114 protein-coding genes and 2 tRNA genes (2 of these 116 cut by a window edge) are annotated in these 110,930 nt (G+C 68.3%); 29 read left to right on the top strand and 87 right to left on the bottom strand.

The window, feature by feature from the left end; translation table 11 throughout:
- A protein-coding gene (gene amaB, locus EES48_RS14345) for an L-piperidine-6-carboxylate dehydrogenase (protein ID WP_122468815.1) crosses the window boundary here: on the top strand, positions 1-564 show its 3' end. It extends 933 nt beyond the left edge of the window; 564 of the gene's 1,497 nt are visible here — the last part of the coding sequence; the start codon falls outside the window, past its left edge; it ends in the stop codon at positions 562-564.
- Between the two features lie 125 nt (positions 565-689).
- Positions 690-1,469 (top strand): thiazole synthase, encoded by a 780-nt coding sequence (locus EES48_RS14340; RefSeq protein WP_122468812.1) that lies wholly within the window; start codon positions 690-692, stop codon positions 1,467-1,469.
- Positions 1,470-1,473: 4 nt separating this feature from the next.
- Here the strand turns inward: EES48_RS14340 and EES48_RS14335 are convergent, their stop codons facing one another.
- The 5 genes from EES48_RS14335 to dnaE all read right to left on the bottom strand — a co-directional run bounded on the left by EES48_RS14335 (position 1,474) and on the right by dnaE (position 7,728).
- Positions 1,474-2,133 carry a glutathione S-transferase family protein gene (locus tag EES48_RS14335; RefSeq protein ID WP_122468809.1) on the bottom strand — a complete coding sequence of 220 codons (660 nt, stop codon included), beginning with the start codon at positions 2,131-2,133 and terminating at the stop codon, positions 1,474-1,476.
- 40 nt (positions 2,134-2,173) lie between these two features.
- Positions 2,174-2,258, bottom strand: a tRNA-Leu gene (locus tag EES48_RS14330).
- 12 nt (positions 2,259-2,270) lie between these two features.
- Complete coding sequence (locus EES48_RS14325; RefSeq protein ID WP_122468806.1) at positions 2,271-3,698, bottom strand: M20/M25/M40 family metallo-hydrolase; 1,428 nt, start codon at positions 3,696-3,698, stop codon at positions 2,271-2,273.
- A 135-nt stretch (positions 3,699-3,833) separates the two neighbouring features.
- A complete protein-coding gene (locus EES48_RS14320) occupies positions 3,834-4,106 on the bottom strand; it encodes a GFA family protein (RefSeq protein ID WP_240623387.1) in 273 nt (90 codons plus the stop codon).
- A 157-nt stretch (positions 4,107-4,263) separates the two neighbouring features.
- The gene (dnaE, locus tag EES48_RS14315; RefSeq protein ID WP_122468803.1) at positions 4,264-7,728 is read right to left on the bottom strand and encodes a DNA polymerase III subunit alpha; all 3,465 of its coding nucleotides are present in this window, start codon (positions 7,726-7,728) and stop codon (positions 4,264-4,266) included.
- Here dnaE and EES48_RS14310 point away from each other — a divergent pair.
- Complete coding sequence (locus tag EES48_RS14310) at positions 7,693-7,905, top strand: hypothetical protein (protein WP_122468800.1); 213 nt, start codon at positions 7,693-7,695, stop codon at positions 7,903-7,905. The genes dnaE and EES48_RS14310 overlap by 36 nt on opposite strands.
- Positions 7,906-8,161: 256 nt before the next feature.
- On the opposite strand, the gene EES48_RS14305 is transcribed toward EES48_RS14310, so the two are convergent.
- Positions 8,162-8,806 carry a response regulator transcription factor gene (locus EES48_RS14305; protein ID WP_122468797.1) on the bottom strand — a complete coding sequence of 215 codons (645 nt, stop codon included), beginning with the start codon at positions 8,804-8,806 and terminating at the stop codon, positions 8,162-8,164.
- Between the two features lie 118 nt (positions 8,807-8,924).
- Between EES48_RS14305 and EES48_RS14300 the strand changes: the two genes are divergently transcribed.
- On the top strand, positions 8,925-9,404 hold the full coding sequence (locus tag EES48_RS14300; RefSeq protein ID WP_122468794.1) for a hypothetical protein: 480 nt from the start codon (positions 8,925-8,927) through the stop codon (positions 9,402-9,404).
- A gap of 4 nt (positions 9,405-9,408) precedes the next feature.
- Here EES48_RS14300 and EES48_RS14295 read toward each other — a convergent pair whose 3' ends face one another.
- From EES48_RS14295 to EES48_RS14010, 58 genes are all read right to left on the bottom strand, one after another.
- On the bottom strand, positions 9,409-10,110 hold the full coding sequence (locus EES48_RS14295; RefSeq protein ID WP_122468791.1) for an ABC transporter ATP-binding protein: 702 nt from the start codon (positions 10,108-10,110) through the stop codon (positions 9,409-9,411).
- On the bottom strand, positions 10,103-11,365 hold the full coding sequence (locus tag EES48_RS14290) for a lipoprotein-releasing ABC transporter permease subunit (protein ID WP_122468788.1): 1,263 nt from the start codon (positions 11,363-11,365) through the stop codon (positions 10,103-10,105). Before EES48_RS14290 ends, EES48_RS14295 begins: the two co-directional genes overlap by 8 nt.
- Complete coding sequence (gene proS / locus EES48_RS14285; RefSeq protein ID WP_122468785.1) at positions 11,362-12,678, bottom strand: proline--tRNA ligase; 1,317 nt, start codon at positions 12,676-12,678, stop codon at positions 11,362-11,364. The genes EES48_RS14290 and proS overlap by 4 nt, the downstream gene beginning before the upstream one ends.
- A 73-nt stretch (positions 12,679-12,751) precedes the next feature.
- Positions 12,752-13,009, bottom strand: coding sequence for a DUF1467 family protein (locus tag EES48_RS14280; RefSeq protein WP_122468782.1), 258 nt, complete (start codon positions 13,007-13,009; stop codon positions 12,752-12,754).
- Positions 13,006-13,437 (bottom strand): methylmalonyl-CoA epimerase, encoded by a 432-nt coding sequence (gene mce / locus EES48_RS14275; protein ID WP_122468777.1) that lies wholly within the window; start codon positions 13,435-13,437, stop codon positions 13,006-13,008. Before mce ends, EES48_RS14280 begins: the two co-directional genes overlap by 4 nt.
- Positions 13,438-13,463: 26 nt before the next feature.
- A complete protein-coding gene (locus tag EES48_RS14270) occupies positions 13,464-14,363 on the bottom strand; it encodes a hypothetical protein (RefSeq protein ID WP_122468774.1) in 900 nt (299 codons plus the stop codon).
- Positions 14,364-14,407: 44 nt separating this feature from the next.
- The gene (locus EES48_RS14265; RefSeq protein WP_122468771.1) at positions 14,408-16,081 is read right to left on the bottom strand and encodes a ribonuclease J; all 1,674 of its coding nucleotides are present in this window, start codon (positions 16,079-16,081) and stop codon (positions 14,408-14,410) included.
- 239 nt (positions 16,082-16,320) lie between these two features.
- Complete coding sequence (locus tag EES48_RS14260) at positions 16,321-17,097, bottom strand: biotin--[acetyl-CoA-carboxylase] ligase (RefSeq protein WP_122468768.1); 777 nt, start codon at positions 17,095-17,097, stop codon at positions 16,321-16,323.
- A 1-nt stretch (position 17,098) separates the two neighbouring features.
- Positions 17,099-18,568: an NADH-quinone oxidoreductase subunit NuoN gene (gene nuoN / locus EES48_RS14255; RefSeq protein WP_122468766.1), complete on the bottom strand. Its 1,470-nt coding sequence runs from the start codon at positions 18,566-18,568 to the stop codon at positions 17,099-17,101.
- A gap of 4 nt (positions 18,569-18,572) precedes the next feature.
- The gene (locus tag EES48_RS14250; RefSeq protein WP_122468895.1) at positions 18,573-20,057 is read right to left on the bottom strand and encodes an NADH-quinone oxidoreductase subunit M; all 1,485 of its coding nucleotides are present in this window, start codon (positions 20,055-20,057) and stop codon (positions 18,573-18,575) included.
- Positions 20,058-20,062: 5 nt separating this feature from the next.
- Entirely contained in the window at positions 20,063-22,183 is a 2,121-nt protein-coding gene (gene nuoL, locus EES48_RS14245) for an NADH-quinone oxidoreductase subunit L (protein ID WP_122468764.1), read from the bottom strand.
- A 4-nt stretch (positions 22,184-22,187) separates the two neighbouring features.
- A complete protein-coding gene (gene nuoK, locus EES48_RS14240; RefSeq protein WP_122468761.1) occupies positions 22,188-22,493 on the bottom strand; it encodes an NADH-quinone oxidoreductase subunit NuoK in 306 nt (101 codons plus the stop codon).
- Positions 22,493-23,116: an NADH-quinone oxidoreductase subunit J gene (locus tag EES48_RS14235; RefSeq protein ID WP_122468758.1), complete on the bottom strand. Its 624-nt coding sequence runs from the start codon at positions 23,114-23,116 to the stop codon at positions 22,493-22,495. Before EES48_RS14235 ends, nuoK begins: the two co-directional genes overlap by 1 nt.
- A gap of 95 nt (positions 23,117-23,211) precedes the next feature.
- A complete protein-coding gene (gene nuoI, locus EES48_RS14230; RefSeq protein WP_122468755.1) occupies positions 23,212-23,706 on the bottom strand; it encodes an NADH-quinone oxidoreductase subunit NuoI in 495 nt (164 codons plus the stop codon).
- Positions 23,703-23,897 carry a hypothetical protein gene (locus EES48_RS14225; RefSeq protein ID WP_122468751.1) on the bottom strand — a complete coding sequence of 65 codons (195 nt, stop codon included), beginning with the start codon at positions 23,895-23,897 and terminating at the stop codon, positions 23,703-23,705. Before EES48_RS14225 ends, nuoI begins: the two co-directional genes overlap by 4 nt.
- Positions 23,897-24,964 carry an NADH-quinone oxidoreductase subunit NuoH gene (gene nuoH, locus EES48_RS14220; protein ID WP_420807954.1) on the bottom strand — a complete coding sequence of 356 codons (1,068 nt, stop codon included), beginning with the start codon at positions 24,962-24,964 and terminating at the stop codon, positions 23,897-23,899. The genes EES48_RS14225 and nuoH overlap by 1 nt, the downstream gene beginning before the upstream one ends.
- The gene (locus EES48_RS14215; protein ID WP_122468744.1) at positions 24,964-25,287 is read right to left on the bottom strand and encodes a hypothetical protein; all 324 of its coding nucleotides are present in this window, start codon (positions 25,285-25,287) and stop codon (positions 24,964-24,966) included. The genes nuoH and EES48_RS14215 overlap by 1 nt, the downstream gene beginning before the upstream one ends.
- A gap of 4 nt (positions 25,288-25,291) precedes the next feature.
- Complete coding sequence (gene nuoG / locus EES48_RS14210; protein WP_122468740.1) at positions 25,292-27,337, bottom strand: NADH-quinone oxidoreductase subunit NuoG; 2,046 nt, start codon at positions 27,335-27,337, stop codon at positions 25,292-25,294.
- A complete protein-coding gene (locus EES48_RS14205; protein WP_122468737.1) occupies positions 27,337-27,831 on the bottom strand; it encodes a hypothetical protein in 495 nt (164 codons plus the stop codon). The genes nuoG and EES48_RS14205 overlap by 1 nt, the downstream gene beginning before the upstream one ends.
- 5 nt (positions 27,832-27,836) lie before the next feature.
- Positions 27,837-29,153, bottom strand: coding sequence for an NADH-quinone oxidoreductase subunit NuoF (nuoF, locus tag EES48_RS14200; protein WP_122468734.1), 1,317 nt, complete (start codon positions 29,151-29,153; stop codon positions 27,837-27,839).
- Positions 29,154-29,156: 3 nt separating this feature from the next.
- The gene (locus EES48_RS14195) at positions 29,157-29,423 is read right to left on the bottom strand and encodes a hypothetical protein (RefSeq protein WP_122468731.1); all 267 of its coding nucleotides are present in this window, start codon (positions 29,421-29,423) and stop codon (positions 29,157-29,159) included.
- Positions 29,420-30,088: an NADH-quinone oxidoreductase subunit NuoE gene (gene nuoE / locus EES48_RS14190; RefSeq protein WP_122468726.1), complete on the bottom strand. Its 669-nt coding sequence runs from the start codon at positions 30,086-30,088 to the stop codon at positions 29,420-29,422. The genes EES48_RS14195 and nuoE overlap by 4 nt, the downstream gene beginning before the upstream one ends.
- Positions 30,085-31,347, bottom strand: coding sequence for an NADH-quinone oxidoreductase subunit D (locus tag EES48_RS14185; protein WP_240623386.1), 1,263 nt, complete (start codon positions 31,345-31,347; stop codon positions 30,085-30,087). The genes nuoE and EES48_RS14185 overlap by 4 nt, the downstream gene beginning before the upstream one ends.
- Positions 31,347-32,000 (bottom strand): NADH-quinone oxidoreductase subunit C, encoded by a 654-nt coding sequence (locus tag EES48_RS14180; RefSeq protein WP_122468721.1) that lies wholly within the window; start codon positions 31,998-32,000, stop codon positions 31,347-31,349. Before EES48_RS14180 ends, EES48_RS14185 begins: the two co-directional genes overlap by 1 nt.
- Positions 31,997-32,638, bottom strand: coding sequence for a NuoB/complex I 20 kDa subunit family protein (locus tag EES48_RS14175; RefSeq protein WP_420807953.1), 642 nt, complete (start codon positions 32,636-32,638; stop codon positions 31,997-31,999). Before EES48_RS14175 ends, EES48_RS14180 begins: the two co-directional genes overlap by 4 nt.
- The gene (locus EES48_RS14170) at positions 32,608-32,985 is read right to left on the bottom strand and encodes an NADH-quinone oxidoreductase subunit A (protein WP_122468713.1); all 378 of its coding nucleotides are present in this window, start codon (positions 32,983-32,985) and stop codon (positions 32,608-32,610) included. The genes EES48_RS14175 and EES48_RS14170 overlap by 31 nt, the downstream gene beginning before the upstream one ends.
- Before the next feature lie 207 nt (positions 32,986-33,192).
- Entirely contained in the window at positions 33,193-33,615 is a 423-nt protein-coding gene (rplQ, locus tag EES48_RS14165) for a 50S ribosomal protein L17 (RefSeq protein WP_122468710.1), read from the bottom strand.
- Positions 33,616-33,723: 108 nt separating this feature from the next.
- Positions 33,724-34,743: a DNA-directed RNA polymerase subunit alpha gene (locus EES48_RS14160; protein ID WP_122468706.1), complete on the bottom strand. Its 1,020-nt coding sequence runs from the start codon at positions 34,741-34,743 to the stop codon at positions 33,724-33,726.
- A gap of 92 nt (positions 34,744-34,835) precedes the next feature.
- Complete coding sequence (gene rpsK, locus EES48_RS14155) at positions 34,836-35,225, bottom strand: 30S ribosomal protein S11 (RefSeq protein WP_122468702.1); 390 nt, start codon at positions 35,223-35,225, stop codon at positions 34,836-34,838.
- Between the two features lie 15 nt (positions 35,226-35,240).
- Positions 35,241-35,609, bottom strand: coding sequence for a 30S ribosomal protein S13 (rpsM, locus tag EES48_RS14150; protein WP_122468889.1), 369 nt, complete (start codon positions 35,607-35,609; stop codon positions 35,241-35,243).
- Positions 35,610-35,719: 110 nt separating this feature from the next.
- Positions 35,720-36,457, bottom strand: a complete 738-nt coding sequence (locus tag EES48_RS14145; RefSeq protein ID WP_122468698.1) for a hypothetical protein — start codon at positions 36,455-36,457, stop codon at positions 35,720-35,722.
- Between the two features lie 64 nt (positions 36,458-36,521).
- Positions 36,522-37,247 carry an energy transducer TonB gene (locus EES48_RS14140; protein ID WP_122468689.1) on the bottom strand — a complete coding sequence of 242 codons (726 nt, stop codon included), beginning with the start codon at positions 37,245-37,247 and terminating at the stop codon, positions 36,522-36,524.
- A 19-nt stretch (positions 37,248-37,266) separates the two neighbouring features.
- Positions 37,267-37,836 (bottom strand): adenylate kinase, encoded by a 570-nt coding sequence (locus tag EES48_RS14135; RefSeq protein ID WP_122468686.1) that lies wholly within the window; start codon positions 37,834-37,836, stop codon positions 37,267-37,269.
- 24 nt (positions 37,837-37,860) lie between these two features.
- Positions 37,861-39,258, bottom strand: coding sequence for a preprotein translocase subunit SecY (secY, locus tag EES48_RS14130; RefSeq protein WP_122468681.1), 1,398 nt, complete (start codon positions 39,256-39,258; stop codon positions 37,861-37,863).
- A gap of 142 nt (positions 39,259-39,400) precedes the next feature.
- Entirely contained in the window at positions 39,401-39,955 is a 555-nt protein-coding gene (gene rplO / locus EES48_RS14125; RefSeq protein WP_122468677.1) for a 50S ribosomal protein L15, read from the bottom strand.
- Positions 39,956-40,066: 111 nt separating this feature from the next.
- Positions 40,067-40,261 (bottom strand): 50S ribosomal protein L30, encoded by a 195-nt coding sequence (gene rpmD, locus EES48_RS14120; protein ID WP_122468886.1) that lies wholly within the window; start codon positions 40,259-40,261, stop codon positions 40,067-40,069.
- Between the two features lie 2 nt (positions 40,262-40,263).
- Positions 40,264-40,866 carry a 30S ribosomal protein S5 gene (gene rpsE, locus EES48_RS14115; protein WP_122468673.1) on the bottom strand — a complete coding sequence of 201 codons (603 nt, stop codon included), beginning with the start codon at positions 40,864-40,866 and terminating at the stop codon, positions 40,264-40,266.
- A 12-nt stretch (positions 40,867-40,878) separates the two neighbouring features.
- Positions 40,879-41,241 carry a 50S ribosomal protein L18 gene (rplR, locus tag EES48_RS14110; protein ID WP_122468669.1) on the bottom strand — a complete coding sequence of 121 codons (363 nt, stop codon included), beginning with the start codon at positions 41,239-41,241 and terminating at the stop codon, positions 40,879-40,881.
- A gap of 3 nt (positions 41,242-41,244) precedes the next feature.
- Positions 41,245-41,778 (bottom strand): 50S ribosomal protein L6, encoded by a 534-nt coding sequence (gene rplF / locus EES48_RS14105; RefSeq protein ID WP_122468664.1) that lies wholly within the window; start codon positions 41,776-41,778, stop codon positions 41,245-41,247.
- Position 41,779: 1 nt separating this feature from the next.
- Positions 41,780-42,178, bottom strand: a complete 399-nt coding sequence (gene rpsH / locus EES48_RS14100) for a 30S ribosomal protein S8 (RefSeq protein ID WP_122468660.1) — start codon at positions 42,176-42,178, stop codon at positions 41,780-41,782.
- A 15-nt stretch (positions 42,179-42,193) separates the two neighbouring features.
- On the bottom strand, positions 42,194-42,499 hold the full coding sequence (gene rpsN, locus EES48_RS14095; RefSeq protein ID WP_122468657.1) for a 30S ribosomal protein S14: 306 nt from the start codon (positions 42,497-42,499) through the stop codon (positions 42,194-42,196).
- A 19-nt stretch (positions 42,500-42,518) separates the two neighbouring features.
- A complete protein-coding gene (gene rplE / locus EES48_RS14090) occupies positions 42,519-43,079 on the bottom strand; it encodes a 50S ribosomal protein L5 (RefSeq protein ID WP_122468652.1) in 561 nt (186 codons plus the stop codon).
- Positions 43,072-43,386 carry a 50S ribosomal protein L24 gene (gene rplX / locus EES48_RS14085; RefSeq protein WP_122468649.1) on the bottom strand — a complete coding sequence of 105 codons (315 nt, stop codon included), beginning with the start codon at positions 43,384-43,386 and terminating at the stop codon, positions 43,072-43,074. Before rplX ends, rplE begins: the two co-directional genes overlap by 8 nt.
- On the bottom strand, positions 43,386-43,754 hold the full coding sequence (rplN, locus tag EES48_RS14080; protein ID WP_122468645.1) for a 50S ribosomal protein L14: 369 nt from the start codon (positions 43,752-43,754) through the stop codon (positions 43,386-43,388). The genes rplX and rplN overlap by 1 nt, the downstream gene beginning before the upstream one ends.
- An 18-nt stretch (positions 43,755-43,772) precedes the next feature.
- Positions 43,773-44,027, bottom strand: coding sequence for a 30S ribosomal protein S17 (gene rpsQ / locus EES48_RS14075; protein ID WP_122468641.1), 255 nt, complete (start codon positions 44,025-44,027; stop codon positions 43,773-43,775).
- A 10-nt stretch (positions 44,028-44,037) separates the two neighbouring features.
- Complete coding sequence (rpmC, locus tag EES48_RS14070) at positions 44,038-44,238, bottom strand: 50S ribosomal protein L29 (RefSeq protein ID WP_122468636.1); 201 nt, start codon at positions 44,236-44,238, stop codon at positions 44,038-44,040.
- Complete coding sequence (gene rplP / locus EES48_RS14065) at positions 44,235-44,675, bottom strand: 50S ribosomal protein L16 (RefSeq protein WP_122468633.1); 441 nt, start codon at positions 44,673-44,675, stop codon at positions 44,235-44,237. The genes rpmC and rplP overlap by 4 nt, the downstream gene beginning before the upstream one ends.
- Positions 44,676-44,678: 3 nt before the next feature.
- The gene (gene rpsC / locus EES48_RS14060) at positions 44,679-45,434 is read right to left on the bottom strand and encodes a 30S ribosomal protein S3 (protein WP_122468630.1); all 756 of its coding nucleotides are present in this window, start codon (positions 45,432-45,434) and stop codon (positions 44,679-44,681) included.
- Positions 45,434-45,814, bottom strand: a complete 381-nt coding sequence (gene rplV, locus EES48_RS14055) for a 50S ribosomal protein L22 (RefSeq protein ID WP_122468628.1) — start codon at positions 45,812-45,814, stop codon at positions 45,434-45,436. Before rplV ends, rpsC begins: the two co-directional genes overlap by 1 nt.
- A 4-nt stretch (positions 45,815-45,818) precedes the next feature.
- Positions 45,819-46,097 carry a 30S ribosomal protein S19 gene (gene rpsS, locus EES48_RS14050; protein WP_122468625.1) on the bottom strand — a complete coding sequence of 93 codons (279 nt, stop codon included), beginning with the start codon at positions 46,095-46,097 and terminating at the stop codon, positions 45,819-45,821.
- 3 nt (positions 46,098-46,100) lie between these two features.
- Positions 46,101-46,937: a 50S ribosomal protein L2 gene (rplB, locus tag EES48_RS14045; protein ID WP_122468620.1), complete on the bottom strand. Its 837-nt coding sequence runs from the start codon at positions 46,935-46,937 to the stop codon at positions 46,101-46,103.
- 4 nt (positions 46,938-46,941) lie between these two features.
- Entirely contained in the window at positions 46,942-47,244 is a 303-nt protein-coding gene (locus EES48_RS14040; protein ID WP_122468616.1) for a 50S ribosomal protein L23, read from the bottom strand.
- Positions 47,244-47,882, bottom strand: coding sequence for a 50S ribosomal protein L4 (gene rplD, locus EES48_RS14035; protein ID WP_122468612.1), 639 nt, complete (start codon positions 47,880-47,882; stop codon positions 47,244-47,246). Before rplD ends, EES48_RS14040 begins: the two co-directional genes overlap by 1 nt.
- A complete protein-coding gene (gene rplC, locus EES48_RS14030) occupies positions 47,882-48,634 on the bottom strand; it encodes a 50S ribosomal protein L3 (protein ID WP_122468608.1) in 753 nt (250 codons plus the stop codon). The genes rplD and rplC overlap by 1 nt, the downstream gene beginning before the upstream one ends.
- A 20-nt stretch (positions 48,635-48,654) precedes the next feature.
- Positions 48,655-48,960: a 30S ribosomal protein S10 gene (rpsJ, locus tag EES48_RS14025; protein ID WP_003164367.1), complete on the bottom strand. Its 306-nt coding sequence runs from the start codon at positions 48,958-48,960 to the stop codon at positions 48,655-48,657.
- A 321-nt stretch (positions 48,961-49,281) separates the two neighbouring features.
- The gene (locus tag EES48_RS14020) at positions 49,282-50,181 is read right to left on the bottom strand and encodes a GIN domain-containing protein (RefSeq protein WP_122468604.1); all 900 of its coding nucleotides are present in this window, start codon (positions 50,179-50,181) and stop codon (positions 49,282-49,284) included.
- 109 nt (positions 50,182-50,290) lie between these two features.
- Positions 50,291-51,235 (bottom strand): transcriptional regulator, encoded by a 945-nt coding sequence (locus EES48_RS14015; protein ID WP_162998183.1) that lies wholly within the window; start codon positions 51,233-51,235, stop codon positions 50,291-50,293.
- A complete protein-coding gene (locus EES48_RS14010; protein ID WP_162998182.1) occupies positions 51,232-52,371 on the bottom strand; it encodes a GNAT family N-acetyltransferase in 1,140 nt (379 codons plus the stop codon). The genes EES48_RS14015 and EES48_RS14010 overlap by 4 nt, the downstream gene beginning before the upstream one ends.
- Before the next feature lie 112 nt (positions 52,372-52,483).
- Between EES48_RS14010 and EES48_RS14950 the strand changes: the two genes are divergently transcribed.
- Genes EES48_RS14950 through EES48_RS13995 form a run of 4 tightly spaced genes read left to right on the top strand, consistent with a single transcriptional unit; the run spans position 52,484 to position 54,829 of the window.
- Complete coding sequence (locus tag EES48_RS14950) at positions 52,484-52,651, top strand: hypothetical protein (RefSeq protein WP_162998181.1); 168 nt, start codon at positions 52,484-52,486, stop codon at positions 52,649-52,651.
- Entirely contained in the window at positions 52,651-53,412 is a 762-nt protein-coding gene (locus tag EES48_RS14005; RefSeq protein WP_122468591.1) for an SGNH/GDSL hydrolase family protein, read from the top strand. Before EES48_RS14950 ends, EES48_RS14005 begins: the two co-directional genes overlap by 1 nt.
- 21 nt (positions 53,413-53,433) lie before the next feature.
- On the top strand, positions 53,434-54,450 hold the full coding sequence (locus tag EES48_RS14000) for a L,D-transpeptidase family protein (RefSeq protein ID WP_122468589.1): 1,017 nt from the start codon (positions 53,434-53,436) through the stop codon (positions 54,448-54,450).
- A 22-nt stretch (positions 54,451-54,472) separates the two neighbouring features.
- Entirely contained in the window at positions 54,473-54,829 is a 357-nt protein-coding gene (locus tag EES48_RS13995) for a DUF805 domain-containing protein (RefSeq protein WP_122468586.1), read from the top strand.
- Here the strand turns inward: EES48_RS13995 and EES48_RS13990 are convergent.
- Complete coding sequence (locus tag EES48_RS13990) at positions 54,826-56,388, bottom strand: PPC domain-containing protein (protein WP_122468580.1); 1,563 nt, start codon at positions 56,386-56,388, stop codon at positions 54,826-54,828. The two genes, EES48_RS13995 and EES48_RS13990, sit on opposite strands and share 4 nt — an antisense overlap.
- A gap of 107 nt (positions 56,389-56,495) precedes the next feature.
- Here EES48_RS13990 and EES48_RS13985 point away from each other — a divergent pair, with 107 nt between their 5' ends.
- From EES48_RS13985 to EES48_RS13960, 6 genes are all read left to right on the top strand, one after another.
- Complete coding sequence (locus EES48_RS13985) at positions 56,496-57,401, top strand: bifunctional methylenetetrahydrofolate dehydrogenase/methenyltetrahydrofolate cyclohydrolase (protein WP_122468576.1); 906 nt, start codon at positions 56,496-56,498, stop codon at positions 57,399-57,401.
- A gap of 259 nt (positions 57,402-57,660) precedes the next feature.
- Positions 57,661-58,671, top strand: coding sequence for a hypothetical protein (locus EES48_RS13980; protein WP_122468572.1), 1,011 nt, complete (start codon positions 57,661-57,663; stop codon positions 58,669-58,671).
- A 50-nt stretch (positions 58,672-58,721) separates the two neighbouring features.
- Positions 58,722-59,438 carry a LemA family protein gene (locus EES48_RS13975; RefSeq protein WP_122468568.1) on the top strand — a complete coding sequence of 239 codons (717 nt, stop codon included), beginning with the start codon at positions 58,722-58,724 and terminating at the stop codon, positions 59,436-59,438.
- A gap of 38 nt (positions 59,439-59,476) precedes the next feature.
- Positions 59,477-60,274 (top strand): TPM domain-containing protein, encoded by a 798-nt coding sequence (locus tag EES48_RS13970; RefSeq protein ID WP_122468565.1) that lies wholly within the window; start codon positions 59,477-59,479, stop codon positions 60,272-60,274.
- Positions 60,274-60,969, top strand: a complete 696-nt coding sequence (locus EES48_RS13965) for a TPM domain-containing protein (RefSeq protein ID WP_240623385.1) — start codon at positions 60,274-60,276, stop codon at positions 60,967-60,969. Before EES48_RS13970 ends, EES48_RS13965 begins: the two co-directional genes overlap by 1 nt.
- Positions 60,970-61,019: 50 nt before the next feature.
- Positions 61,020-61,751, top strand: a complete 732-nt coding sequence (locus EES48_RS13960) for an endonuclease/exonuclease/phosphatase family protein (RefSeq protein ID WP_122468562.1) — start codon at positions 61,020-61,022, stop codon at positions 61,749-61,751.
- Here EES48_RS13960 and EES48_RS13955 read toward each other — a convergent pair.
- Complete coding sequence (locus EES48_RS13955; RefSeq protein ID WP_240623384.1) at positions 61,715-63,196, bottom strand: phospholipase D-like domain-containing protein; 1,482 nt, start codon at positions 63,194-63,196, stop codon at positions 61,715-61,717. The genes EES48_RS13960 and EES48_RS13955 overlap by 37 nt on opposite strands.
- Before the next feature lie 121 nt (positions 63,197-63,317).
- Here EES48_RS13955 and EES48_RS13950 point away from each other — a divergent pair, with 121 nt between their 5' ends.
- The 4 genes from EES48_RS13950 to pip all read left to right on the top strand — a co-directional run bounded on the left by EES48_RS13950 (position 63,318) and on the right by pip (position 67,558).
- On the top strand, positions 63,318-63,509 hold the full coding sequence (locus EES48_RS13950) for a hypothetical protein (protein ID WP_122468559.1): 192 nt from the start codon (positions 63,318-63,320) through the stop codon (positions 63,507-63,509).
- 99 nt (positions 63,510-63,608) lie between these two features.
- Positions 63,609-66,179, top strand: a complete 2,571-nt coding sequence (locus EES48_RS13945; RefSeq protein WP_122468556.1) for a coiled-coil domain-containing protein — start codon at positions 63,609-63,611, stop codon at positions 66,177-66,179.
- Positions 66,180-66,186: 7 nt separating this feature from the next.
- Positions 66,187-66,558 carry a DUF423 domain-containing protein gene (locus EES48_RS13940; protein ID WP_240623383.1) on the top strand — a complete coding sequence of 124 codons (372 nt, stop codon included), beginning with the start codon at positions 66,187-66,189 and terminating at the stop codon, positions 66,556-66,558.
- 25 nt (positions 66,559-66,583) lie between these two features.
- Entirely contained in the window at positions 66,584-67,558 is a 975-nt protein-coding gene (gene pip, locus EES48_RS13935; protein WP_122468550.1) for a prolyl aminopeptidase, read from the top strand.
- A gap of 1 nt (position 67,559) precedes the next feature.
- On the opposite strand, the gene serA is transcribed toward pip, so the two are convergent.
- Both serA and EES48_RS13925 read right to left on the bottom strand, forming a co-directional pair.
- Positions 67,560-69,449: a phosphoglycerate dehydrogenase gene (serA, locus tag EES48_RS13930; RefSeq protein WP_122468546.1), complete on the bottom strand. Its 1,890-nt coding sequence runs from the start codon at positions 69,447-69,449 to the stop codon at positions 67,560-67,562.
- A 55-nt stretch (positions 69,450-69,504) separates the two neighbouring features.
- Positions 69,505-70,953 carry an SDR family oxidoreductase gene (locus tag EES48_RS13925; RefSeq protein WP_122468542.1) on the bottom strand — a complete coding sequence of 483 codons (1,449 nt, stop codon included), beginning with the start codon at positions 70,951-70,953 and terminating at the stop codon, positions 69,505-69,507.
- A 119-nt stretch (positions 70,954-71,072) separates the two neighbouring features.
- Between EES48_RS13925 and EES48_RS13920 the strand changes: the two genes are divergently transcribed.
- From EES48_RS13920 to EES48_RS13905, 4 genes are all read left to right on the top strand, one after another.
- Complete coding sequence (locus EES48_RS13920; protein WP_205679482.1) at positions 71,073-71,993, top strand: Hsp33 family molecular chaperone; 921 nt, start codon at positions 71,073-71,075, stop codon at positions 71,991-71,993.
- A 44-nt stretch (positions 71,994-72,037) separates the two neighbouring features.
- Positions 72,038-72,613, top strand: coding sequence for a GTP cyclohydrolase I FolE (gene folE, locus EES48_RS13915; protein WP_122468539.1), 576 nt, complete (start codon positions 72,038-72,040; stop codon positions 72,611-72,613).
- A complete protein-coding gene (locus EES48_RS13910) occupies positions 72,610-73,452 on the top strand; it encodes a prolyl hydroxylase family protein (RefSeq protein WP_122468534.1) in 843 nt (280 codons plus the stop codon). Before folE ends, EES48_RS13910 begins: the two co-directional genes overlap by 4 nt.
- 45 nt (positions 73,453-73,497) lie before the next feature.
- Positions 73,498-73,573, top strand: a tRNA-Cys gene (locus tag EES48_RS13905).
- Between the two features lie 20 nt (positions 73,574-73,593).
- Here EES48_RS13905 and ppdK read toward each other — a convergent pair.
- The 3 genes from ppdK to EES48_RS13890 all read right to left on the bottom strand — a co-directional run bounded on the left by ppdK (position 73,594) and on the right by EES48_RS13890 (position 78,889).
- Positions 73,594-76,284, bottom strand: a complete 2,691-nt coding sequence (ppdK, locus tag EES48_RS13900) for a pyruvate, phosphate dikinase (RefSeq protein ID WP_122468531.1) — start codon at positions 76,282-76,284, stop codon at positions 73,594-73,596.
- Positions 76,285-76,377: 93 nt separating this feature from the next.
- Positions 76,378-76,839 (bottom strand): preQ(1) synthase, encoded by a 462-nt coding sequence (gene queF, locus EES48_RS13895; protein WP_122468526.1) that lies wholly within the window; start codon positions 76,837-76,839, stop codon positions 76,378-76,380.
- 40 nt (positions 76,840-76,879) lie between these two features.
- Positions 76,880-78,889, bottom strand: a complete 2,010-nt coding sequence (locus EES48_RS13890) for an acetyl/propionyl/methylcrotonyl-CoA carboxylase subunit alpha (RefSeq protein WP_122468522.1) — start codon at positions 78,887-78,889, stop codon at positions 76,880-76,882.
- A 65-nt stretch (positions 78,890-78,954) separates the two neighbouring features.
- On the opposite strand from EES48_RS13890, the gene EES48_RS13885 reads away from it, so the two are divergent.
- Complete coding sequence (locus EES48_RS13885; RefSeq protein ID WP_122468518.1) at positions 78,955-80,715, top strand: patatin-like phospholipase family protein; 1,761 nt, start codon at positions 78,955-78,957, stop codon at positions 80,713-80,715.
- 238 nt (positions 80,716-80,953) lie between these two features.
- On the opposite strand, the gene EES48_RS13880 is transcribed toward EES48_RS13885, so the two are convergent.
- Positions 80,954-81,574: an exopolysaccharide biosynthesis protein gene (locus EES48_RS13880; protein ID WP_122468514.1), complete on the bottom strand. Its 621-nt coding sequence runs from the start codon at positions 81,572-81,574 to the stop codon at positions 80,954-80,956.
- A 114-nt stretch (positions 81,575-81,688) separates the two neighbouring features.
- Positions 81,689-82,828: a DNA cytosine methyltransferase gene (locus tag EES48_RS13875; RefSeq protein ID WP_122468510.1), complete on the bottom strand. Its 1,140-nt coding sequence runs from the start codon at positions 82,826-82,828 to the stop codon at positions 81,689-81,691.
- Positions 82,829-82,922: 94 nt separating this feature from the next.
- Here EES48_RS13875 and EES48_RS13870 point away from each other — a divergent pair, with 94 nt between their 5' ends.
- Both EES48_RS13870 and EES48_RS13865 read left to right on the top strand, forming a co-directional pair.
- The gene (locus EES48_RS13870) at positions 82,923-83,408 is read left to right on the top strand and encodes a hypothetical protein (RefSeq protein ID WP_122468506.1); all 486 of its coding nucleotides are present in this window, start codon (positions 82,923-82,925) and stop codon (positions 83,406-83,408) included.
- Positions 83,409-83,483: 75 nt separating this feature from the next.
- Entirely contained in the window at positions 83,484-84,647 is a 1,164-nt protein-coding gene (locus EES48_RS13865; RefSeq protein ID WP_122468501.1) for a S41 family peptidase, read from the top strand.
- Positions 84,648-84,723: 76 nt separating this feature from the next.
- Here EES48_RS13865 and ftsZ read toward each other — a convergent pair whose 3' ends face one another.
- The 4 genes from ftsZ to EES48_RS13845 form a co-directional block, all read right to left on the bottom strand.
- Positions 84,724-86,328 (bottom strand): cell division protein FtsZ, encoded by a 1,605-nt coding sequence (ftsZ, locus tag EES48_RS13860; protein ID WP_122468498.1) that lies wholly within the window; start codon positions 86,326-86,328, stop codon positions 84,724-84,726.
- A gap of 254 nt (positions 86,329-86,582) precedes the next feature.
- Positions 86,583-89,945 carry a TonB-dependent receptor domain-containing protein gene (locus tag EES48_RS13855; RefSeq protein ID WP_122468493.1) on the bottom strand — a complete coding sequence of 1,121 codons (3,363 nt, stop codon included), beginning with the start codon at positions 89,943-89,945 and terminating at the stop codon, positions 86,583-86,585.
- Between the two features lie 274 nt (positions 89,946-90,219).
- The gene (locus EES48_RS13850; RefSeq protein WP_122468488.1) at positions 90,220-90,894 is read right to left on the bottom strand and encodes a DUF2155 domain-containing protein; all 675 of its coding nucleotides are present in this window, start codon (positions 90,892-90,894) and stop codon (positions 90,220-90,222) included.
- On the bottom strand, positions 90,891-91,292 hold the full coding sequence (locus tag EES48_RS13845; RefSeq protein WP_240623382.1) for an NADH:ubiquinone oxidoreductase subunit NDUFA12: 402 nt from the start codon (positions 91,290-91,292) through the stop codon (positions 90,891-90,893). Before EES48_RS13845 ends, EES48_RS13850 begins: the two co-directional genes overlap by 4 nt.
- A gap of 211 nt (positions 91,293-91,503) precedes the next feature.
- Between EES48_RS13845 and EES48_RS13840 the strand changes: the two genes are divergently transcribed.
- The 4 genes from EES48_RS13840 to acs all read left to right on the top strand — a co-directional run bounded on the left by EES48_RS13840 (position 91,504) and on the right by acs (position 97,745).
- Positions 91,504-94,239: a TSCPD domain-containing protein gene (locus EES48_RS13840; RefSeq protein ID WP_240623381.1), complete on the top strand. Its 2,736-nt coding sequence runs from the start codon at positions 91,504-91,506 to the stop codon at positions 94,237-94,239.
- A 63-nt stretch (positions 94,240-94,302) separates the two neighbouring features.
- Positions 94,303-94,806, top strand: coding sequence for a pentapeptide repeat-containing protein (locus EES48_RS13835; RefSeq protein ID WP_122468480.1), 504 nt, complete (start codon positions 94,303-94,305; stop codon positions 94,804-94,806).
- An 85-nt stretch (positions 94,807-94,891) separates the two neighbouring features.
- The gene (locus tag EES48_RS13830; RefSeq protein WP_122468476.1) at positions 94,892-95,737 is read left to right on the top strand and encodes a pentapeptide repeat-containing protein; all 846 of its coding nucleotides are present in this window, start codon (positions 94,892-94,894) and stop codon (positions 95,735-95,737) included.
- Positions 95,738-95,810: 73 nt separating this feature from the next.
- On the top strand, positions 95,811-97,745 hold the full coding sequence (gene acs, locus EES48_RS13825; protein WP_122468471.1) for an acetate--CoA ligase: 1,935 nt from the start codon (positions 95,811-95,813) through the stop codon (positions 97,743-97,745).
- A gap of 26 nt (positions 97,746-97,771) precedes the next feature.
- Here acs and EES48_RS13820 read toward each other — a convergent pair whose 3' ends face one another.
- The 10 genes from EES48_RS13820 to guaA all read right to left on the bottom strand — a co-directional run.
- Positions 97,772-99,382: an AbgT family transporter gene (locus EES48_RS13820; protein ID WP_122468469.1), complete on the bottom strand. Its 1,611-nt coding sequence runs from the start codon at positions 99,380-99,382 to the stop codon at positions 97,772-97,774.
- 152 nt (positions 99,383-99,534) lie between these two features.
- A complete protein-coding gene (locus EES48_RS13815) occupies positions 99,535-101,322 on the bottom strand; it encodes a hypothetical protein (RefSeq protein WP_122468465.1) in 1,788 nt (595 codons plus the stop codon).
- The gene (locus tag EES48_RS13810) at positions 101,319-103,499 is read right to left on the bottom strand and encodes a DUF4175 family protein (protein ID WP_122468873.1); all 2,181 of its coding nucleotides are present in this window, start codon (positions 103,497-103,499) and stop codon (positions 101,319-101,321) included. Before EES48_RS13810 ends, EES48_RS13815 begins: the two co-directional genes overlap by 4 nt.
- Entirely contained in the window at positions 103,496-104,632 is a 1,137-nt protein-coding gene (locus tag EES48_RS13805; RefSeq protein WP_122468462.1) for a BatA domain-containing protein, read from the bottom strand. The genes EES48_RS13810 and EES48_RS13805 overlap by 4 nt, the downstream gene beginning before the upstream one ends.
- On the bottom strand, positions 104,629-105,516 hold the full coding sequence (locus tag EES48_RS13800) for a DUF58 domain-containing protein (RefSeq protein ID WP_122468455.1): 888 nt from the start codon (positions 105,514-105,516) through the stop codon (positions 104,629-104,631). Before EES48_RS13800 ends, EES48_RS13805 begins: the two co-directional genes overlap by 4 nt.
- A 7-nt stretch (positions 105,517-105,523) precedes the next feature.
- Positions 105,524-106,525: an AAA family ATPase gene (locus tag EES48_RS13795; protein WP_122468450.1), complete on the bottom strand. Its 1,002-nt coding sequence runs from the start codon at positions 106,523-106,525 to the stop codon at positions 105,524-105,526.
- 16 nt (positions 106,526-106,541) lie between these two features.
- Positions 106,542-107,213, bottom strand: a complete 672-nt coding sequence (locus tag EES48_RS13790; RefSeq protein ID WP_374274575.1) for a DUF4159 domain-containing protein — start codon at positions 107,211-107,213, stop codon at positions 106,542-106,544.
- A 53-nt stretch (positions 107,214-107,266) separates the two neighbouring features.
- Positions 107,267-108,586, bottom strand: coding sequence for a TldD/PmbA family protein (locus EES48_RS13785; RefSeq protein WP_122468442.1), 1,320 nt, complete (start codon positions 108,584-108,586; stop codon positions 107,267-107,269).
- A 21-nt stretch (positions 108,587-108,607) separates the two neighbouring features.
- Positions 108,608-110,242 carry a TldD/PmbA family protein gene (locus EES48_RS13780; RefSeq protein WP_122468438.1) on the bottom strand — a complete coding sequence of 545 codons (1,635 nt, stop codon included), beginning with the start codon at positions 110,240-110,242 and terminating at the stop codon, positions 108,608-108,610.
- Between the two features lie 134 nt (positions 110,243-110,376).
- On the bottom strand, positions 110,377-110,930 hold the 3' portion of the coding sequence (gene guaA, locus EES48_RS13775; protein ID WP_122468433.1) for a glutamine-hydrolyzing GMP synthase. Its footprint extends 1,000 nt past the window's final position; the window shows 554 of its 1,554 coding nt (coding positions 1,001-1,554); the start codon falls outside the window, past its right edge; the stop codon is at positions 110,377-110,379.

The raw sequence follows: 110,930 nt of genomic DNA, 5'->3' as shown, positions 1-110,930 counted from the left end.
GCCTATGCCGGCCTGCCCATCGGCGACCCGCGCGAGGACGGGGTGCTGGTCGGCCCGCTGATCGACCAAGCGGCGGCCGACGGTTTCACGGCGGCCCTCGATCAGGCCCGTGCCGAGGGCGGCGAGGTCGTCACCGGCGGCGAACGGCTGGACCGCGACGGCGTCTACGTCTCCCCCGCCATTGTCCACATGCCTGCGCAGAGCGCCGTCGTCCTGACCGAGACCTTCGCGCCCATACTCTACGTCCTGACCTGGTCCGATCTCGATCAGGCCATCGCACTACAGAACGCGGCGCCCCAGGGCCTGTCGTCCTGCATCTTCACCGACCGGATGCGCGAGGCCGAGACCTTCCTGTCGGCCTGGGGCTCGGATTGCGGCATCGCCAACGTCAACATCGGTCCCTCGGGAGCCGAGATCGGCGGGGCCTTTGGCGGCGAAAAGGAAACCGGTGGCGGTCGCGAGAGCGGCTCCGATTCCTGGAAAGCCTATATGCGCCGTCAGACCCAGACGGTGAACTTCTCCGCCGACCTGCCCCTGGCCCAGGGGGTGAAGTTCGAGGTGTAGGTCGTAGCCGTCTCCCCAGCGGAAGCCGGGGGCCAGGAGGGCTTGCGTGCGCTCTCGGCCCTGGACCCCGGCCTTCGCCGGGGAGACGGGTTTAAGTCGCGCCTTCAACCGACTAACTAGCGCCCATGACCTCCTCTCCCGACACCTGGACCGTCGCCGGCCGCACCTTCTCGTCACGCCTGATCGTGGGCACGGGCAAGTATCGCGACTACGCCCAGAACGCCGCCGCCGCCGAGGCTTCCGGGGCGGAGATCGTCACCGTGGCCGTGCGCCGGGTTAACCTGACCGACCCCTCCCAGCCGGTGCTGACTGACTTCGTCTCGCCTGACCGCTACACCTACCTGCCCAACACCGCCGGATGCTTCACGGGCGAGGACGCGGTGCGAACCCTGCGTCTGGCGCGCGAAGCCGGGGGCTGGACCCTGGTCAAGCTGGAGGTGCTGTCGGATCCCAAGACTCTGTTTCCCGACATGGAGGAGACGCTGCGGTCGCTGAAGCTGCTGACCGCCGAGGGGTTCGAGGTCATGGTCTATTGCACCGACGACCCGGTGTACGCCCGCAAGCTTGAGGACGCCGGCGCGGTGGCCATCATGCCCCTGGGCGCGCCCATTGGATCGGGCCTGGGCATCCAGAACCCGGTCAACATCCGCCTGATCGTCGAACAGTCCAAGGTTCCCGTACTGGTCGATGCCGGGGTGGGAACGGCCTCGGACGCCGCCGTGGCCATGGAGCTGGGCTGTGACGGCGTCTTGATGAACACCGCCATCGCCGAGGCGCGCGATCCGATCCGCATGGCCACCGCCATGAAACACGCCGTCATGGCTGGCCGTGACGCCTATCTCGCTGGCCGGATGAAGAAGCGGCTCTACGCCGACCCCTCCTCGCCGCTCGCAGGGCTGATTTAACGCCTCAGTCCTCGGCGGGAACGCCCAGCGGAAAATAGGCGCGATAGGGCCGGGCCTCCTCGATCGCCCGTGCGAAACTGGGTCGCGCCATCAGCCGTCGCCGATAGGCCAGCAGCGTCTCGAACCGCGGATCGATCGGGTGCGTCCAGTGGGCGTAGAACAGCGCCGGCCCCGCTGCACAGTCGGCCAGGGTGAAGCGATCGCCGCCCGCCCATCGCCGCCCCTTGAGCACATCATCCAGCCAGGCGTAGGACACTTCCAGCTTCTCGCGCGCCAGCGCCTCACCGTAGGCGTCACGTGAGCCTTCCGGCCGCAATGCATTGTAAATCAACGCCTGCTGCTGTCCCGACACATCGTTGTCGAACACGCGGTCCAGGAACCGGACTTCCAGCGCCAGATCGCGATCCTCGGGGATCATCCGCTCCGGCCCGGGATGGAAGACATCCAGATGCTCGATGATGCATGTCGCCTCAATCACCCATCGGTCGCCATCCTTCAGGGCCGGAAACCGCCCGAACGGCCAGGCGGCCTTCAGCGCCACAAAATTCTCCGGATGCTCCGCGTCCAGCATCTTCAGCGTGAACGGCGTCCCCGCCTCGTACAGCGCGATCAGCGCCTTCTGACAGAAGGACGAGAACGGGTGGGCATAGAGTTCCAGGGCCATGCCGCGACCCTAGCCCCGGCTCGGCGGGCGGCCAAGACAATGGTGCGAGCGGCGGGGATCGAACCCGCATGACCGAGGTCGAGGGATTTTAAGTCCCTTGCGTCTACCAGTTTCGCCACGCTCGCGGCGGGATCACCCTACTCGGCGGGCGCGGTCTGGCGGAAGTCCGCGTCCGACTCCGCGATCAGCCACAGCAGCGCGGCCCAGGCGGCGACGTTCTGGTCCAGATTTTCCGGATCAATGCGGTCGATCACGTCGTCGACCGTATGGTGGGTATCGAAATAGTCGGTGCCGTCCTGCGCCAGCTGGAAGGCCGGCACGCCCAGCGCCACCGTCGGACCCGTGTCCGGACCGCCGCCGCGCGCGGGCTGCGGATTCCAGACGATGCCCAGCGGCGTCAGCACTCGCATCGCCGCCTTCTGCAGCTCGCTGTCGGCCTGACCGGCCGGGAGCGACAGCCCATAGATCGGCCCGGCCCCGAAATCGCTTTCCGAAATGACGACGTGGTTCTCCAGATCCGGCCGGGCCACGGCCTCGGCATAGTGGCGGGCGCCGGCCAGGCCCTGAGCGGGCGGCGGCTGGCTGACCTCCTCGGAGCCCCACCAGACCACACGCAACGTGCGGCGTGGCGGCTCGGGCAGGTCGGCGATCAGTTTCAGGGCCGCCGTGGTGATGGCCACGCCCGCCGCGTCGTCGATGGCGCCGGTCCCCAGATCCCAGCTGTCCAGGTGCCCGCCGAACACGATCACCTCCTCGCTCGCCTCGCGACCGCGCACCTCGGCGATGACGTTCTGGCTGTGGCCCGGCTCCAGGAACCGGGCGGTCGAGGAAAGCCGCAACCGCACCGGCCGCTCGGCGCGCTCGGCGATGCGGCGCAGCTGGTCGGCGTCGGGCGGCGAGATGGCGAAGGCGGGGATGGTCCCCTCGCCCACCCGCGTCGCGCCGGTGTGGGCGAAGCGGTGGTCGTGCGTCCCCAGCGAGCGCAGCAGGAAGCCGACCGCGCCGCGCGCCGCCGCCTCGGTCGGTCCCTGGAAGCGGATGACCGAGGTCGAGCCATAGCCGCGCCCGTCCTGGGCGCGCGGCGTGTCCTGCAGCACCACGGCCACCTTGCCGGCCAGCGACCCCGCCGGGGCGTCCAGCAGATCCTGGAAGGTCTCGAAGATCGCCGCCTCGCCCTCGACCCCGCCCTCGGGCGTGGCCACGGCGCCGCCAAGCGCGGTGACGGTCAGCGGCTGGGCGAAGTCGCCGACGATCTCGACCCGCTCCTCGCCGCGATCCCACATCGACAGCGGAAAGCGATCGACGCGGACGTTATCGAACCCATTGGCGCGCAGCCACGCGGCGCCCCATTCCGCCGCCGCCTGCTCAGCGGCCGATCCCGCCGGCCGCGGACCGAACCGGGTCGTGATCTCCTCCACGATCTCATAGGCGCCCGACCCCTCCAGCGCCCGGTCGCGCAAGGCTGCTGCGGTGGCGATGGCCTCGGCGTCCTGAGCCTGGGCCAGGGGCGCGGCGGCGACCGACGCGGCCAGGATGAGAGCGAACGAAACTGCGGCGCGCGACATGGCGACTCCGGTAGGGGCGGAAATGACGGCGGACCTTAGGCGGATCGGACGCGGACTAGAAGCTTCGTCCGTCCACCCGTGCGGCCGTCCAGGACCACGGCTCCACATCGGCCAGGGCGCGGACATTGATGGCGATCATCGCCTTGCCGTCCGGGGTCCGGCCACGCGCGAAGCTCTCGACGCCGCAGGTCTTGCAGAACAGGTGGTCGATGGCGTGCTTGAGAAGCCATACTGGGCTTGCGCGCCTTCGCCCGAGATCAGCCGGAACGCCGAGGGCTCGACGAACTTCAGCACGAACCCCTTGCGATAACAGTGCGAGCAGTTGCACTCGATCAGCCCCTCCAGGTCCATCTCGACCTCAAAACTGACCGCGCCGCAGTGGCAGGAGCCGGTGTGGGTTTTCGTCATTCGCACTCTCCGCTCATCAGGCTTGAACACACTCCGTCTCCCCGGCGGAGGCCGGGGCCCAGAAGAGCTTGCGTGAGATGCTGGTCATGAGCCGGCGCACGCGGCTCTGGGGCCCGGCCTTCGCCGGGGAGACGGGTTGAGGGCGGCTCAAGACCCCTCACGCATCCTCCAGATAGCTGACGCCCGGCGCAGACTTCAGCGCGCCGCGCAGCGCGCCGTCCAGCCGGTATCGACCGGGCAGCTTCAACTCCACCTCGCGTCGGCCGTCCAGCGAGGCGACCAGCACGATCTCTCCGCCCTTGCCCGGCGCCGTCGCTCGGTCCAGCCGCGAGCGCAGGGCCTCGACCTCCGTGCCGCGCCCGGAGACGTGCACACGCAAACCCGCCAGGCCGTCGTCGATCATCGCCTCCATGCGGCTGGCGTCGTCGCCGAAGAAGCGCACCTCGCCGTCCGCCGCCTTGGCCCGCACCTTGACCAGCACCGCCGCGCCGGGCTCCAGCACCTCGCGATTGCGGCGCAGGGATTCCGGAGGGAACAGGCATTCGAACTCGCCGGTCGGGTCCGAGAAGGTGACGAAGGCGAACTTCTCACCGGTCCGCGCGCTGGCCCGTTCCTGCTTGCGACGGATCACCCCGGCCATCTGGAAGGCTTCGTGTCCCTGTTCGGCGCGTTGCAGCGCCTCGGCCACGAAGGTCACGCGCTTCCTGCGCAGGGCGCCCGCCATGTCCTCCAGCGGATGGCCGGACAGGTAGAAGCCCACCGCCGCCAGTTCCTCGTCCAGCCGCTCGGGCCCGACCCACGGCTCGACCGCCCGCAGGCGCGGCGGCGGCAGCTTGTCCGCGCCCCCGAACATGGAAATCTGGTCGCTTTCCCGTTGCGCCGCCGAGGCTTGGGCGTAGGCCATCAGCACATCGGCCTGTTCGACCAGCTGGCGGCGGTTCTGATGCAGGCTGTCGAACGCCCCGGCCCGCGCCAAATTCTCCAGAGCCCGCTTGTTCACGCTCCTCGGATCGACCCGTTCCAGGAAGTCGAAGATGTCGGCGAACGGCCCGCCCGCCTCGCGCACCTCGACGACATGCTTCATCGCCTCCAGCCCGACGTTACGGATGGCGCCCAGTGCATAGAGCACCGCGCCCTTGTCATCGTCCCAGGCGACATCGAAGTCCGCCGACGATCGGTTGATGTCTGGCGGCCGCACCTGGACCTCGAACTTGCGCGCATCCTGATAAAACACCGCCAGCTTGTCGGTGTTGGACAGGTCCAGGCTCATCGACGCGGCGAAGAACTCGACCGGATGCTGGGCCTTCAGCCAGCCGGTCTGATAGCTGATCATCGCGTAAGCCGCCGCGTGCGACTTGTTGAAGCCGTAACCCGCGAACTTGGCCACCAGATCGAAGATGCCGCCGGACTGTTCATCCGGCACGCCCTTTTCGGACGCGCCCTTGATGAAGCGCGCCCGCTGGAAATCCATCTCCTCCTTCTTCTTCTTGCCCATGGCGCGGCGCAGCAGATCCGCCTCGCCCAGGCTGTAGCCCGCCAGGACCTGGGCGATCTTCATCACCTGCTCCTGGTAGATGATGACCCCATAGGTCTCGGTCAGGACCTCGGTCAGGCTGGGGTGGAGATAGTCGACCTCGGCGCGGCCGAACTTGCGGTCGATATAGGTGTCGATCATCTCCATCGGCCCGGGCCGATAGAGGGAGATCAGCGCCGTGATCTCCTCGATGGAGCCGCAGCGCATCTTGCGCAGGGTGTCGCGCATGCCCTGCGATTCCAGCTGGAACACCCCGACCGTCTGGCCCGACGCCATCAGCTCATAGGTGGAGCCGTCGTCCAGCGGCAGGGTGGTGAAGTCCGGCGCCATGCCCCGCCGCTCCAGATAGGCGCGCGCCCGGTCCAGTACGGTCAGGGTCTTCAGCCCCAGGAAGTCGAACTTCACCAGCCCGGCCGGCTCCACCCATTTCATGTTGAACTGGGTCGCCGGGATGTCCGAGCGCGGGTCCTGATACAACGGCGCCAGCTCGACCAGCGGCCGGTCGCCGATGACGATGCCCGCCGCGTGGGTCGAGGCGTTGCGGTAAAGGCCCTCCAGCTCCAGCGCCGTGGCCAGAAGCGTCTCCACCGACTTCTCGGAGTCGCGCGCCTCCTTCAGCCGCGGCTCCAGCTCGATGGCCTGGGCCAGGGTCACTGGATTGGCGGGGTTGGCGGGCACCATCTTGGCCAGGCGGTCGACCTGGCCCAGCGGCATCTGAAGGACGCGGCCGACATCACGAAGCACGGCCCGGGCCTGCAGCGTGCCGAAGGTGATGATCTGGGCGACCCGGTCCTGACCGTAGTGCTGCTGGACGTAGGAGATGACCTCCTCGCGCCGCTCCTGGCAGAAGTCGATGTCGAAGTCGGGCATGGACACCCGCTCCGGATTCAGGAACCGCTCGAACAGCAGGCCGAACCGCAGGGGATCCAGATCGGTGATGGTCAGGGCCCAGGCCACCAGCGACCCCGCCCCCGACCCCCGCCCCGGTCCGACCGGAATCCGGTGACTCTTGGCCCATTTGATGAAGTCGGCGACGATCAGGAAATAGCCCGGGAACCCCATCTGGGTGATGATCGACACCTCCCAGTCCAGACGCTTCCAGTACTCCTCCTCGGGCGCGGCCGGCGTCACCTGCAGCAGGCGCGCCTTCAGCCCCTCGCGCGCCTGATGGGCCAGTTCCTCCGGCTCGGAGCGACCGGCGCCGGTGTCGAAGCGCGGCAGGATCGGCGCGCGGGTCTCCACCATGAAGGCGCAGCGGCGCGCGATCTCCAGCGTCGAGTCACAGGCCTCGGGCAGGTCGGCGAACAGGGTCCGCATCTGCTCGGCCGACTTGAACCAGTGCTGGTCCGTCACGCGCCGTCGGTCGTCCTGTCCGATGAAGGCCCCGTCGGCGATACACATCAGCGCGTCGTGAGAGCGATGCTGGCGCTGTTCGGCGTAATGCACGTCATTGGTCGCGACCAGGGGCGTGTCCGAGTCATAGGCCCACTGGACCAGGCCCGGCTCGGCGGCGCGCTCGCCCGCCGTGTCGTGACGCTGAAGCTCGACATAAAGCCGGTCGCCGAACACCCGGCGCATCTCGGCCAGGGCCTTGCGGCCCTCCCCCGCCTTGCCGGCCGCGAACAGGCAGTTCACCGGCCCGTCCGGCCCGCCGGACAGCAGGATCAGCCCCGCCGAATGTTTCTCGACCAGCGACCACGGGACCTCCGGCTCGGTCGCCTCGCCGGAGATTACCCGAGGGTCCAGAAAGGCCGCCGAGGACAGGGCTGACAGGTTCAGCCAGCCCTGCTCGTTCTGGGCAAGCAGCACCACCGTCGGCGTCCGCGCCCAGCGCTCGACCGGCCGCCCGCCGATACCGGAAACCGGCAGCGAACATCCCACGAGGGGTTGGACGCCCGCGTCCCGGGCCGCCTGGCTGAATTCCAGCGCTCCGAACAAATTCGCGCGGTCGGTCACGCCCACCGCCGGCATCCCGGCCTTCTGGGCCAGGGTCGGCACCTTGCCCGCCTTGGTCGCCCCCTCCAGCAGGGAATAGGCCGACCGCACCCGGAGATGGACGAAGCCCTGGCTGGTCATGGTGTCGTTCATCCGATCACCCTAGCCCGACTCGACGACGCCGCGCTCGATCCCCTGCGACGCCATCCACAGGCTGAGGGTCAGGCGATGAAAAAGGCCGCCTGCCACACCATCCACACGAACGCCCCACAGGACGCCAAAGACAAGATTTCCCGGCCCCAACGCGCCATGATCGCCTCCCAGAAATGATGTTCTGGCAATGTTCTATGTTGCGGCTTTGTTCTCGTCAAGTCCGCCATCGTGGACAACGCGAACCGTGGTAAGGCTCGCTCCGCGCCCGTCGTCCCGCCCATCGGCGGTAGGCGCCAGGAGATCGACCATGGCCAAGGGTCAGGTGCGCAAGAACAAGGAAGCCCGCAAACCCAAGGCGGAGAAGGCCAAGCCTCCGGTATCGGTGGGAAGTTCGCCCTTCACCCAACCGCCCACCAGGAAATAGCGCCGCGCGTCAGCCGCCGGCGCTCATCCGCGCCAGGATCGACACCAGGGCGGCGGGGTTGGTCGCGCCGGTCTTGCGCAGCAGGTTGGCGCGGAAGAACTCGACCGTGCGCGGGCTGAGCAACAGGGCCTGGGCGATCTGCTTCGTCGTCTGGCCGTCCATGATCAGTTCGGCGACCTGCCGCTCGCGCGGCGTGAAGCCGGCGAAGGCCTGGGCGGGCTTGGCGATCGCCGCCTGCGCCTCCTCGACCGCCCGGATGATGCGGTCGGTCGAGGCCGGCTTCTCCAGAACATTGAAGGCGCCCAGCCGCATCGCCTCGACCGTCATCGACACATCGACGATGGCGCTGAGGATGATCACCGCGTGCCGGTCCAGCCCGCAGAGCGCCTGGACCAGATCCAGTCCATCGACTTCGGGAATGCGCAGATCGACGATCACCACCGACGCCGGCGCCGCCACGGCCCAGGCCAGGGCCTCGACAGGCTCGCCGAAGCTCATCACCGGCATGTCGGCCTGCTCCAGTCCCAGGTGCAACATGTGCCGGACAGAGGGATCGTCATCGACGATCAGAACCTCGCTCGGCCCCAGCGGCAGTCCGACGGTCGCGGCGCGCGGATCGGGGCGGCGGATCTTGCCGCTTTCCTGGGGACTCATCGGGGTTCGTTTGCGCGAAAACTGGGGAGATGCCTTCTCCATAGCGCGACCGTAGCCGTGGGAAACCCCGTGATTCCACGCAGTTCACGCGGAAAAGCTTGGCCGCTACCCAGCCAGGATGAGCAAGACCCTGGACGCGGCCCTGTGGTTCCACGCCCTTCGCGGCATCGGTCACGATCCCGGTGCGCTGGAGGGACTGGTCGCCGTGTCCCGCGCCCAGCGACTTCAGCTCAAGATCGGCGGCATCGCTCTCACCGGCGACGCCTTTCTGCTGCACATGCTCGAAGGCGAGCCCGAAGCCATCGATCGCCTTCTGGAAACCACCAGCGGCGCCGCCTGGCGCGGACCGCCGCTGATCGTCGATCGTCGCCCCATCCTGACCCGCGAGTTCCGCTGGTGGAGCCCGCTCGACGGCTGGCTTACCCCCGGTGAAACGGCCTGGTTGTCCGGTGTCCTGGCCCGCCCGCCGTATGACGTCGAGGCGATCGAGAGCCTCGCCCGCTGGGCCGGCTACCGCGCGGCCGAGATCAAGCTGGGCGTCGCCTCCGACGCGACCATGGAAGCGCCCTGGATCAGCCGCCCCGGGCCCGCGCGCTGACGCCTTAGTAGGCGTGGCTCTCCGCCGGCCGCTCTTCCAGATGCCCGTCCTTCAGAGCGAACACCCGGTCCATGTGCCCGGCCAGCTCCATATTGTGGGTGGCGATCAGGGCCGCGACGCCGGTGGTCTTGGCCAGCTGGCGCAAGGCATCGAACACCGCCTGGCTGGTGGTTGGGTCCAGATTGCCGGTCGGCTCGTCCGCCAGCAGCAGACGCGGCCCGTTGGCCAGGGCCCGGGCGATGGCGACCCGCTGCTGCTCCCCGCCCGACAGCTGCGCCGGCTGGTGGGTCAGGCGCTCGCCCAGCCCCAGCTGGGTCAGCACCTCGGCCGCCCGCGCCCGGGCCTTCTCCATCGACGCGCCCGCGATCCGCATCGGCAGGGCGACGTTATCGCGCGCATCGAACTCCGGCAGCAGATGGTGGAACTGATAGACGAAGCCCACCCGCTGAAGCCGCAGCCGGGTGCGCGCCCGCTCATTCAGCCCGGTGACCTCCTCGCCGTCGATGGTCAGATGGCCGGCGGTCGGCCGTTCCAGCAGACCGGCGGCATGCAGCAGGCTCGACTTGCCCGAGCCGGACGGCCCGATCAGCCCGACCACCTCGCCCGGATAGACATCCAGATCGACGCCCTTGAGGACCGTCAGGGTCCTGGCCGGTGTGACATAGCTGCGCTCGAGGCCGCGAATGGAGAGGACCGGATCACTCAAAACGCAGGGCCTCCACCGGATCGAGCCGCGACGCCCGCCAAGACGGCGGCAGCGACGCCAGGCACGACATGACCAGCGACAGCATCGCCACCCAGAACACGTCCACCGGATCGATCAGCGCCGGCACGCGCGGCAGCAGATAGACCTCGGAATTGAACACCTGGGCGCCGGTGATCGCCTCCACCGCCCCCTGGATCGGGCCGATGTTTAGGCAGAACAGGACGCCGAGGATCAGACCGGCCAGAGTGCCCGCCACCCCGATCGACGCCCCGGCCATGAAGAAGACCCGCAGGATCGAGCTCTGACTGGCCCCGACTGTTCGCAGGATGGCGATGTCGCGGGTCTTGTTCTTCACCAGCATGACGATGCCGGAGATGATGTTCATGGCGGCGATGGCCACGACCAGACCCAGGATGATGCTCATCGCCACGCGTTCGATCTTCAGCGCCTCCCAGAAGGCCGAGGCCCGCTGGGTCCAATCGGTAACCACCGCATAGGGGCCAACCGCCTCGCGCACGCCGGGCGCGATCTCCGCCACGCGATCCGGATCATCCACCTTCATCTCGATGACGTCCCAGACGCCTTCCTTGCCGAAGAAGATCTGCGCCTGCTCCAGCGGCATGAACATGAAGCCGGCGTCGTAGTCGGCCATGCCGGCGGTGAAGGTGCCGCCGACGATGTAGGTCTTCTCCAGCCCCAGCGAGCCGAAGGCCGAGCCGCCGCCGGTCGGCGACAGCACGGTGATCGGATCGCCGATCCTCAGACCCAGATTGTTCGCCATGGTCTGGCCGATGATCACCCGGTCGCCGCCATAGGGGCCCTGGCCGAACGTCTGCAGCGCCTCGGGCTGGGTGCTATCGGCCACCAGATCCATGCGGCGCAGGTCCTCGGCGCGGATGCCGCGCACCACCACCGGCGTCAGCTGGGCGCCCGCCCGGATCACGGAGTAGCTTTCGGTCAGGGGCGACACCTCGACCACGCCCGGCGCGTTCCTCAGCCGCTCGACCACCTGATCGCGGTCCGGCGCCTGCAGCACCTCGCCCGACACGAACATGTGCCCGTTGAACGACAGGATCCGGCCCAGCAGCTCGGCGCGGAACCCCGACATGATGCTCATTACGCTGATCAGCACCGCCACCGCCAGCATGATGCCGACGAAGCTGATGATCGCGATCAGGGCGACCCCGCCCTCCTTGCGCCTGGCCCGAAGATAGCGGAGCGCCAGGCCGAGCTCCCATGACGAGAAGGCGTTCATGCGCGGACCTGCTGCAAGGCCTGTTCCAGCGGCACGGACTGTTTCTCGCCGGTCGCCCGGCGCTTCAGTTCGACCACGCCGTCGGCCAGACCCTTGGGTCCGATGGTCAGCTGCCAGGGGATGCCGATCAGGTCGGCGGTGGCGAACTTGCCGCCCGGCCGTTCGTCGGTGTCGTCATAGAGAACGTCTTTGCCGGCCGCCTCCAGCTGACGCACCGCGTCCTCGCAGGCGGCGGACACCGCCTCGTCATTGGCCCGCAGATTGATGACCACCACGTCGAACGGCGCGACGGCGTCCGGCCAGATGATGCCGCCCTCGTCGTGGCTGGCCTCGATGATGGCGCCCAGCAGACGCGAGACCCCGACGCCATAGCTGCCCATGTGCACGGCCGTATCCTTGCCGTCCGGCCCCTGCACCCGCGCCTTCATCGGCTCGGAGTATTTGGTCCCGAAATAGAAGATGTGGCCGACCTCGATCCCCCGGGCGGTCAGGCGGTCGGCTTCGGCGGTTTCGCTGTCAAAGCGCGCCGCGTCATGCATCTCTTCGGTCGCCGCATAGAGGCCGGTGCGCTCGTCCACGAGCCCCTGCAGGTCGTCCCAGTCCACGTCCGCGCCCGGCGCCGGCATCTCGACCAGCTTGCGATCGCAGAACACCTGGCTTTCGCCCGTGTCGGCCAGCACGATGAACTCGTGGCTCAGATCGCCGCCGATCGGCCCGGTATCCGCCCGCATCGGCACGGCCTTCAGCCCCATCCGCGCGAAGGTGTTCAGATAGGCCACGAACATGCGGTTGTAGGCCTTCCTCGCCGAGGCCTCGTCCAGATCGAAGGAATAGGCGTCCTTCATCAGGAACTCGCGCCCGCGCATCACCCCGAACCGCGGCCGGCGCTCGTCGCGGAACTTCCACTGGATGTGAAACAGGTTCAGCGGCAGCGCCTTGTAGCTCTTCACGAAGCTGCGGAAGATGTCGGTGATCATCTCCTCATTGGTCGGCCCGTAAAGCAACTCGCGTTCGTGCCGGTCGGTGATCCGCAGCATCTCCGGCCCATAGGCGTCATACCGCCCGGACTCCCGCCACAGGTCGGCCAGCTGCAGCGTGGGCATCAGCACCTCAACGGCGCCCGCCCGCTCCTGCTCCTCGCGCACGATCTGCTCGATCTTGTTCAGCACCCGCAGACCCAGCGGCAGCCAGGCGTAGATCCCCGCCGCCTCCTGCTTGATCAGCCCGGCGCGCAGCATCAGCTGGTGCGACACGATCTGGGCGTCCGACGGCGCCTCTTTCAGCGTGGGCAGGAAGTAGCGCGACAGGCGCATCAGGGAATCCGGAGACAGGGGAACGAACCCCGCTTTAGCCGGGCGCCGTGGGGCGGCGCAATGCGGCGTGTCCTCACCCCGTCGGCAGGCCCGACAGATCGACCAGCCCCGACTCCACCACCCCGACGATCAACACCCAGACGATGGCGGAGACCCAAGTGGTTGTGATGGCCTTCTTCTTCAGGTTGGGCTTGATCGGCGCGCCCCACTGGCCGCCGTCGGTCGGCGCCTGCTGATCGCCCTGGTTCATGCCCAGCGGCAGGATGGCGAACAGCACGGTCCACCAGCAGGTTAGATAGATGGCGATCAGGGTGACAGGGCCAAAGATCACGGATGGCGCCCCTCGGCGTCCGGCGCCTGCATCAGCTCGACCAGCACCCCGCCCATGTCCTTGGGATGCAGGAACAGCACCGGCGTGCCGTGGGCGCCGATGCGCGGCTCGCCAGTCCCCAGTACGGTCGCGCCCTTGGCGGTCAGAGCATCGCGTGCGGCGATGATGTCCTCGACCTCGAAACAGACGTGGTGCTGGCCGCCCTTGGGGTTCTTCGCCAGAAATCCGTTCAGCGGGCTGTCCGCGCCCAGCGGCTCGATCAGCTCGATCTGGCTGTTCGGCAGGTCGACGAAGGCGACGCGCACGCCCTGGGCCGGCAGGTCGAAGGGCTCGCCGTGCGGCGTCCCGCCCAAAATGTCGCGATACAGCGCCAGACTGTCGTCGATGGAGGGGGTGGCGACCCCCACATGGTTCAAGCGTCCGATCATGGCGGGCTGTATGAGCGGCGAAGAGCTCAGCCGCAAGCCGCCCCCACCCCCGGCGCCCTCAGCGTCAGGATCGTGTCTTGCCGCTCCCGCCGGGTGATAACGCCGGACTCCTCCAGGATGCAGCCCACCACGGTGTTCGAATTGGGCGCCAGTACGCCATAGCGGATGTCGGACTCGGCCAGCCGGCGCTCGGCGGCGCGCAACCGCTCTAGCGCGGCCGGGATTTCAGCCGGGTCGTCGGTGATCCGGGTCATCTCGTGGATGGCCTGGCCCGATGAGGGATAGTCGTAGGCCCGGGCGTCGAACGGGGCGATCCTGGCCTCCAGAAAGTCCGGATGCTCCGCCTCGTCGTCGAACTTGCCGTTCATGCTGGCCGAGAAAGAGATCGGCTCGCCGCTCTCCGGCACCACCAGGATGTAGGCGTGACGCGGAAAGAACAGGAACTGGGCCATCCACTTGGTCGCGTGCACCGCCGGCGCGCCATCCGGTCCCAAGGCCCGCATGCCGACATAGACCCCCGCCGGAAAGTTCCCGCCGTCCAGCCCGCCGAACCGCGTCTCGAGATGCTCGACCATGACCTGATCCAGCAGAAAGGTGCGCTGGCCGACCCGGTCTTGGAAATAGGCGCGGATATCGGCCTCGCTGGGCGCTTGCCCCAGCTCGCCGCCATAGATGGCGGCAAAGGCGTCGGGATCGGTTTCGCGGCCATCCAGCGCGCTGAACCACAGCCCCTGCACCTCGGCGCGCGCCCGTTCGGGAATGCCGCCGGGCGTCTGGACCCACAGCGTCAGGCCCAGATTGATCAGGGCGAACAGCACGACCAGGCCGATCAGGGTCTGGATGCCGATCAGTCCCCACTTGCGCCACCCGCGATACGGATGCCGCGCGTGGCGGACGTGGTCGAGAATATCGCGCGTGCGGCTCATGGCGCCGTGACCGTGAATCGACCCCGCGCGTCAGACAAGCGGGATCACAGCCTCAGGATCACGGTCTCGACGATCGGCCGGCGGTCCCAGATCTGCTGGCTGGCCTTCTTCAGGGCCCGCGCCACGGCCTGTTCGACCACCAGCTCGTCCTCCAGAGCCTCGCCCTTCAAGCCGCGCACCACCTGCTCGACCCGTTCGGCCAAGTCGTCCAGCGCGTCGCCTAGGGGCGTGTTCGGATCACCCGGCAGGCCGATGCCGCGCACGTCGATGTCCGACATGATCTTGCCGCGCCTGTCCATGGCGAAACTGACCACCAGCACGCCGTTCGAGGCCGCGTGGCGACGCTCGCGCAGGGCCTCGCCGGCCTCGGTGACCAGCATCCCGCCGTCGACATACAGCCGGCCGTTCGGCACCTCGTCGATGATTCCGGGCTGACCCGGCGCCAAAAGGACCAGATCGCCGTTTCGGGGCGTGACCGTTTCCGGCACGCCGAAGTCCTTGGCCAGATTGGCGTGCTCCATCAGGAAGCGGCGCACCCCATGGGTCGGCACGGCGATGCGCGGCCGGACCCAGTCGTACATGTCCTTCAGCTCGTCGCGGCACGGGTGGCCAGAGACGTGGATGTTGGGATGGTCCCGCTCGGTGTAGAGCCGCACACCCCGATCCGCGAGCCGGTCCTGCAGCGCGCCGATCGACAGCTCGTTTCCGGGGATCACGCGCGACGAGAAGATGCAGTGGTCGCCCAGACCCAGCTTGATGAAGGGATGGGTGCCGTCAGCCACCCGCGACAGGGCGGCGCGGGCCTCTCCCTGGCTGCCGGTGCACAGGTACAGAATCTGATCCGCCGGCCAGACCCGCGCCTCGTCCTCGGTCAGGAAGGGCGGCAAATCGTCCAGCAGGCCCACATGGCGCGCCGCGGCGGTGATCCGGTGCATCGAGCGCCCGGCCAGCACCACCCGGCGCCCGGCCGCCTCTGCGGCGCGCACAACCGAATGCACCCGCGCCACGTTCGACGCGAAACACCCGACCGCGACCCGGCCCTTGAGCGGCTTGATCAGGTCCTCCAGGCCGACGGCGACATCGCCTTCCGACCCCGCGCGGCCGTCGACGAACACATTGGTGGAATCGCACACCATGGCCAGCACGCCTTCGTCCCCAATGCGGGTCAGGGCGGCGGTGTCGGTCTTGTGGCCAACGACCGGATCAGGATCGATCTTCCAGTCGCCGGTGTGCAGCACCGTGCCCAGCGGGGTGCGGATGGCCAGCCCGTTCGGCTCGGCGATCGAGTGCGCCATCGACACCAGCTCCACCTGGAACGGCCCCAGGTCGATAGTCCCGCCCAACGGAACCTCCTTGACCTTCACATCCTTCAGATTGCCCCGGTCGCGCAGCTTTTCGCGGATCAGAAAGGCGGTGAAGGGCGTGGCGTACAGCGGCGCATCCAGTTGCGGCATCAGCCACGGCAGGGCGCCGATGTGATCCTCGTGCGCGTGGGTCAGCACGATGCCCAGGATGGTCTCGCCCTTCAGGAACTCCGGATCGGGCACGATGATGTCGACGCCCGGCGTCGACAGGTCGCCGAAGGTCACGCCGACGTCGACGAGGATCCATTTGCGGTCATGCGCCGGGCCGAAACCATAGGCGTTCAGGTTCATCCCGACTTCGTTGGAGCCGCCCAGCGGCAGGAAGACGAGTTGGTCTTGGTTCTTGTCAGTCATGGCGAGGCCATATGGGGGTTCCGGGAGGAGATAGCGAGCGGATTGAACCAGTCTTTCACCTCTCCGCGCGCGAAGGCGCGTGGGGAGGACAGGACGACGCGCCAGCGGCGTCCAGGCGGGGGCGGCGCCGACGACTGGGTTCGCGCGAACGGATCATCCGGCGACACCCCCTCCTGGTCGCTGCCGCGACCTGTCCTCCCCGCCGCCCTTCGGCGTCGGAGAGGTGATATCTGCTCGGCTCAGGCAACCGTCCCAAAGAAAACATCACCTGCGGAGATCAGCCGCAACGACCCATCGCCCAACCGCAGCCGCAGACTGCCGTCCTCGGCTACGCCCTCGGCCGTTCCGGCGAGCGTCTCATGGTCCAGACGCGCCACGCACGGCCCCTGCAAACCCCCCGCCCGCCGAGTCCAGGCGTCGAGGACCGGCGCGAAGCCATAGGCGTCCCATCGTCCCATCCACGCGGCCAGACTGTCGGCCAGCACCGTCAGCGCCATCTCGGGCGTCGGCGTGTGCGCCAGGTCGGGCCGCAGCGCCTGGGCCAATGCGATCGCCGGCCGCTCCGTGTCGTCGGGCGCATGGGCCAGGTTGACGCCGATGCCGATGGCCAGCCAAACGCCGCCCTGGGCGCGCTGACCGCTTTCGATCAGGATGCCGGACGCCTTTTTGCCGTCCAGCAGGACGTCATTGGGCCATTTGATCGCCACCCGCCCCGCCTCGGTGAAGGCGTCGAGCAACTCCGCAACCGCCAGGGCGGCGATGAAGCTAACCTGCGCCGCCTCGGCCGCTGGTCGGCGAGTTGCCGTCAGCAGGGTGGCGAACAGATTGCCCGGCTCGCTGGTCCAGGCGCGTGCGCGTCGGCCTCGCCCGGCGTCCTGAGCCCGGGCGGCCAGCCACAGGGGGCCGCCCTCCCCCGCCTCGGCGCGACGGCGCGCCTCGGCGTTGGTGGAATCAATCCGGTCGAACCAGACGATTGGCGTCTCGGCGGGCGCCGTCGATGAGGCGCCGGGGCTCACCCTACCCCGCCCCGAACCCCGAGGCGGCGATCCGGGTCAGCGGCTCCAGCCAGGTCAGGCCGATGATCACCAGCGGGAAGGAAAAGGCGGCGGCGGCCCAGGCCGTCCACTGCGCCTCCTTCGGCGCCCTGTCGGTGGCGACGACACCCTCGGGCGGGGCGTCGAACCACATCAGCTTGATGATCCGCAGATAGTAGAAGGCCGCGACCACCGAGGCGACCAGACCGATCGCCGCCACGCCCCACAGGCCCGCGTCGATCGCCGCGCCAAAGACGAAATACTTGCCCCAGAAACCGGCGAACGGCGGCATGCCCAGCACTGACAAGGCCAGGATGGTGATGGCGATGGCCGTGACCGGCCGGTCCTGCTTCAGGCCCGCGAAATCCTCGATCCGCCGGATCGGACGCCCGCCGCGGCTTAGCGCCAGCAGACAGGCGAACAGGCCGATGGTGTCGATCATGTAGAAGGTCATGAACATCAGCATGGCCTGCAGGCCCTCGGCCGTGCCCGCCGCGATGCCCAGCAGGGCGTAACCGATGTTGGCGATCGACGAATAGGCCAGCAGCCGCTGCACGTCCCGCTGCGCCAGCCCTCCGAAGGCGCCGACCGCGAAGGAGATCACCGAGATGATCACCAGAATCTGGCTCCAGTCGCCCAGCGCGCCGCCGAACCCTTCCGACAGGGTGCGGGCGAACAGGACCATCGCCGCCATCTTCGGCGCCGTGGCGAACAGGGCCACCACCGGCGTCGGCGCGCCCTCATAGACGTCGGGCGTCCACATATGGAACGGGGCGGCCGAGACCTTGAACGCCAGGCCGCACATCAGGAACACCAGGCCAAAGATCAGACCGGCCCCCGCGTCGCCCGAGGCCACCACGGCGATGTCCTCGAACCGCATCGAGCCGGTGAAGCCATAGACCAGGCTGGCGCCGTACAGCAGCAGGCCCGACGACAGGGCGCCCAGCACGAAATACTTCAAGCCCGCCTCCGACGCCTTGGCGTCGTCGCGGTGGTAGGCGGCCAGCACATAGAGGGCCAGCGACTGCAACTCGACCCCGACATAGAGCGATATCAGATCGCCCGCTGACACCATCATGGCCATGCCGACCGAGGCCAGGATGATCAGGATGGGATATTCGAACTTGGCGATGCCCTGACGCCGCGTCCAACCGGCCCCCAGCACCACGGCCAGGGCGGCGAACAGATAGATGGCCACCTTGGCGTAGACGGCCAGCGGGTCGGCCACGAAGGCGCCGTTGAACGCCACGCCCAGCGGCGCGGTCCCCGCCACCCCGGCCGCCACGACCAGCAGCAACGCGCCGATCCACGACAGCGGCCCGGCCGACTTCTCGCCCCAGAAGGCGCCGACGACCAGCAGCACCAGAGCGCCGACCGCCAGGGTGATCTCCGACGCCGCCAGCGGCAGCGCCTGGCTGAGATCGATCGAAAAGGGAACTTCGGAAACGGTCATGAGATCACCCGCCGATCGCGGCGCGATAGGTGGCGACCAGGGCGTTCACCGAGCCCTCGGTCAGGTCCAGCACGGCGCCGGGCTGCACGCCCAGCCAGATCGTGCCGATGATCAGCGGAACGAACACGCCCAATTCCCGCCGGTCGATGTCGGCGATGCCCTTCAGCTTGGGATTGGTGATCTCGCCGAACATGACGTTGCGGTACAGCGTCAGGGCATAGACCGCCGACAGGATCACCCCGAAAGCCGCGCCGAACGCCACCCAGGTGGAATAGCCATAGGCGCCGGCCATGGTCAGGATCTCGCCGATGAAGCCAGAGGTCCCCGGCAGGCCCACATTGGCCATGGTGAACATCAGGAAGATGGCGGCGTACCACGGCATGCGGCTGGTCAGACCGCCATAGAAGGCGATCTCGCGCGTGTGCATCCGGTCGTAGATGACGCCCACGCAGAGGAACAGCGCGCCCGAGATCAGGCCGTGGCTGATCATCTGGAACACGGCGCCCTGTACGCCCTGCTCATTGCCGGCGAAGATGCCCATGGTGACGAAGCCCATGTGCGCCACCGACGAATAGGCGATCAGCTTCTTGATGTCGGTCTGCCGGAAGGCGACCAGCGAGGTGTAGATGATGGCGATGACCGACAGCACCATGACCAGGGGCGCGAACAGCTCGGACGCCTCGGGGAACATGGGCAGGTTGAAGCGCAGGAAGCCGTAGCCGCCCAGCTTCAGCAGGATGCCCGCCAGGATCACCGATCCCGCCGTCGGCGCCTGGACGTGGGCGTCGGGCAGCCAGGTGTGGACCGGCCACATCGGCATCTTCACGGCGAAGGAGGCGAAGAAGGCCAGCCACAACAGCTGCTGGGTCAGGGGGTCGAAGCCGAACTGGGCCAGCTCGGGGATGCTGGACGTGCCCGCCGCGCGGGTCATGTACAGCATGGCCGCCAGCATCAGGACGGACCCCAGCAGGGTGTAGAGGAAGAACTTGTAGGCCGCGTAGATCCGGTTCTGCCCGCCCCAGATGCCGATGATCAGGAACATCGGCACCAGGCCGCCCTCGAAGAAGACGTAGAACAGATACAGGTCCAGAGCCGTGAACACGCCGATGACCAGCGTCTCCAGCACCAGGAAGGCGATCATGTATTCGACCACACGGTGCTCGATGGAGCGCCAGCTGGCCACGATGCAGATCGGCATCAGGAAGGCCGTCAGCAGCACGAACAGGATCGAGATGCCGTCGACGCCCAGGTGATAGGCGATGCCGGCGAACCACGGCACGTATTCGACGAACTGATAGGCCGTGCTCGACGCGTCGAAGGCCGCGACCAGAACCACCGCGACCGCCAGCGTCGCAAGCGTGGTGATCAGGGCGATCCAGCGCGCGGCCGGGGCCGCCGCGTCGGCCGACTTGGACGCCAGGCGCGTTCCCAGGAGGATCAGCGCGCCGACGAGCGGCAGGAAGGTGACGATGCTGAGGATATAGGGCACGGGCGTCAGGCTCCCCACCGCGCGATGACGACGGCCAGAAGGCCCGCCACGCCCAGCAGCATCACAAAGGCATAGTGGTAGACATAGCCGGACTGGACCTTGGCCAGCCGTCCGGCGGATTTAAGCGAGGCCCAGGCGGCGCCGTTCGGCCCCAGGCCGTCGATGATCTTGATGTCGCCGATCTTCCAGAACAGGTCGCCAAGCGCCTTGGCCCCCCTCACGAAGATCAGGTCATACAGCTCGTCGAAGTACCACTTGTTGTACAGGAAGCGGTACAGCGGCCCGTTCCGCTCGGCCCAGACGCGCGCCAGCCCCTCTCGCATCACATAGAGCCAGAAGGCGAACAGCGTGCCCGCCAGGGTCAGCACCAGCGGCGCCCACAGCACCCAGGTCGGCACATAGTGGCTGTCGTGCAGCACGTGGTTCTCGGGCCGCGTGAAGATGGCCTCGCGCCAGAAGTGCTCGGCATGGTGACCGACAAAGAACTCGTAGAACACGAAGCCCGAGGCGATCGCGCCGACCGACAGCAGCAGCAGCGGGACCAGCATCACCCACGGGCTCTCGTGAGGCTTCAGCGGTCCGTGATGGTGGTGATCGTCGTGGTGGACGTGTTCCGCCCCCTCGACGTGATCGGTCGCCGGATGGGCGCCGTCGGCCAGGGGCTCGTCGTGGGTCTCCAGCTGAGCCTCGTGATGCTCGTGGCCCGGCTCGTCATGCACGGCCGCGTGCTCTTCCTTCCACACCGGCTTGTTGTGGAAGGTCATGAACACCAGACGCCACGAATAATAGGCGGTCAGGCCGGCGGCGAAGAGGCCGATGAAGAAGACGAACAGGCCCGCCGGGCTGTAGCCGGCCGAGGCGAAGGCGCTCTCCAGGATCGAGTCCTTGGAGTAGAAGCCGGCGAAGCCCCATTTCAGACCCGGAATGCCCAGGCCGGTGATGGCGATGGTGCCGATGGTCATCACGCCATAGGTGACGGGCAACAGCTTCCACAGCCCGCCCATCTTCCGCATGTCCTGCTCATGGTGCATGCCGTGGATCACCGAGCCCGCGCCTAGGAACAGCAGCGCCTTGAAGAAGGCGTGGGTGAACAGGTGGAACATGGCGGGCTGATACGCGCCCACCCCGGCGGCGAAGAACATGTAGCCCAGCTGAGAACAGGTCGAATAGGCGATGACCCGCTTGATGTCGTTCTGGGTCAGGCCGACCGTCGCGGCGAACAGGGCCGTGACCCCGCCGATCAGGGCGACGATCTGGCTGGCCACCGGCGCATACTCGAACAGCGGGCTGAGCAGACACACCATATAGACGCCGGCCGTCACCATGGTTGCTGCGTGGATCAGGGCGGAGACCGGGGTCGGGCCCTCCATGGCGTCCGGCAGCCAGGTGTGCAGGAAGAACTGGGCCGACTTGCCCATGGCGCCGATGAACAGCAGGAAGGCCGCGATATCCAGCGCCGACCAGGTGTGACCCAGGAACTCCCAGCCCCGACCCTCCCAGGCCGCGATCATGGGGAACAGCTCGGCGAACTGGATGGTGCCGAACATCCAGAAGACGGTGAAGATGCCGAGCGCAAAGCCGAAGTCACCGACCCGGTTGACCACGAAAGCCTTGATGGCGGCGGCCGAGGCGGTCGGCTTCTTGTACCAGAATCCGATCAGCAGATAGGACGCCAGCCCCACCCCTTCCCAGCCGAAGAACAGCTGCATGAAGTCGGCGGCGGTGACCAGCGCCAGCATGGCGAAGGTGAACAGCGAGAGATAGGCGAAGAACCGGGGCTTGTCCGGATCCTCGGCCATGTAGCCCCAGCTGTAGAGGTGAACCAGCGACGACACCGAGGTCACCACCACCAGCATCACCGCCGACAGGGCGTCGATGCGGATGGCCCAGTTCGACTGGAAATCGCCGACGTTGATGAAGGGCGCGATCTGGACGGTGAAGGGCTGCAGGTCGCCCCAGGTCCACGACCCGAACACGATCCAGGCCACGGCGGCCGAGAAGAACAACAGGCCCGTGGTGACGCCCTGAGATACGACATTGCCGATCCGCCGGCCGAAGAAACCCGCGATGGCCGCTCCCAGCAGCGGGGCGAAGACGCCGAGTGTGACGAGAAGCTCGAGAGTCACGCGATCAGCCCTTCATCACGCTGGCGTCGTCCACGGCGATGTCGCCGCGGTTACGGAAGAAGGTCACCAGAATGGCCAGACCGACGGCGGCCTCGGCCGCGGCCACGGTCAGCACGAACATGGCCATGATCTGCCCCTGTACGTCGTTCAGATAGGCCGAGAAGGCGACGAAATTGATGTTCACCGACAAGAGGATCAGCTCGATCGACATCAGGATGATGATGACGTTCTTGCGGTTCACGAAGATGCCGAACACCCCGAGGGTGAACAGGATGGCGGCGACCGCCAGATAGTGGGCCAGGCCGATCATCAGAGAAGCTCCTCCGGGCTGACGCCCCGGCCGGTTTCGGCGGACTTGATCTCCACCGCCGTGCGGCGATCACGGTTGATCTGGTCGCCCGGGTTCTGGCGGCGCACATGCGGCTTGTGGCGCAGGGTCAGCACGATCGCCCCGATCATGGCGATCAGCAGCACGATCCCGGCCGCCTGGAAGATGTAGACATAGTCGGTGTAGAGCACCCGCCCGATGGTCTCGACGTTGGAGGCATCGGCCGTCGCCGGCACGATCTGGCCGCCCGCCGCGGCGCCGCCGCTGGCCACGGCCAGGGACACGATGATCATCTCGGCCAGCAGGATCGCCGCCACGATGGCCGCCAGTGGCAGATAGCGGGTGAAGCCTTCCCTCAGCTTCACGAAGTCGACGTCCAGCATCATGACGACGAACAGGAACAGCACCGCCACGGCGCCGACGTAGACGACCACCAGCAGCATCGCCAGGAACTCGGCGCCCAGCAGCACGAACAGCCCCGCCGAGGCGAAGAAGGCCAGGATCAGCCACAGCACGGAGTGAACCGGGCTGCGCGACAGCACCACGGCTCCGCCGGCGAAGACGGCCGTTATGGCCAGCAGATAGAAGGCGATCGCCTCGATCATCGGCGCTCTGACGCCCCTCTCAAAAAGTCCCGACCGGCGGAATCGCCGGCCCTCTTAGCCTCTGGTCGCTCCCGATAGAAGCGACCGGTTCGTCGTCACCGGTACGGCGCGTCCAGTTCCAGGTTCTTCGCGATCTGGCGTTCCCAACGGTCGCCGTTCGCGAGCAGGCGTTCCTTGTCGTAATAGAGTTCTTCCCGCGTCTCGGTGGTGAACTCCTGGTTCGGTCCCTCGACGATGGCGTCCACCGGGCAGGCCTCCTGGCAGAGGCCGCAGTAGATGCATTTCACCATATCGATGTCGTAACGGGTCGTGCGGCGGCTGCCGTCGGCGCGCGGTTCGGCCTCGATGGTGATGGCCTGGGCCGGACAGATGGCCTCGCACAGCTTGCAGGCGATGCAGCGTTCCTCGCCGTTCGGATAGCGGCGCAGCACGTGCTCGCCCCGGAACCGCGGCGACTGCGGGTTGCGCTCGAACGGATAGTTCACCGTCGCCTTGGGGCGCAGCATGTATTTGAACGAGAGGCCCAGCGCGCCGATGACGTCCAGCATCATCGCGCCCTTGGTCGCCTGGACGATCCGGGTGAAGCTCATGAGCGGTCTCCGGCGCGACCGCAGTCGCGCCTGTAGGCGGGGGAATCGGGTTCGAGGGTGTGGCAGTAGTCGCGGCGCTGCTTCTCCTGCTGACGCTCCCACTGATAGGGCGAGTTCGGCGCGGCCTCATAGGGCGCGGCGCAGCCGGCCAGCGTCAGGGCGCCGCCGCCAAGGATCATCAGACCGCGCATCAGGCGCCGCCCTGCACGAAGACGCGCCAGGCCGACACCACGATCACCGCCACTAGCGAGGTGGGCAGGAAGATTTTCCAGCCCAGACGCATCAACTGGTCGTAGCGATAGCGCGGCACGAAGGCCTTCACGATGGCGATCATCACGAAGCAGAAGATCGTCTTGGCGAACAGCACGGCGAGATAGAACAGATTGGCCAGGATCGGCGGCCAGCCGTTCAGGAAGTCGGTCGGAAAGCCCGGGTGCCAGCCGCCGAAGAACAGCAGGCTCATCAGCACGCACATGAAGACGATGTTGGCGTACTCGCCGATCATGAACAGCAGGTACGGCGTCGAGCTGTATTCGACCTGATAGCCGGCCACGAGCTCGGACTCGGCCTCGGGCAGGTCAAACGGCGGCCGGTTGGTCTCGGCCAGGGCCGAGATGAAGAAGATGATCGACATCGGGAACATGATCACGATCAGCGGCAGGCTGCCGAGGCCCCCGCCAAAGGCGTTCCAGTTCCAGATCCAGCCCGACTGCTGGGTCACGATCGAGGTCAGGTTCATCGTCCCGGCCAGCAGGATCACATTGACGATGATCAGGCCGATCGAGACCTCGTAGCTGACCATCTGCGCGGCGGACCGCAGCGACCCCAGGAACGGATACTTCGAGTTCGAAGCCCAGCCGCCCATGATGATGCCGTACACGCCCAGAGACGAGATGGCGAAGATGTAGAGGATGCCGACGTTCAAGTCCGAGATCACCCAGCCCGGCGCGAACGGGATCACCGCCCAGGCGATGAAGGCCAGGATGAAGGTGATCAGCGGCGCCAGGATGAAGACGACCTTGTCGGCCCCGGCCGGCACGACGATCTCCTTCAGCACGAACTTGAAGAAGTCGGCGAAGGATTGCAGCAAGCCGAACGGCCCAACCACGTTCGGACCCTTGCGCAGCTGAACCCCCGCCCAGATCTTGCGGTCGGCCAGCAGCAGGAAGGCCAGCGAGATCAGGATTCCGACCGTCACCAGCAGGATTCCGCCGGCGGTGATCAGCGTCCATCCGAGAGGGCTAGACCAGAAATCCATCAGACGATCCCCGCGAACTGGACGAACACCGTGAGCGTCAGCGTGAGACCCAGCAGCAAAAGAATACGCACCGCCCAGGTCAGCCGCGTAACAGCCTCATCGTCGAGACCGAGATGAGCGTTGCTGAACACGAACCTGAGAAACCCGATCAGGCCCGGCAACGAGCCATTGAACGCACTGAACGGGCCAATGCCTCGCCGCTCAACGGCGGGCGTGTTCAGTCGACGCTCAAGAAGAAAGCACGTCGCGACATAGGTCAGGTTCGTCACGAAGGCCGCGCCGAACAGGCCGAAAAATTCAGGCGGAATGGCCGAATCGGTCATCGCCCTACTCCGCCGCCATCGCGACCGGCGTCACGCGCTGGGCGGACAGTTCGGCCATGGTCGCGCTGGCCCGCGCGATCGGGTTGGTCAGATAGGGGTCGAGGATCGGCGAGCGGAACTCGCCCTCGCCCGGATCGCCCTTCTTGCCCAGGGCGCCCACGTCGAAGGCGGCCGCCGGCACCAGATAATCGATCCGGCCAAAGGTCGGATGGTCGCCCATCAGCCGCTGACGCAGCTGGTCTAGGCTGTCGTACGGCAGGGTGTGGCCCACGCGCTCGGACAGGGCGCGGATGATGGCCCAGTCTTCCTTGGCCTCGCCCTTGGGGAAGACGACCCGTTCGGCCATCTGAACCCGACCCTCGGTATTCACATAGATCCCCGGCTTTTCCGTATAGGCCGCGCCCGGCAGGATCACGTCCGCCCCGTGCGCGCCCCGGTCGCCGTGGCTGCCCAGATAGACGCGGAAGGCGTCCGAGCCCGTCGTATCCACCTCGTCGGCGCCCAGCAGGAACAGCACGTCCAGCGCGCCCGGCTTGACCATCCCGGCCACGTCCAGACCGCCGTCGGCGGGCGTGAAACCCATGTCCAGACCCGCCACGCGGCCGGCGGCGGTGTGCAGCACGTTGAAGCCGTTCCAGCCGTCCTTCACGACCCCGACCTTCTTGGCCAAAGCACCGATGGCGTTCAGCACCGCCGCTCCGTTGGCGCCCGCGATGGCCCCGGCCCCGACCACGATGGCCGGCCGTTCGGCGTTCTTCAGCGCGTCCGTGGCCGCCTTGGGCAGCTTCGACAAGGTTTTCGCCCCGGCGCCCAGATGCTCGACCTCATACGTCAGGTCCGCCGCCTCGCCGATCGACAGGATGCGGGTGTCCCCCGACAGCCAGCCCTTGCGCAGACGCGCGTTCAGCAGCGGCGCCTCGACGCGTGGATTGGTCCCGATCAGCAGCACCACATCGGCCTGCTCGATCCCGGCCACGCCCGAATTGAACAGCCAGCCCTCGCGGGCCTCGCCCCCGACAGCCATGCCATCCTGACGGCAATCGGTGTTGGCCGAGCCCAGCGCCCGGAACAGGTCCAGCGTCGCCTTCATGCTCTCGGCGTCCTGCAGGTCGCCGGCGATGACGCCGATGCGGTCGGCCGGCGCGGCCGTCAGCCTGTCGGCCACGACGCCCAGCGCCTCGCTCCACGAGGCCGGGCGCAGACGCCCGTTCTCGCGCACATAGGGCTGGTCCAGACGCCGGCGGGTCAGGCCGTCGACGGCATACCGGCTCTTGTCCGACAGCCACTCCTCGTTGATGTCCTCGTTGACGCGCGGCAGCACCCGCATCACCTCGGCGCCCCGCGCGTCGGCGCGGATGTTGGAGCCCAGGGCGTCCATCACGTCGATGGTCTCGGTCTTCTTCAGTTCCCACGGCCGATAGTGGTACTGCCACGGCCGGTGGGTCAGGGCGCCGACTGGGCACAGGTCGTTGACATTGCCCGACAATTCCGAGTCGATCGACTGTTCCAGATAGGTGGTGATCTCGGCGCTTTCGCCGCGCGAGATCATGCCGATGTCCGGAACGCCCGCCACCTCGGTGATGAACCTCACGCAGCGGGTGCACTGGATGCACCGCGTCATGAAGGTCTTGATGGTGGGGCCCATGTTCTTTTCTTCGACGGCCCGCTTGTTCTCGTCATAGCGCGAGGCGTCGCGGCCATAGCCCATGGCCTGGTCCTGCAGGTCGCACTCGCCGCCCTGGTCGCAGATCGGGCAGTCCAGCGGGTGATTGATGAGCAGGAACTCCATCACCCCCTTGCGGGCCTTCTCCACCATCGGCGTGTTGGTGAAGATCTCCTGGCCCTCGGCGGCCGGCAGGGCGCAGCTGGCCTGGGGCTTGGGCGGCCCCGGCTTCACCTCGACCAGGCACATGCGGCAGTTGCCGGCGATCGACAGCCGCTCGTGATAGCAGAAACGCGGAATCTCCTCGCCGGCGCGCTCGGCGACCTGGAGCACGGTCATGCCGGGCTCGAACTCGGTCTCCACGCCATTGACCTTGGCGACGGGCATCAGCGGGCCTCTTGTCCGTTCAGAGCCACATCGGTGCGGCTCGTCGACCCGTCAGGTTGGGTCTGGATGACGGTGATCGTCTCGCCGTCCTGGGCAAAGCGCAGGATCGGGTCCTGGGCGGTGTCCATCCACCGCTCCTGGGCGTCGTCCGGCAGGCCCGTGGGCCGCCAGCTGACCACGTCGCCCGAGACGCGGCACTCGGCCGTCCGCCGTCCGCCGTCCACCGGCGCCGGCCAGGATAGGCTGACCACCCCGTCGGATAGCGCGTCGGCGGTCAGGTCGGCCGGCTGCTGCTCATGCACCACCGACAGCACCGCCCGACACACGGCGCGCAGGCCGGCGTCGTCCAGAACCGGCGCGGGCGTCGCCGCCTCGACCGGCGCGGGCGCGGCGACCGGAGCCCCCTCGCCCGCCGGCGTCGCCTCACGCTCGCCGCAGGCGGCGAGGGTCAGGGCTGCGAACCCGGCCAAGGTAAGGAGAATGCGTTCAGCCATCCGCCCTACTCCGCCGCGATCGCGTGGCCGGCGAAGTTCGCGCGGGCGTTGCGGTAGTTGGCGATGCGCTCTTCGATCTCGTGGCGGAAGTGGCGGATCAGCCCCTGCACCGGCCAGGCGGCGGCGTCGCCCAGGGCGCAAATGGTGTGGCCCTCGACCTGACCGGCGACGTCCAGCAACAGGTCGATCTCCGACGGATCGGCCTCGCCGATGGCCATCCGCTCCAGCACCCGCCACATCCAGCCGGTGCCCTCGCGGCACGGCGTGCACTGGCCGCAGCTCTCGTGCTTGTAGAAATAGCTGATGCGCGCGATCGCCTTCACCAGGTCGGTCGACTGGTCCATCACGATGACCGCCGCCGTACCCAGACCCGAGCGCATCTCGCGCAGACTGTCGAAGTCCATCAGCGCGGTCTCGCTCATCTCGCGCGTGATCAGCGGCACCGACGACCCGCCCGGTATCACCGCCTTCAGATTGTCCCAGCCGCCGCGCACCCCGCCGCAGTGCTCTTCCAGCAGCTGCTTCAGCGGGATCGACATCGCTTCTTCGACATTGCACGGCCGGTTCACATGGCCGCTGATCGACATGATCTTGGTGCCGGTGTTGTTCGGCCGGCCAAAGCCCGCGAACCACTCCGCGCCCCGGCGCAGGATGGTGCCGACGACCGCGATCGACTCGACGTTGTTCACCGTGGTCGGCATGCCGTACAGGCCCGCACCGGCCGGGAACGGCGGCTTCAGGCGGGGTTGGCCCTTCTTGCCCTCCAGGCTTTCCAGCAGGGCCGTCTCCTCGCCGCAGATGTAAGCGCCCGCGCCGTGGTGAATGTAGATGTCCAGGTCCCAGCCGTGGACATTGTTCTTGCCGATCAGCCTGGCCTCATAGGCCTGCTTGACCGCCGCCTCCATCCGCTCGCGTTCCAGCACATATTCGCCGCGCAGATAGATGTAGCAGGCGTGCGCCTGCATGGCGAAACAGGCGATCAGACAGCCTTCGATCAACAGCTGCGGATCGTGCCGCATGATCTCCCGATCCTTGCAGGTGCCGGGTTCGGATTCGTCGGCGTTGACCACCAGATAGTGGGGCCGGTCTTCCTTCACTTCCTTGGGCATGAAGGACCACTTCAGCCCGGTCGAGAAACCGGCCCCGCCGCGTCCGCGCAGGCCGGAGTTCTTGACGTTGGTGATGATCCAGTCCCGGCCCAGCGCCAGCATGTCGCCGGTCGCGTTCCAGCAGCCGCGCTTCTTCGCCCCCTCCAGCGTCCAGTCCTGGAGGCCGTACAGGTTGGTGAAGATGCGGTCTTTGTCCTCGAGAATGCCGACCATGGCTTACTCAATCTCCCGAAGGCGGCGACGGTGGTGTTGGGTGCGCAGGAAGATGGCGTAGATCATCAGAACCCAGCCCCCGGCCAGGGCGCCGTAGCCCAGGGTCTGAACCAGGCGCGGCTCCAGCCCCAGCTGCGGCGCTCCCCACAGGATGGCGACCGCCAGCACGATCAGCGCGAAGCCCGCCAGCCGCTGTTTGCGGCCCACGGAGCGCAGCTCGACGCGATAGGCGCGCACGCCCTCGTCGGAGGAGAAGTCGGGACGCGTCACGCCGGCTCCTTCGCGGGAGCCGAGTTCGGCAGGGTCTTGATCGGCTTGGCGGCCGAGCCGTCATACAGCTTGGGATCGGTCAGGGTGATGGCCCCGCCCTCAGGCTCGGACGACGCCCGGCCCACGCGGCTGCCCGGCTGGGGCGCCTTGCCCGCCGCGAAGTCGTCGATGATCCCGGCCATGTCCTCGGCCGTCAGGTCTTCGAAATAATAGTCGTTGATCTGCGCCATCGGCGCGTTGGCGCAGGCGCCCAGGCACTCGACCTCCTGCCAGGTGAACCTGCCGTCCGCCGACAGCTGGTCCTTGGGCCCGATCTTCTCCTTGCACACCCGCATCAGTTCGCCCGAACCACGCAGCATGCACGGCGTGGTGCCGCACACCTGGATCAGGGCGGCCGTGCCGACCGGCTCCAGCTGGAACATGGTGTAGAAGGTCGCGACCTCCAGCACCCGAATGGTCGGCATGTCCAGCAGGGCCGCAATGGCGCGGATGGCGGGTTCGGAGACCCAGCCCTCCTGCTTCTGGACCAGCCACAGGATCGGGATCACCGCCGACTGACGCCGATCAGCCGGATATTTGGCGATCCACCACTCGGCCTTCTGCATCGTCGCCTTGGAGAAGGCGAAGCTGTCCGGCTGCACTTTGGCGAGACGACGCACGCTCATCGATCGACCTCACCGAACACGATATCGAGGGACCCCAGGATGGCGCTCACGTCCGCCAGCATGTGCCCGCGGTTCATCCAGTCCATCGCCTGCAGGTGACGGAAGCCCGGCGCCGAGATCTTGCAGCGATAGGGTTTGTTGGTCCCGTCCGAGACCAGATAGACGCCGAACTCGCCCTTGGGCGCCTCGACCGCGGCATAGACCTCGCCCGGCGGGGTGCGGAAGCCCTCGGTGTAGAGTTTGAAGTGATGGATCAGGGCTTCCATCGACCGCTTCATCTCGCCGCGCTTGGGCGGAGCGATCTTGTTGTCCTGGATCATGACCGGATCGCCGGGGCAGTTGCGCAGCCGGTGGATGCACTGCTCCATGATCCGCAGGCTCTGCTTCATCTCCTCGACGCGTACGAGGTAGCGGTCCCAGCAGTCGCCGTTCTTGCCGACCACCACGTCGAACTCCAGCTCGGCGTAGCACTCGTACGGCTGTGACTTGCGCAGGTCCCAGGCGATGTCCGAGCCGCGCAGCATCACGCCGGTGAAGCCCCAGGCCAGGGCCTGTTCCTTGGACACCACGCCGATATCGACGTTGCGCTGTTTGAAGATGCGGTTCTCGGTGACCAGGCTTTCGATGTCGTGCAGCGCCGCCGGGAAGGTCTCGCACCACTTGGCGATGTCGTCGATCAGGGCCGTCGGCAGGTCCTGGTGCACGCCACCCGGCCGGAAATAGTTGGCGTGCAGCCGCGCCCCGCAGGCGCGCTCATAGAAGACCATCAGCTTCTCGCGCTCCTCGAAGCCCCACAGCGGGGGCGTCAGGGCGCCGACGTCCATGGCCTGGGTCGTCACGTTCAGCAGGTGCGACAGGATGCGGCCGATCTCGGAATACAGAACCCGGATCAGCTGCGCCCGATACGGAACCGACACGCCCAGCAGTTTCTCGATCGCCAGGCAGAAGGCGTGCTCCTGGTTCATCGGCGAGACGTAATCCAGCCGGTCGAAATAGGGCACGTTCTGCAGGTAGGTGCGCGCCTCCATCAGCTTTTCGGTGCCGCGGTGCAGCAAGCCGATGTGCGGATCGACCCGGTCGACGATCTCGCCGTCCAGGTCCAGCACCAGGCGCAGCACGCCGTGCGCCGCCGGGTGCTGGGGGCCGAAGTTGATGGTGAACTTGCGCTCGTCCGGGTCGCCGCGCCGGATCACCTCGGCGCCCTCTTGGAAGCCGAGATCGACGGCGGACTTGGGCTTGGGGGTCGCGTCGTCGGCCATCACGCCTTGCCTCCGCTGGGCGTGCCGGCCGAGCCGATCGCCTTCTCGTCGCCCGGCAGCGGCGGCTGGGCGTAGTCGGCGCCCTCCCACGGCGACAGGAAGTCGAAGCGGCGGAATTCCTGGGTCAGTTTGACGGGCTCATAGACCACCCGCTTCTGCTCCTCGGACCAGCGCACCTCGACATAGCCCGTCATCGGGAAGTCCTTGCGCAGGGGATGCCCCTGAAAGCCGTAGTCGGTCAGCAGCCGGCGAAGGTCCGGGTGGCCCGAGAACAGCATGCCGTACATGTCGAACGCCTCGCGCTCGAACCACTCGGCGCACGGCCACACCGGAATGGCGCTCGGCACCGGCGCCTGCTCGTCGGTCGCCACCTTGACCCTGAGACGCAGGTTCCGCGTCATGCTGAGCAGGTGATAGACCACATCGAAACGCTCGGCCCGCTCGGGATAGTCCACACCAGTCAGGTCGATCAGCTGCTGAAACCCATACTGGTCCCGCAGCGCGGTCAGCACCTCCAGCACCCGGTCGCGCGTCGTGGTGAGGTTCAGCTCGCCATGCGCCAGCTCGATATCCACCGACAGCGCCCCCGCCAGCTCACGCCCCAGATCGCTCAGGGCGTCGGCGGCGACCGTGGTTTCCACGACGTCGGTCATCGCTCGATCGTCCCGATCCGTCGGATCTTCTTCTGCAGCTGCAGCACGCCATAGACCAGCGCCTCCGCCGACGGCGGGCACCCCGGCACATAGACGTCCACCGGCACGATCCTGTCGCAACCCCGAACAACACTGTAACTATAGTGATAATACCCGCCGCCGTTGGCGCAGCTGCCCATCGAAATCACGTAGCGGGGGTCCGGCATCTGGTCGTAAACCTTACGAAGAGCCGGAGCCATCTTGTTGGTCAGGGTGCCGGCCACGATCATCACGTCGGACTGACGCGGGCTGGCGCGCGGCGCGAAGCCGAACCGCTCCAGGTCATAGCGCGGCATGGCCGCCTGGATCATCTCCACGGCGCAGCAGGCCAGGCCGAAGGTCATGAACATCAGTGAGCCGGTGCGGGCCCAGGTGATGATGTCCTCCGCCGAGGCGGTCAGAAAGCCGCGCTCGCCTAGCTCGGTGTTGACCTGCTCGAAGAACTTGTCGTGGATCTTCGGATCGTAGCCCTCGACAGTCGAGCGCGCGCCCTGACCATAGGGCGTCACCAGTTGCGACGACGCGCCCTGATTTCCCTGACCGATGACGGGAACATTGTTGTCCACGGTCACTCCCATTCCAGGGCTCCCTTCTTCCACTCGTAGAGGAAGCCGACCGTCAGCACGCCCAGGAAGACCATCATCGACCAGAAGGCGAAGATCATCTGCGCCTGCGGCAGGTCGAACATCGACACCGCCCAGGGGAACAGGAAGGCGATCTCCAGATCGAAGATGATGAACAGGATCGACACCAGATAGAAGCGCACGTCGAACTTCATCCGCGCGTCGTCAAAGGCGTTGAAGCCGCACTCATAGGCCGACAGCTTTTCCGCGTCCGGGTTTTTGGGCGCGATCACCCAGGCCGCCAGCATGAAGCCCAGGCCCAGGACCGCCGCGATCCCGAAGAAGACCACGATCGGCAGATATTCGAGCAGGAATTCCGTCATCTCAAACGACCTCGGCCGCCGGGGGGATGGCGGCGGATTCGGGCTCTTCTAAACGCTCCCGGCGGGGGTTCAAACCCCGATGGCGCAAGGAATTTGTGAGAATGGCTCGCAGCTTTGCCGCTGCCGCGCGTGAGACGGCCGCACACGCGAAAGGGCGGCCGGATCGCTCCGACCGCCCCTTCAAAGGCGTGGCGATGACGAAGCCGATCAGGCCCCCTCGTCGTCTCCGTAGGCGGCCAGGACCGGACCGGAGTCCTTGCCCTTGGCGTCGGCGTCGCGATCGACGAACTCGATCACGGCCATCGGCGCGTTGTCGCCGTGGCGGAAGCCGGCCTTCATGATGCGGATGTAGCCGCCGTTACGCTCGGCGTAACGCGGAGCCAGGGTCTCGAACAGCTTGCCGACCTGGGTCACGTCGCGGACGTGGCTGATGGCCTGACGGCGAGCGTGCAGGTCGCCCTTCTTGCCGAGCGTGACCAGCTTCTCCACGAAGGGCCGCAGCTCCTTGGCCTTGGGCAGGGTCGTGGTGATCTGCTCGTGCTTGATCAGCGAGGCGGCCATGTTGGCGAACATGGCCTGGCGGTGGCTGGCCGTGCGGCCGAGCTTGCGATAGGCGGCGCCGTGGCGCATCGGGGTCTCTCCTACTCAACCCGGTTTCCAGCTGCCTGGACCTGGGCTTTTTCATTCTAACCGCTCCGCGACCCGGACGCATGCCCGGGCCTGGGCGGAGGGTTGAAACTAGATCTGGTCTTCGAACTTCTTGGCCAGATCGTCGATGTTTTCCGGCGGCCAGTTCGGCACGTCCATGCCGAGCGACAGGCCCATTCCGGTAAGCACTTCCTTGATCTCGTTCAGCGACTTGCGGCCGAAGTTCGGGGTGCGAAGCATCTCGCCCTCGGTCTTCTGGATCAGGTCGCCGATGTAGACGATGTTATCGTTCTTCAGGCAGTTGGCCGAACGCACCGACAGCTCCAGCTCGTCCACCTTCTTCAGCAGGGCCGGATTGAAAGGCAGGTCGGGCTTGCCGTCCGCCTCGGCCGTGACGGCCTTGGGCTCTTCGAAAGTGATGAAGATCTGCAGCTGGTCCTGGAGGATGCGCGAGGCGTAGGCCACGGCGTCCACCGGCGACACGGCGCCGTTGGTCTCGACGTCGAGGATCAGCTTGTCATAGTCCAGCGACTGGCCCTGACGGGTCGGCTCGACGCGATAGGCGACGCGCTTGACCGGCGAATACAGGGCGTCGACGGCGATCAGGCCGATCGGCGCGTCTTCCGGACGGTTGTGCTCCGACGCGACATAGCCCTTGCCGTTCTGCACGGTCAGTTCCATGCGCACGGTGGCGCCGTCGTCCAGGGTGCAGATCAGGTGATCCGGGTTCAGGATCTCGATGTCCGAGGACGCCTCGATCTGGCCGGCGGTCACCGGGCCGGGGCCGGTGGCCTTCAGCGTCATGCGCTTGGGGCCTTCAGCGTGCATGCGCAGCGCCAGCTGCTTGATGTTCAGCACGATGTCCACGACGTCCTCGCGCACGCCTTCCAGCGAGGAGAACTCGTGCACCACGCCGTCGATCTGGATGGCGGTCACGGCGGCGCCTTGCAGCGACGACAGAAGCACGCGGCGCAGGGCGTTGCCCAGGGTCACGCCAAAGCCGCGCTCCAGCGGTTCGGCGACCAGACGGGCCTTGCGCTGAGCGTCGGTCCCGATCTCGATCTGCGGCTTTTCGGGACGGATCAGTTCTTGCCAGTTCTTTTCGATCATGGGTGTCCCTCGAAACGGGTTTCGCCGGTCCCCCTCCCCTCGTCAGACGAGGCGGGACCGGCGGAGAATGGGGTAGTCAGCGACGGGGCGTCTTAGACGCGGCGGCGCTTTGGCGGGCGGCAACCGTTGTGCGGCATCGGGGTGACGTCGCGGATCGTGGTGATCGTCATGCCGGCGGCCTGCAGGGCGCGCAGGGCCGATTCACGGCCGGAGCCCGGTCCCGACACGTTCACTTCCAGCGTCTTCACACCGTGCTCGCCGGCCTTCTTGGCGGCGTCCTCGGCGGCCATCTGGGCGGCGTAGGGCGTCGACTTGCGCGAACCCTTGAAGCCCATGTGCCCGGCGCTGGACCAGGAGATGGCGTTCCCCTGGGCGTCGGTGATGGTCACCATGGTGTTGTTGAAGCTGGCGTTTACATGCGCCACGCCCGAGGTGATGTTCTTGCGCTCGCGCTTTTTGACGCGACCCGGTTCCTTGGCCATCGGTACGGCTCTCTCTTACTTCTTCTTGCCGGCGATCGGCTTGGCGGGACCCTTGCGGGTGCGGGCGTTGGTGTGGGTGCGCTGGCCGCGGACCGGCAGGCCCTTGCGGTGACGCAGGCCGCGGTAGCAGGCCAGGTCCATCAGACGCTTGATGTTCATCGAGGTCTCGCGACGCAGGTCGCCCTCGACCATGTGGTCGCGGTCGATGGTCTCGCGGATCGACAGCACCTCGGCGTCGGTCAGCTGGTTCACGCGGCGGGCCGGCTCGATGCCGACCTTCTCGGTGATTTCCTTGGCGGACTTCGGACCGATGCCGTGGATGTACTGAAGCGCGATTTCGACGCGCTTGTTGGTCGGGATGTTGACGCCAGCGATACGGGCCACGAAATTCTCCAGATGCGCGTGTCGGGACGCAACAAACGCTCCGGTCAACAGACCAGGAGCGTTGGCGCCCTTCGCGGAAGGCCGCTCTTATACAGGGGATTCCCTGTGCGTCAACCGGGACCCTGGTAGGGCAGTTCCAAGGGGTCAAACTCTATGCCGATGGTTTGATCGTACGTTGGCGCAAACCGCCCGGGACCGCGCGTGGAATGAAACACGAATTCACGTGCTTTCCTCAGCGCCACCTCTCCAGCGCCCGGCACAGATTCCTCCATGACACGGCACCGGTCGAAGCGCCTCTCACCCCCCCGAATCCTGCAATCCAGGATCGCGTAAGGCAGCGCGCTCCGCCTCAGCGCGGCCCGATCGACCTTCTCCGCAATGGTCGCCCCCTTCGGCCCCCTAATGAGCGTCGGACCCTCAGTTCCGCCTTCGCCCGTTCCGGGCCCTGAGCCCGATCCGCGTCCCGAGCCGGCTCCCGTCCCGGCCACGATCCCGGACACGCCCCGCGCCGCCTGCACCGGATCGGTGTCCGACATACCGACGACCAGCGGCTGCTCGACGGCCTGCACCGGCGGCGCCAGAACCTCTATGCGATCCAGAGGCGGCTCAGGCGGCGTATGGGTCCGCGACGGCGCCGAGGGCTTGCCGCCGCCGCCAACGGTCGGAGCCGTCCGCAAGGCCGGCTGCGGCGCGATCAGTTCGACGAGCATCGGCGGAAAGTCGGGAATTTCCGGCGGTGGATCGGTTCGCGCGAGCAGCAGAAGCAGGAGGAGCGCACCGTGCAGGCCGGCGACCGCGATCCCGGTCGTCGCGCGTGTCCGAAGGTCAGCCTGTCCCGTCGCTGTCATCGCCCTGCCTCTCAACCAAGAGGCTATGTCACGCCCACCCTTGGAGCAAGTCGGACGAACGGCGCTATGGCGGTAAGTCGAACGTCACCCCGATGGAAACCTCGGCGCCATCCACCGGTACACCGTCTTCGTAAGGAGGGCGGACCACAAACAGGGGCGCCGAAGCGACCGCCGCTCGCCCGAAGCCAAGGCCTGGCGGCGACTCGCTATCTGCTCGGCATTCCGTCAGGCGCTGTCCACGGATGCGGCAGGTGATCATGGCCTGGCCCGACAGGCCTCGGCGAATCGCCGCGCGGGGGTGAAAGCGCCCTAGCTCAACCTGGCTCGGGCCTCGGATGACGCGCCACCGCTCCGTTCCGCCTGTCCCCGGTCCGGCCCCAGACCCGATACCGGTCCCTGTGCCCGTCCCCTGCCCGCCCAGGCCGAAGCCTGGGTTTGGGCTCTCGATCGGAGCGACCCCGACCAGCGGGGCCTGCTCCTCGGCGGGCTCGATGGGCGCGGGTATCTCGGGCTCGACCTCGACCGGCTCGGGCGGCGTGCGCACCACTGAGGGCTGGGCCGGCCCCCCACCCCCCACTTCAGGCGCCGGGTCGGCGGGCGGGTCTTCGGGTGGGCGCGGCGGCCACAGCACCACCTCCATCGGCGGGGTCGGCTCCGGCGGCGCCAGCACCTGTTCGACCTGGATCAGCCACCAGGCTATCCCGGCGTGCGCAAGCACGATGGCGGCGATGATCGCCAATCGCCAGGGTTTGCTGGTGAGACTCTTCAGGCGCTCGCGAAGCCAGGGCATGGACGCCAGACTGCCGGTTTCAGCCGGCGCCGTCGAGCGTCCCGTCGATACCGTCAGCGACCTGATCGATCGAGCCCATGCCGTCGATCTCGGTCAACTTGCCCTGCCCTTCGTAATAAGGAAGCAGCGGCGCGGTCTGGCGATTGTAGACGGCCAGCCGATCCTTGAAGGTCGCCGGATTGTCGTCGGCGCGGCCCTGGTCGGCGAAACGCTTTTCGATGCGGGCGGTCAGGGCGGCGTCGTCCACCTTCAGGCGGATCACCCGATCTATCTTGGCGCCGCGCGTTTCCAGCATGGCGTCCAGCGCCTCGGCCTGGGCCACGGTGCGGGGGAAGCCGTCGAAGATGGCGCCGCCAGCCGCCTCGGCCTCCGGCAGGCGATCCTCGATCAGGGCGATGACGATCTCGTCGGTGACCAGATCGCCGCGCGCCATGATGTCCTTCACCGTCTGCCCCAGTTCCGAGCCCGAAGCGATGGCGGCCCGCAGCATGTCGCCGGTCGACAGCTGGACCATGCCGCGCGTCTCGACCAGGCGCTTGGCCTGGGTGCCCTTCCCGGCGGCCGGAGGCCCGAACAGGATCAGATTCATCGGGCCCCTCCCCTGAGGTTCAGATTACCGGCGGACAGGCGCCGGCATACCCCGACCGCCGCCGCGACCGCCCTGTCCGCGTCCGCGCAGCTTGGCCTTCTTGATCAGGCCTTCGTACTGGTGCGCCAACAGGTGCGACTGGATCTGCGCCACGGTGTCCATGGTGACCGAAACCACGATCAGGATCGAGGTGCCGCCGAAATAGCCAACGGCGGGGAACTGGCCGATCATGAACTCCGGCAGCAGGCAGACGGCGGTGATGTAGATGGCGCCGATCGTGGTCAGGCGGGTCAGGACGTAGTCGATATACTCCGCCGTCCGCTTGCCCGGCCGGATGCCCGGCAGGAAGCCGCCGTACTTCCGCAGGTTGTCGGCCGTGTCCTCGGGATTGAAGGTGATCGAGGTGTAGAAGAAGCAGAAGAAGATGATCAGCGCGCCGTAGAGCACCAGGAACAGCGGCTGGCCGTGGCTCAGCTGCGCCGCCGCGGTCGGCAGCCAGGACATCCAGCTGGGCAGGTCGGCGTTGGCCGTCATCTGAGCCACCGTGGCCGGCAGCATCAGCAGCGACGAGGCGAAGATCGGCGGGATCACGCCGGCGGTATTGACCTTCAGCGGCAGGAAGCTGCGCTCCCCGCCCGCCATGCGGTTGCCTTCCTGGCGCTTGGGATACTGGATCAGGAGCCGGCGCTGGGCCCGCTCCATGAAGACAATGAAGCCGACCAAGGCGACCGCCAGCACGACGATGAAGATCAGGGCGAAGGCCGAGATCTGCCCCTCCTGGGCCAGGCCCAAAAGACGGCCGATGGTGCCCGGCAGCACGGCCACGATGCCGGCGAAGATCAGCAGAGAGATGCCGTTGCCGACGCCGCGCGCGGTGATCTGCTCACCCAGCCACATCAGGAACATGGTGCCGCCGGTCAGGGTCACGACCGTGGTGGCGATGAAGAAGATTCCGGGATTGTCGACCATGCCCTGAGAGGCGTTCAGGCCAACGGCGATGCCCATCGACTGGGCGATGGCCAGCACCACGGTCAGATAGCGGGTGTACTGGTTCAGGGTCTTGCGGCCCGCCTCTCCGCCTTCCTTCTTCAGCTTCTCCCACGGGCCGTACACGGCGCCCATCATCTGCACGATGATCGAGGCGGAGATGTAGGGCATGACGTTCAGGGCGAACACGGCCATCCGCTCCACCGCGCCGCCCGAGAACATGTTGAACATGTCCAGGATGCCGCGCTGCTGATCCGGGTTGCCGAAGAAGTCCAGGAAGGCCTGGGAATTGATGCCCGGGATCGGGATGTAGGTGCCGATCCGATAGACGATCAGCGCGCCCAGCGTGAACAGCAGGCGCTTGTGCAGCTCGGTCGCCTTCGAAAAGGAACCGATGTTCATATTGGCTGCGAGTTGTTCGGCGGCCGAAGCCATCAGGCGGTCTCCCCGGAGACGCTAATGCGACAAGCGTCGTCAGATAGGCGGAAAGCGGCGCTCTTGCGAGGGCCGCTTTCCGGGAAATCGTCATCGGCGGGGCGCGGCGGGGCGCTCACGACCCCGACGACGACGGTCATGCTCAGGCCTTGTCGGCCTTCTTCGCCTTGGGAGCCGGCGGCTTGCCCTTGGCGGCGTTGCGCTTTTCGACGCGGGCCTTGGCGGCTTCCTCGGCGGCGATGCGCTGCTCGGTGACCGAGCCGCCCGCGTCCTCGATGGCCTTCTTGGCGCCGGCCGAGGCCGACCAGACGACCAGGTTCAGCTTGGCCTTCAGCTCACCGGTGCCGAGCACGCGGACGCCGTCCTTGGCGCGACGGATCACGCCGGCGGCGACCAGGGCCTCGGCGTTGATTTCCTTCTTGGCGTCCAGCTTCTTGGCGTCCACGGCGTCCTGCAGACGCCACAGGTTCACCTCGGCCAGCTTCAGCGCGCCGGGGTTGTTGAAGCCGCGCTTGGGCATACGCATGTACAGCGGCATCTGGCCGCCTTCGAAGCCGCCGATGGCGACGCCCGAACGTGACTTCTGACCCTTGACGCCGCGACCGGCGGTCTTGCCCTTGCCCGAGCCCGGGCCCCGGCCGACGCGCAGCCGCTTCTTGCGGGCGCCCTCGTTGTCTCGGATTTCGTTCAGTTTCATCGGCCTGATCCTTTCGGGTGCTAGCGCCCGGACAGCGTCCGGACTCGGCTCTGTAAAAATGAAGGGCCGCCTATAGGCAGCCCTCCGGATCTTCGCAAGTCGAGGACCTGCTTACTTCTCGACCACTTCCACCATGTGGGCGACCTTGGCGATCATGCCGCGCACCGAGGGGGTGTCCTCCAGGGTGGTTTCGCGGCCCAGCCGGTTCAGGCCCAGGCCCACCAGGGTGGCGCGCTGGTCCGACTTGCGGCGGATCGGCGAGCCGGTCTGGCGAACGGTGACGTTCGTCTGTTCCTTCTTGGCCATCATCAGCTCTCCACGGCTTCGGGCGACGAGGCGCCGTCGTTGCGGCGGCCCATGATGTCACCGACCTTCTTGCCGCGCTTGGAGGCGACCTGACGGGGCGAGGACTGCACCTTCAGCGCTTCAAACGTGGCGCGGACCATGTTGTAGGGGTTGGACGAGCCGGTCGACTTGCCGACCACGTCCTGGACGCCCAGGGTTTCCAGCACGGCGCGCATCGGACCGCCGGCGATGACGCCGGTGCCCGGAGGGGCCGCGCGGACCATGATCTTGCCGGCGCCCCAGCGGCCGTTGCCGTCGTGGTGCAGGGTCCGGTTTTCGCGCAGCGGAACCCGGATCATGGTCTTCTTGGCTTCCTCGGTCGCCTTGCGGATGGCTTCCGGCACTTCGCGCGCCTTGCCGTGACCGAAGCCGACGCGGCCCTTGCCGTCGCCGACGACCATCAGGGCCGCGAACGAGAACCGGCGGCCGCCCTTCACGGTGGCGGCGACGCGGTTGATGTGGACCAGCTTCTCGACGATGTCCGAATCGGGACCGTCGGCGGCCGGAGCGTTGCGGTTATCGCGGCGATTGCGATCGCCGCCGCCGCGTTGGGGTTGATGCGCCATGCGTCTCGTCCCTTAGAAGTTCAGGCCGGCTTCGCGCGCGGCTTCCGCCAACGCCTTGACCCGGCCGTGATAGATGTAGGAGCCGCGATCGAAGACGACGTCCGTGACGCCCTTCTCCAGCGCGCGCTCGGCGACGAGCTTGCCGATCCGGGCCGCGGCGGCGGTATCCGCCCCCTTGCCCTTCTTGCCCTTTTCGCCTTCCAGCGAAGAGGCGGCCGCGATCGTGATCCCCTTGGAATCGTCGATCACCTGGGCCGAGATGTTCTTGTCCGAGCGGTGCACCGACAGACGCAGACGGCCATTGGCCACCGCCTTCAGGCGGTTGCGGGTGCGCTGCTGGCGACGCTTGGCGGTATCGCGAAGAGAAAGAGCCATGACTTACTTCTTCTTGCCTTCCTTGCGCCGGACGGTTTCGCCCTGATAGCGCACGCCCTTGCCCTTGTAGGGCTCCGGCGGACGCAGCTTGCGGATGTTGGCGGCGATCTCGCCCACGACCTGCTTGTCGTTGCCCGAAATCTTGATCTCGGTCTGCTTCGGCGTGGCGAAGGTGACGCCTTCCGGAGCCTTGACGTCCACCTCGTGCGAGAAGCCGAGCTGGAGCGACAGGTTGGAGCCCTTCATCGCCGCGCGATAGCCGACGCCGACCAGCTCGAGCGTGCGCTCGAAGCCTTCGGTCACGCCGGTCACCATGTTGGAGACCAGGGTGCGCGACAGACCCCACATGGCGCGGGCGCGCTGGGTGTCCGAACGCGGGGTCAGGGACAGCTCGTCGCCGTCCTGCTTGACCTCGATCTCTTCGGCCACGGTCCAGGAGCGCTCGCCCTTGGGACCCTTCACGGTCACGGTCTGGCCGTCGAGCGTCAGGGTGACGCCCTTCGGGATGGAGATGGTCTTCTTGCCGATACGGGACATGTCAGTAGACCCTGCAGAGGACTTCGCCGCCCACGTTTTGCTCGCGGGCCGCGGTGTCGGACATGACGCCCTTGGACGTCGACAGGATCGAGATACCCAGGCCGTTCTTGATCGGCTTCAGGTCGGAGATGGCCGAATAGACGCGGCGGCCCGGCTTGGACACGCGGCTGATCTCGGCGATGACCGGCTGGCCGTCGAAGTACTTGAGCTCGATCTCGAACTGCGGAAACTCACCCGGGTTCTGAACCAGGTTGTAGCCGCGGATGTAGCCTTCGTCCTGCAGCACGTCGAGGACGCGCTGGCGCAGACGCGAGGCCGGGGTCAGCACCGTGGAACGCTTGCGGGTCGCGGCGTTCTTGATGCGAGCGATCATGTCGCTCAGGGGATCATTGATCATCATGGTCTGTTTCTCCCCTTACCAGCTCGACTTGGTCATGCCGGGGATCTGACCCAGCGAGGCCAGGTCGCGAAGGGCGATACGGCTCATGTGCAGCTTGCGGTAATAGGCGCGCGGACGGCCCGTCACCTCGCAGCGGTTGCGGATACGAACGGCCGCGGAGTTGCGCGGCAGCTCGGCCAGCTTCAGGCGAGCGGCGAAACGCTCTTCCAGCGGCAGGCTCTCGTCATTGGCGGTGGCCTTCAGCGCGGCGCGCTTTTCGGCGTACTGGGCGACCAGCTTCTTGACGCGTTCGTTGCGGTTTACGGCGGACTTCTTAGCCATGGTGCTCTTTCCTTCCCGCTCAGTTCGTCACGAACGGGAACTTGAACTCGGTGAGGAGAGCCTTGGCTTCCTCATCGGTCTTGGCCGTGGTGCAGACAATGATGTCCATGCCCCACATCTGGTCAATCTGGTCGTAGTTGATCTCGGGGAACACGATGTGCTCCTTCAGACCGGTGGCGTAGTTGCCGCGACCGTCGAACGAGGTGCCCTTCAGGCCCCGGAAGTCCTTCACCCGCGGCAGCGCGATGGTGATGAACCGATCCAGGAACTCGTACATCCGGTCGCCGCGCAGGGTGACCTTGCCGCCGATGATCATTCCCTCGCGCAGCTTGAAGCCGGCGATGGAGTTGCGGGCCTTGGTCGGCACGGCCTTCTGGCCGGCGATCTGGGTCAGGTCCTTGAGGGCTGCGGTCGCCTTCTTGGAGTCGGCCACGGCTTCACCGATGCCCATGTTCAGGACGATCTTGTCCAGCTTGGGGATCTGCATCTCGTTCGAATAGCCGAACTTGTCCTTCATCGCGGCGCGGATGCGCGCTTGATACTCGGACTTCAGCCGGGGGGTGTATTGGGCCTCAGCCATTGATGGCGTCTCCCGTGGTCTTGGCGAAGCGCACCTTCTTGCCGTCGTCGACGCGGAAGCCGACGCGGGTCGGCTTGCCGTTGGCGTCGGCGATGGCGACGTTCGACAGGTGAAGCGACGCTTCCTTGTTCTTGATGCCGCCCTGGGGATCACCCTGGGAGGGACGGGTGTGGCGCTGGACCATGTTGACGCCCTGCACCACCACGCGGCCCTCGGCCGGCAGCACGCGCGTGACCTGGCCGGTGCGGCCCTTGTCCTTGCCGGTCAGGACAACGACGTTGTCGCCCTTCTTGATCTTCGCGGCCATTACAGCACCTCCGGCGCGAGCGAGATGATCTTCATGTGGTTCTTGGCGCGCAGCTCGCGCGGAACCGGGCCGAAGATGCGCGTGCCGATGGGCTCGTTCGACTTGTTGACGATCACGGCCGCCGACTTGTCGAAGCGGATGACCGAGCCATCCTTGCGCTGGATGTCCTTGGCGGTGCGAACGACGACGGCGCGCAGCACCTCGCCCTTCTTCACGCGACCGCGCGGGATGGCTTCCTTGACGGACACGACGATCGTGTCGCCCACCGAGGCGTAGCGGCGCTTGGAGCCGCCCAACACCTTGATGCACATGACCCGGCGAGCGCCCGAATTGTCGGCCACCTCCAGGTTAGTTTGCATCTGGATCATAGGATCCGATCCTTCCGATTAAGAGGCCGAGGCGGCCGCGGAGTCCTTGGACAGGACTTCCCAGCGCTTCAGCTTGGACTTGGGGGCGCACTCGACGATGCGGGCGACTTCGCCTTCTTTGTAGGCGTTGGCTTCGTCGTGAGCGTGATACTTCTTGGACAGGCGCACGGTCTTCTTGAGGACCGGGTGCAGCAGGGTGCGCTCGACCTTGACGACAACGGTCTTGTCGCCCTTGTCGGAGACGACCACGCCTTCGAGAATTCGCTTCGGCATTTTCGTTTCCTTACGCGGCGGTCGAACGCTTCTCGCGCAGAAGCGTCGAGAGGCGGGCGATGTCCTTGCGCACTTCCGAGACCCGGTGGGTCTTTTCCATCTGGCCGGTGGCGGCCTGGAAGCGCAGGTTGAACTGCTCCTTCTTGAGCTTCAGCAGCTCGTCGGACAGCTGGTCGGAGGTCAGGCTCCGGAAGTCGGCGATCTTGGTCATGCCGCGTGCTCCACATGGGCGATGCCGGCGTCCAGGCGGGTGACCACCTTGGTGCGGACCGGCAGCTTGGCGGCGCCGAGGCGAAGAGCCTCGCGGGCCACGTCGTCCGGCACGCCGTCGATTTCGAACAGGATGCGGCCCGGGTGGCAGCGCGCGGCCCAGTAGTCGACGGCGCCCTTGCCCTTGCCCATGCGGACTTCCGCCGGCTTGCCGGTGACCGGCAGGTCGGGGAACACGCGGATCCACACCCGGCCCTGACGCTTCATCTGGCGGGTGATCGCGCGGCGGGCCGCTTCGATCTGACGCGCGGTGATGCGTTCCGGCTCGACCGTCTTCAGCCCGTACGAGCCGAAGTTGAGCGAGAAACCGCCTTTGGCGGAACCGTGGATGCGGCCCTTGAAGGCCTTGCGGTATTTGGTCTTCTTCGGTTGCAGCATGACTTAGCTCTCACGTCCCCGATCGCGACGCGGACCGCGATCGCCCCGGTCGCCGCGCGGACCGCGGCCTTCGTTCGACGACGGGCCCGAGGCTTCCTGGGCCCAGCGCTTGTCCTGGGCCATCGGGTCGTGCTCCAGCACTTCACCCTTGAACACCCAGACCTTCACGCCGATGATTCCGTAGGTCGTCTTGGCCTCGATGAAGCCGAAGTCGATGTCGGCGCGCAGGGTGTGCAGCGGCACACGGCCTTCGCGATACCACTCCATCCGCGCGATTTCGGCGCCGCCCAGGCGACCCGACACGTTGATCCGGACACCCTTGGCGCCCAGGCGGATGGCCGACTGCATGGCGCGCTTCATGGCGCGGCGGAAGGCGATCCGGCGCTCCAGCTGCTGGGCGATGTTCTCGGCGATCAGCTGAGCGTCGGTCTCGGGCTTGCGGACCTCGACGATGTTCAGGTGAACCTCGCCTTCGGTCTGGGCCGCGATGTCCTTGCGCAGCTTCTCGATGTCGGCGCCCTTCTTGCCGATCACGACACCCGGGCGGGCGGCGTAGATCGTCACGCGGCACTTCTTGTGCGGACGCTCGATGATGATGCGGCTGACGCCGGCGCCCGACAGGCGCTCCTTCAGCATCTCGCGGAGCTTCAGGTCCTGGTGCAGCAGGCGGGCGTAGTCGTTGCCGCCGGCGTACCAGCGGCTGTCCCACGTGCGGTTGACGCCGAGGCGGAACCCGACCGGATTGATTTTCTGACCCATCAGGCGGCCTCGCCGGCTTCACGGACCACGATGGTGATCTCGCTGAACGGTTTCAGGATGCGCGACGAGCGACCACGAGCGCGGCTCGCGAAACGCTTCATCACCAGGTTCTTGCCCACGAAGGCCTCGGCCACGACCAGGTTGTCGATGTCGAGGTTGTGGTTGTTCTCGGCGTTCGAGACGGCCGAATAGAGGACCTTGCGCACGTCGGTGGCGATGCGCTTGCGGCTGAATTCCAGCTCGTTCAGCGCCTTCTGCACCGGCATGCCGCGGATCGAGGCGGCGACCAGGTTCAGCTTCTGGGGGCTGATGCGCACATTGACCAGCTTGGCGCGGGCCTCGGTCGGGGCGACCCGACGCTCGTTCTTGGACTGGGCCATCGGCTTACTTCCTCTTGGCCTTCTTGTCCGCCGCGTGACCCGGGAAGTTCCGGGTCGGGGCGAACTCGCCGAACTTCATGCCGACCATGTCCTCGTTGACCATCACCGGCACATGCTTCTGGCCGTTGTGGACGCCAAAGGTCAGGCCGACGAACTGCGGCAGGATGGTGGAGCGGCGCGACCAGGTCTTGATCACGTCCTTGCGGCCCGACGCCTGAACGGCGTCGGCCTTCTTGAGCAGATACCCGTCGACGAACGGGCCTTTCCAGGAGGAGCGGGCCATCGGTTAGCGAGCCTTCTTGGTGTGGCGGCTGCGGATGATGAACTTGTCCGTCGCCTTGTTCTTGCGGGTACGAGCGCCCTTGGTGTCCTTGCCCCACGGGGTGACCGGGGTCCGGCCACCGGAGGTGCGGCCTTCACCACCACCGTGCGGGTGGTCGATCGGGTTCATGGCCACGCCGCGGACGTGCGGGCGGAAGCCCATGTGACGCTTGCGGCCGGCCTTGCCGAGGTTCTGGTTCATGTGGTCGGGGTTCGACACCGCGCCCACCGTGGCCATGCAGCCGTCCAGAACCATGCGCAGCTCGCCCGAGCCGAGACGGATCTGGGCATAGCCCTGATCGCGGCCGACCAGCTGGGCGTAGGCGCCGGCCGAACGGGCCAGCTGGGCGCCCTTGCCCGGCTTCATCTCGATGTTGTGGATGATCGTGCCGACCGGCATCGAGCGCAGGGGCATGGCGTTACCCGGCTTCACGTCCACCTTCTCGCCGGCGACGATGGTGTCCCCGGCCTTCAGGCGCTGCGGCGCGATGATGTAGGTCTTCTCGCCGTCGGCATAGGTCACCAGGGCGATGAAGGCGGTGCGGTTCGGATCGTATTCCAGACGCTCGACGGTGCCGACCGAGTCGAACTTCTTACGCTTGAAGTCGATCTTGCGGTACAGCGTCTTGGCGCCGCCACCGCGGAAGCGGACGGCGATGCGACCGCCCTGACCACGACCGCCCGACTTGGTCAGGCCTTCGGTCAGCGACTTCTCCGGGCGGCCCTTGTGCAGCTCGGAGCGGTCGACCAGCACCAGGGCGCGGCGGCCCGGCGACGTCGGATTGAATGTCTTCAGAGCCATCGGATCAGAGCCCCGTGGTGACGTCGATCGACTGGCCTTCAGCCAGCGTCACGATCGCTTTCTTGATGTCGACGCGGCGACCCATGATGCCCCGGAAGCGCTTGGTCTTGCCCTTCTGCACCAGGGTGTTGACCTTGGTGACATTGACCTTGAACAGCGCTTCGACGGCGGCGGCGATTTCATCCTTGGTCGCGTTGTCGGCAACGCGGAAGACGACCTTGTTCTGCTCGGAGAGCACGGTCGACTTCTCGGTGATCACCGGAGCCAGGATGGTGTCGTAGTGACGAACGTTCGGCTGGACAGCCATCACGCGGCCTCCTTCTCAGAGAAGCGCGCCTCGATCGCCTCGACGGCGGCCTTGGTCAGCACCAGCTTGCCCGAGCGCAGCACGTCATAGACGTTCAGGCCGGCGTTCGGCAGCACGTCCACGTGCGGGATGTTGCGGGCCGCCATGCCGAAGCCGGCGTCCACTTCCGGACCCGCGATGATCAGGACCTTGTCCCAGCCCAGCTTGCCGAACTGGGCGCGCAGGGCCGAAGTCTTGGCGTCCTTGATCGACAGGCTGTCGACCACGATCAGCTCGCCGGCCTTGACCTTGGAGCTCAGGGCGTGGCGCAGGCCCAGGGCGCGGACCTTCTTGGGCAGGCTGTGGGCGTGCGAGCGGACCACCGGGCCGAAGGCGCGCGAACCGCCGACGAACTGGGGCGCACGACGCGAGCCGTGACGGGCGCCGCCGGTGCCCTTCTGCTTGTACATCTTCTTGCCGGTGCGAGAATTCTCGTTCCGGGTCTGGACCTTGTGCGTGCCGGCGCGGCGCTTGGCCAGCTGCCAATTGACGACGCGGGCCAGGATGTCGCCGCGGATCTCGTCGATCCCGAACACGGCGTCCGACAGCTCGATGTCGCCGGCGGCCTTGCCGTCCAGTTTGGTGACGGAAAGTTTCATCAGGCTTCACCCCCTTCGGCGGCGGCTTCGGCGGCGGGCGCCTCGGCTTCGGCCGGAGCGGACTTGCCGCCCTTGATCGAGCCCGGATACGGCAGGTCGGCGGCCGACTTCTTCACCGCGTCGCGGATTTTCAGATAGCTGCCGTCGTGGCCGGGGACCGCGCCCTTGATCATGATCAGGCCGCGCTCGGCGTCGACGCGCACGATGGTCAGGTTCTGCTGGGTGACAGTTTCCTGACCCAGATGACCGGCCATCTTCTTGCCCGGGAACGTACGACCCGGGTCCTGACGGTTACCCGTCGACCCGTGCGAGCGGTGCGACACCGACACGCCGTGCGTCGCGCGCAGGCCGCCGAAGTTCCAGCGCTTCATGGCGCCGGCGAAGCCCTTGCCGATGGTCAGGCCCTGAACGTCGACCTTCTGACCGGCCACGAAGTGGTCGGCCGACAGCTCGGCGCCGATGTCGAGGAGCGCGTCCTCGGCCACCCGGAACTCGGCCACATAATGCTTCGGCTCGACCTCGGCCTTGGCGAAGACGGCCTTCTGAGCGTTGTTGGTGCGCTTGGCCTTCTTGGCGCCGGCGCCCAGCTGCAGGGCGACATAGCCGTCCCGCTCCTGAGTGCGTTGGCCAACGACCTGGCAGCCGTCCAGCTCCAGAACCGTCACCGGGACATGCGCGCCATCTTCAGCGAAGATCCGCGTCATTCCCAGCTTCTTGGCGATCACGCCCGTTCGTCGCGCGTCTTTGCGCATCGGATCCCGCCTTCTCTTCTTTAGATCTTGATCTCGACGTCCACGCCGGCGGACAGGTCGAGCTTCATCAGCGCGTCCACGGTCTGCGGGGTGGGGTCGACGATATCGAGGACACGCTTGTGCGTGCGGATTTCAAACTGCTCGCGCGACTTCTTGTCGACGTGCGGCGAACGGTTCACGGTGAACTTTTCGATCAGGGTCGGCAGCGGGATCGGACCACGAACGGTCGCGCCCGTGCGCTTGGCGGTATTGACGATCTCGCGCGTCGAAAAGTCGAGGACGCGGTGATCGAAGGCCTTAAGCCTGATGCGGATGCTTTGATCCATATCGGTCGTAAATCCCAAGCGGTCGGAGGACCGCGTCCCTGTGAACCATTTCAAAGACCGGAGGCCTTCGGGTCGAAACCCTCAGGGTACGCACGTCCGCAAAAACGATCGGCCTCTGCGGCTGCCCGCGAGGCCGTTAAATCCCAAGAAGCTGCAAAGAACAGGTACTTAGGTCGTTCCTGCGGACCGCGTCTGCACCTTGCGATGCACAGCCGGTCCAACAAGAGGGGCGCTTATGCCGCCCGATTCCGTTTTCGTCAAGCGGCGAAACTGAGGCAGGGCGGGGTTTCTGCGCCCCGCCCCGCTAAACCTTATCGCCGATCAGTTCTCGCCGACCCTGATGGTGCCCGACCCCACGGCCGAGCGCTCGACCGAACCGGTGGCCCGCGCCACCCGAACGTCGCCGGACCCGGCGAAAGAGCCCGATATATCCCGAACCTCGCCCCCGTGATCGACATTGCCGGAGCCGACGATGGAGACATCCAGGTCCCCTGAAGCGCCGCCCAGCACATGCACATCACCCGACCCGGCGATGGATACCTCGATGTCGCCCGAGGCCTGCACCACTGTGACATCGCCCGATCCAGCGATGGAAACCTCCAGATCACCAGTCGGCGCGGCGGCGACATCGCCTGAACCCGCGACACTGACGTCCAACGAGCGGCTGGTTCCGATACGCGACGGCCCTGACCCGGCCACACCCAGCGACACGGGCCCATCCACATTGGCGATGGTCCAGCCGCCGCAGCCGGCGTTCCCGACATCGACCGAGCTGGCGCCCCGTCCGACCGAACCCCAGACCGCACCGCCGATCGATACCTCGACGTCCCGCGGAGTCCGCAAGACGATCAACGGCGCGTCTTCCAGGTTCACCCGGCCGATGTTGCGCACCTCGACCGAGGCGCCCTCCCCCGGCTGGCGAGCGTCGGCTGGTCCGGCGCGGCAGTTGCGGAAATGGCCGTCGCCGCCGCCGAAGAAGCCCCGCGACCTGAGACCGCCGCGAATCTCCACGTTCGACCCGACCCGCCGCATCTGCAACGCGGGCAGGTCGGCCGAGCCGCGCTCAATCTCGACGCCGATGTCGGAGCGTTCCTCCGGGATCACCACCACGCGGGCCACGGCGTCCTTGATCCGCACCTCCTGCGCCATGGCGGGCGCGGCGGCGGCCAGCAACGGCGCGATGGCGACGGCGGCGATGGCGAGCGAACGGGCGATGGTCATGACGGCGTCCTTCCCTGTGGCGTCATAAAGTCTGAGGCCGTCAGGGTGTCGTCCGGATGCGCCCGGGTCAGCTTAAATCGAGGTCATGACGCCGATTTAAGATTGGCGACTACCGCATCCCCATCGGCGCGATCAGGCCCTTGTCCGCCGCCGGCGCCGCGTCGCCCAGTTCGAAGGCGCGCTCGTAATCGTTGATGCGGTTCCTGACCACGCCCATGCGCCTCAGCCCGAGAGACGCGCCCCACAGCATGGCCCGCGCCGCCATCGGCGCCCGGTCCGCCGGCGCCACCGGCAGCTTCCAGCGCCGCAGCACGCCATTGGTGTAATGCGCGCCATTGGTCATCCGCGATGTCCAGGTCTGGTAGTCGCACGACAGCGAGGCGTTGAAGCTGCCCAGGTTCTCGATCCGGTGCGGCGCGTGCAGCGGCCAGGCGATGGCCATGCCGGGCTTCAGGTCGAACACCTGAGCGTTCGCGTCCATCTCGCGGCGATACGGCAGATCCTCGGTCTGCTGCTCCAGGACAATGTCTTCCATCACCCGCGTGGGCATATGCGCCTCATCGACCGGATAGATCCACATCCGCTTCTCGCCGCGCAGGTGAAACAGCGTCACCCCCGGCGGGTCGGCGTGAAACGGCACCTTGGCCTGGGGCGCCGACAGGATCAGCTGGCCGGTGATGTCGATCGGCCGGAAACCCGGAACCTCGGCGCGCAGCTCGGCGAACGCCTGGCGCATGGCCTCGGCCAGTTCGGGATAGTGGTCCTGGATGCGCCGCATCTGGATCCACACCCGCCCGGCCTTGACCGCCTCCAGCAGCTGGTCGCCGCCACGCCGTCCCTTGGCGCCGGTCTGCAGCATGGCCTGATCGTCGTCGCCATAGTGAAAGACGTTGATGTCGAACAGCTCGGCCGGATGCCGCTCCATCTGCCGCGCCAGGGCCTCGTCCTCGAACAGACCGGTCTGGATCAGGCGGTGCGCATAGGTCATCGGCGCCCGGCCGAAGTCGCGGCGCTGGTCGGCGGTGAACTGCGAGATCAGGCGATCGGCGGTCATGCGGCGGCTCCGGCGGTGGATTTCCGGGCGGCCGCGACGGCGGCCCGGGCGGCGCCGGCCCACCAGTCGGCGGGCCGCGTCTCGCAGGCGTTGATGATGTCCAGGCGGCGGCCGACGCTCTGACCCAGCCGACGCAGGGGCGCGGGACCGACCTCCCCCACCCAGCGCGCGGCCGAGGGCAGTAGCCCCGGCGAGCCGCCCATGACCGTCCCTTCGAGGACCGTGCCGACGCTTTGCGCCAGGGTGGACTTGTAGCCCTCCTCCCCGCAGCCGAAATCGACGCGGGCGTAACCGGCCTCGGCGGCCTTCTCCATCTCCATCCAGGTCAGCAGCATGCCCGGCCCGAACTTTGAGAAGGCGACGTCATAGGTCGGGAACCACAGGTGCAGGGTGCGGCCATCGTCCAGAGAGGCTTCGGCGGCGGCGATCTCTCCGGTCGCGGTCCGCAGCGAAGCGACCCGCAGACCATAGGTCTCATCGGCCGCGCGCATGGCCATGAGCCGATGCAGCAGATCGCCGGTCCAGCCACAGGCGAAGACGTCGTGGCGGCGCGTGCGGCGATACTGGTCGCGCTTCATCCCGATGATCCAGTCCAGAACGGCCGGATCGCGATCGTCCCAGACCAGACGCGCCTCGCCATGCGCCTTTTCAAATCCCCGCCGCATGCGACGCAGGTTCTTGAAAAACTTGTGGTTGATACCGTCCAGCCAGGTGTTCAGCGTCTCGGCGCCGCCGGTGACATTGGTCGCCATGCGCTCGCGCGCCACCAGCCCCTCGCCATCCGCCGCCGACATCCAGCCGCCGAACCGAAGCTGGCCGCCGAGCAGTCGCGCGACCGTCCGCGCATCCAGACCCGCGTCCGGCGCGGCGATCACCCCGTGATAGTCGCTCATCGGCGCCGCCAGCGGCTGGATCAGCCGCCCGCGCCGCTGATGCGGAAACGCCCCGACCAATCGGCCCTCGCGCCGGAACAAGGCCACCCGCCCGCCGGGCACGCCCGCCGCCGCCTCGACGAAGCGCCGGTCAAAATAGGGATGGTCCAGTCCTCCGGCGGCCCGCAGCGCATCCCAGGCGGCCGCGTCGGCGGGGGACAACGCGCCGGGCGCGACGATTTCGACCTGAATCATAGAGCTCATCGCCTGCGCATAGCCCACGCCCCGTTGCGGGACGGTTTAGCGGCATGGTGAACGAAACCCCCACGCCCCGGCGACGTTGAACGGTCGAGCTTTCCCACTGGAGACGACCGGCATGGCCGACCCCCGCCGCCCCGACGACAAGAGCACCGAGAACGAGAACCTGAAGCCGCCCGCTCACGACGGCGAGCCGCCCCGTCCCGCCACCGAACCGGCGGGCTCCAAGGGTTCCAGCAATTCCGGCGAGACGGAAACCGATCCGGCCACGGGGGAAGAAAACTGATGCGGGTTCGCGCCGCGCTCGCGGCCCTGACCCTCGCCGCCGTCCCCGCTGTGGCGATCGCCCAGCCGCCGCCGGCCGTGCCGGTCGATCTGACCCAGTGCCCGGTCGATGACGCGACCTGGACCCAGCGCCTGCCGTTGGAGCGCGCCCGCGCCGCCGTGGCCGAGGGCGACATCTCCATCCTGGCCATCGGCTCGTCCAGCATCGAGGGCGCGGGCGCCTCGAACCGCGACCTCAGCTTCGTGCCGGTGCTTCAGCGCGACCTGACCCAGGCCCTGCCCGGCGTCGCCGTCACCGTCCACAACAAGGGCATCGGCGGCGAAACCGCCGAGGGCGCCTCGAAGCGCATGGCGGCCATGATCGCCGAGACCGATCCCGACCTGATCCTGTGGCAGCTCAGCACCAACGACGTGCTCCAGGATCGCAGCGAGGATCAGTTCGTCACCGACTATCGCCGTGGCCTGGACGTCATCGAGGACGCCGAAATCGACCTCGTCCTGATCGACTCTCAGATGCTGCCCGAAGACACCGACAATCCCTCGTTCCAGGGCCGCAATCCCACCCTGGCCGAGCGCTCGGCCCTGATCGCCCTGGAAGCCGACCGCCGCGGCCATCCGGTGTCCAGTCGCTTCGCCGCCATGCGCGGCTGGGACCGGGTGCCGGACGGCGGTGTCGGCCCGGACGATCTTCACCTGAATGACGCCGGCTACGCCTGCTGGGTCCGGATGACCGCCCAACCTCTCGCCGCCGCCCTGAAATAACACCCCGAATTGGAACCACGTTTGCCCCATCGCCTGCTCACGCTCGCCCTGCCCTGCGCCCTCGCCCTCGCCGCCTGCGAGCGTCAGCCCGAGCCCCCGCCGCCCGCGCCCGCCGCCAGTTCTTCCGCGCCGGTGCTCACCCGCCAGTCCATCGACAGCGCCGGCTTCGAGGCCGCCCCCGCGTCTGGCAGTCAGGCCCGCTCCGCTGGCCTCGCCCGCGCCCAGGTGCTGCTCGACCGCGCCCGCTTCTCGCCCGGCGTCGTCGACGGCCTCGGCGGCGAGAACACCCGCCAGGCCATTCTCGCCTTCCAGGAGGCCAATGAGCTGAACGCTACCGGCGAGCTCGATCAGGCCACCTTCGACCGCCTCGTCTCGGGCGATAGCCAGCCGGCACTGACCGACCACGTTTTGACCACCGAGGACGTGGCCGGTCCTTTCGTCGACGCCATTCCCGAGGACATGGAGGGCAAGGCCGAGCTCGAAACCCTGGCCTACACCAGCCCCCAGGAAGCGCTCGCCGAACGCTTCCACATGGATCAGGATTTCCTGACCGAGTTAAACCCGAACGCCCGCTTCGTCGCCGGCGAGACCATCACCGTCGCCGCCGTCTCGCCCCAGGAACTGCCCCAGGCCGTGGCTCGGATCGAGATCGACAAGGCCGACAAATCCCTGCGCGCCTTCGCCGAGAACGGCGATCTGCTGGCCTACTACCCCGCCTCGATCGGCTCGGCCGAAATGCCCAGCCTGTCGGGCTCCATGACCGTCCGCGCCGTGGCGCCCCGGCCCAACTACACCTACGACCCTTCGCGCCTGACCAACGCCGAGGGCGACGAGACCCTGATCATCCAGCCGGGCCCCAACAATCCGATCGGCGCGGTGTGGATCGATCTGTCCAAGGACACCTACGGCATCCACGGCACGCCCGAGCCGTCAGAGATCGGCAAGACCTTCTCGTCCGGCTGCGTCCGCCTGACCAACTGGAACGCCCGCCAGCTGGCGAACAGCGTCGAGCCGGGGGTGGAGGTGGTCTTCCTCTAATCCGCGCCGTCAGGAGACGATCATGGCCGACGTCAGGACCAGACCCCAGACCGCCTTCAACCTCCTCGACCTGGGCGGGCGCGCGGGCCGCCTAGAGATGGCGGTTCTCTTCGTCGCCTGGGCGATCTGGCTGATCGTGCGCCAGACCCTGGTCGCGCCCGGCGAATGGGCCATCATCATCGCCGTCGGCCTCACCCTGTCGTTCGCCCTGCTGTTCGCCTCGGCGCGCCGCCTTCACGACCTGGATCGAAGCGGCTGGTGGGCGCTGGTGGGCTTCGTGCCCTTCCTCAACTTCGCCCTCTTCCTCGTCCTGTCCGTCCTGCCCGGCAAGCCCGAGTCCAATCGCTTCGGCCCCCCGCCGGGGTCGCCGCGCGCCTAGTCCGCGGCTTCGACCGTCAGGACGTAATCCCCCGTCTGACCGGCGGCCAGGGCGGCGGCGCGGATGACGTAGTCGCCGCCCTCCTCGATGGTGATCTCGATCAGGGAGTGGGTGTCCGACAGGCCGTCGTCGTCGCTGGCCAGAGGCATGAAGATCGCCTCCGTCTCCTCGGCCCGGGCGATGGCCAGATAGGCGTCGAACGCGTTCGACACCATCGTCAGCCGCAGCTTCTGACCCGCCTCCAGCCGCACGGCGTAGTCGTCATAGGCGGCGTTCATGTCGTTGGTCGCCGAGTCTTCGTCCAGCGCGCCGCGCACCGTCGCGCCCACCAGAATGCTGCCGGCCGCCGGCGGCAGCCCCCGGTCCAGCAGCTCCAGCGAATAGAGCCCCTCCTCCGACGACGACAGCGGCGACGCCCTCAGGATGTAGTCGCCGTCCGTGGGAAAGGTGAAATCCAGCCGCGAATCCGTCCCCTCGCCCAGGCCGTCGTCGTCGCCCGCCAGCGGCGTGAAGGCCTCGCCCGCCTCGCCGATCTCCAGATAGCTGTCGAAGTCGCCCGAGCGCATGATCGCCCGCATCCGCCGTCCCTCGGCCCCCGTCACCCGATAGGCGTCGAAGCGGCGCCCGCCGTCTCCGGTGGCGTCGCCCTCCGAGATCTCGCCCTGCACCACGCCGTCGGCGGCCGTCAAAGCCACCGGCTCGGGATCCGGCGCAATGGACTCCACCCTGAGTTCGTACGGCCCCAGCGCTTCCGCCGACAGGCCCCGCGCGTGGATCAGCCAGTCCCCCGCCGCCTCGGGCGTGATCGACAGACGGCTGTTGGTCCCCTCGCCCGCCCCGTCGTCGTCCTCGACCACATCCTCCAGCCCCGACGTCCCGTCACGTCCAGCGACCAGATAGGCGTCGAACTCACCGGCGCTAAGGGAGACCGCCACGCGCTGCCCCTCGATTAGACGCAACCGCCACAGGTCGTGCCGATTGCCCAGGTCGTCGCGCGCGTCACCATCCTCCAGCACGCCGTCGCGCGTCTCGCCGACCGCTATGGGCTCGGCCGTCGGCGGCGGCGGGGCTTCATCCACGGTCAGGGTGTAGCGCCCGCTGGCCTCGGCGAAGGCGCCGGCCCGCACGAGATAGTCCCCCGCCTCGGGCGCCGTGAAGGTCAGCCGGGAATCCGTCCCGTCCGGTCCGTCGTCGTTCTCGCCCAGCACCTCGAAGTCCGCGCCGGTTCCGCGGCCGATGGCCACCCGCGTGTCGAAATCCTCCGAGATCAGGTCGATCACCACCCGCTGCCCGGCCGCAAGTCTCAGCCGCCAGGGCTCATAGGCCCGGCCCTGGTCATCGGTGGCGTCGCGGGCATCCAGAGAGCCCCGTGCTTCCCGCCCGATCCGCAGGTCGCGCGCGCGCGGCTCGGGCCGGGAGGGCTGCACCGCGACCAGGGCGCTGTCCGCCGACGCCTCTGCTTCCGGGACATCCTGGGCCACGGCCGCGCCACTCCCCAAAACCACGACCAGCACGGCCGGCAGCACGGCGGAAACGATCGGAAAGGCGGGTCGGCGCATAGGCGGGAAGTCCCTTGTCGAGGTCCGGCCAGCATAGACGCCGCTTCGACCGCTCTGTAAATCGCCGCCATCCCCGAACCGCAGTCGCCCCCGAACAGGAGCCCGCCATGACGGCCGAACGCATCGACGGCAAGGCCTTCGCCGCCCGCCTGACCGCGCGGGTCAAGGCGGCCTCCGACCGGCTTCAGGCCGAGCACGGCGTCAAGCCGGGCCTGGCCGTCGTCATCGTCGGCGAGGACCCGGCCAGCCAGATCTACGTCCGCAACAAGGGCGAACAGACCCAGGCCGCGGGCATGCGCTCCGACACCCACCGCCTGGCTGACGACACGACCCAGGACCAGCTCCTGGCTCTGATCGCCCAACTCAACGCCGACCCCGGCATCCACGGCATCCTGGTCCAGCTCCCTTTGCCCGACCACATCGACAGCGCCGCCGTTCTCGGCGCCATCGACCCGGACAAGGACGTCGACGGCTTTCACGTCGTCAACGCCGGACGCCTGGCCGTCGGCCTGCCCGGCCTGGTCCCCTGCACCCCGCTGGGCTGTTCGCTGATGCTCAAGGACGCGCTGGGTGATCTCTCGGGCCTGAACGCGGTGGTCATCGGCCGCTCCAACATCGTCGGCAAGCCGATGGCTCAGCTGCTTCTGGCCGAGAGCTGCACCGTCACCATCGCCCACTCTCGCACTCGCGACCTGCCCGCCCTGGCCCGAACCGCCGACATCCTGGTCGCCGCCGTCGGCCGGCCCGAGTTCGTGCGGGGCGACTGGATCAAACCCGGCGCCACGGTGATCGACGTGGGCATCAACCGCGTCCCCTCCCTCGACCCCGCCAAGGCCGCCGAGGGCAAGACCCGCGTGGTCGGCGATGTCGCCTATGCCGAGGCCGCCGAGGTCGCCGGTCGCATTACGCCCGTGCCCGGCGGCGTGGGTCCCATGACCATCGCCTGCCTGCTGATGAACACCTGGACGGCCGCCTGCCGGTCGGCAGGCGTGGAGCCGGTGCTCGGGGAATGATGTCTGCCTGACTATTTCCGTATCCCCGGCGAAGGCCGGGGCCCAGATTGCATGACGCCGGCGCATCCCAAAACAGCCGCCTGATCCTTGAAGCGGCCGACACCTGCCCCGATCACCTGGGCCCCGGCCTTCGCCGGGGATACGGGATAGGGCTGGCTAATCCCCCGTCCGCCCCACACCAATCCCCACACACGGGCCCTCCCGGCCACACCAGCGTCCAAATCTCCGACCCCCGTCCGTCAGGCCTCATGCTGGCGGCATGACCTATGCCCTCCGATACATGCCCGACAGCCCGCCGCCCGACGATCTGGCGGAGCGCAACCGCCGACGCCGCCTGCGCTGGGCGGCCGCCAAGAAGGAGTACCTGGCCGGCGACACCGCCAAGGTGGTCTGCGCCCGCCACGACATGCCGCTGTCGACCTTCCGCCACCGCGCCAGCGTCGAGGGCTGGCGCCGCTGCGACGCCGACGATCTGAAGCGGCTGAGACCCCAGCGGCCGGCGGCAACCCCACCGGCGCCGCCCGCTCCCCCAACGCCGTCACCCTCCGGCTTGACCGGAGGGTCGGACGATCCACCCGCTCGTCCGGAGCCGCTCGAACGCCGGCCCCACCCCGGCGACGCAGAGGCGCCGCAAACTCCGGCCCTCGGATCAGGTCCGAGGGCGACGGCCGACAGCGAGGATGACTTCTACGCCCGGCTCGCCGCCGACGCCCGGCGCCACATGGTCCGGGCCGTGCGCGCCGGCCGCCCGCTGGACGCCCAGCGCTGGCTGAAACTGACCCGCCAGTTCACCGACCTCGCGGATCAGGAGCGAAAGGCCGCCGAGCAGCAGGCCATCGCCGTCGCCGAGGCCGCCGACACCGCCGCCCGCGACGCCGGCATCCTCATCGACCTCGCCGGACCCCTGCCCTTCGGCAAGCTTTCCGAGGACCAGCTGATCTACGCCGCCAACGCCCTCCGCCGCGCCATCGACAGCTGCGCCGCCAGAAAACAAGCCGCTGAACGCGCGAGACAATCCGCCGAAATCCTGGACTCCCGACCCGAAAAAAGATTGGACTCTCCCCTTTCCTCCCCCGTCCGCGGGGGAGGAGGACCGCCCCCGGGTCCGAGCGGAGCCCGGCCCGAGGACAGGCTCCACGGTGGAGGGGGCGAGCCGCGCACGCCGGAGCCGCCGCCCAGCCGCCGTCACCCCTCAACGAACGCGACGAAATCAACGGCTTTTGCCGCTCCCGGCCGGCCGGCGCCCGGTGAGCCCCCACCGCGCCATTGACGGCGCGACAGAGTCCGGTCGTGATGGTTGACCCTTGTGGAGGTTCGCTGATGAACTCGCTTCGCCCCGCCCCTCTGGTCGTCCTGGCCGCCGCCGCCGCCACGCTGGGCGGCTGCGGGTTCAACACCATCCCGACCAACGAAGAGCGCGCCCGCGCCGAATGGGCCAATGTCCAGAACCAGTATCAGCGTCGCGCCGACCTGGTGCCGAATCTGGTCCGCACGGTCGAGGCCGCCGCCGCTTCCGAGCGCGGCATCCTCACCGAGGTGATCGAGGCCCGCGCCCGCGCCACCTCGGTCAATGTCACGCCTGAAACCCTGAACGATCCCGCCGCCTTCCAGCAGTATCAGGCTGCTCAGGGAGAGCTCAGCCAGGCGCTGTCCCGCCTGCTGCTGGTGGTCGAGCAGTACCCGCAGGTCCAGTCCAACCAGAATTTCTTGACCCTGCAGTCCCAGCTTGAGGGCACCGAGAACCGGATCGCCGTGGCGCGGCGCGACTACAATGAGGCCGTGCGCGTCTACAACACCTCGCTGCGCACCTTCCCGACCGTGATCTGGGCCAACACCGTCCACTCCGGCTCGGACCGCCTGCCCGAGTTCACCGCCACCGCCGAGGCCCAGGCCGCGCCCGACGTCACCTTCAACATCGGCGGCCGCGACCCGTCCCAGCCGACGCCGCCGGGCGCGGCGCCCGGCTCGCCTCCCCCAGTCCAACCGGCGCCGGTTCCGATCCCCAATCCGCCCTCCGCGGCCACGCCCGCCGCGTGACCCCGACCCCCCTTCATCCGGCGCGCCTCCTCGCGCCTATGCTCGTGCTGCTCGCGGTCCTGGCGGCGCTTGTCGCGACCCCGGCCGCCGCCCAGCCGACCTTCCCCGCCCTGTCCGGCCGAGTGGTCGATGAGGGCCGTCTGCTCTCCTCCGCAAAGGAGGCCGAGCTGACCCAGCGTCTGGAGGCTCTGGAGCAGCAGACCGGCGATCAGCTGGTCGTGGTCACCCTGCGCAGCCTCGAGGGCGACGACATCGCCGACTACGGCTACCGGCTGGGCCGCGAATGGGGCATCGGCCGCCAGGGCGTGGACAACGGGGTGCTGCTCATCGTGGCGCCCGAAGAGCGCAAGGTGCGGATCGAGGTCGGCTACGGGCTCGAACCCGTCCTGACCGACGCCATGAGCGCCCAGATCATCGAGAATGACATCCTGCCCGCCTTTCGCAACGGCGGCTTCGAACGCGGCATCACCCAGGGGGTCGAGGCCATCGCCGGGCAGCTGACCCTCGACCGGGCCGAAGCCGAGGCCCGCGCCGCGGCGGCGGCCGAGGCCATGCACAGCGATCGGGGCGAGCTCGACCTGGGCGCGATCGTCATCCTGATCGTCATTGTCGCCCTGGTGCTGATCACCATCGGCGGCGTGCTGTCGTCCGCAGGCCAGCGGCGACGACGCCGGGACGGCCTTGGACCCGTCATCCTGTGGGCGGCCAGCGAGGCCATGCGCAGCAGCTCGCGCGGCGGTCGAGGCGGCGGCGGATTCGGGGGCGGCTTCGGGGGCGGCGGCTTCAGCGGCGGAGGCGGATCGTTCGGGGGCGGCGGCGCCTCGGGAGGCTGGTGATGAGCATGACCGTCTTGACCCCCGCAGACCACGAGCGCGTGCGCGCCGCCATCGCCGAGGCCGAGACCCGCACCTCCGGCGAGATCTTCTGCGTCGCCGCCCGCCGGGTCTCCGACTACCGCGACATCGTGATGCTCTGGGCTGCCGCCGCCGCCCTGGCTGCGCCGCTGATCCTGGTTCTGGCCGGGTTCGAGGCCGGCTGGCTGAACGGGCTTGGCGCGGGCTGGAGCGCCGAGCACCTCGCCGCCGAACAGGCCCGCATCGCCGCCCTGGTCGGCGCCATGGTCATGGTCCAGACCCTGGTCTTCGGCGCCGTCTACGGCCTGGGGCTGATCCCCGGGCTGGCCCGCTGGATTACACCGCCTGGCGTCCGTCGCGAGCGGGTGCGGCGCGCGGCGGTCCAGCAGTTCCTCGCCCACGGCCTGCACGCCACCCAGGATCGCACCGGCGTGTTGATCTTCGCGGCCCTGGCCGACCACCGGGTGGAGATCGTCGCCGACGAGGGCATTCACGCCCGGGTCGATCAGGACGTCTGGGCCGACGCCGTGGCCGCCCTGGTCCGGGGCCTCAAGGCGGGCGCGCCTGGCGACGGCTTCGTCGCCGCCATCGAACTCTGCGCCGAGGTCCTGGCCCGCGAATTCCCGCCTGCCCCGCACAACCCCGACGAACTGGCGAACCGGCTGGTCGAACTGTAGAACTCGCGCCGCAATGCCGCCCGACGGGTGGCCGATGACAACCGGAGCCCATGGCCCGAATCCTCACCTACAACGTCCACCGATGCCTGGGGACCGACCGGCGTCTCGACGTCGCGCGCATCGCCGACGTCATCGCCGAGTGTGAGGCGGACATCGTCTGCCTGCAGGAGCTGGATGTCGGGCGGGCCCGCTCGAACGGCGTCGATCAGGCCGCCGAGATCGCCTCGCGGCTGTCGATGAGCGTCCATTTCCATCCTGCCATGAAGGTCGAGGCCGAAGAGTACGGCGACGCCATCCTGACCCACCGGCCCGAGCGGCTGGTCCGCGCCGGCGCCCTGCCGACCCTGCGCGGCGTCCGGGGCCTGGAGACGCGCGGCGCCTTGTGGGCCGCCATCGACATCGACGGCGTCGAGGTTCAGGTCATCAACACCCACCTGGGGCTCGTCCCTCGCGAGCAGCGGGCCCAGGCCAAGGCCCTGGCCGGCGACAAGTGGCTCGGAGACAAGGCCTGCGTCGGGCCGACCATCCTGACCGGCGACTTCAACTGCACCTCCCTGACCCGCCCCTACGCCACCCTGACCAAGGGCTTGGCCGACGCTCAGCGGCTGCTGAAGCTGCGCCCCTCGGTCAAGACCTTCCCCTCGGCCTTCCCGGCCATCCGCATCGACCACTTCTTCGTCAGCCGGGAGGTCACCCCCCTCTCGATCTTCGCCCCCCTGTCGCCCCTCGCCCGGGCGGCGTCGGATCACTTGCCATTGGTGATGGAGTTCTCGATCGCCTGAGACGCCGCCTTCATCCGCCGCCGCCGCTTCCAGGGCCGGAAGTCGTCGGCCGGGGAGTTGGGATCCCCCAGTTGGAACTCCGCCACCATCCGCTCGAACCGGGAGGCCCCCTCCATGCCCAGCTGAACCATCCGGGTCTGCCCATAGGTGGCGATGGCCTCTCCGACCGAGTGGGACAGGGCCTCGCACGAGGCGTAGGTCTCGGCGTCGACCCCCAGGAAGTGGCCGATCAGCCGGTGGCGGAAGGCCCGGATGGTCGCCTCCCCCTCCGGCCCGGGCGCAGCGGCCACGTCGCACTCGCTGTCATAGCCGAACGAGCGGTTGTTCAGGTTCGACGAGCCGATCCTCAGCAGCTGGTCGTCGATGATGGTCACCTTGGAATGGACGATGATCCGCCCGCCCTCCTCGGTCACCGGCGCCCAGGCCGTCAGCCGGTTGTTGACGTCGGCCTGCTCCAGGGCGTGCAGCACCTCGGCCCGGGCCGTGTCCATGGTCATCTGGTCGAACCAGCTGGGGGCCTTCAGGGTGGTGACGATCACCACCTCCGGCCCTTCGGGCTCGGCCAGCCGCGCGGCCAGCGCCTCGGCGATCCGGGGCGAGGTCACGTACTGGTTTTCCAGGTATATCAGCCGCTTGGCCCTGGCGATGCCGTCCAAATGCAGCCTCAGCGACTCGTCCGCGCCGTGCCGTCGCCGCCACCGGGGCATGGTCCGCGCCACCCCGACCTCCACGTCGGTGAGCATCGGAGCGATGGCTTCCGGCCAGGGATCGGACGGGGCGTCCGACAGCCGCACCCGCTCGCCAGTCGCCCGATACCAGCGGATGCGGGCCAGGTCGCCCAGCGCGTGGGCCGCCGGTCCGTCGAACATCGCCATCACCTCGTGCCGCGGCGAGCAGATCAGCCCCGAGGGCAGGCAGCGCCGGGGGTCACCGTCCAGATGCTCCTCGCTGTCCCAGCGATCGACCGAGATGTCCCCGCCGCCGACGAAGGCCAGCTTGTCGTCGATCACCACCACCTTCTGGTGATGGCAGGCCCCCAGCGGCCCGGGCGTGTCCAGCCGGAACTCGGCGATCCGCTTCTTGAACCAGCGCTGGGCCCGCTGCGGGAAGAAGCCCTGAGACGCCGCGATCAGCAGCGGCGAGCGCCAGATCAGCAGCCGCACGTCCAGCTCGGGGTTCTCCTTGATCATCCACCGCAACCGATGGCCGATCTCGGCCTGCCGGTCGCCGATCCGACTGTGCGGGTCCAGCCGGGTGCGCGGATCGAATTGCCAGCCCAGCACGATCACCGACCGCCGGGCCCTGGCCAACGCCGCTTCCAGCGCCTCGAAATAGGCGGCGTTCTCCATCAGCGGCGTAAAGCGGTTAGCCCGCGCCTTACGCCACACCCTGTCGGCGGGCAGCCAGCCATTGGCGGCGAGCGCGCGAGCCTGGGTGTCTTCCAATCAAAGGCCTCCGCCGAACCGTCGCCGAGGATGACACGGATTACCGAAGCTTCATCACGCTTCGATTGCCGTGGCGAGGCGATAACGGCATAATGCGTGAAATCGACAGAGGGGAACGTCGGTGCTTCAGGCGCTGCTGGAAATGTTGATCGGGCTGGTGGCGTTGATCGCCGCCGCGGCCCTGTCGCAGTTCGGCGTCGACTTGAACCTCCCGCAGTCCGACAGCCGCGAGGTCCAGCGCGTCACCGACTGCGGCGACAAGGCCCAGCCCGCCGCGGCCATCGCTGTGGCCTCTCAGCCCAAAGAGTGTTGACGGCGCGGCTCCCGGCCTTGCCCTGACGCGCCCAGACGCTAGGGTCGCGGCTCAGGCCGGGGGACCCAGTCCAGAACCCGGCGCGTAACGGGTTGCCCAATGAGCGTTCGTCGTCCGCCCCTGGTCCTCAGCGAGCCCGAGCCGGACGTCGCAGACCCCAGTCAGCCTGGGGTCGAGGCCACCGCCGCAGAGATCTCCCCGCTGCCCGCGCCTGACGATCCGACACCCGAGACCTCGACTGACCGCCCCATGTCGGAGCGACGTCGGCGGCGCTTGGCGGAAGAGGCGCGGGTGGCGGCCGAGGCCCAGGCGGCCGAACGAGAGCGCGCCGCTCGCGAAGCCGAAGAGTTGGCCCAGTTCCGCATGGCCAGCGAGGGAGGCCTGCCCGCGACCGTGAGTGACGCCTTGCCCGTCACGCTCGCCGACGACGCGCCCGCCACGCGCGGACCGGCCTATCTCATCGCGGCCTTGGCCCTGGTCCTGTGGATCGGCGGGCTGGCGGCCTGGCTGGCGTATGAAATCGGCGCCGGCGGAACGATGGACCCCTTGCGCATCGCCGTCTTCGCTCTGGTGGCCCTGGCCCCGGCGGGTCTGGCCCTGCTCCTCGCCCATTCCGTCCGACAGGGCGCGCGCCTGCATGACGAGGCGCGACGCACGCGCGGCATGGCCGACGCCCTCGCCGGGCCGGCGCTTCTGGCCGCGCGCCAGACCGGGCAGGTTGTCACCGCCCTGCGTGACGACATCGACCGGGCCGGCGTGGCGGCCGAAAAAGCCCGGTCCGAGCTGGCGGCGCTGCGCGAAGCGCTGGCCGAGGAGAGCCGTCGGCTGTCCGAGGCCGCCGACGCCGCCGCCAGGACGGCCCGCTCCCTCAACGAGAGCATGGGCGCGGCGCGCGGTCAGCTGGAGGCCACTAGCGTGGCCCTGTCAGCTCAGGGGACCGGCGTGGTGGAGGCGGTGGAACGGCAGTCACGCATGGTCGCCGACGCCTCTGACCTAGCCAACGCACAGCTGCGCGAATCGGAGGCCGCCCTGGCCGCCCGCGCCGCCGACCTGGCCGCCGCCGCTCAGGAGGCCCAGGAGGCCGCGCGCCTGGCCGCCGACGACCTCGCCCGCCAGACCCTCCGCCTGGAGACGGCCGGCACCGGCGTGGCGGAGCAGATCCATGCGGTGGAGGAAGGCTTGGGCCAGCAACGCGCCGCCCTCGTCACCACCGCCTACCAGCTGCGCACCGATCAGGAAGACTTCTCCGCCCAGGTCGAAAGCCAGCGCGCCCAGCTGATCGAACAGCTGTCGGCCAGCCGCAGCGCCGGCGCGGCCCTCGACGACACGGTGAGGGCGTCGGGTGACTCGATAAAGGAACTGATCGAGGCCGCGACGGATCAGTTCCGGGCCCTGACGGAACTCAGCCAGAAGGAGGCGGACGGCTTCGACCTGGCCACCAAACAGGCTCTGGACCGGTTCGAGGCCCTGGCCGCTGATACCCGTGACGCCCTGCTGGACGAGACCCGCCGAGCGGTCGAGATGATGAACGCGACGGCTGAAGAGAGCCGCGCCCTGGCCGACGAGGCCCAGACACAGGCCCGTATCCGCATCGACCGCCTGGGCGAAAGCCTGTTCGAGGCCGCCCAGAAGGCCGACAGCGCCGCCGACGCCCGCATCGAGGGCGCCCGCCGCATCGTGGCCGAAACGGCCGCCCTGGTCGATGAGGCCGGGGAGCGCGCCGCCGAGCGACTGACGGCCACCGCCGAACGGCTGTCCGAGGTGCTGGGCGAGGTCGACCGCCTGACCGGCGAGATCGACGCCCGCGCCGCCGCCCTGCCGGACGAGAGCCGCGCCCGGCTCGACGCGGTTCGCGCCACCGTTTCCGAGGGCCTGGAAGCCGTGGCCGATGCAACCCGCCGCGCGGCCCAGGACACCGAGACGCTGGAGTTGGCGTTCCAGGATCGGGTGCGACGAAACTACGAGATGCTGTCCGAAGCCGTTCGGTTGATGGGCGTGGTGTCGGGTGACGGCCCGCAGGCCTCGCCGCGTGATCGTGACGAGCTCGCTCGTCGGCCGTTGCGCGAAGCGGCGCGGAGCGAGGACGCTGGCCTTGATGCGCCGACGCCGGAGGCCACTCGACCCACATCGGCCAACCCCTTCAACGGTCTGCGCGGCCGTTTGCGCCTGTCGCCCGCCGATGATCCGCAGCCGGCGCCCGCGCGTCCGGCGATCCCCGACGACGAGCCCTTGACCCTGCGCCCGCGGCGCGGCGTCGACATCGAACAGCCGCTGGAGCTTGAGGAGGAGGCACAGACCGCCGGTTCGCCGTTCGATCCCGATCGCGCCCAGGCAGTGGTCCAGACCATCCGCCGCATGGGGGTCGATCCCAATGCCCTGCTCCCCCGCGCCCGGGTCGAGGAGGCCGCGACCGCTCTCGGCGCCGGCGATGTGGCTCAGGCCCGCGCCATCGTCCGCCGCGTCGCCCCCGCCGCCGTCCGCAGCGTGTCACGCCGGGTGCTGGCCGACGGCGGATTGAAGGCCGATATCGAAACCTTCGTCCGCGCCGCCGGGGCCGAGATGGCCGACCTGGCCGGTCGGGGGGACGACGACGGTCTGACCCAGCGCCTGTCCTCCGACGCCGGTCGCGCCTGGCTGCTGCTCGACGCCGCTGTCGGCGACCTCGCGTAATTCCGCCGTGAACCGTCCCCTCGTGATCTTCGCCGCCCTGAACGGCGCCGTCGCGGTGCTGCTGGGCGCCTTTGCGGCGCATGGCGCGGGGCCGCAGATCAAGACCCTGCTGACCACCGGCGCACACTATCAGATGGTTCACGCCCTGCTGGCCCTGGCCTGCGTCCTGCTGACCGGGCGCTGGGGCGGTCGGCTCCTGACCCTCGCCGGCTGGCTCGCCGCGACGGGCGGTCTGATCTTCAGCCTCGCGCTGGCCGGCATCGGACTGCTGTCGCTTCCGGCCCTCGGCGCCGTCGCCCCGATCGGCGGTCTCCTGATGGTTGCGGCCTGGCTGTTGCTTCTCGTCAGCGCATTGGGCAATCGGGCTCGCCCCACCTGAGCGGGGCCACAGCGAGACCCTAACGATGGCCTTTCCCGCCCCTGATCAGCCGCGTCGCGAGCTTTATCCCGAGATCGAGCCGTTCAACTCCGGCTGGATGGCCACGGGCGGCGTCCACGAAATCTATTTCGAGGAAAGCGGCAATCCCGAGGGGACCCCGGTCATCGTGCTGCACGGCGGCCCGGGCGGGGCAGTCAATCCGCAGATGCGGCGCTATTTCGACCCGGCCCGCTACCGGATCGTCATGTTCGACCAGCGCGGCTGCGGATTGTCGCGGCCCAACGCCTCGCTGGAGGACAACACAACCTGGGACCTGATCCGCGACATTGAACAGCTGCGCGAGGACCTGGGCATCACGAAGTGGGTGGTGTTTGGCGGCAGCTGGGGGTCGACGCTCTCGCTGGCCTATGCGGTCACCCATCCCGAGCGCGCGATGGCCCTGGTGCTGCGCGGTATCTTCCTGCTGACCAAACACGAGCTGAACTGGTTCTACCAGGAGGGGGCCTCGAACCTCTTCCCCGACGCCTGGGAGCGGTTCGTGGAGCCCATCCCCGAGGCCGAGCGCGGCGACCTGATGGCCGCCTACAGCCGACGCCTGATCGGCGATGACCAGGCCGAACGCGAGCGCTGCGCCGTGGCCTGGTCCAGCTGGGAAGGCGAAACCGTCAGCGTGGTCGGCCCCGACGCCCGTCCGGACAAGTTCTCCGACCCCGCCTTCGCCGTGGCCTTCGCGCGCATCGAAAACCATTATTTCGTCAACGGCGGCTTCTTCGAGCACGACGGCTGGCTGCTGACCCAGATCGACAGGATCCGCCATATCCCGGCCTGGATCGCCCAGGGGCGGTTCGACGTGGTGACGCCGATGTCTGGGGCGTGGGCCCTGCACCGCGCCTGGCCGGGGGCGAAGCTGGAGGTCATCGGCGACGCCGGCCACGCCTCCACCGAACCGGGCATCATCGACAGCCTGATCCGCGCCACCGACTGGGCCGTGAGCCTCTAGCTCAGCGCAGATGCCGGAACCTGAGGGTGCCGGGCACGGCCTTCAGCCCGTCCAGCGCCTTGGGATCATAGTCGCCGTCGACATCGGCGATGACATAGCCAATCCGCTCGTCGGTCTTCAGATGCTGTCCCAGAATGTTCAGGCCGGCCTCGCTGAGGGCCTGATTCAGCGCCGCCAGCACGCCCGGCTGGTTGCGGTGGATATGCAGCAGCCGGTGCCCGCCGGTCACGTCCGACAACTGGACGTTCGGCAGATTGACCGAGAAGGTCGTATCGCCGCGATTGAGGAAGCCCAGCAGCCGTTCGGCCGCGAACTCGGCGATGGCCTCCTGCGCCTCCTCGGTCGAGCCGCCGATGTGCGGCGTCAGGATGACGTTCCTCAAGCCGCACAAGGGGCTGTCGAACGGCTCGCCGTTGGCCCGGGGCTCTTCCGGAAAGACGTCCACCGCCGCGCCGCCGATGCGGCCCGAGCCCAGGGCCTGGGCCAGGGCGCCGACCTCCACCACATGACCGCGCGACAGGTTCAGCAGCAAGGCGCCCGGCTTCATCCGCGACAGCTGGGGCGCGCCAATCAGGCCGGCGTTCTCCGCCCGGCCATCGACGTGCAGGCTGACCACGTCGGCCTCACTCAGCAGCCGGTCCAGCGACCCGACCCGCCGCGCATTGCCCAGCGCCAGCCGCTCGGTCAGGTCGTGGAAGATCACCCGCATGCCCAGCGCCTCGGCCAGCACCGACAGCTGGCTGCCGATGGCGCCGTAGCCGACGATGCCGAGGGTCTTGCCGCGCAGCTCGCGTGATCCGGTGGCCGACTTGTTCCACTCGCCCCGGTGCATGGCGGCCGACTTGTCGGCCACGTCGCGGATCAGGGCGATGGCCAGGCCGATGGCCAGTTCGACCACCGAACGGGTGTTGGAATAGGGCGCGTTGAACACCGCCACGCCGCGTTCAGAGGCCGCCTCCAGATCGATTTGGTTGACGCCGATGCAGAAGGCGCCGACGGCGACCAGCCGCTCGGAGGCTTCGATCACCCGACGGCTGACTTGCGTCTTGGAGCGCACGCCTAGCACATGCACCCCCTGAAGCCGGGCGATCAGCGCCTCTTCGTCCAGCGCCCCGGTCTCGGTCTCGACCGAATAGCCCTCTTCCTTCAGTCGGGCGACGGCGGCGGGATGCACGTTCTCGAGGAGCAGCACCTTCAGCCGGCTGCGCGGGAACGACCAGCGCCCGGCCACCCCCTCGGCGTGCAGCACTTCGTCCAGAGAGCGCGCCTCGGCGTCGGCCGCGGCGACCACGGTCGGGCGCCGCACCACCTCGGTGAAGGCGTAGAAGCGATCGACCGCGCCCGCCAGCCGGACTTCCGCGTCGGTCCAGCCGTCCCCGACCAGCACGACGTCGCCCTGCAGATTCAGCGCGCGCACCGCCTCGGCCTTGCCGCCCGCGCGCGAGACCGGATTGCTCCAGTCGACACCGGTGACCCGCCCCTCCGGATCGTAGGTCAGGTCGTTGGCCAGGATGTGCTGTGACGACAGACCGAGACGCTCCGCCACCGGGGCGATGACCTCACGGAACCCGCCCGACAGGATGTAGATGCGCTCGGCGTGATCGCGGAAGAAGGTCTCGTTGCGGGCGACGGAGGGCGTCAGGGCCGAGACGGACCGCTCAGCCGCCGCCGCGACGTGCTCGTGCCTGAGCTCAAGCCGCTGCAATCGCCGGCGCAGGGCGTCCTCGAATTTGACCTCCCCGGCCATGGCCTTATCAGTCAGCCGCGCGATCTCGTCCCGGGCGGCGTCGCCCTCAGCGCCAGAAGGCAGGGCGATCTCAGCCAGCAGTTCCAGCGTCTCGAATGCGACCAGGGTCGAATCGAAATCGAAGATGAAAGTCTGGGAGGCCATGCGCCGGTTGTGGCTGACGGTCGCCCGCCTGTCACGGCCTCCTCAACAGTCTGCCTTACTCCACGCGGTTACGGCGCTCGTCCAGCAGGGCGGCGCCGACGGCGGCGGCGATGGTGGCCAACGCCGCCAGGGTCACGCCCTCGACGGCGTGATTTTTGGCGAACCTCCCGGTGGACCTTGCGTAGCGGCCGGCGCGGTGGCCCACGCTTTCCTCCGGCAGACGGCCGCGCACGCGGTCCCACAGACCGAACGCGCCGTCCCGCGCGCGCAGGCCCGCGTCCTCCACCGCATGTTTGGCCTTGCCGCCCCAGCGCGACGCCTTGGAGCCGGCATAGGCGCCGAGATCAGCCGCTTGGGCGCCGGCGTCGTGGGCCCGCCCGGACAGCGCGTCGGCCACCGCCTCAAAGCGCTCCGCCAGATGCAGTTCGCGGGCCCAGTCGCGCGGGTCCATGCGCTGGCGGATAGCCTGCAGCCGGGTCGGACCGGTCCGTTGGCTGAGCAGGATGGCGGCGATGCCGAACACGGCGACGGTGGCCAGGGCCCCGACGGTGACGCCGGGATGTTTGCGGGCCTCGGCCAGCACGGAGAAATTGCGAACCATGGGATAATGAACCTCTTCTTCGAGGCCGTCGGAGGTCGGGTCATAGAGCCCGTCATCGTACGGCTGATAATCGGAATGGCGGTCACGCATCATCGAAGGTGCGAACCGGGCGAACAGGGGCTCGGCCAGGCCAGGCAGGGCCGAGTAGAAGCTGGCGATCAGCCGCCCTCCCCCGCCCACGGTGATCTCGCGGATGGGATGGGAGGCGCAGTGCAGCACGCAGTCGGCGACCACATGGGTGGCGTAGACGGGCTGAGGGTTGTGCACGGCCTGGCCGGTCAGGTTGCGGGCGTGCTTGTTATAGGGCGTGTCGATGGCGGCCGGCTTGACCAGGGTCACGGCCACCGGCGCGTGCTCGCGCATCAGCTCCATTCGGAACGCGTTGGTGAAGCCCTTCACCGCGTGTTTGGACGCCGAATAGACCCCCTGCACCGGCAGCGGAGCATCGGACAGGATCGAGCCGACATTGATGATGGCGCCGCCGGCCGCCTTTTCCTTGAGGTGATCGGCGGCCACCAGCGAGCCGTTGACCACGCCCCAGTAGTTGGTTTCGAACAGCCGGCGCTGGTCCTCCAGGGTCGTGTCCTTGATCGGGCCGAAGATCGAGACGCCGGCGTTGTTCACCCAGGTGTCAAAGCCACCGAAAAGGCGGATGGCCTTTTCTGATACAGCGCGCAGCGCCTCAATGTCAGCGACGTCCGCAACGGCCCAGGCGCAACGGCCGCCCTCCCGCTGGATCTCTTCGCAGAGAGCCCGCAAATCATCCTCGCCGCGCGCCACCAGAAAGACGCACGCCCCCGCGCGCGCCGCGCGTCGCGCGGTGGCCAGGCCGATGCCCGAGGTCGCGCCAGTGATCACCAGCGATTGATCCTTCAGGGGTTTCAGTCGTGCGCGTGTCGCCATTCGGGGCCCTCGTCCTGCCTGATCGGAACGGACCGCGCACCCGCGCGGTTCCGCCCCTTAAACCGCCATGGTCGGGCGCCTATCTAGCCGCCCTGCCTGAAATTGAAGAAAGCTTCGCCGTGAGCGCCCCCACGCCCGCCAATCCCGATGTACCCACCGATAATCTGGCCGCCGCCTTTCAGATCGAGGGCTGGCCCGTGCGCGGCCGCCTTGTGCGCCTGGGAGACGCCATCGACACCGTGCTGGCGGCGCACGCCTATCCGGAGCCCGTCGCGGCCCTGCTGGGCGAATGCTGCGCCCTGGCCGCCCTGATCGGCTCCAGCCTCAAGTTCGAGGGCCGCCTGCTAGTCCAGGCCCAGGGCGACGGGCCCGTGCGCTACGTCGTGGCCGACTACGGCACCGACGGGACCCTGCGCGGCTATTGCCGCTTCGATCCGGCCGAGGTCGCCGCCGCCAGCCAGGGGTTCGCTCGGCCGGGCGCGCAGAGCCTGCTGGGCCAGGGCGTGTTCATCATGACCCTGGATCGCGGCCCGGATTTCGAACGCACCCAGGGTGTCACGCCGATCGAGGGCGAGAGCCTGTCGCTGTGCGCCGAGCACTATTTCGCCCAGTCCGAACAGGTGCCGACCCAGGTCCGACTGGCGGTGGGCGAGGTGCTGGACGGCGATCGCCGTCAGTGGCGCGCCGGCGGGGCGATGATCCAGGTGATCGCGGCCGACGATGCGCGCGGCTCAACCGAGGAGGTCTGGGAGCGCAGCCGCGCCCTGTTCCAGACCCTGGGCGACGACGAGCTGATCGACCCGACCATCACACCGGCGACCCTGCTGCACCGCCTGTTCCACGAGGACGGTGTGCGTCTGGAGGATGCCCGGCAGCTGCGGGCCGAATGCCGATGCTCGGCCGAGCGGGTCGAAGGCATGCTGGCCTCCTTCCCGGCGGAGGAGCGCGCCGACATGGCCGAGGACGACGGCAAGATCCGCGTCACCTGCGAGTACTGCGGCAAGGTCTATGAAATGGACCCCGTCACGGCGGCGGACTGAGGCAACCCTTCCCCCTCGGCGGAGGGAGCGTGTAGGACGGCGTGATGACCGATCCCGTCTCTCCCGCCGAGGCCGAAGCCGCCGTCCGCACCCTGATCCGCTGGGCCGGGGATGATCCCGACCGCGAGGGGCTACTCGACACGCCCGGACGGGTCACGCGCAGCTATCGCGAACTGTTCGCCGGCTATGAGACCGATCCGCGCGCCTATCTGGAGCGGACCTTCGAGGAGGTCGGCGGTTACGACGAACTGGTGGTGCTCAAGGACATCCGCTTCGTCAGCTTCTGCGAGCACCACATGCTGCCGGTCGTCGGCCGCGCCCATGTCGGCTATCTGCCCACCGACCGGGTGGTCGGCATCTCCAAGCTGGCGCGTGTGGTCCAGGGCTATGCCCGCCGCCTTCAGATTCAGGAAAAGATGACGTCGGAGATCGCCACCGCCATCCACGAGGTCCTGCGGCCGGCGGGCGTCGGCGTGGTCATCGAGGCCGAGCACAGTTGCATGACCCTGCGGGGCGTCAACGTCCCCGGCGCCAGCCTGACCACCAGCCAACTGATCGGGGTCGTCCGCGACGACCCAAGGACACGCGAGGAATTCCTGCGCCTGGCGCGCGGCGCGTGAGCGATCCCGGCTTCGACGTCGAGGCCCTGGGCAAACGCGCCGATGCGGGCGACGCCCAGGCAGCGCATCGCCTGGCCGTCATGGCCGGAGCCGGGATCAACCGGCCGTTCGACCCCCTCGAAGCGCTTCGCCGCCTGCGACAGGCGGCGGACGGCGGGCTCGATCTGGCGCGCGATAGCCTGGCGATCATCGAGGCGGAAGGTCCGCTGGAGACATGGCTAAGTCCTCCGACGCCACACCTGCTGGCCAAGGAGCCGCATGTGTTTCGGGCCGAGAGGATCGCCTCGCCGGCCGTCTGCGACTGGCTACGCGCGCGAGCGGCCGACCGCCTCGAGCCGGCCAAGGTGTTCGACCCGCAGACCGGCGAAGGCCGGGAAGATCACATCCGCACCAACACCAGCATGGCCTTCGCCCTGGAGGATTTGGACCTCGTTCTCATTCTGCTGCGGGAGAAGCTGGCGCGGCTGGCGGGCGTGCCCGCGCACGGCCTGGAAGCGCCTCAGGTGCTGCATTACCAACCGGGCCAGAGCTTCGACTGGCATGTCGACTATTTCGATCCCGCCAATCCCGGGCATCGCGAGCCCCTGGCGTCAGGCGGACAGCGGGTCGTCACCGCCCTCGTCTGGCTGAACGATGACTATGGGGGCGGCGAAACCGCCTTCGTCCACGGCGATCTAAAGGCGAAGGGACGCAAGGGCGACGCCCTGCTGTGGGCCAATGTGACGCCGCACGGCGCGCCACAGCCGCTCAGCCGTCACGCCGGCCTTCCCCCGACGTCCGGCGAGAAGTGGGTGTTGTCTCAGTGGATGCGAAATCGACCGCAGATGCAGGTCGTTTAACGACTTGTCAGCCTCCCCCGCGCCAGAACGTCGCAGTCACCCTGCGGCCTGGTAGCGGAGTGGGCACGCGGCGGACCGCAAATCCGCAGACCTCCGGTTCGACTCCGGAGCCAGGCCTCCAGGGGGTGCGCCCCCTCCCAGTCAGCGATCCTTTTCGCGTTCCTCGCCCGAGGCGGCCGCCAGCGCCGCCTGGGCCGCGGCCAGCCGGGCGATGGGGACGCGGTAGGGCGAACAGCTGACGTAATCCAGGCCGATGCTCTCACAGAACGAGATGGAGGCTGGGTCGCCACCGTGCTCGCCGCAGATGCCCAGCTTCATGCCCGGCCGCGTCTTGCGCCCGCGCTCCGTCGCGATCTCGATCAATTCGCCGACGCCCTCCTGGTCCAGGCGGACGAAGGGATCGGTCTCGAACACGCCCTTGTCGAGATAGGCCTGAAGGAAGCGGCCTGAATCGTCGCGGCTGATGCCGAAAGTCGTCTGGGTTAGGTCGTTGGTGCCGAACGAGAAAAACTCGGCGTGCTCGGCCAGATCACCAGCGCGCAGAGCCGCGCGCGGCAGCTCAATCATGGTGCCGACCAGATACTCGACCCGGTCGCCGGCCGCCTCGAACACCGCGTGGGCGGTGCGGTCGGTCAGCTCGCGCAGATATTTCATCTCCAGCCCCAAGGCGACGAGGGGGTGCATGATTTCCGGGATCGGCGCGTCGCCGGATTTGGCCTTCACCTCCAGCGCCGCCTCCAGAATGGCGCGGACCTGCATCTCGTAGATCTCGGGATAGGCGACGCCCAGCCGACAGCCGCGATGGCCCAGCATGGGGTTGGTCTCGTGCAGCTCGCGCGCGCGGCGCTTCAGCTTGCCGGCATCCAGACCCGATGACGCCGCCAGGGCGTCGATGTCGGCCTCGTCGTGCGGGATGAATTCGTGCAGCGGCGGGTCCAGCAGGCGGATGGTCACCGGCAGGCCGGCCATGATCTCGAACAGCTCGACGAAGTCAGCCTTCTGAAACGGCTCGATCTTGGCCAGGGCCACGCGGCGTCCGGCCTCGTCGTCGGCCAGGATCATCTCGCGCACGGCGGCGATGCGGTCGCCGTCGAAGAACATGTGCTCGGTCCGGCACAGGCCGATCCCCTCGGCCCCGAAGCCGCGCGCCGTCTTGGCGTCGTGCGGCGTCTCGGCGTTGGCGCGGACCCTGAGCCGCCGAACCTCGTCGGCCCAGCCCATCAGGGTCTGAAAGTCTCCGGTCAGTTCGGGTTCGATCATGTCGACCGCGCCGTCCAGCACCTCGCCCTTGGCCCCGTCGATGGTGATGATCTGGCCGGCGCGGAAGGTGCGGCCACGCGCGGTGAACTCGCCGGCCTTGTCGTCGATCCGGATTTCGCCGGCGCCGGAGACGCAAGGGCGGCCCATGCCGCGCGCCACCACCGCCGCGTGGCTGGTCATGCCGCCGCGCGCCGTGACGATACCCCGCGCCGCGTGCATGCCGTGGATGTCCTCCGGCGAGGTTTCCTCGCGCACCAGGATGACGGCGTCGCCCAACTGGTTCAGCCGCTCGGCCTCGTCGGCGTCGAACACGATCTTGCCGGTGGCGGCGCCCGGGCTGGCCGGCAGGCCCGTGGCGATCACGTGCCGGTGCGCCATGGGGTCGAGGGTTGGATGCAGCAGCTGGTCCAGCGCCGCCGGCTCGACCCGGCTGACCGCCTCCTCGCGGCTGATGACGCCCTCGGAGGCCAGATCGACGGCGACCTTGAGCGCCGACTTGGCGGTGCGCTTACCGTTGCGGGTCTGCAGCATCCACAGCCGGCCCTGCTCGACCGTGAACTCGATATCCTGCATGTCGCGGTAGTGGCTCTCCAGCCGGCCGATCACATCGACGAACTGGCCGAAGACCTCGGGCATGGCCTCTTCCATCGAGGGGGCCTTGTCGCCCATCTCCTCGCGACCGGCCCGGGTCAGGGACTGCGGCGTGCGGATGCCGGCGACCACGTCCTCGCCCTGGGCGTTGATCAGGAACTCGCCATACAGCCGCGCCTCGCCGGTCGAGGGGTTGCGGGTGAAGGCCACGCCCGTCGCCGAGGTCTCACCCATGTTGCCGAACACCATGGACTGGACATTGACCGCCGTGCCCCAGCTTTCCGGGATGTCGTGCATGCGGCGATAGAATTTGGCGCGGTCGTTCATCCAGCTGGCGAAGACGGCGCCGATCGCGCCCCACAGCTGGTCGTGGGGGTCCTGGGGGAAGGGCCGGCCCAGTTCGCGCTCGACCAGGGCCTTGTAGTCGCCGACCAGCCGCTCCCAGTCCTTGGCCGTCAGGTCGGTGTCGATGGAGACGCCCTGCCGGTCCTTGTGGTCGTCCAGCAGCTCCTCGAACCGGTCATGGCCGATGCCCAGCACCACATTGGAATACATGGTGATGAAGCGACGATAGCTGTCGAAGGCGAAACGACGGTCGCCGCTGAGCCCCGCCAGCCCCTCGACCGTCTGATCGTTGAGGCCGAGGTTGAGGACGGTGTCCATCATGCCGGGCATCGAGGCCCGCGCCCCAGAGCGGACCGAGACCAGCAGTAGATTGGCCGCGTCACCGAACCGTTTGCCGACCACGCCCTCGACCTTGGCCAGCCCCTCGGCCACCTGCCCCTTCAGGGCGTCCGGATAGGTCTGGCCGTTCGAATAGTAGTGGACGCAGGCCTCTGTGGTGATGGTGAACCCAGGGGGGACGGGCAGGCCCAGCGACGACATCTCCGCCAGATTGGCGCCCTTGCCGCCCAGCAGATTCTTCATCGAGGCGTCGCCATCGGCCGCGCCGCCGCCGAAGCCGTAAACCCACTTGCTCATCCGTCAGCCCCTGGTCGCGTGATCGGGCCTGACTAGCGCGCGTCGCCGCCCACGCCTAGGCCGGCTGTTACATCGCGTGAGCGCGGGTTCGGTTCAGCCCCGCCCGCGATAGGTCGGCACGCCCAGCTCCGGCAGCCACAGACCCTCGGGCGGCGCGCCCGTCTGCCAGAAGACATCGATGGGGATGCCGCCGCGCGGATACCACCAGCCGCCAATCCTCAGCCAGCGCGGCTCCAAGAGGTCCCGCAGCCGCTTGCCGATGGCCACGGTGCAGTCCTCGTGAAAGGCGCCGTGGTTGCGGAAACTGGTCATAAACAGCTTCAGGCTCTTGGATTCGACCAGCCAGTCCTGGGGGGCATAGTCGATGACGATATGGGCGAAGTCCGGCTGGCCCGTCACCGGGCACAGGCTGGTGAACTCCGGCACGGTGAACCGCGCCAGATACAGCTCGTCGGGATGCGGATTGGGCACGCGCTCCAGCACCGCCCGTTCGGGCGAGGTCGGTTGCGCCGTCTGGGCGCCGAGCTGGGACAGGCCGGAAACGTCTGTGGTCATGGCGGCCAGATAAGGCGTCCGCGCCTTGTCGTCGATGGGGTCAGCCGTCGACAGCCTCGACCAAGGCCAGTTCCGCGCCGTCGGTGACCTGATCCCCGACCGCGACCCGCACCTGGGCCACGCCGTCGAAGGGCGCGGTCAGGGCGTGCTCCATCTTCATCGCCTCCAGCACCACCAACGTCTGGCCCGCCTTGACGGCCTCGCCGTCCTTGACCGGCGCAGCGGCGATCCGGCCGGGCATAGGCGCGCGGAGTGAGCCGTCGGCGACGCCGCCGCCCGCTCCCCTCGATGCAACGCCCCCCCGCCATCCGAACGCCACAGCCTCGCCGCGATCGAACAGGACGTCGTCGTCGCCATCGCCATAGGTCCAGGCGACGACGCGCTCGCCGGCCCGAGCCGACTGACCGTCGATCTCGACGGAAAGAGCGGTTTCACCCTCCCCCACCGTCCAGACGCGATCGCCATCGAGCGCCGGCATGACCGAACCCACCACCGTGCGACCGCCGAGCCGAGCCGCATACTGCGAGCGCGGCGAACGGCTCAGCCTCAACCCGAAAGTCCCGCCTGGCGAGCCCGCCCACGGCGAACCCCAGTCGTGATTTCGCCGTCCGTCCCGGTCGTACCAGCGGTCCTCGGCCGTCAGGGCGACGGCGATGGCGTCGAGCACCTTGTCGTCGGGCCGAGCCGACAGCGTCTCACCCTCGGCCGCGATCAGCGCCGTATCCACGTCGCCCGAACGGAAACGCGAATTCCGCAGGCAGCGCCCCAGGAACCCGGCGTTGGTCCTCACCGGCCAGACCTCGACTGCCTCGACCGCCTCGGCCAGGCCCTCGGCCGCCTCCTCGCGCGTTGCGGCGTGGACGATCAGCTTGGCGATCATCGGGTCGTAGAACTGGCTGACCTCACCCCCGGCCTCGACCCCGGCGTCGATGCGTACGCCGTCGCCCGGCTCCGGCAGCACGAAATGCTCCAGCCGACCGATCGACGGCAGAAAGCCGTTCGACGGGTCCTCGGCGTACAGCCGAGCCTCCATGGCCCAGCCGTTCAGGCGGATATCGGCCTGTTTCATTGGTAGCGGCTCGCCCGCCGCCACGCGCAACTGCCATTCGACCAGATCGACCCCGGTAACCGCCTCGGTCACCGGGTGCTCGACCTGCAGCCGGGTGTTCATCTCCATGAACCAGACCCGGTCCGGCTTGAGGCCCTCCGAGGCGTCGGCGATGAACTCCACCGTCCCTGCACCGACATAATTCACCGCCTGGGCCGCCCGCACCGCCGCCGAGGTCACCGCCTCGCGCGTGACGTCGTCCATGCCCGGCGCCGGGGCCTCCTCGATCACCTTCTGGTGGCGGCGTTGCAGCGAGCAGTCGCGTTCGAACAGGTGGACGACATTGCCCTGGCCGTCCCCGAACACCTGCACCTCGATGTGGCGCGGGCGGGTGATGTAGGTCTCGATCAGCACCCGATCGTCGCCGAAGGCCGCCTTGGCCTCGCGTTTGGCGCTGTCCAAGCCGGCGACGAAGTCCTCGGCCGCGTCGACCCGCTTCATGCCCTTGCCACCCCCCCCGGCCACGGCCTTGATCAGCACCGGATAGCCGATCCGCGCCGCCTCGGCCGTCAGGGTCTCCACCGACTGGTCCGCCCCCAAATAGCCGGGCGTTACCGGCACCCCGGCCTTTTCCATCAGGTCCTTGGCGGCGTCCTTCAGGCCCATGGCGCGGATGGCGGCGGGCGGCGGCCCGATCCACACCAGGCCGGCGGCCATCACCGCCTCGGCGAACTCGGCGTTCTCGGACAGGAAGCCATATCCGGGGTGGATCGCCTCCGCCCCCGTCTGTTTCGCCGCCGCCAGCACCTTGGCGGTGTCCAGATAGCTCTCGCGCGCTGGGGCCGGGCCGATCAGCACCGCCTCATCCGCCTCCTTGACGTGCAGGGCGCTGGCGTCGGCCTCCGAGTGAACGGCGATGGTGCGCAGGCCCATGCGCTTTGCGGTGCGGAAGACGCGACAGGCGATCTCGCCGCGATTGGCGACCAGGACGGATGTGAACATGGCTCGGTTCTAGCGAGGGTCGTTGCCCGCGCCAATCGTCGGTCGGAATCAGCTAGGCTGCGGTCATGGCGCGCCGCCCCGACACGTTCGAAACCGCCCTGGCCAAGGTCTTCGAGGGCCCGCGCCGGCGCGAGGCCAGCTGGCTGTCGGTCACAGGCGGCGAGACCCTGATCACCGCCGGCCAGCCCGCCGACACCGTCTATCTGCTGCGTAGCGGTCGGCTCGGCGTCTTCAAGCCGGCCCAGGAGGGCGCCCCGCCCCGCTTCATCGGCCTGATCAAGCCGGGCGAGCCGGCCGGAGAAATCTCCATCCTTGCCGGCACCGCGCATACTTCGACCGTCGTGGCGCTCCGCGACAGCGAGGTGCTGGCCCTCAGTCGCGAGGTTTTCCTGTCGGCGCTGAAAGATCGCTCCGAGCTGACCGTTGAACTGGCCCGGCTGATGATCGGCCGCCTGCGCAGCGAGGGCCAGGCGTCCAGCCGCCCGTCGGTGTTCGGCTTCGTCGCCGCCCGCGCCCGGCCGATCCGCGCCTTCGTCGAGCGGATCGGCGAACACGCCCGCATGCTGGGCTTCAGCTGCGCCGTGGTGGCCGATTTCGCCCCGCCCGAGGCGCTGGACGCCCTGGAGCGCGACCATGATGTCGTCCTCTATGTCGCCGAGGCGGACGAGACCGGCTGGGCCACCTTCTGCGCGCGTCAGGCCGACCGGCTGTTCCTGTGCGGCTCGGCCGCCGAACCTCCGCCGCATCACCCGGTGCAACGCGCCCGCTCGGCCGAGGCCAGGCGACTGACCGATCTGATCCTGTTCCGCAACGGTCCCGGCGGCCCGCCGGCCACCAGCGCGCGCTGGATCGACGCGCTCGATCCCGCCCGCTGGTTCCACGTGCACGAGGCCCAGGATGAGGACGTCGCCCGCGTCGCCCGGGTGGTGACCGGCACCTCGGTCGGCCTGGTCCTGTCCGGCGGCGGCGCCCGCGCCTACGCCCATGTCGGCGCGCTCAGGGCCTTCCGCGCGGCGGGGGCCCAGTTCGACTTCGCCGGCGGCGTGTCGATGGGCGCGGTGATCGCCGCCGAGGTCTCGGCCGGCATTCCCCAGGACGAGATGGAGGCCCGCCTGCGTCACGCCTTCGTCGACACAAGTCCGCTCAGTGACCTGTCGATGCCGATCATCGCCATGACGCGCGGTCACAAGGTCGATCGCCTGCTGGAACAGGCCTATGGCCAGCGGCGCATGGCGGACCTGCCGCTGCCCTTCTTCTGCGTCAGCGCCGACCTGACCTCGGGCCACCCTCACCTGCACGACCGAGGCCCCCTGGCCCAGGCGTTGCGGGCCTCGATCGCCCTGCCGGGCATCCTGCCGCCCGTCGTCCTGGGAGACCGCGTCCTGGTCGACGGCGCCGTGATGCGCAACCTGCCGGCCGAGATCATGCGCGACGTCAACGAGGGGCCGGTGGTGGCCATCGACGTCACCCGCGACCGCGCCGTCGACCCTCATGTGCTGGCCGACCCACCCAGCTGGTGGCGATGGCTGCTCTCGGGCGAGTGGAAGAAGGGACCGCCCCTGGTGTCGATCCTGATGCGGTCCGCCACGGTGACGACCGGCGCCGACCTGGCGTCGTCGCGGGCCGCGACCGACCTGTTGGTGCTGCCGCATCTGGACGGTGTCGAAATCCGCGACTGGAAGGCCTGGCAACCCGCCGTCGCCGCCGGCGAATCCGCCGCCGTCGCCGCCATGGCCACCCTGGACGGCCCCCTGACCCATCTGCGCCAACGAAAACTGGCCGCCGTGCCCGACCTGACCGGCGAAACGGACATCGCGAGCTCGTGATCGGCTGCGACATCCGACCTCTGGCGCAACCCCCAAAACCGACTAGATTCCTGAGTCCCTGTTCAACAGCTGAAAGGAGGTGATCCGGTGTCTCATTGTCATCAATCGCGAGGAGCGACCGGGACCACGGCCTCTTTCGAGGTCATCGCCTGACTTTCAGGTGAGGTTTCCGTCGACCGCCCTCTGCGGTCAGACAATGAAGGCCGTCGGGGTTCGCCCCGGCGGCCTTTTTTGTCGGTCAGAAGAGGCCATTCAGCCACTCCCAGCTGACCATGGCGGCGGTGCTGACACCCTCCCAGGCAAGCCAGACGAAAACCGAGAAGCCCGCCGCAATCAGCCAGCCGATCAGGATGGCCACGCCGTCACGTTGCATCAGGCCGAAGCCGAAGATGGCGATGATGATCGACGGGAACAGATTGAAAAAGATCAGCGGCAGCATCAGCAGCAGGCACAAGACCGTGCTGACCACGCCGATCAGGGTCTCCGACACCTCTCCCGTCAGAAAGGGAAGCCGCGGTCGGGAGATGCGCTCCACATAGCGCAGGGGCTTCAGCACCTTGCCGATGCGCTGGCGAAACGACTGGCGATCGAGGCTTTCCTTCAACGCCCAGCGCGGCAGCCACAGCTCGTCTCGCCGGATGGCCAGCTGGACGACGATCAGGAGCATAGGGATGCCGATGATGGTGGTCGATCCGGGAATAGCCCCGACCACGGCGCTGAGCAGGCCCAGAAACAGCATCAGGGCGCCGATGCCGCGCTCGCCAAAGGCGCGCACGAGCTCATCGAGCGTCAGCTTTGAACTGTCACCCTGTCCCAGATCCTCCAGGACCTGGGAGAAGGGCCGCGTATCGATCGTCATGGGCCGGCGTCGTCTCCGATGGGCGCGATCCCCGGCATCTAAGCACCGGCTCCGTCGCGCGCCACTTACAACGCGTTTAGGTGGCGAAGGTGTCAGATCGATGCGCGACCAGAGTCAAGCGACACGGCGGGCGGCGATGCCGAGCAGCGGCTCAAGCAGACCTTCGGAAAGGGCGCGAACCACGGGAACGGCCACGCCGTCTCCCAGCAATTTCATCGCCGCCGTTTCGCCCCGGGGCAGAACCCAGTCGTCGGGCAACCCCATCAGCCGCGCCGCTTCGCGCGGCGAAAGCCGGCGGGCGCGTAGCTCTCCCTGGTCACAGACCACGATGAACTGCCGCGATGACCCGCCCGCCGCCGTGCGCAGGCAGCCCGCAAGGCCGTCGAAGCGCAGTTCCAGCCGCTGGATCTTGCCGCCCTGCTCGATACGGACGCGACGATAGCCGGCGGCCACCTGTCGCCGCCCCGCTAGGGATGCGGTCCGCGCCGCCTCCAGCCGCCGGCGATGCAGCGGCGACAGAAGGGCGAGCAGCGCTTCCTGGGTTGCGGGCGGCAGCCAATCAACCAGGTCGTCCGGTTCGAGGATCGCGCTCAGATCGACATTGCGTCGCGGCGGCGTCGGCAGCGACCACCAGCGCCACGAGGCGGACACATCCCGCGACAGGGCGGCATGGGCCGCGCGGATGCGGGGCGACAGGCCATGTCCCTTGGCGAGGTCCGCCACACCATCCAGCGGATCGCGAGCGGCCACGATGAACAACCTCGGGCGTGACTGCGGCGTCCAGTCGGCGGCATCCAGTTCCAGCGCGCCCCACCGGTAGCCAGCCTCGACCATGGCCCGGCCTATGGCGCGGAAATCCTCGCCGCCGTTCGATGACAGCAGGCCCATGACATTCTCGATGACGACCACTGACGGGGCGCGCTCCTCGGCGACGAGCCCCTCAATCAGCCGCCAGAAGCCCCAGAAGGCTCCCGATCGCGCGCCGTCCAGTCCCACCCGATGCCCGGCCAGGCTCACGTCTTGGCACGGCGGCGAGGCCCAGATCAGCGCGGCGTGGCCCGGCAAATCGGTGGGCGTCAAATCCCACACATCAGCTCGCCGGATCGATCCGGCCCCGTGATTGGCCTCGAAGGCGGCGATCTTCATCGGATCGAGGTCGTTGGCGAACAGCCGCTCGAATCTCTCCAGCCCCAGCCCGGCCATGCCGCCGCCGGCGAAGAACTCATAGCAGCCGGGTCGCGCGGGAATCGCCATGGGGAACGCTAACCCACCCTCGACCGCTTGGCATCCAGCTTGACCACGCGGCGCCGCGCCGCTTGGCTGGGCGCCTCATCCCACGGAGCCCCGCATGCGCCCGATCCTGATCCTCGCCCTGCCCGCCTTGGCCCTCTCGGCCTGTTCCGACAGCAGCGAGGCGACGCGCGACGTGGAGATGGGCGCGCCCGAGGCCCCCGCGCCCACCGCCCCGCCGGTGCTCAACGACGTCGCCTTGGACCAGCCGCTGGCGGTGCTCGGCACCGAGCCGTTCTGGAGCGTGCGCATCCGGCCGGACGGCATCGAATACGACGGCGTCGATCGCCCGCTCAGGCGCGGCGCCAATCCGGGGCCGATGGTTCAGGGCACCACGGCCGTCTGGGCCACCGCAACCGAGGACGGCCAGACCCTGGTGGTCACCCTGGCCGCCACCCCCTGTTCGGACGGGATGAGCGACCGCGCCTATCCCCTGACGGCCCAGGTCGAGGTCGGCGCCGAAACCCTGAACGGCTGCGCCGCGCCCCAGAGCACGATCGACACCACTGACGAGACCGGACAGCCCAAGGCCGCGACGAGCTGATCACGGCTGCATGGACGAAGCGTAACTTGCGACGCCTACCCCCTGGCGGCCAGTCTGTGCGCGGGAGGCCAATCCATGCTCCGCGCCAGTGTTATCGTCACTCTTGCCGTCATGTTCGCTACGCCCGCGGCGGCGCAGACCGCTGAGGAGTATCGCGCCGACGCCATCGCAATCCCCAGGGCGATTGCGGAGCGCTACGCCTATCTCGACCGGCTCCCCGACCAGCGCCCGCCGGACTCTGCCGTGCTGGATGCCGAAGCGCGGGCGGTCGGCGACGGCCGTGCGCTGCTGGCCCATGCCGAGCGGCGTCTGCTCACCCTGGCGGATCACCACGCCATCACCGGCTCCAGCTTCGTCGACAGTTGGGGTTTGGTCCCGACATATTCAGACCTGTGGGTAGAGTGGAGCGACGGCCGCTATCGGATCGACGCGGTCCGCACCGGCTCGCCCGCCGCCAAGGCCGGGATCGCGGCCGGCGGCCATCTCGTCGCTGTCGACGGTGAGCCGATCGAGGCCGCCATCGCCGCCTTCTGGGCCGATCTGGGCCTGGCGGTGATTGATCAGCGCCGCGCCTTCGCGGCCCGCGTCCTGGCCACCGGACGTCGTGACCGACCCCGCAGCCTGAGCATTGAGGACGCCGGTGGCGGGATCCGTCGTGTCGATCTGCCCAACCTCTATGAATGGAACGCGCCCACGCGTGGCGTGGTGGTCTCGACGGCCGGCGACGGGGGGCTGCTCATCGTCATCAACGACGCCCTGGGCGACGACGCCACCATCGCCGCCTTCGACTCGGCAATGGAGGCCGCCGAGCCCGGCCAGCCCATCACTCTCGATCTCAGCAATACACCCAGCGGCGGCAATACCGTGGTCGCCCGCGCGATCATGGGCTGGTTCGTCACCCGTCCCACGGCGTATCAGATCCACGAACGCCCGGAGGAAGGGCGTCGCACCGGCATCCCCCGTCGCTGGATCGAGCAGGTGTCGCCCCGCCCGGGGAAGTTCCACGACGGCTCCGTCACCGTGCGTGTGGGGCGATGGACCGGGAGCATGGGTGAGGGTTTGGCGATTGGCTTCGACGCTCTAGGGGCCCGCGTCGTGGGTGACCCCATGGCAGGACTGCTGGGCGCGATCGAAGATCATCGCCTGACCAACTCGGGCTTGATGCTGAAGTTGCCGACCGAACGGCTGTACGCCGTCGACGGCGTCGCCCGCGAAGCCTTCAGGCCGGAAACGCCGTAACGCCGAAAAGCCAAAGGCCGCGACGAACTGATCGTCGCGGCCTTCTCAGGTCTCGTCTTCGGGCGGCTTTCGCCGTCTAGTTGGCCAGCCGGCGGAGAAAGGAGGGGATCTCCAGATCGTCCTCCGCGGCTTCCGGGTCGATGCGGGGCTGGGCCGACTGGCTGGGGCGCAGTTCCTGACGCGACGGCTGGGACGGCTGCGACGGCGCATAGGGCGACGGCAGCGGAGCCGGACGCTTGCCGCGACCGAACAGGCTCCAGCCGCCCTTCTTGGTCTCGGCCTCGCCGTGGTCGGCATCCATGTCGCCTTGGCCGTAATCGCGGCGGCCACGATCGAAATACAGGTCGCCCTGGTCTTCCTGACGCGGAGCGCGCGCGGCGCTGCGGCTTTCGTATTCCTCGACGGCCGGATCGATGATGCGCCCGATGACCCGGTCCTCGCGCGCGGCGTGGATCACCGGCTCGATCGGGGCCTCGTCGCGGATCACAGGATCGAAGGCAGGCTCCGGCTCCGGCGTGACCACGGGCTCGGGCTCCGGCGCGACCATGGCGACCGGCTCAGGCTCGCGAACGGGTTCCGGCGCGGGGGTCGATTCGACGCGCAGGGTCTCGGCCGACCGCATGTCGGTCCAGGACTTGGCCGGCGTGGCTGTATAGGCCGGGGCGGCCGGGGCCGCGCGGCGAGCCGGAGCCATCGGCTCGATCGAGGACATGACGGCCTCGTCCATGCCAGTGGCGACCACCGAGACGCGGATGCGGCCGTCCAGAGCCGGATCGAAGGCGGCGCCGAAGATGATGTTGGCGTCGCCGTCCACCTCGGCCGAGATGGCGTTGGCGGCCTCGTCGACCTCCAGCAGGGTCATATCCAGACCGCCGGTGATGTTGACCAGCACGGCCTTGGCGCCCTTCAGGCTGGTCTCGTCTAGCAGGGGGTTGGCGATGGCGTTCTGGGCGGCGTTCAGGGCGCGGTCGTCGCCCTGGGCCTCGCCGGTGCCCATCATGGCCTTGCCCATCTCGGACATCACGGCGCGGACGTCGGCGAAGTCGAGGTTGATCAGGCCGGGCAGGATCATCAGGTCGGTGATCGAGCGCACGCCCGAGTGCAGCACCTGGTCGGCCATGCCGAAGGCGTCGGCGAAGGTGGTCCGCTCATTGGCGACGCGGAACAGGTTCTGGTTCGGGATGACGATCAGGGTGTCGACATAGCGTTGCAGCTCGGCGATGCCCGCATCGGCCAGGCGCATGCGGTGGCGCCCCTCGAAGGTGAAGGGCTTGGTCACCACGCCGACGGTCAGGATGCCGCGATCGCGCGCGCATTTGGCGATAATCGGCGCGGCGCCGGTGCCGGTGCCGCCCCCCATGCCGGCGGTGATGAAGATCATGTGCGCGCCTTCCAGGTGCGCGTGGATTTCGTCGGCGCTCTCCTCGGCGGCGTTCATGCCGACCTCGGGGTGGGCGCCGGCGCCCAGGCCCTGGGTGATCGTCTCACCCAGCTGGATGCGACGATCCGTCTTGGCGAAGCTGAGGTGCTGGGCGTCGGTGTTGGCGACAACGAACTCGACCCCCTCCAGCCCGGCGTCGATCATGTTGTTGACGGCGTTGCCGCCCGCCCCGCCCACGCCGAACACGACGATGCGGGGTTTCAATTCGGTGTTCTCAGGACGCACGAGCGACAGGGACATGTTGTTTTCCGACCTTCATTGCCCTCGTCCGCAGCCTCGGCCCACGCTTCCCCGCAAGCACATGCCGATTCCGGACAACCTTAATGAAGAAGCCATCAAGGTTAAGGGTTGGTTATCGCTAGCGTGAGTCGGCTCGGAACACAGGGAATTCCGCAGCTTGGCCGTGGATTTCCCACAGGTTCGCGATGCTGGGCCGCAAAGAAAAAGGGCGGCTCCCGAAGGAGCCGCCCTCATTCGTCAGGCGTCGGTCGTTCTTAGAACGGCCACAGGCTGCCCAGGTTGGTCGGACGGAAGTTCACACCCATGAAGAAGCGACGACCGAACGGGTCGAAGTTCGAGTAGAGCGTGTTGCCCAGGAAGAAGGGCTGTTCCGCGTCGAAGGCGTTGACCACACCGGCCCGCAGGCTGACCTGATCGTTGACCGCATAGCGAACCGTGAAGTCGTGACGGGCGAAGCCACCGGTGTCGCGGTAGGCGGCGTCGTAACGATCCGAGTTCGGGGCGAAGTCACGCAGGTTCACGATGTCCTGGCCAGTCTGCCAGTCGGCCGTCCAGTTGATGCTCAGGCTTTCCACCGGCGCGTAGGTCAGCGACGAGGTGAAGCGGACACGCGGGTAGAACAGGCTGCTGGAGATTTCCGTACCGTCGGTAGGATCGGCGGTGTTGAGGAAGTTCTCCTGCTCGATCAGCCACAGGCCGGCGATGCGGTAGTCGAACCGACCCCAGTCACGGCCGATCAGATCGTAGAGATCGGCGCGGTACGTGGCGGTGAAGTCCAGACCCCGCGTGGTGCGCTGGGCGTAGTTGATCGGGGCCTGAATGAAGCCGCCGATGTCGTCGCCGATCGGAGCACCCACCCAGAAGTCACGCCCGGCGGTCGGATCGTTGCGGAAGATCCGGTCGCAGGAGGCTTCGTTCAGGACGGTGCCGGAGACGCAGTTGGCGGCGATGCCGGCGGCGCTCGGGAACTCGATCACGTCCTCGATCTCGATCTCGTAGTAGTCGAGCACCAGGCTGAGGTTGGGAACCCAGCGCGGCTGCAGGACCACCGAGAAGGTGAAGGATTCCGACTCTTCAGGCACCAGGTCTTCGCTGCCGCCAAACACGCCGGGGATGCCCGAAGTGTAAGTCGGAAGGAAGTCGTCGGCCGTGCTAGCGGTCTCGCTGCCGAAGTCGAAGTTCAGGCCTTGCTGTTGCGCCAGAGCCGAGCAGTTGGCGATCCGGTTGGCCCGGATCTCCGCGCTCTGGTTGGCGATCTGGCGGTTGTCGCAGGGATCGACGAAGCCGTTGGCGAACGTCTGGGCGAACGGCGCGAAGTTCTCGAACAGGTCGGGAACGCGGACCGAGGTGTTGAAGCTGGTCTTGAAGGTGATGTCACGGATCGGACGGTAGACCAGGTTCACGCCATAGACGTCGGTTTCGCCAACCGTGGTGTAGTCGGCGTAGCGATACGAGGCGCCCAGTTCGGCGAACTCGCCCAGGAAGCTGTCGCGGAACAGCGGGATCGCGATTTCCCCGAACACTTCCTCGCTCTCATAACCGGCTTCCGGGAAGTCCGGACCGGTGTTGAGGAACAGCAAACGTCCGTTGGTGTCGCGATCGCGGCCGACGGCCGAGGTCGTCTCACGACGGAACTCGCCGCCCAGAGCGACGCCGATCGGGCCGGCGCCCCAGAAGTCCCAAAGCTGACCGGCCACCGAGCCGAGCCACTGCTCCTGCTCGTTGCGCTCCTCTACGTTGATGAAGGCGTCGATGTAGGCCAGGGCCTCGGCGCTCTGGTTGCCGTCGCCGAACACGTTCAGCGGGGCGCACTGGTCGATGTCGGCCTGGCCGTAGCCTTGGGCGCCGAGGATCGGATCGCCGGCGGCGGGGCCTTGGGCGCCACGGATGCCGGCCAGGTCGAAGCCTTGAGCCTGCAGCAGCTGCGCGCGGCAGACGATCTCGCCGGGATTGCCGTTGACCACGCCGAGTTCATCGAAGACGGCGTCGGCGGCCAGGGCGAAGCGACGGGAGTCGATCGCGCCTTCCTTGTTGACGATGTCGACTTCACCGTAGGTGTAGCCGATGTCCCAGTCGAAGTTGTTGATGAAGCCGAGACGGTCCATCGAGCCGCGAGCGCCGACCACGTAGCGCGTCAGCTCGCGCTCGTTCTCCTGGAAGCGGTCGGGACCGAACATCGAGTGACGGGCCAGAGGCACCAGCTGCTGGCCGATCAGCTGACCAGCGGTGGTCGCCGTCGGGGCGCTGTAGACGTCCAGCAGGTTGGTGGCGATCGCCTGACGAACATTGTCCGGCAGGAAGGCGTTGTCCGACCAGCGCAGGTCGAACGACTGAACACCATAGATCGGGTTCAGCTGCGTCGCGATGTAGGACTCATCCAGATCGATATCGAAGAAGTTCGGCTGCGAGATGTCGAAGGTGTCTTCGACGACGTACTTGGCTTCACCGTACAGATCGATGTTCGGGGTGACCGCGAAGGTGCCCCCGACCTGGAAGCGCTGTGCGTCGATCTCGGGCAGACGCGACAGGGTGCTGAAGTCGGCGGGGTTCACGCCGTCGCCGCCGTAGTTGTAGGGGCGGCTGACGCCAGCCGAGCCGACGCGGGTGCCGAAGTTGGCGAATCGCGCGGTGCCGCCTTCGTACCAGAAGGTCTTGCCGGGGTTCACCGCATAGCAGAGCGCCGCATAAGTGAAGGCGCAAGCGCTGCCGCTGAAGTTGGCGTAGTCGGGGTCGTTCAAAGGGCTGAACGGCTGACGGTTGACCAGGGTGGTCTGACCCCAGCGCGGGCGGTCCATCCGGTTCAGACCGCGGAAGTAGTCGCCGTCGAGGAAGCCGTCATCGGCCAGGCCAAGGGCCGCATTGGTCGGATCGTTGTCCAGCGGGATGAAGATCGACGGGTCGTTCAGCCAGTCGATGTCGAACGACGTGACCTGGTCCTGATGCTCGACCTCGGCGTGAGCATAGAGATTCAGACGGTCGTCGAAGAAGTTGCCGCCGACCAGGCCGGACAGACGGTAGGAACCTTCGCCGCCCTGGTTGATCTGGGCCACGTTGGCGTCGATCTCCAGGCCTTCGAAGTCGTCCTTGAGGATGAAGTTCAGCACGCCCGAGACGGCGTCAGCGCCGTACACCGAAGAGGCGCCGCCGGTGATGATCTCGATGTTCTCGATCAGCAGGCGGGGGATCACCGAAACGTCGACGGCCAGCGAGCCTTGGCTCGAGCTGACGTGACGACGGCCGTCGACCAGGGTCAGGGTGCGGTTGGAACCCAGGCTGCGCAGGTTGGCCAGGTCCAGACCGCCGTCACCCAGGCCGGAGCCGGTGGTGTCCGAGGGAACGACCGAGTTCGACAGGGCCGGCAGGGTCGCCAGATAGTCGATCACGGTGTTCTGGCCCGAGGTCAGAACCTCTTCGCCCGAAATCTGGATCAGCGGGGTCGGGGCGTTGGTCGGGTCGCGGCGGATACGCGAGCCGGTGACGACGATTTCTTCAAGCTCGGTGGCCTGCTCGTCACCCGGGACGATCGGCGGCCCTTCCTGAGCGAACGCGGGAGCCGAGAAGGCGACCACACCGGCCAGAACCGTGGTTCCAAAGAGGTATCTGCGGTTAAACGACATCGTGAGGGGTGCCCCAACTGTTGATTGCACGGAAATCTCGACCTTCGCGCTGGAGGGTCGGCTTCATCGTGACGCTAGCCAGCAAGGATGGGCGCCACAAGCGATTCAGGCGGGATTCTGGCGGCATCGCGGCGCGGTGTTACAATCTGGACACACTCGCGGCGCACGATTGTTGCGCAGCCGCGCTTAGCCGAGCACGGACATCGCCGAAATCAACGGCGCGCCTGGCTTTCCGCTAGGGCGTTTGGTCGCAGCTTGGATCGACACGCCGGAATCAGGCCGAGCGGCAGCCCACCACCCAAGCGTCGTAGATTGGGTGTTCCAGCGGGTTCACCGACGGCGAACTGGCGAACATCCAGCCGCGAAACACCTGGCGCGGCTCTGTGCGTCTCCGCGCGGTGCGGGGCTGGGTGCTGATTTCCAGATAGGCGACCGAATCGGCGATGGGCTCGTCCGGCGCCGACACCTCGCAGGCACGGGCCGTGAACAGCAGGGTGTTGCGGAAGCGGACCGGCGGCCCGCCGACCTGCACCGCGAACGTCATGGTCTCGGCCGAAATCTTGTCGATGGCGCGAACGATGGCCACAGGGCGACGCTGGCGGCGGCCGGGAGGCGCGGTTTCCTCGGCCTTTTCGGCCACAGCCACCTCGGCGGGCTCGTCCTCATCCTCTGGCTCGACCTCCGCCTCCTCGGTTTCGACCTCGGCGACCTCAATGGCCGGGGCGGGCGGCTGGACGGCGGCCGGCGGCGCGGCGTTGAGCGATTCGGTGGTTACCGGGGCAGGATCAGCCGCAGCGGGCGCCGGCTCCTGCGGCGGTGCCTCCTTCAGCAGCTCTCCAATCGGGTCGGCGGGCGGCGCCTCAGCCTGCTGCGCCATGACCACCCCGCCGCCGGCGAGCGCGGCCATCGCCACCCCAACCACCAGCAGACGCGATCCGCGACGCCTCATTCCGGGCTCCAGGCCTGATAGTCGCCCGTGGCGGCCGGACGTCGCCCCTGAGCGGCCAGCGACCCCTGAGGACGCCAGGCCATCGGCGTGCCGGTCAGATTCGGGATGTAGTCGGTCTCGAACGCCCGGCGCGGAAGCGGCGCCTCGGTGGGCGGCTCATCCCAGGTATAGTGCAGCCACCCGTGCCAGTCCGGCGACACCTTCGAGGCCTCGGCATAGCCGTTGTAGATCACCCAGCGCAGCCTGCGGCCGTCATAGCTGATGTTGTCGCGCGACTGATAATAGCGGTTTCCGTGCTCGTCCTGTCCGATCAACTCGCCGCGACGGCCGACGGTGAACAGGGTGCCGATCGTGGCGCCGTTCCACCAGGTGAAGATCTTGGCGAGGACGTTGAGCAAGGCGAGCTTCCGCGAAGGAGACGGCGCGGACCGTGCGTCGGTCCGTCGGATGCGCCAATCATACCGACCCGCACCCCACCCCGTCCAGCGGCGAAAGACCGACGTCCGAGCCATGGCGCCGCCGGTCTCCGCATCAATATCTTGGGGGTAACCAAGGTAAGGACCGCCAGATTTATTGATTCGATCCAACTTCCGCCCTTAGCCTCTCCCCATGGCGAGAAGTCCCACGGCCGCTTCGATCCCGATCGCGCTACGATTCGCGCCGCGCCTGGCGACGGTCGCCATGGAGGCTCGCGCGGTCGAACGGCCGGGCGCCATCGTCACAGTCACCGCTCCCACTGCCTGGACCAGCGCCCGCATCGAGGCCTGGCTGGACTGGGCCGCCACCCTGGCCGCCGACCTCCCGCCCGGCGCAACTCAGTGGCCCGAGACGGCCGATCCTCTGGCCGCCGCCCTCGATCGCTGGAGCCACCGGCTCGCCGCATGGGCCACCGCGCTGAACGTCGTCGCCCCGGATCAGGCCGAGGCCTTCGCTGACGAACTGAGGTCGAGCGCCCTGCTCGGCCACATCGCTCCCGGGGCCCAGAGGCCACACGGCGCCCGGATCCATCCGTTATGTCTGGATACGCTGCCGGCCGAGACCGAGGCATCTCCCCTCATCCTCAACGATCCGGAGGCCGCCCGGCGCGTCGACGCCCTTACCGCCGACCTAGGACGCGCGCGCCTGGCCGATGCGGCGGCGGTGGCTCTCGCCGCACGGCTGGCCGACGTCGCCGAGGCGGTTCGGCGCTGCGACGGCCCAGCCTCGGCCTGCACCGATCCGGCCCGCAACCCGGCCCTGGCCCGCACCGCCCAGGCCGCGCGTGCCGCCGGCGCCGATGACATGGCCATCCTGGACGCCATCTCCGGGCGGGCGCCGAGTTTGGCGGGTCACACCCCTCCGGTCTCCCGCCCCGCCGCCGTCGGGGTTCTCGGCGAGCGCGACCTGATAGCCTCGGGCGACGCCGAACTGGCCGCCCGCGCTCTGCTGGCCGACCCGGGCGTCGTCCTCACCTTCAGTCCCGAAGACGCCCAGGCGCTGTCCGACGCGGCCGCCGCGCCTGTCATCGCCCTCGATCTCGAGACCCTGACCGACGCCGACGATCTGGAAGCCGCGACCCGGCTTGTCACCCTCGCCCTCGGCATTGAGATTCTGGCGGGCTGGAGTGACAAGGCCGAGGCCGCCCGCGCCCGGTTCGAACGTCGCTGCGTCGTCCTGGCGCTCTCGGGTCTCGACGCTGTCCGCCGGTGCACGGACGGGCCGCACGCCGCCGAAGCCGCCGTTGCCTGGGTCTCCGCAGCGGCCGCGGCCGCTGCGGCCGATCTTTCTGCATGCCTCAGTGCGCCACCCGACAGCGCCCGCGAGGACGTCGTCGCCGGCATCGAGGAGCGCCGCCGCGCCGCTGCCGCCTTGGCCGATCCGATGGCCGAGCGCGCATCCGCCCTTTTCAAGACCGCCCTCGCCCAGGCGAAGAAAGTCGGTATCGCCCTGTCAGTGGGCCTCAGCGAACCCGACGCTGAGACCGCCCTGCGACTCGGCCGCACCGCCCGGCCCGGGCTGTTGACCGCACTGGAGACCGCCGACGGCGAAGTCGAGACGATCCTGTCGCCCTCCGTCGCGGAGACCATCCGCCGCCTGGGTGGCCATCCCGAGGCGGCGCGCCTGTGGCTGGTGGGAGAACGCACCCTGGATGCCGCCCCCGGCTTGGCTGAGGCGCTGGCCGAGTGCGGCCTGACTGCGCTTGAGCTGGAGGCCGTGTCTGACGCCCTCGCCACCGCGCCCGACCTGCGCCGCGCCATCATGCCGGCGGTGCTCGATCCCGGCTTCTGCCGCGACGTGTTGGGCCTCAGCGCCGAGGATCTGGCCGATCCCGATATCGATCTGCTGGATCGGCTCGACATCCCGGCCGCCGTGCGCTGCGACGCCGAGGCCGTGCTCTTCGGCCACCCGGACCTGTCCGACTGGCCTCAGGCGCCGGAAGGTCTGGCCGGCCTGCTTGCTCCTCAGACCGAGGCCCAAGCCGCGATGCTGGACCGCTTCAGCACCGTTCCCGCGACCACGCCCCTCACCCTGCCGGGCTCCGTCGCGACGGCCGAGGCCGCGCGCCGCATCGCCGACGCCGCCCGCTCGGGCCGGCGCGCCGTGCGCGTGGTGCGCCAGCCCATGCCTCGCCTGCGCCTGCCTGAAGCCGCCCCTGACGCCCCGGCCGCGACAGCGTCTGTTCCTGAGCCCCGCGTGATCGAGCGCGTCATCGAGCGCGACCGCACCCGCAAGAAGATGCCTGATCGCCGCAAGGGCTATATCCAGAAGGCCTCGGTCGGCGGCCACAAGGTCTATGTCCACACGGGCGAGTATGAGGACGGCGAACTGGGTGAGATCTTCGTCGACATGCACAAGGAAGGCGCCGCCTTCCGCAGTCTGATGAACAACTTCGCCATCTCGGTGTCGATCGGTCTGCAGCACGGTGTGCCGCTGGACGACTTCGTCGACGCCTTCGTCTTCACCCGCTTCGAGCCGGCGGGGAAGGTGACCGGCAACGACTCGATCCGCTCGGCCACCTCGGTGCTGGACTACATCTTCCGCGAACTGGCGGTCAGCTACCTGGGTCGCTCGGAACTGGCCAACGCGGAGCCCGACATCGACCCCCTGCCCGAGACCGAAGCCCCCGAGGAAGTGCCCGCCGCCCGCTTCATCTCCAAGGGCTTCGCCCGGGGCGCCGCGCCCGACAATCTTGTCGTTGTGCCGTTCGGTCAGGACCGCAACAGAACTCGCGAGGCCGCGCCGATCCCACCCGCCGCCAATGGCGACGCCGAACCCTGCCCCGCCTGCGGGGACCTGGCCCTGCAACGCCGCGGCGCCAGCCTGGTCTGCGACACCTGCGGCGCCGCGCCGTCGATGCTGGGCTGACTTCCCAAATCGGCACGGCGCGCTTCTTGCTTGTCGGATGGCGAAATCTTCGGAGACCCAACCATGAAGTTCGCCGCTGCCCCCTTCGCCTCGATTCTGGCCGTCCTCGCTCTCGGCGTCGCCGCCCTGCCCGCCCAGGCTCAGAACGCCGGCCAGATCGAGCGGGTGCGGGGCGGGGCCAGTTGCCCCGGCTGCAACCTGTTCCAGGCTGAATTGTCGGGCTTCGAGGGCGCCGGCCGCAACTTCGCCGGGGCACGCCTGCGCCAGGCCGACCTCAGCCTGTCGGTGATGAACCGGACCCGCTTCTCCAACGCCGACCTGCGCGATGTCGAGGCCTATGGCGGTGTCTTCTCCGGCTCGAACTTCTCGGGCGCCGACCTGACCAACGCCAGCTTCGTCGGGACCTATCTGCAGGGCGCCAACTTCTCCGGCGCGGCCCTCAGCGGCACCAACCTGTCGGGCGCCCAGCTGGATCGCGCCACCGGCCTGACCCAGGGTCAGCTGAACCGCGCCTGCGGCGACGCCGCCACCGTGCTGCCGGGCGGACTGAGCGTTCCCAGCTGCTGAATGCCGCGCGGGGGGCCATGCCTAAGCCTCTGACCTTACCGCGATTTAAGTGGCGCCCAAGGCTAGCCCGAGTCATGGACAGGGCATGATCCGTTCGATCACCCCGTTCCGCGCCTCCCTCGCCGCCCTCATCGGTGCGGCCGCCGCCTGCCTGCCGGCCGTCGCTTCGGCCGAGTCGATCTATTGGGACGAGCGCCAGGTGGCCCGCATGGTCTCGATCGGCGGCTCGTGTCAGGGCTGCGAGCTGTCGGGGCGCAATCTGGCCGGTTCGACCTTCACCAACGCCCGGTTCGCTGGCGCCACCCTGGTCGGCGCCACCCTGCGCGGCTCGGAGCTGGTGGGGTCGGACTTCTCAGGCAGCAATTTCACCCGCGCCGACCTATCCGGCGTCGGCATCGTCGGGGCCAACTTTTCAGGGGCCCAGTTCGTCAACGCCAATCTTTCCGGCTCGGAGGCGATGGGAGCCAATTTCTCCTCAACCAATCTGACCGGGGCCGATTTGTCCGACTCCGAACTCGTGGGCGTCAATTTACGCGGCGCCCAGATTCGCAACGCCGACTTCTCGGATTCCCAGATGTTCAGCGCCGACCTGCGCGGCGCGTCGGGCGCCGATGCTGATTTCTCTGATTCCTCGCTGATCGGCGCCAATTTTTCGGGCGCGTCCCTACCCGGCGCTGACTTCCAGGACGCCCAGTTGACCGGCGTCAGCTTCCAGGGCGCCAGCCTGCGCGGCGCCAATCTGCGCGACGCCGACATGCGCCGCACCAACATTCGCGGCGCCGATCTGACCGGCGCCACGGTGACGCAGGGACAGATCAGCCGCGCCTGCGGTGACGGCGGCACGGTTTTGCCACGCGGGCTGCGGGTCAATGTCTGTTCGGGCTCCAGCTCGGTCCCCACGCCGCCGCGACCTCCGCGCCCGCCTCGCTGAAGACTCGCGGGACGCCTTGATCCCGCACCCGACCATCCGCGACAGTGCCGGCCTCTGACGCCCGAGGCCGCCCATGTTCGATCCCGAAGTCTATCCCGTCCCCGCCGACCTGGCCGCCCGCGCCCACATGGACCGCCCGGCCTATGAGGCGGCGCGGGTCGAGGCCCGCGAGCGGCCCGACCGCTTCTGGGCCGAACAGGCGCAGCGGCTGGACTGGATCGCTGCGCCCACCCGCATCAAGGACGTCAGCTTCGACAAGGATGACTTCCGCATCCGCTGGTTCGACGACGGGGTGCTGAATGCCTGCTTCAACTGTGTTGATCGGCACCTGCCCGAGCGCGCCGACGACCGCGCCATCATCTGGGAGGGCGACGATCCCGCCCAGTCCGGCCACCTGACCTATGCCGAGCTGCACCGCGAGGTGTGCCGCATGGCCAATGTCCTCAAGTCTCTTGATGTGGCCAAGGGGGACCGGGTGACGATCTACATGCCGATGATCCCGGCGGCCGCGGTGGCCATGCTGGCCTGCGCCCGGATCGGAGCGGTGCATTCGGTGGTGTTCGGCGGCTTCTCGCCCGACAGCCTGGCCGGCCGCATCGAGGACTGCGGCTCCAGGATCGTCATCACCGCCGACGAGGGCCTGCGCGGCGGCAAACGCGTGCCGCTCAAGGCCAATGTCGACGCGGCGTTGGAGAAGATCGCGGTCGACCATGTGCTGGTCGTCTCCCACACCAACGCCGACATCGCCTGGGTCGAGGGACGCGACGTCCGCTACGGCGAGGCCAAACAGGGCGTCGCCGACGACTGCCCGTGCGAGCCGATGAACGCCGAGGATCCGCTGTTCATCCTTTACACCTCGGGCTCGACCGGAAAGCCCAAGGGCGTGCTGCACACGACCGGCGGCTATCTGTTCTGGGCCGCCTGGACCCACGAGCTGGTGTTCGATTACCGGCCCGGCGAGGTCTTCTGGTGCACCGCCGATGTCGGCTGGGTCACGGGCCACAGCTATGTCGTCTATGGGCCGCTAGCCAACGGCGCGACGACCCTGATGTTCGAGGGCGTGCCCAACCATCCCGACAACCGCCGCTTCTGGCAGGTGGTGGACAAGCACAAGGTCGAGATCTTTTACACCGCGCCCACGGCCCTGCGCGCCCTGATGCGTGACGGCGACGCGCCGGTGAAGGCCACCTCACGCGCGTCCCTGCGCCTGCTCGGCACCGTCGGAGAGCCGATCAATCCCGAGGCCTGGCGCTGGTATCACGAGGTCGTCGGCGAGGGCCGCCTGGCGATCGTCGACACCTGGTGGCAGACCGAGACCGGGGGCATCCTGGTCTCGCCCCTCCCCGGCGCGACGGACCTCAAGCCCGGCTCGGCCACCAAGCCCCTGCCCGGCGTCGAACTGGAGCTGGTGGACGCCGAGGGCCAGGTGCTGGAGGGGGCGACGTCCGGCAATCTGGTCATCACCGACAGCTGGCCGGGTCAGATGCGCTCCGTCTATGGCGACCCCCAGCGCTTCTTCGACACCTATTTCGCGGCCTATCCTGGCAAGTATTTCACCGGCGACGGCTGCCGCCGGGACGAGGACGGCTATTACTGGATCACCGGCCGGGTGGACGACGTGATTAATGTCTCGGGCCACCGCATGGGCACCGCCGAGGTCGAGTCAGCTCTGGTGCTCCACGATGACGTCGCCGAGGCGGCCGTGGTCGGCTTTCCTCATGACATCAAGGGTCAGGGCATCTGGGCCTATGTCACCCTGAACCAGGGCGTGGAGGCCACCGACGACCTGCGCCGGGACCTGATCCGGCACGTCCGCAAGGAGATCGGTCCGATCGCCGCGCCCGACGTGATCCAGTGGGCCCCCGGCCTGCCCAAGACCCGCTCGGGCAAGATCATGCGCCGCATCCTGCGCAAGATCGCCGAAGGCGAGACCGGGGCCCTGGGCGACACCTCGACCCTGGCCGATCCGGCGGTGGTCGACGATCTGGTTGCGGGCCGACCGGGCTGAAGGCCCGGCCGCGCCACGCGTCAGGCCTAGCCCAGGCTGTAGTAGCTCGGTGATCCCGGACCGACCGGCAAGCCCAGGCCGAACACCCACACGAAGAACAGGATGGCCCAGCCGATCGTGAAGAAGATCGAATAGGGCAGCATCATCGCGATCATGGTGCCGATGCCGACATTGCGGTCGTAACGCACCGCCCAGGCCAGGATCAGGCCGAAATAGCTCATCATCGGGGTGATGATGTTGGTGGTCGAATCCCCGATCCGATAGGCGGTGGCGATCAGCTCGGGCGAGTAACCGACCAGCATCAGCATGGGCACGAAGATCGGCGCCGTCATCGCCCACTGGGCCGACGACGACCCGATGGTCAGGTTCACCAGACAGCAGATCAGGATGAAGCCGATGAAGATGGCCGGACCGGTCAGTCCGCTGGATTCCAGGAAGGTGGCGCCCGTCACCGCCGTCAGCGCCCCGATGTTCGACCAGCCGAAGAAGGCCACGAACTGCGCCGCGAAGAAGACGATGACCACGTACAGACCCAGGGTCGACACCGCCGAGGCCATGCCGTCGATGATGTCCTTGTCGTTCCTCATGGTGCCCGCCACGCGGCCATAGGCGAAGCCGACCATAATGAAGAACAGGAAGATCCAGGTGACGAAGCCCGAGAAGAACGGCGACCTCAGCCGGTCACCCGTCTCGGGATCACGCAGCAGGGCGCCCTCGGGCCACAGGGTCAGGGCCATCAGGGCGAAGAGGACCAGCATGGCCGCGCCGGCGGCCCACAACCCCTTCTTCTCCTTGGCCTCCAGGGGATCGAGCGACGAGCCCTTCAGCACTTCGGGATCGGCCACCTTGGGATCGTAGGGACCGATCTTGGGCTCGACGATATAGGTGCTGACCAGGGTGCCGATCAGCGCGATCATCGGCACGCTGACGGCCATGAAATACCAGCTGGCGGTGACCGCCACCGTATAGTCGGGGTCGATCAGCTGCGCCGCTTCGGTGGTGATGCCCGCCAGCAGCGGGTCGATGGTCCCGATCAGCAGATTGGCCGCATAGCCGCCCGACACGCCCGCGAACGCGGCGGCCATCCCCGCCAGCGGGTGCCGGCCCAAGGAGTAATAGACCGCGCCGGCCAGGGGGATGAGCACCACATAGCCCATCTCCGAGGCGATGTTGGACATGATCCCGGCGAACACGATGATGAAGGTCACCAGATTCCGGGGCGCCGCCAGCACCGTGCCGCGCACCGCCGCCGACAACAGTCCCGAACGCTCGGCCACCCCGACGCCCAGCATGGCCACCAGCACCACGCCCAGCGGCGCGAAGCTGGTGAAGTTGTCGACCAGGCTGGTGAAGATGCGCCGGAGTCCGTCCTCGCTCATCAGGCTGACGGCCCGGATCATGCCGTCGTCGGCGCGGCCCGAGGCTCCGACCGGCCGGGGATCCTCGACCGCCAGACCCAACGCCCCGAAAAGCCCCGACAGCAACACCATGCCCAGCGCCAGAATGGCGAACAGAGTCACGGGGTGCGGCAGCAGATTGCCCAGCCATTCCACCGTATCGAGGAACCGCGTGAAGGCGTTGCGCTTGGGAGGCGGCGGCGTGGCGCCCTCGGGCGTGGCGGGCGTCAGATCGGCCATGAGGCCTCCGTGCTCGAAACGAAGCCACCATCTGGCGTGGCCGGGTCGACCAGATCAATGCGGTTTTTTGGCTCACGACCCCGGCGGGTTTACCGGCGGCCCCATTGAGGGCCGCATGTGTCGCCATCACGCTTGGCGCTGGCGCCGACTTTTCAATGCGAAGGCTCTGGATTGGGTGTGGCGACAGGCGCCGCGTCGTCAGCAGGACCAAATCGTCGACGCTCTACCACCCACAGGGCGGTCATCAGCGCGAGCCACGTCGCGAACCACGGCCAGCTCGAGCCCGGCGTCGTCGAACCGGCCTGCACTTCGCGCCGCGCCTCGCCGGAAAGCGCGATAGTCGCCTGCCGGTCCCCATAGGCCGTCAGAGCCCTCCCCTGGTCGGTCGGCGCGGCATGGAACGACCCGATGACATCGCCGCCGGCCCGCACCGACATCCACCCGTTGGAGGACGGCCAGGCCGCGGCGCAGCCTCCTGATCGGCTATCCGGGATCAAGGCCGCGACGCCTTGAGGACCGACCAGTTCGGCGTCCGGCGGCAGATCGCAAAGCGCCAGTCTCTCGCCCTGCCTCGGCCACCCCTCGACCCGGACCGGCGCCCGCTCAACCGGTCGGGCCAGAGCGCTGATCGTCTCAGCCCACAGCCGCGCGTGGAGATCGCTGCGACCGGTCAGCACAAGGGCGTAGCTGTCGGCCAGGGTCCAAACTCCGACACGACCGCGCCCGACCGGTCGCCACGCAGTCAGCACCTCGCTCTCGGCATCCGACGCGACGGTCACCGCGCCGGACGCCGCGAGATCGAGATCGCGGCGGCTCAGCGTGGGGGGGTCGATGGCGGCGTCCTCGCCTTCGGTGAGATTGACCGGGACCTCGCCATCGCCGACCCCGAGCACGAACCCCAGGCTTGCCCAGTCGCGTCGCGTGCCCGCAGACAGGGGGCCGGTCGGTCGCAGCAGCAGCCCCATGCCGTCGGCGACCGCCCCCCTGACCGCGGATTTTTCCGCCTCCGACAGCGCTTCCCAACGACGCTCGTCCACGACCAACACATCTGTTTCACCGAGCGTTCCGGAGCCTAGGCGTCCGCCCGCTCCGCCCAGCGCCGCGTCGGCGCCGAGCGCATAGGAAACCTCAAGGTCCACGCCCGAACGTTCCGCCCAATCACGCAAAAATCTAGGCTCCGGCCCCGGCGCCCCGGCGAGCACCCGCACACGCGGCGGTTGGACGGCCACGCTCTCGATCCCGACATCGAGCGTCTCGACAACCCGCTCGTCGGCCGACGCGATCCGCAGCTGATAGAGCGCCACACCGGCCACGCCCCTTGCCGCGGCCAGGCTGAACTCACCCGGGTCTGCCAACCGCTGTCGCGCGAGCACCTCGCCGGCCGGACTGATCAGTTCGGCCAGGCCGCCATCGACGCCATTCACCCGGCCAGCCAGCGCGAACGGCGTGCCGGGCGCCCCTGGGCCGGGTGTGTCGAGAGCAATCACGCCGACTGGCAGCGGCGGCGGATCAAATCGAACGGCCCGATCGACGCCCGCTGCGCGATCCCTCGCCGTCAGTCCCTGACCGACGACCCGGATCGCGGCCACACCGGGATGTCTTCGCAGAGCGGTCGCGAGGTCGGGCGCCCGCTCCGCCCCGGTGACCTCCCCGGCTTGCGGCAAGGCGATCAGGGTGTCCCCGACGCCGACATCGATCTCTTTCGGCGCGCCCGCCGTGGCCACCACAAGACCGCCGGCGCGCGGTCCGCCCGGCGGCGGAAACAGCGTCAGCCACACAGCCAGCCCCGCCGCGACCTGCAGAACCAGAAGAAGGGCGAACCGCCATATCGGCCCCCGCTCGGCCGCCTCCGCACGTCGACGCTTCATCCCAAGACTCACCCCGCCCCCGATCACCGCGAGGGCAATCAGGAGGGCCGCGATGCCCGCGGCGCCGCTCATCTCAGCGCCTCCAGATAGCGGGCGCCGCGCACCGTGGGGCCCGGCCGCCGCGTCGCCGTCGCCGGGGGCGGATCGAAGGCGCTCCAGACGAGGCCTCGCAACCGGCGGCGACAGTCCGCGCAGTCAGGGTCACCGCGTACGGCATCGATCGCCGCCAGCAGGGCCAGCGGGTCGGCCAGTCGCTCCCGATTGCGCCGAGCCCACTGCGCCAGAGCGTCCAGCGGCACGGGCGCCGCCGGCCGGCCCGGCCGCGCGTCCAGCGCCGTCCACGCGTCAACCAGCACCGGATCGAGCCCGGTCACGCTCACAGGCGGCAGCGGCCCGACCGCGATATCCTCCCGATCGCCCGTCAGCCGCCGCGACGGATCGATCGGCGGCGGGCCGGACCCCGTGCGCGGCAGGAACACGCGCGTGGCCTGCTGCGCATCCTTCAGCAGATCGAGAGCGCGATTGGCGTGCGGCAGGGCTTCGGACGGCAGACCCTGTCTCAGCGCCCGCTCGGACGCCCACATGGCGTCCAGCGCCAGGGCCAGGGTCGATCGCGTGCCCGGGTCGAACAGGGTGGCGGCGTCGCTGTCGTCGTGGACATGACCAAACTGGCGCACGACGTCCATCGCCCCGTCGACCGCCGCCGCCCCGGTGTCGGCGCCCGGCGCGTCATCATGGCCCGAGTGATCGTGGCCGTCGTCCGCGTGATGCTCCGGCGCTGGGGCGGCGGCCGGCGTTTCCGCGTCGTGCAAGGGCAGGGCCGGTCCGGCCGGCGCGTCATTGGTCGGCAGGGCCAGGACGCCCGAACCCGCGCCCTCACTCTCCTCACCCATGAACTGGCCATAGCGCAGGCGCAGCTGAGCCTGGTCGTTGCCGAGCCCGTTCGAGCGATCGAGGAAATCCTCGGCCGTCAGGCGCGCTCGCTCGGCGATCAGGGCCTCGGCGTCGATGATGATCTGGCGCTGGCTGCGGAAATAGGCCGGCATGGTCGAGGCGGCCATGCCGTCCAACCCCTCGGCCAAACCCACGTCACGAGGCCAGCGCAGGATGGCGCTCGGACCCTCAACCTCCTGCGGTCCGCCCGCGCGCTGATCGCGCACGATCAGCTGAACGATCAGATCGCCGCCCGGCGCCAGCCCCTCCCGCGCGAGGTTCAGGGGAAGGGCGTACCGTCGCCGCTTCGGCTCGCCTTCGCCGCGAATCGGCACGGTGCGGGTACGCGAGGTGGTCGCCTCTCCCTCCCCCTCGGTCACGGTGACGCGCAGCGCCGCCGTCGCCTGGACGCCGTAGTCGTCGGTCGCCTCGAACACCGGCGTCCAGGCGGTCTGGCTGGCGGTCGCCAGGGTCAGTTGGCTGTCGGGCGAGATCAGGCTGACCACAGGCGGCGCATCGGCGATCACCTCCAGCCGGTTCAGCGGCCGGCGCCGCAGCCCGACGGCCTCGATCCGGTACAGGGTCGGCTCCGTCGCCGTGTAGGCGGCGCTCAGCCCGGTTCCAGCCTCACCGAGCGCGATCGTGCCGCCGTCCACGAAAGCGAGACGCGCGTCCTTGGGCGTGCGGGAGAACGCCAGGACCCACTCGATCCGCGACCCGGCCGGCGCCTCGATGTCCAGCTCTGACTGCTCTCGCGCCGGCAGGCCGGTATAGGCGGGTGGCGTGATGCGGATCCGCTGCTCGACCACGCGGACGGGACCGATGCTGTCCGCGCCTCGTTCCCCGGCCTCGCTCGCGACGCTGCCGGTCGCGGACGGCCACAGCAAACTCGCGGCGACAACCATCGCCGCCGCCACCCAGGCCGCCAGAATCTCGCGCCTCGCCCATGGCGGTCTCAGATCGATCGTTCGCGCCTCAGCGATCCGGGCCTCCAGCCGCCGCCGCTGCAGACCCGCCAGACCGGGTTTGTCGTCCGCCTCGAACAGCAACCCCGAGGAGTCCTCGAACGCGGCCAACCGGGCATCCAGCGCCGCGATCAGCCAGCCGCGATCCAGTCGCCGAGCTCTCAGCCACGCGACACCGAAGGTCGCCGCCAGCGTGACGGCGGCCATGACGGTCGCCGCCGGCCACCCGGCCGTCCGCCAGATCACCGCCGTTCCGGCAAGCGCCAGCGGCGCCCCGATCGCCAGCATGTTCAAGGCCGCGCGAGCCCGTGCGGCCCGCTGTAGATCAAGCAGGATGGGAGAGGCGCTCATGCCGCGATCGCCCGCCGGGAGCGCGTCGCCATCCAACGCTCCAGCGCAAACAGCAGCGCGATCAGCACCGCCAGCCACGACCGCATTTCCAACGGCGGCAGCGGATAGGGGGCGGCTCCGGACAGCGGCGCATGGTCGACCGCCCTCACCCGGGCCGGCTCGGGTGGCGGCGCGATCAGCGCGCGCAACCGATCCGGAAATTCGGGCTCAAGCAACTGCGGAAAACTCTGCGGCTCCAAGGCTCGGGTCAAGCGGAGCGCCGAGCCGCTCCCGAGCCGATAACGCTCGGCGATCTGCGCCCCGTCGTCGTCTCGCCAGACCCCCTCGCCGCGTCCGCCGATGGCGATCTCGTCTGAGATGATCGCGGCGCCGCCGCCCTCGATCCAGCCGACCACGCGGTCAGGCATCGGCCCGGACGCCAGCCAGACCAGCACGGAGTCCGTGTTCGGCAGGCGTGCGTCGAGCGCCGCCGTCTCGAACGCCGGCTCACCGGCCTCGGTCCATGCCGCGGCCACGGCCCGGAAATAGCGCGCGCCGCCGGCGTGGGCTTCGTCATGCCGCACCACCAGTTGCGGCGGTTCAGGCGGATCGACCTCGGCCGGCGACGGCGCCTCCACCACCCGCCAATCGACCGATCGGGCCAGCACCGGCCGTTCGGCGTCGACGCCGTCCAGGATCGACGGCGCGATCACCGTCAGGGACGCTTCGGGCGGCAGGCGCGCGTCCAGTTCTCGGAGCAGACTGATCGGATTGACGGGAGCAGGAGGCGCCGGCGAGGCCAGGTCCGGAAAATCCGGCGCCAGCCACACCCGGCGAGCGCCCTCGATGTCCGGCGCCGCGCCGGGGGACAGGCCGGGCGTCACCGCCACCACCGGCCGGTCGTCGGTCACCCCGAACAGCGCGGGCTGGGCTAGCCACAGCGCGACCAGGATCAGCAGTGCTAGTCGGATAGCCAGCAGCCAAAGCTCGTCGAAGCGAACCCGCCGTCTTGGACGCGGCCGCGCCTCCAGCCAGCGCATCGCGGCGAACTGGACCGTGCGGCTCTCGTTGCGACGCGCGATATGGATGATCAGCGGGATGGCCAGGGCGGCCAGCCCGACCAGTCCCAGCGGCGCCAGCAGGGTTGGCGTCACGCCCCTCCCCTCCGACTGAATAGTGCGCGCAAGGCCTCGTCCTCGCGTCGGTCCAGAAAGTGCTCGATATGCCGGACGCCGCAGGCGTCCAGCCGCTCGTCGAGCGCGGCGCGGGCCGCAGTGAAACGCCTCAGGAATTCGTCGCGCAACGCCCGGCCGTCGCCCAGCAGATCGGCGCCGGTCTCCGGATCGACGAAGCGGTAGCCCTGATCGAAGGGGAAATCCCGCTCATCCGAGGTCAGCACCCGGATCAAGGCGACCTCGCGACCGGTGGCGGCCAGCCGCTCGGCGCCCTGAATCAAATCCTCGTCCATGCCGTCGCTGATCAGCACGATCAGATCGTGGCGGCCGAACCGTTCGCCCAACGCCGCCACGTCGCGCCCCCACGCGGCCGCTCCGCCGGGCGCCAGTCCCGCCAGGGCCGAGAAGGCACGGTCACGATGGCCTGCGCCGCCGCCGGGCGTGATCACCACTGGTCCCGACACGGTCTCGATGGCCACGCCGAACCGATCTCCCTGTCGCAAGGCGATGTCGATGATGGCCGCCGCCATCCGCCGCGCCGCGTCGAACCGGCTCCAGTCCGGGCGCCTAAGATCAGCCTGTGCCATGGAGGCGCTGGCGTCGAGGACCAGCCAGATGGCGACCGGGCTCTCGCGTTCGGCGTCGCGCACGAAAAGCTTGTCCGACCGCGCATAGAGCCGCCAGTCGATCCGCCTCAGGTCGTCGCCGCGCTCATAGGCCCGGTACTGGGCGAACTCCATGCCGCCGCCCCGATTGCGGCTGGCGTGAGCTCCCGCCTGGGCCAGCACGGCCCGGCCTCGAGGCCTGATCTCCAGCCCCCGCAGACGCCCGCGCAAATCCGGCGGCAGTTCGAGCGGCGACATGACCGCCTCAGCCCGGCGGGGGCGGCGGCGTCGCGGCGATCAGGGCGGCGATGACGTCGTCGGCGCTCTTGCGCTCCGCCTCGGCGGCGAAGGACAGCAGGATGCGGTGCCGCATCACCGGCGCGGCCAGGGCCAGCACATCTTCGCGCGTCGTCGCCAGCCGTCCGCTCAGCAGAGCTCTCGCCTTGGCCGCCAGCATCAGCGCCTGGCCCGCCCGCGGCCCCGCGCCCCAGCGAACGTAGGATCGCACCGCCTCGGGCGCGCCGTCCCCTGGCCGGCTGGCCCGCACCAGCCGCGTGATCCAGTCGGCCAGGGCGTCGCTGACATGCACCTCACGCGTCCAGCGCTGCAGGGTCAGCACGTCCTCGGCGGCCATGACCTGCGGCGTAACGCCGGCCTCCGCGCCGGTGGTCCGCACCAGGATGTCGCGCTCTTCCGCAAGGGTCGGATAATCGACGCGGATGTTGAGCAGAAACCGGTCCAGTTGCGCCTCGGGCAACGGATAGGTGCCGGCCTGCTCCAGCGGGTTCTGCGTCGCCAGCACGAAGAAGGGCTCGGTCAGGCGATGGGTCACCCCGGCGTAACTGACCGTGTGCTCCTGCATGGCCTCCAGCAGCGCGGCCTGGGTCTTGGGCGGCGTCCGGTTCAGCTCGTCGGCCAGCAATAGGTTGGTGAAGATCGGGCCGGGCTGAAAGCGAAAGCTGCGCCGCCCCGTGCCGTGATCCTCCTCCAGCACCTCGGCCCCCAGGATGTCGCTCGGCATCAGGTCGGGGGTGAACTGGATCCGTCGGAACTCCAGCGACAGCACCTGACCCAGGGTGCGCGCCAGCAGCGTCTTGCCCAAACCCGGCACGCCCTCGATCAGACAGTGCCCCCCGGCCAGCAGGCCGATCAGCAATTGCTCGACCACCTCGGCCTGGCCGACAATGGACTGGCCGATGGCCGCGCGCAGCCGGGCGATCTGGTCCATCTTCGCAGAGATGTCGGCTTCGGTCGGCGTCGAGGTCATCGGAACTCCGGGCACGTCAGGCGGTCAGGGCGTGTATGACGATATTGACCGCGAACTTCGTATTGTCCTCGGCCAGGAAGCGCTTGTTTCGCCAGTCGTAATCCCATTCGCAGCCATAGTCCTTGTTGCTGTACAGCACCCCAAGCCGGCCCTTGATCTCGACGCCCTTCAGATAGTCGTGCACCAGGTCGTCACCCCAGCCGTTCAGCTCGAAACTGGTCGCAGGCGGTCCATCGGGAAAGTTGAAGAAGGCGCTGTAAAGCGCGTGATCGTTCGGCAGCTTTTGCAAGGCGTCGCCGCCGAACAGCTCGGCCATCTGGCGTTCGAAGGACTCTGCGAACAGGCCGTCGATGTCATGATTGCAGTCGTCGACGAAGACGAAACCGCCGTTCCGCACATAGCGCTCGAAGTTCGTCGCCTCGGCCTGGGTGAAATCGACCAGTTTGTGCCCCGCCAGATAGCAGAAGGGCGCGGTCAGCATGGCGGGGTCGGCCAGGTCGATCACCCGCTCCTCGGGATCCACCCTCAGGCTGGTGTAGTCGATCAGCGAGGTCAGCACATTGGCCGGCATCCGCTGATCCACGTCCCAGTCTCCGGACTGATACCTCAGTCGGGTGAACCAGAAGTCGTAGGACGGCTGGGCCCAAGCGGGCCGCGGCGCAAACCCCGCCGCGGCGCCCAGCGCCATCCATCGCAAAAAGCGCGCGCGGGTGATCGCTGAATCAGCCACGCGCGCTCACGTCACACGGCGTCCGACAGCGAGGTGAAGGTGAAGTCCCGCAGCCGCATGGCGGGGATCATCATCCCACCCTCCACACGAACCGGGCGTCCCAACTCGTCGATGTTGTTCAGCATGATGATCGGCGACTCGTTGAAGCGGAAGTTCTTGATCGGATACCTCAGCTCGCCGTTCTCGATATAGAAGGTGCCGTCGCGGGTCAGGCCGGTGACCAGCACCGTCTGGGGATCGACCATGCGGATGTACCAGGTGCGGGTCACCAGCACGCCGCGCTCGGTCTCGCGTACCAGTTCGGCGGTGGATTTGGTCCCGCCGGTCATGATCATGTTGCCCGGATCGCCGACGGCGGTCTTGCCTTCCTTCTGGGCCCAGTAGCGGGAGTAGACCAGGTTGGCGATCTTGCCGTCCTCGACCAGAGCCATGCGTTCGCGCGGCAGCCCTTCCCCGTCCCACGGCAATACCGGAACATTCGGATCCCACGGATCGGCGTACAGGTTCACGCGCGGGTCGAAGACCTGTTCGCCCAGCCGGTTTCCGCCGCCCGCCTTGGACAGGAAGCTGCGCCCCTCGTCCGCCTGCCGGGCGTCGAAGTAGTTGAGCATGAAGGACACCAAACCCGAGGCCGCGGCGGGCTCCAGGATGACGGTGTACTTGCCCGGTTCCAGCGCCCGCGCCTCGGCCGAGGCGGAGGCCTTGCGCATGGCGATCTGGATGTCGTCGGCCGGATCGAAGGTGCTGAAGTCCTGGCTGTTGGTCCCGACCCAACCCGAGCCGCTGCCGTCCTGGGTCCGCACCGTGCAGGTGTAGTCCATGGCCGTGGAGCGCTGATAGCCGAAATTGCCGTTCGAATTGGCGAAGGCGGTGAACGACTGGCCGTCCTCAAGGAATCCGGCCGCCACCAGTCCCGCGCCCACGCAAGGCTCGATCGAGGCGCGCGCCACCCGGGCCCGATCCTCGGGCGTGATGGCGGCGGTGGCCTCGGCGAAAGTCGGGCTGGCCCGGTACTGCTGAGGGCCGACGGCCGGCACGAACTCGGGGTTCTCCGGCGCCAGACGGGCCAGGTCTTCTGATCGACGCACGACCCGCGCCAGGGCCTCGTCGGAGAACTCGTTGGTCGAGGCCGAGCCGGTGCGCCGCCCAAAGGCCGACTGCACCGACAGCGAGGTGTTGCTGATCACACCGCTGGTCGAGACGTTGTTTCGGGCGAAGCGGATGTTACCCTCGATCGAGCCGTTCAGGCGCGCGGTCGCCTCGTCGGCCTCGGACAGGGCGATGACCTTGTCGAGGATGGCCTTGGCATCGGCCTCGGTCATGATGCTCATTTCAGTGTCTCCCCGACCCGATCAACCGAGCGAACGCGCGGTGTTGATGACATTGATGCCGTCGAAGCGGGTCGTCGACGAACCGTGGCTGACCGCCGAAACCTGGCTGGGCTGGCCCTTCCCGTCGAAGAACGAGCCGAACATGCGATAGTCCGTCTCGTCGCAGATGCCGCTGCAGGCGTTCCAGAATTCGGGCGTGCGCATCTGATAGGCGACGTCCTCCAGCGGCCGGGTGATCTCGCCGTTCTTGATCTCATAGAACAGGGTGCCGCCGAACTGGGCGTTGTAGCGCTGCTGGTCGATCGAATAGGAACCGCGCCCCAGGATGTAGATGCCGTTCTCGACATTGGCGATCATCTGCGCCGCCGTCATGGGCGTCGTGCCGGGTCTCAGCGAGACATTGGGCATCCGCTGGAACTGCACCGTCGACCAGGAGTCGGCATAGGAGCAGCCGTCGGACTCGGTCTGGCCGACGATGTGCGCCTGATCCCGCGTCTTTTGGTAGTCGACCAGCTTGCCGGCGTCGATCAGCGCCCACTCCTTGGTGCGCACGCCCTCGTCGTCGTAACCAACCGCGCCCAGGCTGCCGGCCTGGGTCTTGTCGGCGAAGACGTTGACGATGTCGCTGCCGTACTGGAAACGCGCCTGCTGCTTGTCGAGGGTGGCGAAACTGGTGCCCGCGTAATTGGCCTCGTAGCCCAGCACCCGATCCAGCTCGAGCGGGTGGCCGATCGACTCATGGATGGTCAGGCCCAGGTGGTTGGGATCCAGCACCAGGTCGTACTGCCCCGGCTGCACCGAGGCGGCCGACAGCTTCTCGCGCGCCTGACGGGCTGCAGCCACCGCATCCTCGGTCATGTCGTAGGACATGCCATAGCTGACCACGCCGTTGGGCGCGGTGGTCTTGTCCTCGGCACGGCCCTCCAGATACTCGTAGCCCATGCCCATGGGGGCCGACAGGCCGTCGCGCTCGCGGAACTTGCCGGTCGCCTGATCCACCGCCGTCACGCTGAACGGCGCCCAGATGCGGTGAATGTCCTGATCGATGTAGGAGCCGTCGGTCGAGGCGAAATATTTCTGCTCATTGACCAGGAACAGCTGCGAATTGACGAAATTGGCCCCGGCCTGAGTGGCCGCCGCGTTGACGCCAAGCAGCAGGGCGACCTTCTCCTCGATCGGCACCTCCATGGCGTTGCGCCGGATGGGGGTGCGCCAACTGACCTCGCCGAGCGCCGGGGTGGGCGCCAGCTGCACCGGTTCGGTCTGGCTGCCGGCATTGGCCTTGGCGATGGCGACGGCCAGGCGCGCGGCGCCGGCCACCGCCTCGGCGGTCATGTCGTTGGTGGCGGCGAAGCCCCAGGCCCCGTCGGCGATGACGCGCACGCCGATGCCGCTGGATTCTGTGTTGGTGATGCCCTGAACGTTGGCTTCGCGGGTGATGACGAACTGGCGCATGTAGCGGCCGATCCGCACGTCGCAGTAGCTGGCGCCTGCGGCCGTGGCGGCGCTCAGACCCGCGTCGGCCAGGCGCTTCTTGACCGCCACATCGACGGTGGTGACCAACTCCTGAGCCGCGATGGCCCGCCCCGCGAAACCGGGAAGCAACACGCCCCCCGCCCCGATGCCGCACGCGGCCAGGAACCGACGTCTATCCAAGTCACTCTCCCCCGACGATCTTGGCCCCCGCATCACGCGTCGGGCGGTCCGGTCGCGATCCGCCGCGCCGTCGCCTCAACCTTCCCCCTGGCCGCCGGGGAGGTCAAACCCCTTCGGCCCGCATGACAAATTGTTCATTCCCACTCGATCGTGCCGGGCGGTTTGGAGGTCACGTCGTAGACGACCCGGTTCACACCCCGGACTTCGTTGATGATTCGCGTCGCCGTGCGGGCCAGCACGTCCCAGGGGAACTGATAGAAGTCCGCCGTCATGCCGTCGGTCGAGGTCACCGCGCGCAGGGCCAGGACCTTCTCATAGGTGCGGGCGTCGCCCATGACGCCAACGGTCTTGACTGGCAGCAGCACGGCGAAGGCCTGCCAGATGTCGTCGTAGAGGCCAGCCTTGCGGATCTCGTCCAGATAGATGGCGTCGGCATCCTGGAGCGTGGCCACGGCGTCCGGCGTGATCTCGCCGGGGATGCGGATGGCCAGGCCCGGTCCGGGGAACGGATGGCGTCCCACGAAGGCGTCGGTCAGGCCCAGCTCGCGGCCCAGCGCCCGCACTTCGTCCTTGAACAGTTCGCGCAGGGGCTCGACCAGCTTCAGCTTCATGAAGTCTGGCAGACCGCCGACATTATGGTGGCTCTTGATCACCGCCGAAGGTCCGCCTGAGGCCGAGACGCTCTCGA

It is taken from the genome of Brevundimonas lutea, from assembly GCF_003704105.1.
GTDB classification, from domain to species: domain Bacteria; phylum Pseudomonadota; class Alphaproteobacteria; order Caulobacterales; family Caulobacteraceae; genus Brevundimonas; species Brevundimonas lutea.
This window is presented reverse-complemented; position numbering and strand designations above follow the sequence as displayed.

What these genes read in the sequence shown, in the direction of transcription:
- EES48_RS14340 (WP_122468812.1), top strand. Translation starts at nt 690, where the DNA reads ATGACCTCCTCTCCCGACACCTGGACCGTCGCCGGCCGCACCTTCTCG.
- EES48_RS14335 (WP_122468809.1), bottom strand. Translation starts at nt 2,133, where the DNA reads ATGGCCCTGGAACTCTATGCCCACCCGTTCTCGTCCTTCTGTCAGAAG.
- EES48_RS14325 (WP_122468806.1), bottom strand. Translation starts at nt 3,698, where the DNA reads ATGTCGCGCGCCGCAGTTTCGTTCGCTCTCATCCTGGCCGCGTCGGTC.
- EES48_RS14320 (WP_240623387.1), bottom strand. Translation starts at nt 4,106, where the DNA reads ATGACGAAAACCCACACCGGCTCCTGCCACTGCGGCGCGGTCAGTTTT.
- EES48_RS14310 (WP_122468800.1), top strand. Translation starts at nt 7,693, where the DNA reads ATGGACGAAGCCCTGGCTGGTCATGGTGTCGTTCATCCGATCACCCTA.
- dnaE (WP_122468803.1), bottom strand. Translation starts at nt 7,728, where the DNA reads ATGAACGACACCATGACCAGCCAGGGCTTCGTCCATCTCCGGGTGCGG.
- EES48_RS14305 (WP_122468797.1), bottom strand. Translation starts at nt 8,806, where the DNA reads ATGAGTCCCCAGGAAAGCGGCAAGATCCGCCGCCCCGATCCGCGCGCC.
- EES48_RS14300 (WP_122468794.1), top strand. Translation starts at nt 8,925, where the DNA reads ATGAGCAAGACCCTGGACGCGGCCCTGTGGTTCCACGCCCTTCGCGGC.
- EES48_RS14290 (WP_122468788.1), bottom strand. Translation starts at nt 11,365, where the DNA reads ATGAACGCCTTCTCGTCATGGGAGCTCGGCCTGGCGCTCCGCTATCTT.
- proS (WP_122468785.1), bottom strand. Translation starts at nt 12,678, where the DNA reads ATGCGCCTGTCGCGCTACTTCCTGCCCACGCTGAAAGAGGCGCCGTCG.
- mce (WP_122468777.1), bottom strand. Translation starts at nt 13,437, where the DNA reads ATGATCGGACGCTTGAACCATGTGGGGGTCGCCACCCCCTCCATCGAC.
- EES48_RS14270 (WP_122468774.1), bottom strand. Translation starts at nt 14,363, where the DNA reads ATGAGCCGCACGCGCGATATTCTCGACCACGTCCGCCACGCGCGGCAT.
- EES48_RS14265 (WP_122468771.1), bottom strand. Translation starts at nt 16,081, where the DNA reads ATGACTGACAAGAACCAAGACCAACTCGTCTTCCTGCCGCTGGGCGGC.
- nuoN (WP_122468766.1), bottom strand. Translation starts at nt 18,568, where the DNA reads ATGACCGTTTCCGAAGTTCCCTTTTCGATCGATCTCAGCCAGGCGCTG.
- nuoK (WP_122468761.1), bottom strand. Translation starts at nt 22,493, where the DNA reads ATGATCGGCCTGGCCCACTATCTGGCGGTCGCCGCCATCCTGTTCACC.
- EES48_RS14235 (WP_122468758.1), bottom strand. Translation starts at nt 23,116, where the DNA reads ATGATCGAGGCGATCGCCTTCTATCTGCTGGCCATAACGGCCGTCTTC.
- nuoI (WP_122468755.1), bottom strand. Translation starts at nt 23,706, where the DNA reads ATGAGCTTCACCCGGATCGTCCAGGCGACCAAGGGCGCGATGATGCTG.
- EES48_RS14225 (WP_122468751.1), bottom strand. Translation starts at nt 23,897, where the DNA reads ATGCGCGGTCTGATGATCCTTGGCGGCGGCGCCCTGACGCTGGCCGGC.
- nuoH (WP_420807954.1), bottom strand. Translation starts at nt 24,964, where the DNA reads ATGGATTTCTGGTCTAGCCCTCTCGGATGGACGCTGATCACCGCCGGC.
- EES48_RS14215 (WP_122468744.1), bottom strand. Translation starts at nt 25,287, where the DNA reads ATGACCGATTCGGCCATTCCGCCTGAATTTTTCGGCCTGTTCGGCGCG.
- nuoG (WP_122468740.1), bottom strand. Translation starts at nt 27,337, where the DNA reads ATGCCCGTCGCCAAGGTCAATGGCGTGGAGACCGAGTTCGAGCCCGGC.
- EES48_RS14205 (WP_122468737.1), bottom strand. Translation starts at nt 27,831, where the DNA reads ATGGCTGAACGCATTCTCCTTACCTTGGCCGGGTTCGCAGCCCTGACC.
- nuoF (WP_122468734.1), bottom strand. Translation starts at nt 29,153, where the DNA reads ATGGTCGGCATTCTCGAGGACAAAGACCGCATCTTCACCAACCTGTAC.
- nuoE (WP_122468726.1), bottom strand. Translation starts at nt 30,088, where the DNA reads ATGAGCGTGCGTCGTCTCGCCAAAGTGCAGCCGGACAGCTTCGCCTTC.
- EES48_RS14185 (WP_240623386.1), bottom strand. Translation starts at nt 31,347, where the DNA reads ATGGCCGACGACGCGACCCCCAAGCCCAAGTCCGCCGTCGATCTCGGC.
- EES48_RS14180 (WP_122468721.1), bottom strand. Translation starts at nt 32,000, where the DNA reads ATGACCGACGTCGTGGAAACCACGGTCGCCGCCGACGCCCTGAGCGAT.
- EES48_RS14170 (WP_122468713.1), bottom strand. Translation starts at nt 32,985, where the DNA reads ATGACGGAATTCCTGCTCGAATATCTGCCGATCGTGGTCTTCTTCGGG.
- rplQ (WP_122468710.1), bottom strand. Translation starts at nt 33,615, where the DNA reads ATGCGCCACGGCGCCGCCTATCGCAAGCTCGGCCGCACGGCCAGCCAC.
- EES48_RS14160 (WP_122468706.1), bottom strand. Translation starts at nt 34,743, where the DNA reads ATGATCGAAAAGAACTGGCAAGAACTGATCCGTCCCGAAAAGCCGCAG.
- rpsK (WP_122468702.1), bottom strand. Translation starts at nt 35,225, where the DNA reads ATGGCCAAGGAACCGGGTCGCGTCAAAAAGCGCGAGCGCAAGAACATC.
- EES48_RS14145 (WP_122468698.1), bottom strand. Translation starts at nt 36,457, where the DNA reads ATGACAGCGACGGGACAGGCTGACCTTCGGACACGCGCGACGACCGGG.
- EES48_RS14140 (WP_122468689.1), bottom strand. Translation starts at nt 37,247, where the DNA reads ATGCCCTGGCTTCGCGAGCGCCTGAAGAGTCTCACCAGCAAACCCTGG.
- EES48_RS14135 (WP_122468686.1), bottom strand. Translation starts at nt 37,836, where the DNA reads ATGAATCTGATCCTGTTCGGGCCTCCGGCCGCCGGGAAGGGCACCCAG.
- secY (WP_122468681.1), bottom strand. Translation starts at nt 39,258, where the DNA reads ATGGCTTCGGCCGCCGAACAACTCGCAGCCAATATGAACATCGGTTCC.
- rplO (WP_122468677.1), bottom strand. Translation starts at nt 39,955, where the DNA reads ATGAAACTGAACGAAATCCGAGACAACGAGGGCGCCCGCAAGAAGCGG.
- rpmD (WP_122468886.1), bottom strand. Translation starts at nt 40,261, where the DNA reads ATGGCCAAGAAGGAACAGACGAACGTCACCGTTCGCCAGACCGGCTCG.
- rpsE (WP_122468673.1), bottom strand. Translation starts at nt 40,866, where the DNA reads ATGGCGCATCAACCCCAACGCGGCGGCGGCGATCGCAATCGCCGCGAT.
- rplR (WP_122468669.1), bottom strand. Translation starts at nt 41,241, where the DNA reads ATGGCTCTTTCTCTTCGCGATACCGCCAAGCGTCGCCAGCAGCGCACC.
- rplF (WP_122468664.1), bottom strand. Translation starts at nt 41,778, where the DNA reads ATGTCCCGTATCGGCAAGAAGACCATCTCCATCCCGAAGGGCGTCACC.
- rpsH (WP_122468660.1), bottom strand. Translation starts at nt 42,178, where the DNA reads ATGATGATCAATGATCCCCTGAGCGACATGATCGCTCGCATCAAGAAC.
- rpsN (WP_122468657.1), bottom strand. Translation starts at nt 42,499, where the DNA reads ATGGCTAAGAAGTCCGCCGTAAACCGCAACGAACGCGTCAAGAAGCTG.
- rplE (WP_122468652.1), bottom strand. Translation starts at nt 43,079, where the DNA reads ATGGCTGAGGCCCAATACACCCCCCGGCTGAAGTCCGAGTATCAAGCG.
- rplX (WP_122468649.1), bottom strand. Translation starts at nt 43,386, where the DNA reads ATGGCCGCGAAGATCAAGAAGGGCGACAACGTCGTTGTCCTGACCGGC.
- rplN (WP_122468645.1), bottom strand. Translation starts at nt 43,754, where the DNA reads ATGATCCAGATGCAAACTAACCTGGAGGTGGCCGACAATTCGGGCGCT.
- rpsQ (WP_122468641.1), bottom strand. Translation starts at nt 44,027, where the DNA reads ATGCCGAAGCGAATTCTCGAAGGCGTGGTCGTCTCCGACAAGGGCGAC.
- rpmC (WP_122468636.1), bottom strand. Translation starts at nt 44,238, where the DNA reads ATGACCAAGATCGCCGACTTCCGGAGCCTGACCTCCGACCAGCTGTCC.
- rplP (WP_122468633.1), bottom strand. Translation starts at nt 44,675, where the DNA reads ATGCTGCAACCGAAGAAGACCAAATACCGCAAGGCCTTCAAGGGCCGC.
- rpsC (WP_122468630.1), bottom strand. Translation starts at nt 45,434, where the DNA reads ATGGGTCAGAAAATCAATCCGGTCGGGTTCCGCCTCGGCGTCAACCGC.
- rplV (WP_122468628.1), bottom strand. Translation starts at nt 45,814, where the DNA reads ATGGCCCAGTCCAAGAACGAGCGTCGGGTCGCCCCGACCGAGGCCCGC.
- rpsS (WP_122468625.1), bottom strand. Translation starts at nt 46,097, where the DNA reads ATGGCCCGCTCCTCCTGGAAAGGCCCGTTCGTCGACGGGTATCTGCTC.
- rplB (WP_122468620.1), bottom strand. Translation starts at nt 46,937, where the DNA reads ATGGCTCTGAAGACATTCAATCCGACGTCGCCGGGCCGCCGCGCCCTG.
- EES48_RS14040 (WP_122468616.1), bottom strand. Translation starts at nt 47,244, where the DNA reads ATGGCTGTCCAGCCGAACGTTCGTCACTACGACACCATCCTGGCTCCG.
- rplD (WP_122468612.1), bottom strand. Translation starts at nt 47,882, where the DNA reads ATGAAACTTTCCGTCACCAAACTGGACGGCAAGGCCGCCGGCGACATC.
- rplC (WP_122468608.1), bottom strand. Translation starts at nt 48,634, where the DNA reads ATGCGCAAAGACGCGCGACGAACGGGCGTGATCGCCAAGAAGCTGGGA.
- rpsJ (WP_003164367.1), bottom strand. Translation starts at nt 48,960, where the DNA reads ATGGATCAAAGCATCCGCATCAGGCTTAAGGCCTTCGATCACCGCGTC.
- EES48_RS14020 (WP_122468604.1), bottom strand. Translation starts at nt 50,181, where the DNA reads ATGACCATCGCCCGTTCGCTCGCCATCGCCGCCGTCGCCATCGCGCCG.
- EES48_RS14015 (WP_162998183.1), bottom strand. Translation starts at nt 51,235, where the DNA reads ATGACCGCCGATCGCCTGATCTCGCAGTTCACCGCCGACCAGCGCCGC.
- EES48_RS14010 (WP_162998182.1), bottom strand. Translation starts at nt 52,371, where the DNA reads ATGAGCTCTATGATTCAGGTCGAAATCGTCGCGCCCGGCGCGTTGTCC.
- EES48_RS14950 (WP_162998181.1), top strand. Translation starts at nt 52,484, where the DNA reads ATGGCCGACCCCCGCCGCCCCGACGACAAGAGCACCGAGAACGAGAAC.
- EES48_RS14005 (WP_122468591.1), top strand. Translation starts at nt 52,651, where the DNA reads ATGCGGGTTCGCGCCGCGCTCGCGGCCCTGACCCTCGCCGCCGTCCCC.
- EES48_RS13995 (WP_122468586.1), top strand. Translation starts at nt 54,473, where the DNA reads ATGGCCGACGTCAGGACCAGACCCCAGACCGCCTTCAACCTCCTCGAC.
- EES48_RS13990 (WP_122468580.1), bottom strand. Translation starts at nt 56,388, where the DNA reads ATGCGCCGACCCGCCTTTCCGATCGTTTCCGCCGTGCTGCCGGCCGTG.
- EES48_RS13985 (WP_122468576.1), top strand. Translation starts at nt 56,496, where the DNA reads ATGACGGCCGAACGCATCGACGGCAAGGCCTTCGCCGCCCGCCTGACC.
- EES48_RS13980 (WP_122468572.1), top strand. Translation starts at nt 57,661, where the DNA reads ATGACCTATGCCCTCCGATACATGCCCGACAGCCCGCCGCCCGACGAT.
- EES48_RS13975 (WP_122468568.1), top strand. Translation starts at nt 58,722, where the DNA reads ATGAACTCGCTTCGCCCCGCCCCTCTGGTCGTCCTGGCCGCCGCCGCC.
- EES48_RS13970 (WP_122468565.1), top strand. Translation starts at nt 59,477, where the DNA reads ATGCTCGTGCTGCTCGCGGTCCTGGCGGCGCTTGTCGCGACCCCGGCC.
- EES48_RS13965 (WP_240623385.1), top strand. Translation starts at nt 60,274, where the DNA reads ATGAGCATGACCGTCTTGACCCCCGCAGACCACGAGCGCGTGCGCGCC.
- EES48_RS13960 (WP_122468562.1), top strand. Translation starts at nt 61,020, where the DNA reads ATGGCCCGAATCCTCACCTACAACGTCCACCGATGCCTGGGGACCGAC.
- EES48_RS13945 (WP_122468556.1), top strand. Translation starts at nt 63,609, where the DNA reads ATGAGCGTTCGTCGTCCGCCCCTGGTCCTCAGCGAGCCCGAGCCGGAC.
- pip (WP_122468550.1), top strand. Translation starts at nt 66,584, where the DNA reads ATGGCCTTTCCCGCCCCTGATCAGCCGCGTCGCGAGCTTTATCCCGAG.
- serA (WP_122468546.1), bottom strand. Translation starts at nt 69,449, where the DNA reads ATGGCCTCCCAGACTTTCATCTTCGATTTCGATTCGACCCTGGTCGCA.
- EES48_RS13925 (WP_122468542.1), bottom strand. Translation starts at nt 70,953, where the DNA reads ATGGCGACACGCGCACGACTGAAACCCCTGAAGGATCAATCGCTGGTG.
- folE (WP_122468539.1), top strand. Translation starts at nt 72,038, where the DNA reads ATGACCGATCCCGTCTCTCCCGCCGAGGCCGAAGCCGCCGTCCGCACC.
- ppdK (WP_122468531.1), bottom strand. Translation starts at nt 76,284, where the DNA reads ATGAGCAAGTGGGTTTACGGCTTCGGCGGCGGCGCGGCCGATGGCGAC.
- queF (WP_122468526.1), bottom strand. Translation starts at nt 76,839, where the DNA reads ATGACCACAGACGTTTCCGGCCTGTCCCAGCTCGGCGCCCAGACGGCG.
- EES48_RS13890 (WP_122468522.1), bottom strand. Translation starts at nt 78,889, where the DNA reads ATGTTCACATCCGTCCTGGTCGCCAATCGCGGCGAGATCGCCTGTCGC.
- EES48_RS13885 (WP_122468518.1), top strand. Translation starts at nt 78,955, where the DNA reads ATGGCGCGCCGCCCCGACACGTTCGAAACCGCCCTGGCCAAGGTCTTC.
- EES48_RS13880 (WP_122468514.1), bottom strand. Translation starts at nt 81,574, where the DNA reads ATGACGATCGATACGCGGCCCTTCTCCCAGGTCCTGGAGGATCTGGGA.
- EES48_RS13875 (WP_122468510.1), bottom strand. Translation starts at nt 82,828, where the DNA reads ATGGCGATTCCCGCGCGACCCGGCTGCTATGAGTTCTTCGCCGGCGGC.
- EES48_RS13870 (WP_122468506.1), top strand. Translation starts at nt 82,923, where the DNA reads ATGCGCCCGATCCTGATCCTCGCCCTGCCCGCCTTGGCCCTCTCGGCC.
- EES48_RS13865 (WP_122468501.1), top strand. Translation starts at nt 83,484, where the DNA reads ATGCTCCGCGCCAGTGTTATCGTCACTCTTGCCGTCATGTTCGCTACG.
- ftsZ (WP_122468498.1), bottom strand. Translation starts at nt 86,328, where the DNA reads ATGTCCCTGTCGCTCGTGCGTCCTGAGAACACCGAATTGAAACCCCGC.
- EES48_RS13855 (WP_122468493.1), bottom strand. Translation starts at nt 89,945, where the DNA reads ATGTCGTTTAACCGCAGATACCTCTTTGGAACCACGGTTCTGGCCGGT.
- EES48_RS13850 (WP_122468488.1), bottom strand. Translation starts at nt 90,894, where the DNA reads ATGAGGCGTCGCGGATCGCGTCTGCTGGTGGTTGGGGTGGCGATGGCC.
- EES48_RS13840 (WP_240623381.1), top strand. Translation starts at nt 91,504, where the DNA reads ATGGCGAGAAGTCCCACGGCCGCTTCGATCCCGATCGCGCTACGATTC.
- EES48_RS13835 (WP_122468480.1), top strand. Translation starts at nt 94,303, where the DNA reads ATGAAGTTCGCCGCTGCCCCCTTCGCCTCGATTCTGGCCGTCCTCGCT.
- EES48_RS13830 (WP_122468476.1), top strand. Translation starts at nt 94,892, where the DNA reads ATGATCCGTTCGATCACCCCGTTCCGCGCCTCCCTCGCCGCCCTCATC.
- acs (WP_122468471.1), top strand. Translation starts at nt 95,811, where the DNA reads ATGTTCGATCCCGAAGTCTATCCCGTCCCCGCCGACCTGGCCGCCCGC.
- EES48_RS13820 (WP_122468469.1), bottom strand. Translation starts at nt 99,382, where the DNA reads ATGGCCGATCTGACGCCCGCCACGCCCGAGGGCGCCACGCCGCCGCCT.
- EES48_RS13815 (WP_122468465.1), bottom strand. Translation starts at nt 101,322, where the DNA reads ATGAGCGGCGCCGCGGGCATCGCGGCCCTCCTGATTGCCCTCGCGGTG.
- EES48_RS13810 (WP_122468873.1), bottom strand. Translation starts at nt 103,499, where the DNA reads ATGAGCGCCTCTCCCATCCTGCTTGATCTACAGCGGGCCGCACGGGCT.
- EES48_RS13800 (WP_122468455.1), bottom strand. Translation starts at nt 105,516, where the DNA reads ATGTCGCCGCTCGAACTGCCGCCGGATTTGCGCGGGCGTCTGCGGGGG.
- EES48_RS13795 (WP_122468450.1), bottom strand. Translation starts at nt 106,525, where the DNA reads ATGACCTCGACGCCGACCGAAGCCGACATCTCTGCGAAGATGGACCAG.
- EES48_RS13790 (WP_374274575.1), bottom strand. Translation starts at nt 107,213, where the DNA reads ATGGCGCTGGGCGCCGCGGCGGGGTTTGCGCCGCGGCCCGCTTGGGCC.
- EES48_RS13785 (WP_122468442.1), bottom strand. Translation starts at nt 108,586, where the DNA reads ATGAGCATCATGACCGAGGCCGATGCCAAGGCCATCCTCGACAAGGTC.